The following is a 114,255-nucleotide window of genomic DNA, read 5'->3' on the forward strand; positions in this document are numbered from 1 at the left end:
TCCGGCGCGATGTACGAAAACAGGCCGCCCTGATCCGTAAACCTGCCGCGCATGATCGTCTCCGCCGATTCGAGATGATAAAGTGAATCATCAAGCCCCCTCCCTGGCGAGGGGGTTTTTCAGCAGAGTGCTAGGTGGCTTGCTGAAGGATTTAGAAGTGCCGCTGTAAGGCGCGGCGCTCCATCAATTGGCCTTCGGGGCAGGAATCGAACCTGCACCACAAGCGGCTGCTCTGGACTTGCTGCCAGCCTTGCGGCTGCTCATCAGGTTTTTGCCGTGAGGCTCACTGCTTAGTGGGCAACAGGTCTGAACTCCTGCGCCGCTCTCCGAACCTCGTTAATTAGAAAGCGAACCAGGCCAGCACCGCTATTAGGGGAATGACTGCTACGCCTAAAAGCATCAAGGGTGCAGGTTCATTTCCTGTGCGGTCACTCATGCGGGTCTCCTCTTGAAAGAAAGACCCCGAGACGGCGGCGCCGCGGGGCCTTTGATGCCGACTCGGTGAGGGGGGACACTGCCGGCACTACTCTACTCGCCTCTTCTGCCTTCAACTCCGACTTGTCGGGATTGGTTCCGTGGGGTCGCTGGTTCACGGCCCCAAGCACAGAGCTAGTTTGAGCCCGTGTCTATTCGGAGATCCTCCAGCTTCAGAGGGCGGGGATTGGGACGGTCTCGGCGGAATCCTTGTTGAGCCGGATGCAGGCCAAGATCGAAGGCCTTTGAGCTTTTGCCTCGTGAGCAGACGTGATCGTGGGCGCGCTGAAGATACGCCACCGCGCGTGATTGCGGCAGGCAAAGTCAAAAGAAGTGTCCGTGGTCACCGGTCTGCTTATCAGGACACGGGTGCTATCCATGTGGCAGCAGCGATGTCAGAGAGGACGATGCTTACCAGGTAGATGACGTTTCCATGCATCGCGCTCGGCAACGACACCGCAACGAAACGCCGCACAGCGGGAAGGCGTGAAGAAATGCGTGTCTGCTGTAAGGGGATGGGGAGGGGTGTCCGCAGCTTCAGAACCAATCGTTTCTTAGCGACCGCTCGCCCCCAGTTTCACGCGCGTCTGCCAATCAAATGTTGAGGGGGGTGGTGGCGCCTTAACTCGATTGCCGTCAGCCCGGTGCGCACTTGTGACATCGCTGCGACGGTTACAATTCTCCGGCCAGCCCGTATGGCCTATCGTCGAATTTCCCTCGATTTCCTCTTCGGCCATCCTCTCTTGTTCGCGGGGGGTCGAATGATGAGCGAGGAGGAGGCGGATCGCTTTCGAACCGAAGCTCGGAAGCTGAGGAATGCCGCCGCTTGGCCGATAGGGCAATTAGACAGCCGGACAAAGAAGCCTGGTTGAGGCTGGCGGAGGATTGGCTGAAGCGAAGGTGCCGGCGTGCAAGTTGAGCGCAAGGGATGAGACTTATCCAGCCGCATCGTAGACCAGAGCGGGAGCCTAACCCCTCGTGTCGAGCGAAACGCCCAATAACGACGCCTTGACCATTGTAGCGCCCGGTGTTCGCTTCAGCGTCTTCGAAATTTTCTTAACACCGGCCTTCTGTTTCGCGAGTGACTTGAGCGTCTTCACATCATCTTTCGTCCATTCGCGACGAACAGTCTTTTTCGTTTTGGCCAAAGCAACTTCCCTGCATTCACTTTTCGTGGTCGCGTTCTATCACGCGAGGGGAGTGATGCAAGGCCGCAGCACCGAGTTTCAAGATGATCCAGGCCCACAATTCCCAGCCCACCTCTCAGAACCGCCGGCGGATGAGGCACGTGCCCGACATTTGATGCGCAACGGCGCGATCGAATCGGTGAAATTATCAAGGAGACTGAAATGGCGATCTTCACCGATAGCAACAGCGCTCGCGTTGCCAGCGTTCTTCGCAACGCCCTTCGCGGGCGAGGCCTACATCGAGGAATTGTCGAGATGACATCGATCAATAATTTTGTAACGTCCGACGCGGTTCATCTCTTTACCGACGCCGGGCTGATGGACTCCGGGTGCACGAAACTTGAAGCGGTTGCCAGTAAGGCCGCGCTGCTACCTGAGTATCACGCCGTCTTCGCGGCGAACGGCATGGTCTTCATTGAACAGCTTCTTCGTGCGGTGCTCGCATAGGTCCGGTTCGACGATTTCGATGCGTTAGTGTCGGGTTTCCTGAAGTAATCAGGCGTGGGACCGATCACGGAACGGGTTACGGCGCGCCGTCTCATTGGCCGAGTTGTGAAGTTGTTCTTGCTGGTTGGTTACTGGGCCAGGATGCGCCGGCTGCCGTCGTTTTCGCGTCGCAAGGTGGATTTGTCGCAAAGCCTGTAGCGCAGTTCATTCGCCCGTCGATTCCGGGGCTCACTTTGGACTCGCAGGAGATTGAGAGCTCAGGCTTGTCGCTCATGCGCAAGCAGCGCGACACGGATTTCGCGGTCGAGGACCCAAACCAAGATGGCTTCATCAAGTCGAAATGGATGCGCCGGGCTGTCCACGGATTTTGCCAACATACGGTCGTAACGCGCGAGGCGATCACAACGAAGGTGATCGAACGGTGGCCGGATATGCCCTGATGGATTTGTGAGGTTCAAAATGAAAGTCGGATTCAACAACCTCCACCCAGATAGCGCGCGTGACCAGCGTTTCTTTGTCGGAATTCGGGCACTAGTTCTGATTTTTGAAAAATGGAGCAGCTAAGCGGCTATGGGGACAGTGAAGTGGTTCAACCCCCGAAGGGGTACGGGTTCATCCAACCTGACAACGGCGGCAAGGATGTATTTGTCCATATCTCCGCCGTTGAGAAGGCCGGCCTGAGCAGCCTCAACGAGGGAGCCAAAGTCAGCTTCGACGTCGTGAACAATCGCGGCAAAGATTCAGCGGGAAATCTACGGATGGGTTGACCAGCCGAGCCGAATCACGCTGGTGGGCCCAGCACTCCCGGCGCTCTGATCCGCAATTGGATCGGCAGCCGGGAGCATTGGGGCTGGAAAGCGAGCCGTGCCATGTTCCCCCTTTAACGACAATGGGTAGATCGGCGGACTCCGGTAGTTGTACCGACTCCATTTTCGGAACGGGGTGTTCTACTGTGAGAACACCGGCGAGATTTAAGTACCAAAACTGATTTCAAGTTGTCCGGGAATGCCGCAGTGGGGCTGGAACCACGCTGCGGCTTTTCCCGTGGGCGAGGCGCAACCCGAGGCTGCCTGTTTTCCGTCAGGGCTCCAAATCACCAGTTCGTCGATCCTCTTGCTCCTACGCTTAGCGACCCGATGGAGCGCGCGTCGGTTCGATCGTGCCGTTAGCGGCGATAGTGACGTCTGCCTACCCATCGCCGGCTCAAGTATGCTCAATAATGGCAGAGACACTCAAAACACCGCCGGTGTCGTCCCTAACCCAAATAGCTATCCGTCCAGGCCGGCCGGCAAAGGTGAAGTCGCGCACGGCCTCGCCAAGGGCGATCAGCGCCATTTTTCGGGCGGCGTCAACGCTGGCGAATTCCTCACCCGCGCTGTCTACGGTAACGAGGTCCGCTTCATGGTAGTCGAAATGATATCGAACCATGCCGGCTAAATCACTCCGGGTGGGGACGTTCCAAAAACATTGCTGAGTTTTGATCTTTCGCTTGGGCTCAGCTCATGAAGATATTCAGGGCTGAACTCGGCTACAGCTTGCAGTTCCTGCGGGCGGAGCAGAGTAACGGTTTGGTTTTCCCATTCAATGAGGCCCAAACCCCTGAGTTCCTGGATCGTCCTGTTCACGTGAACTATCGAAAGTCCACATGCATCGGCAACATCTTGCTGCGTGAGCGGAATCCGGAAGCTGCCGTTGTCCGCCAGCCCAACGAATTCCATGCGAGTGGTAAGCTCGCAAAGAAGATGCGCGAGTCGACCTAAGGCTTGGCGGGCTCCGAGATTCTCAACCCATTCGCGATAGATGGAAGCCTGTATCAGCGTTTCGCGCCAAAAAGCGTGTGCAAGTCCGAGAGAGTCGGTCATCATCTCTCTGAGAGATGAATGAAGCACAGCGGCTATCGTCGAATTGCCTATGCTGCAAAGATCACAATCCGCGATCGGCAAATGCAGGGTAGGCAAGTCGGGCATGTCCCCAGCCATGTAGAACGAGGAGATCTGATTTCGATCATTCACCACTCTTTGCCGAGCTAGAAAGCCGTCGATCACAACGATGCAGCTGCTGGGCTTGTCTCCTTCGCGAACCGCGTATTCGCCATCAGCCAGGGATTTCACCCTGTATGGTATGCGCGTGAGTCTAACCTTATCTCGTTCAGATAAACCGCCGACCGCCTGTAGGCGCGCTATTAGCTTCTGATGCGGCATTCATGCTCCCGTGCGATGCAGGCGGGAGCCCAGTTGGTCTCTCAGCCACCGACGCCTACGGACAAAGCCTTGGCCAGTGATGGCATATTAACGCATGAGGGCGGGCGGAGTGCAACCGACGATGTAGGAAAATTCCAAGTCAAGTCTTGGACTTGTCCAATTCAGCCTGCTTTTTTCGAATCCGGCAATGGCCTACCTCAGAGACGCGAAGCCGGTCCCAATCCCTCCGTCGCGACGAACAGTTTCTTTCTTCTCGGGCAGCCTGGCGCGCCCTCAAACGTATGAGCGACGTTTGCCAGACGGCGCGCGGTACGCAAATCCGCGCGACTTCAGATTTAACCTCACGTCTCAATTTAGGATACAAATGCCAACGACCTCGTAGTCCAACTCGGCGCAAAACTGGACCAATTCGCCCAGCGATATGAATCAAGCTGGCGATATGGCGGATGCAGCAATTGATCGCATTGAACGATCATTAGCCAATTTGAATCCGACTGTGGGCGGCTTTGCGTCGCTCGGCGATGCCGCCGCCATCGCGTGAGGAGTTTCGAGACGCAAGCTTTGACTTGATTGCCGACGTGGAGAAGGTCGATCCTGAATCCTATCTGCTGCACTGCATGGAGATTCAGCGCCGCAAGCGCTTCGATGGACGCCATGTTGTTGGCGGCCTTGCGTATTGACAACGATCACGGCCGCGCTTGAGCTGGCGCCAGACCTTGCGCACGCCATAGACCCGGAAGTTCTGATCGAAGACGCACCGGACCTCGATCTTCAGCGCGGCGTCCTGCCTGGCGCGCGCCGACAGCCTGGCGGGATCGTGCCGTTTGGTCACCTGGGCGTGGTAGGTCGAGGGGGGCGATCGGCAACACCTTGCAGATCGGCTCGACCCCATGCGCCTCACGATGATCGTCGATGAACGCGATCATGGCTTGGACCGGCGGTCGAGCTCCCCTCGCCCGAAAGGCGAATGTCTTCATTCGCCGAAAGGGGCCATCGCAAAATAAGCGCTTGCCTTGCGCAGGATTTCGTTGGCCTGTCGAAGCTCACGGTTCTCCCGCTCCAGGGCCTTCAGCTTCTCGGCCATCTCCGTCGGAACGCCGACCCGCTGCCCGCTGTCGATCTCGGCCTTCTTACCCCAGTCATGCAGCGTCTGCGGTTTGCAGCCAATCTTGGCGGCAATCGATGTCACCGCCGCCCACCGCGAAGGGTGCTCACTGGCGTGATCCAAAACCATCCGAACCGCACGCGCCCGGACCTCGGGTGAAAATTTGTTCGTCGTCTTGCTCGTCATGGCTCCGCCTTCTCAAGAGTTGGAGCCCCCGGCAATCCCGGGGCGTTTCATCCGGTTCTGTATAGCGAAGACTTGGTTGGCGACGGGCAGGTGCTCTTCGAACATGCCAGCAAGCTCAACTACGAAGGCATCGTCTCGAAGTGGGCAGATGCGCTGTACCGTTCGGAGCGAACAGAAGCTTTGGCAAAGGTCAAAACCGTACACACCGGAACATTCCGATGGGTTCATCAAGGACTCGTCGGGCGTTGCCGCTCTCTATCTCGGCAAGCAGGAAGGGAAAGAACTGGTCTACATGGGCAAGGTCGGCACGGGCTGGAGCCGCACAAAGTCGGAAAAGATTAGGAAGGCTCTCGATGCCGTCGTGAGCCCGAAGGTCAAGCTGACGAAGCCCATTAAGAAGCCCAAGGCTACGTGGGTCAAGCCGAAGTTCTTCGCCGACGTCGAATACCGCGACATCACATTGGAGGGCTTACTCAGGGCGAGCTCTTTCAAGGGGCTGAGCAAAGGAACGCGCGGCTGATAACCGCGTTTCCCCTCAAAATAGGGAGGAGGAACGTGACCGACAATCTCACCAAGAGAGAGCAGCCCGACCGCAGCAAGGTCAACATGCACGAAGCCTATGAGGTTAAGCACTGGACCCATGCCTTGGGTGTCACCAAGGAGGAGCTTCAGAAGGCGATCGATAAGGTTGGCAACTCGGCGGCAATCGTTCGCAAGGAGTTGGGCAAAGCAGACGATGCGGGATGAGGAGCGTGAGAGTCTGTTGTTCTTGATCGATGTAGCCATCGCTCCCTGCATGTCCGGTCTCCTCGTGACCTTCGCCCACGTGATCGGGGGACTATTGTTTGACTGATCCGAATTGTCCCATCTGCCACTCGCTGGGCTGGGTCTGCGAGAACCATCCCGATCGCGCTTGGAGTGAGACTGCGGGCGGTTGCGAGTGTGGTGCCGGCATGCCCTGTGAGTGCAACAGGACCGACGGCATCGACTTACCCGACATCGAGGGGATAATCGAGGAAGTCTAAGGCGGCCCCAAGAAGACCTGGCATTGATGGAAGGCCAGTTCAAGATCGCGCTTCCAAAGCGAACTCAGTTCAAGCGGTACCGCCCGGAAGCCGTAGCGCCAGCTGAACGCCAGAGCGGCGAGTTGCGTTCGCGGCGACAAAGGCAAGTAGCGCAGGAGAAATCTCGATATCGGTGTCAGCCGCGCGCTGAGCGACCGCATCGGCGACTTCCGATGTTGTGTCCCGTGGCCATCTCTCGATCGAATTGAAGGCGACGATCCGCACCGGATAGGTATATTCGCCTGACAGAAGACGGTGCCGGATATCATCGAGAGCGGTGTCTCGTTCGTCGGTCTCGCGCCATGCGCAGCCGGCGCGGCGCCGAAATCTTCGAGTACAAGATAGATGTCGCGTTCTAACCGATCGAGCTGTTGATCGGCGCGGGTTCCCGACGCCGATCGGCGAGCTAAGCTATCGATACAGTGAGGGGTGAAGGGTCAATGTTGGGCGCTTGTTCACTATTTGACGGCGCCCCCGGTAATGCCCGCGATGAAGCGATCTAGGAAGAGATTGTAGGCGATCGCCACGGGGAAGGCGGCGATCAAGGCGCCGGCCATGATCTCGCCCCAGAAGAACACGTCGCCCCGGATCAGGTCGGTCGACACGCCCAGCGTGATCGGCTTTTGGTCGGACGACGAAATGAATGTCAGCGCGTAGACGAACTCCTGCAAGGTCAGGGTGAACGTAAAGATCACCACCGTCAGGATTGCAGGCACCGACAGTGGGACCGCCATCTTGATGAAGGCTCCAAACAGACTGCAGCCGTCGACGATTGCGGCTTCCTCGATCTCGACCGGCAGGGCCTTGAAGAATCCCATCAGCAACCAGGAGCAGAACGGGATCGTAAAGGTCGGGTAGATCAACACCAGCGACCACATCGAGTTTTGCAGACCGAGTTCGGCGATGATCCGGGACAACGGCAGGAACAACAGGGTCGGCGGCACCAGGTAGGTCAGGAAGATCATAATCCCGAGCGCTTCGCCCTTGCGGCTGGTCATGCGGGCCAGGCTGTAACCGGCCGGAACCGCGGTGACCAGCGTGATCGCGGTGACGCAGACGCCAATAATCAGCGAATTCAACAGCCAGCGCGCGAACAGGGTCTCCTGGAAGAGGTACTTGACGTGCTCGAGCGTCGGCGGCTCATTGAACCAGAATGGGATGTTGGTGACATCGTAAAGATCACTGTTCTGTTTGAACGCCGTGATCACCATCCAATAGAACGGAAAGGCCGCCAGGATAACGAAGAATGCGACGCCGAGGAAAAACCCGGTTCCGCGGAGCGAGCGAACAAAAGACCGCGACATGTCAAATCTCCCGGCGACGAATAAAGCGCAGCATGAAAATCACCACGACAAGCAGCACCGGCAGCATGAACAGCGAGATGGCCGCGCCGTGCGACACGTCGCCGGAAACGATGCCGGTCTGAAAACCCGCAAAGCCCAGGACTGACGTCGCGCCACCGGGGCCTCCCATTGTCAGCAAAAAGACGATGGAAAGATCCGTGAACGTGAACACGATGCCGAATATCAGGCCGATAGCCATGATTGGCAGGATCATCGGCAGGACGATCTGGTAGTTGCGGCGCCAGAAACCCGCGCCATCGATCGTCGCAGCGTCGATCACGTCCTGTGGAACCGCAGTGATGCCGGCGAGAAAGATCACGATGGCAAATGGAAAGAAGCGCCAGGCGTTGATAATGACAATGCACAGCATCGCGAGGTAGGGATTGCCGAGCCAGTTCGGCGCCTCGTCGCGAGTAAGGATACCAGCTGCAATCATGGTCCAGTTGATCACGCTGTAGAGCGAATCGAACATCCATTGCCAGGCGATCGTGGCGAGCGCGACCGGTACAGCAAATGGCAGGATGATCAGCGCCCGCACAATCTTCCGGCCGGGGAAGGGCTGCAACAGCAGGAAGGCGCCGAACTTTCCGAGTACGAGGCCGAGCAGTTGCGACCCAAATGTAAAGATGAAGGTGTTCCGCAGCGTGTCAAGGAAAGTGGGATTTTGCAGTATCTGCTCGAAGTTGGCCAGACCGACAAACTTCCAGGTCGGGTTGTAGATTGTATAGGCGCTGAGCGAGTAGTAGACCGCGAGCAGAAGTGGCAGGCCTACCAATAGCAGGACGTAAAGGATCGCCGGTGCGACCAGAATCGTTTCAAGCGCCTCGCGCCGGTCGAGGACAAAGCGAAATCGTGAAATCGGCTTGGCAATAGGTTCGGCGATGACGGCCATCGGTGAATTCCCCGCTCAGTGGCGACTGCTACGATTGCCGTTGGCGTCGAAGTGGCGCAATGCGCTGTTCCTCACCGCAAACGGATGCCATTCGCCGGGACGAATGCTTTCTTTGGCTACGTGGGCCGGTGGCAACTTCGCCGTGATCGGCTGCTTTGAATCAAAGCCATCCATCACACCGTAAACAATGCGCTCGGATCCGAGATACTCGGAGCGATCGACGCGAAATAAAAACTGGGTCGCGCCCCCGTCTTCGATCATATCCCTGGGCAAGAAATTCTCTGGCCGGAATCCGAGATAGCCGCCGCCGTTGCGGGTGACGATGTTCATCGGCGGCGCGCCGACAAAGGTCGCGACAAAAAGGTCGGCAGGATCTTCATAAATATCAGTTGGCGTTCCCACTTGCCGAACCCGTCCATGGTCGATGACCGCGATACGGTCGCCCATGCCCATCGCTTCGACCTGGTCGTGGGTCACGTAGATGGTGGTGAGGCCAACGCGCTGCTGAAAGTTTTTGATCTCCTGGCGAGCCGAGGTGCGCAGCTTGGCGTCGAGATTGGACAGCGGCTCGTCGAGCAGAAGCGCGGTCGGTTCGCGGACGAGCGCGCGCGCAAGCGCAACACGCTGGCGCTCGCCGCCGGAGAGCTGGCGCGGCCGCCGGTCGAGAAGATGGCCGATGCCGAGCAGCTGCGAGGCCCACTCGACCTTCTTTTCGATTTCCTCGCGGGGCACGCGCTGCGTGCGCAGCGGAAAGGCAATGTTGTTGCGTACTGTGTAGTGTGGATAAAGGCCATAGCTCTGAAACATCATCGCGACGCCGCGAGCGCGTGGAGGGATGTCGTTGACGACGTTGCCGCCGATCAGGAGATCGCCGCTCGTCTGTTGCTCGAGGCCGCAAATGATGCGCAGAAAGGTCGTCTTGCCGCAGCCCGAGGGGCCGAGCAATACCATGAACTCGCCGTTCGGCACCGTAAGCGAAATGCCGTTGACGGCGGCGACCTCGCCGAACTTCTTGACGATATCCCTGGTCAATACCGCTGCCATCGAACCTCCCGAGAACTAATGGATGGCGCTCTGCCGCCAATCGTTCGACGGAGCGCCAATCTTGTTTGCCAATTGGCGGCAACGGCAGCATCCGGACCGACCAAAAAGGGGGTCCGGTCCAGGCACGGCCTCAGGCTTTCTCGTGCCACTTCTTGAAGATGGCTTCCGACTGTTGGTGCGCCCATTTGACCGAATCCTCGGCGGACATCTCGCCGGTCGCCGCCTTCGCCATCATGTCGCAGATGACGAAGTCGTTGTAGACCTCGTCGACGGCGGGCCAGGACGGACCGGGATATCCCGGAGAGGCGGACCACTGGTCGGAGTCCTGCAGCACCGCTAGTTTGTTGGCCGGCGTCGACGTCGGATCGTTCGAGAGGATCGGCATGGGCTTCGGCACAAGGTTGGCGAAGCAGGGATTGTTGTACCCTTCACTCGCCTTAAACGCTTCCGGCCAATGGTCGGCGTAGTATTTGAGGAAATCGATTGCGCCATCCTTGTTCTTGGCGAACTTCCAGATACCGTAGAACTCGGAGGCGCCGCCCATGATCTGGCGCACCGGTCCCTTCGGCGGAGCCATCACGAACGTGTCGTCGGCGCCTTTCTTGTTTGCCTTCTGGAACGTCCGATAGGCCGAGATCGGGTTGACGATCATCGAGCCGATGCCCGAAACGAGATAGCGGTTGTTGCTGGAGTCATCCCACGACAGCACTTCCGACGTCATTGCCTCCTTGTATAGCGCGGCGACGAACTTGACGGCTTCGACCGTCTCCTTGCTGTTGAGCACGACTTCCTTGCCTTCGGCGTCCTGAAGCGCACTGCCAAAGCTCCACAGCAGGCCGCGCCAAGTCGTGTTCGGATCGTTGCTGTGCCCGAGTGAAATGCCGACCGGATGACCCTTGGCTTTCAGCTTGGCGCCGCCAATGCGAACATTGTCCCAGGTGTCCGGCTTCATCCCGATCTCATCCCACATGCCCTTGCGATACATGGCGGGGAAGTTGATGTAGAAATCGGGGAAAGCCGACCAGGTCTTGTCGTCCTGGTTATATCCGATCTGGCGGCCGATCGTGCTGATCTTGCCGTACTTCTTCTCGGTCGCCTGGACGAGGCTTGTCACGTCAACGAGGAATTTGCGGTAGAGGTGCGCCCCGCCTGCGCCGTTCCAGCCGAACAGATCGTGACCTGATTGTGCCGAGGCTTCGGCGGCCGCACGCGCGGCGACGTTAGCGACCGGGATGTGGTCGACGGTGACCTCGATACGGTTCTTCTGTCCCCAGTCCTTTGCGAACGTATCGAACCACTTGTCGTACTCCGGGACGAAATGGCTCCATTGCACGATGGAGAGCGATTTGGTGTCGGCAAGCGCGCGGGAGACGAATGGCGCAGCAAGGGAAGGCGCCGAAACGGCGGCAAGCGTAAGACTGGCTTGTTTCAAGAAGCGGCGTCGCGTGACGCGCAAATATTTGCCCGTGCTCATCTGGATTCCTCCTGTGGATGTGGCCAGTTGGAGAAGGCTCATCCAGATGAGGGATCAGTCTAGCTCGGTCCTGGATCTTGCTATTTTCAACGTCACTATAGCTTTGAGGTCCCGATCGGCCTTTCTACTAAAGACGGTCACTCAGTACGCTGCCGTACAAGGATTGACAGCCGACGAAGTCGCGCGGCGCTGGCCGAAGCAGGCTATTTGAATGACTGTCAGACGCAGCAAAGACAGCTGCGCATAAGGTCGGCGGCCGCGGAAATGCGGTGCTCATGCAGGCCGCTGCGAGTTAGGCGCCCGTATTCCGACGCTATGATCTGATAGCATTCGCATGTTCGAAGCTCGAGGGCCGCGTGATTGCACACGTCGATGCCGCCTCGCTGCCTGATGAGCCCGCCGGACTGCTCCAGTTCCGCAAGCGTCGTCGTGATGCTGGCGCGTCGCACGCCCAGGGTGACGGACAGCACGTCGTGCGTCACGGGAATGACCCGGTCATCCAGACGGTCGGCTGCAAGCAGCAGCCAGCGGCTCAGCCGTTCCTCGAGGCCGTGGCGGGCGCTGCAAAGAGTTGTCTGGGTGTTCTGGACCAACAGCGCGTGGACGTAGCTGAACAGCTGCTGCTGGATGTCCGGGTATCTGTGTGCGGCCCGGCGCAGGTCGGGCACCGCGATGCGCAACGCATAACCCGGGACCGACATCAGGCAGCGATTGGGCGACCGCTGGATGCCGAGCGCCGCGGTCACACCGACAAAGCCGAGCCGTCCGACCATCGCGATCTCCACCGGACCATCGCGCTGCGTTCGCGCCAGCAGCGATGCGACGCCGCGTTCGATGAAGTAGATGTGCTCGATGGGATGGTGGTAGTCCTGAAGGATCGCCCGGCGTTTGAGCGCAACGGGCTGCAGGAAAGGACGAAGGCGCTCAAAGGACGCCGGCGCAAGACCGGCCAGCAGACGGTTTTGAACCCGAACCGTCTGCTCGCGGTTGGCACGGCTCAGCGCACTTACGAGCACTATCCCATGGCGCTGTCCTCGAGATGCGTCCCCATCGGCCCTCGTTCGGCTGAGATCAGGGCTTGTTCCCCGCGAAGCTACTCTCTCTTCCATCTAGAGTCACTGGCACCCGACAATCCGGCGATCCCGCTAAAGGCGCCTTCACCCCCCGAACGAAAGGCAGGCGCCAGCAGGACGGGAGGGCGGCCGAGTTGGAGGCCGACCGGGCCCCCGTCGAGAAACGGTCGCAAGCCGATGAGGCGCGCTGGCAGAAGCAGAGGGAGAAAACTCGAAAGCGCGCTGCGGCGGGCGCGAAACTAGGTGGGAAGCACCGACACCATGACTTGGACCTCGCAGAAGCGAGGCAAGGGGACCCTGGCCATATTTCCATTCATCTGTGAGGTCAGCAGGCTGATGAGGCGGGTCCCTAGGCCGCTCTTGACCTCGCTGGGGCAGCCGACGCCGTCGTCCCGCACGGTGACCGTGATCCGACCGCTCAAAGCCCTGATGTTCACTTCCACCGTGCCGTCTGTCCTTCCGGAAAGGCGTACTTGAACGCGTTTGTCACCGGCTCGACGATCAGCCCGATGGATCCGGCCTGAGAGCTCTTCACCGAGCCGAGTCGCAGTGCACCTGTATCGAGATCGGACGCACTCCACGATGAAAGTCCGCCAGGCTTGCGCACAGCCGGTCCGCGTAGGGCGCAAGATCGACGAGGTCGCTGTCGGCGACGCGCAACCTGTCGTGCACCTTCGCCACCGCGTCCATCCGTGCGACGGCCGAGGCGATCGCGGCCTGCGGCACAGGATTGGGATCGGAACGCGCCTGCAGTCGAAGGATTGAGATGAAGATCGCGAGTTCGTTTCTGGTGCGATGCGCGAGCTCCTGCAAGAGGACATCGCCATATGACTTGGCTTGCGAAAGCCTGTCCAGAGTCTTCCGCAAGGTTTCGGTGACAGCGGCAATCAACAGGCCCATCACTAGAAAGTCGATCAGCGGGACGATTGCAGAGGTGACCGGCGGGGACATGAAATAAGCCGCGGCCATCACTGCGCTCGCCGCGGTGGCCAACACGCCGGACCCATGGTCGGAGATCACTCGATGCAAGGAATACTGCCGGGATGAACAGCAGCAGAGGAAGGGAATCCAGAGCGTCGAAGAGCAGGAGCTTTGCCGTGAACGTGATTCCGACCAGGCCGCGGGTCAGAAGGTACCGCACCCACGTGGGGTAACGCGGCGTCACGGCGATCAGGCGGAGCAGTAGGCGTTCCATCACCGTCGGCGTTTCGACGCATGTTCCTTGGGTCGCCTCACCTGCCATCACCGGGTGGGTCGAGCAGGAGCGACGAGTGCTCTCAAGGCTTTCCTTTATGCGTGCGGCGCTTCGACCATATCGATCGACACGGTATTACAGCGCGCTTGGATTGCCCACGCCGGAGACAAGACCGACAACCATTGAGGGTTGGACCGTTCTTGATGTTAGAGGCGGGATGGCGGTTCTTGGAGGGCCCGACGGGGTTCGGATGGCAACACGGGGTGACACCGTTCCCGGCATCGGACGAATCGACTCCATCGTGCGTTGGGCAACCGCTGGATCGTTGCAACAGCCAGTGGATTGATCTCGACGCCATAGAAGGCGCGCGGACCTCTCTTCCTTGTTTTCTACAGCGTATCCGGCGTTTTGAGTTCGTGGTGGATCAGCTCTTCCTTCAGCTGTCGCTCCGCTTCCAAATAGAACTCTTGATCCCGCCCCTTAGGCATTCCCGCTTGCTCCCACAGCTGATATGCGCGGCGCTCGACGTCCTTCTGGGTCAAAGGACCTGCCATGGTGCGTTACTCCCAATGAGACCAAGCGCGGTTTAGGCTCACCGCCCTGTTCACGTAGTTCTTGTACGGTTCTCCCTAATCCACATCTGGCTCATCATGCCGTTGCAGCTGCAGGACATCACCGCTCCGCACCTGATCGATCAGCGCAAGTTCAGTCGCATTCAAGGTAGCTGAGGCCCCATGCCGCCGTGATGTCAAGGAAAACTGGAGGTCCTGAACGGCTGACTTAATTTCGTCGCTGACCTTGAGAACTCTTCTTCTGCTGTTGCGCCAGTTATGTGCAGAGTAAAGCACGGGTACGGCAGAGCCTGTGCTTAGAACGAGCATGTCACGCTTGTCATTGCGATAGACATCAAACACTTTTCGACCCCGCTGATCATCTTGAACAAAGCAACAAACATGTTTTGTCGTCTCAATGGACGAGCTTAGGATCTCGAACGGCTGTGCGGGTTGGAAATCTGCAGCACCCGCGACTTTTGCTTCACCGCGTTCCGGATCTGGAACGAACTGATGCAAACTCGGACCATCGCCAAATTGGGCGCGCTAGGCAGTTCTTTGAGCGATGCCGTGAACGGCACGAGACGGGACGACCGGCTTGTAATCCTCCCGTGCGGAGCGAAGATGTCCTGGTGTCGCAACAGCAATGATCAGCCGCACGTGGTTCTGGGAAGGTATACTCTCTGGCAAATTTAGGAGACCCGCACTTCAGAGATAAGTTGCGCGATACCGTCCGCACACGCCGGCAGCGGCCGCAGCCTCCGCGCCGTAGCTTCGCAACGCCGGGGCTGGACGCGGCGCGAAGCTGGATGCAGTGACTGCGGCCGACCACTCTGCGCGGCCCTCATCGGCTAGCCGTCACCTCCTTCCGTGGTCAGAAGGTTCGTGCGCGCGCAGAAACGCGTCCGTCAGCGAGCGCGAGAGCGCGCTCATCTGCATCAGCCAGCTCCAGCTCGAAGTGGCCGCCAACACCGTGATCGTCTCGAGCGAACTGTGGTAAGGCCAGAGCATTCCCATGGCCGACTGTTGATAGCGACGGTAGCAATCCGTATCGCAATAACGCCGTCGCGTAGACAAATGCCGGACGTAACTCGCGCCCAATGGCTGGGCGCACGCGCTGCAGGTGGCGCCGTAGCTGGGTCGTCCATGATTGATGAGCATGAATCTCAAGGTCGTGTCCTCTCCTGCCGACAGGCGCATCGCCGATCGTCTCGAGCACGTGTCCGCTCAAGACGCCGCTCGCGTACGCCCCTCGATCAACGGCGCAGCTTCGCCATGAAGCGCGTAGCACTCATAGTCGCAGTAAGGCAGTTGCGTCCTGGCGTCGCGCAGATAACCAGTGCTGATCTGCTCGCAGCACCATAGACAGAACGTCGTGCGGAAAGGGGTTCTGTCGTTCACCAATATGAATCTCACGTGGCACCTCCCAGCGCGAAGCAGTAGGCCGTGTCGACCGGAGAGGCGGACGGCGGCGGCGCGCAGAAATGGTTGCGGCCGTCGGGATTGTCTCTGTTTCGCTCGACCTTCTGGGACGGGATCAGGATGTATTTCCCGTCTTCCCGGCGTCGCGCGTAGACCCTGCCGTCGACGTATCGTACCTCGGTCGGATAGCAATCCGCATTGTTGCAGCAGCTGAGCACCGGATTGTCGGGCATACGCCAGCTGGAATAGAACTTCTCGTGCAGGAGCTGATCCTGGAGCGGATGATGACGATGTGCACTATCCGGTCCAACCTCGTCGGCCTCCACTCCCGTTATCAACGGAAGCGGCAGCGCGATCATCAAGAGGAGCTTGCAAGCACGGTTCAGCACGCAGCCTCCTGTTCAGAATTGGCGGATGGAGCGGATCGAAGGACAAATCCTCATGCCGCCTGAAATCGGAACAACCATCGGCGGTCGCGTTCGCGACGCGCCCTGAAGCGGTCGAGACATTTTCTGGAGCACAGTGGCGTTCGCCAGGAATAATATCGGATCAGGCCAAACTTGCCGCTACAGACAGCGCAACCTTTTACAGCAGGACCGCGCTCGGAGTGTTCAGGCGTATCGCACATCATACTCTCCCGGCTTCATGGCCGTGGATTCGCTCGTACGCTGACGCAGAGCCATCCACGCTCCGTTCGTGAAATGCAGCCTATTAATCGTGATCAGCCATTCATGCGGCAAGTCGGGCAACGGTCGCAGAGCTGTAGCAGCACATCGAGCTAATTGCCGGCTTGTGCCTTGCACATCGCGTCCCCTCGATTGGTTATGAGACTAATCCGCCCGCAACGGACCGCTCAACTGTACGGAGGTAAATGTGCGCTATGACTTGGGATGCGCGAGCTATACGTAAGTTTGTCCCGTAGTTTCGGACCCCGCCGCACCTTCGCAACGAGACGGCGCAAGGCCGGCAGGCTGCACGGTCACCGCGAATTTCGGCGCGGAGTTCTAACTTGGTCGGAGGGAATTGCTCCCCTTGCTGCAAAGTGCTCTACTTGCTGCGGCCCCAGCGAGCCGGGACGCCTGCGATGATGCCTGGCCAAATCGCGAAATTCGGGAATTCGGCCGCACAATTGCTGCTCGGCGGCCTCGCGGCACTTCGATCTTTCGGCAACGGCGAGAAGGACAGGCCCGCTGTCGGAGATGACTCGCGGCAAGACATCCTCGATCTACGCGACGCCGTGAAGCAGTGGCGCGAGGTGTTCGAGCACAATCCGGTCATGTACTTCATGGTCGATCGGGCCGGAACGGTGCTCAACGTCAATACATTCGGCGCCGCACAGCTGGGCTACACCGCGGCCGAGCTGATTGGCCAGTCCGTGCTCAACGTCTTCTTCGAGGAGGACCACGACTTTGTTCGCCGATGTGTAGCATTGTCCCTGGAAACCCTGCACCAGTCGCATACTTGGGAGATTCGCAAGTTCCGGAAGGACGGATCGGTCCTTTGGGTCCGTGAAAACGCCAAGGCGATGCTGCGCGGCGACGGCACGCCGATCGTGCTGGTCGCCTGCGAAAACATTACCCAGCGCAAGGAGGCGGAGGATGCGCTACGCCAGAGCGAGGCCTACCTCGCCCAAGCCCAGGAACTGAGCCGAACCGGCAGCTTCGGCCTCAACATCGTAACAGGCGCGATCGTCTGGTCAATGGAAACCTTTCGCATCTTCCAATGCGACCTGGCGGTGAAGCCGACCTTGGATTTTGTTGTCCAGCGCATCCATCCGGAAGATCGCGCTGCGGTCAGCAAGACCCTCGATCGAGCCGCCCGCCGAGCAGCGGATTTCGACCATGAATATCGCCTGCTGATGCCTGACGGATCAGTCAAATATCTCCATTCCGTAGCCCGCGCGGTCAGACATGGATCCGGGCTCATCGAATTTGTCGGGGCTGTCACCGATGTCACGGTTGCAAAAGAGACGGAACAGAGGCTGCGCCGCAGCGAGGCCTATTTGGCCGAGGCACAGCGGCTCAGCCATACAAGCAGCTGGGCCTGGGATGTGCGTCGTCAGGAGTTTGCCTACCGATCGGCTGAACTCTACCGCCTGTTCGGATTTGACCCAGGCCAGATCGAAGTACCGGCGCGGGCTTTCCAGCAACGCATCCTCCCTGAGGATTTCCAACGGATCGTCGAGGTGGAACGTCGGGCCGTCCGGCGAAAGGAACCCTTTGAAGTTGACTTTCGCATTGCGCGCCCGGACGGCTCGATACGACGAGTCCATACCGAGGGACATCCCATCGTCAACAGCGACGGCGAAGTGATGGAGATCATCGGTACCCACGTGGATGTCACCGAGCAGATCGCTGCAAAAGAAGCGCTGCAAAGGGCATTTGATGAACTCAAGACATCCGAGCAGCGGTTCCGGGACTATGCTGAAACGGCATCTGACTGGTTTTGGGAGACCGGGTCGGATCACCGTATCACGCAGATATCGGAACACGCCGATACGGCCAGTGCTACGCCGACGGGCTTGATTGGCCTGAGCCGTTGGGACATTCCGCCCGACGCTGAGCTTGAGCCGGGAAAGTGGGAGCAGCATCGCGCGACGCTCGACGCCCACCTCCCGTTCCGCGATCTGGTTTACCGTGGCAGGGATCGCAATGGATCTCCAATTTACGTGCGCACCAGCGGCAAGCCCTTACATGATGCGGACGGCCATTTTCTCGGATATCGGGGCATCAGCAGCGATGTGACGGCGGCTATCCGCGCCGAGCAGGCTGAAGAAGCGCTACGCAAAGCGCAAGCCGAGCTCGCCCATGTCACGCGCGTCACGACGCTCGGCGAACTCACCGCCTCGATAGCCCACGAAATCAACCAGCCTCTTGCCGCCGTGATCTCCAATGCGGACGCCTGTATCAGCTGGCTCGGTCGCGACCCGGCCAATCTGGACGCTGCGCGACGTTCCGTGGAATGGATTGTCGAAGACGCAAATCGGGCTAGCGAGGTGATCCGCCGGATTCGGGCGCTCGCGAAGAAGACCGAAATCGAGATGGTTGCGCTCGACATCAATCAGGTTGTCAGGGAGGTGATAGCCTTCGTTCGGCGCGAGCTCGCTACAAATGCCGTGTCGGTGCGAATGGAGTTGTCGTCCGGCCTGCCCAAGATCTGCGGCGATCGGATCCAACTCCAGCAGGTGCTGATCAACCTTGTCGTGAACGGGATCGAAGCCATGCAAGCCAATGTTGACCGTCCGCGCGAGCTGGCGATCCGCTCCAGTCAGGCTGGCGAGGACGGCGACCGCCACCTGCTCCTCACCGTGAGAGATCGCGGTGTCGGCCTTGGCTGCGACGTGACAGACCGCATCTTCACACCGTTCTTCACCACAAAGTCGAGCGGCCTGGGCATGGGACTATCGATCTGCCGATCGATCATCGAGGCTCACGCCGGCCGGCTTTCGGCCCTTCCCAATGAGGGGAGCGGCGCAACGTTCCAGATTGCCCTGCCCTTCCCACACAAGGACACGTCGTGACGGACCACGCCAAGCCGATGCAGGCACAGGCGAGTGCCGACGATCCGATCGTCCTGATCGTCGATGACGATCCGTCGATGCGGCGTGCGCTCACCAATCTTTTTCAATCGGTCGGCCTCAGGGTCGAGGCCTTCGGCTCAGCGGCGGAGGTCATGGAAGCCAAGCCGCCGGCGGTCCCCAGTTGCCTTGTGCTCGACATCCGGCTGCCGGGCTCGAGCGGCTTCGACCTCCAGACGGACCTCGCGAAGGCCAACATTCGCACGCCCATTATCTTCATCACGGGCCATGGCGATATTCCCATGACCGTCAGGGCCATGAAGAGTGGCGCCATCGATTTTCTGACCAAGCCGGTGCGCGACCAGGACATGCTGGATGCGGTTCAGGCTGCCATTGATCGAGATCGCAGGCGGCGCAATGCCGAGAAGTCGGTCGCAGGAGTGCGGTCCCGTTTCGAGGGTCTGACCGCGCGCCAGCGCGACATCCTCGCCCTGGTTGCGTCCGGCCTGATGAACAAGCAAGTCGCCGCCGAGCTTGGATTGGCAGAGATTACCGTCAAGATCTATCGCGGACAGATCATGCGGAAAATGGGCGCCAAGTCATTGGCCGATCTCGTCAGAATGACCGAGGCGCTCGGAATCCCACGCCCAGGGGGAAACGTGCAAACCTAAGTATGCTTTTCAAGCTTGCTACGAGGGCCCAGTTTCCGGTGGGCGCTGCACCATGATCGGCAGCCCCCGATCAGGAGCGATCATCTTGTCAACCCCCTCGGTCATTTCCGTCATTGACGACGATCCATCAGTCCGCCTTGCGACGAATAATCTCCTGACGTCGCGGGGATACGCGGTCTCCATCTTTGGCTCCGCTCGCGAATTTCTCCAGTCGGCAGAACTGAAGACGACGTCCTGCGTCATCGCGGATGTGCAGATGTCGGCCATCAGTGGTGTCGATCTGTTGGTGCATATTCGCGGCCTGGGCCACCACACGCCTTTCATTTTCGTGACGGCCTTTCCAGACGACGCCGCGGTGCGCGAGCGCGCGCTGAAGGCCGGCGCCATCTGCTTTCTCGCGAAGCCGTTTTCGACGCCGGCTCTGATTCACTGTCTGGAGACCGCTCTGTCCGGGTCCGGTGTCGCCACGTAATAGTGGGCCGCCAGCACTCGGGCGAGAGTGGTTGAGAAGCTCCAAATTATCGAGGCATGAACATAGCAAAAACCGCTCTCAGAGCTGGTCCCGTTTTGTCTGAACAGAATCTCCGCTTGGATAAGTGGAGCTTCTGCCGGGGTTAACGGACGTAGCTGTTGTGGCGATTGACGTTTGCTCTCGGGCGCATAGCGGCGTTGGATTCAGCGCGGTACGTTCTCGATCATTCGGAGTGGTCGTTGTTGCATTGTTCGGTGGGCTCGAAAGAGGAGTAAGGCCCAAAGCTCTCCAGCAGATCGCGCCATGGTACGCCCGACCTCGCGCGCCTTCTGATGCCGCAGAGACTGATGATCGTGATCCGTCTTCATTCAAATTCTCGACTAGTTTTTGGACATTGCCAATGCGCACACCTCTGGATACCTCAATGGCACGCGCTCGATCGCTGGTCCCAAGGAGCTCATTCAATTGGGCGAACGCTCTAAGTTCGTTCACGAGATGGGGCGCCTGGACCGCGCATCTCTAAAGAAGTCGAGGCGCGCAGAAAGTTCGCCTTCGCCAAGACGGGGCCACCCGCCGTTCGTCCGTTTGGCCTGTACCGCCTTCCTGCAGACAGAACCCGTATTGGGTAGCGACGTTGTGCCGCCCGGCGGTGCGGCGTGACGAGTGGGCAGGAGTGGCTCGGCTGTAGTTTGATGGATTGATGTCCAGATCCGCCCCTGGGCACCTCGAGCAGATGAGCTTCCTGAAATCCAGCTCCGCCGTCCTTTGGCAACGAATGGTGGGTGCGGCGGATCCGCTATGGTCTCTGCCGCTTCCTCAGGCGGGCTCCGACAGTTAGTCGATGCACTCGACCACCGATTGACCACCGAAACCCCGTGAACAAACGGCGATAAAGGTGGTCAATCCCGCGCAAAGCTCACCGCTTTCGTTGATCTTTTGATCGCTACTTACGTTCGGGACGTAGCGTAGGGAGGTGCCTCGCTCAGATCGGGACTTGAAGCGTGTTGGTATCGGTGTTTGCGTCTCCGGGAATTGAACCTGCGCAGGCCAGGTGGATCGCGAGGTTATTGCCCTCGGTGTACGAGACGAGAAAACCTATTGCGGGTTCAATGCAGGTGGGACGAAACGTTTGTCGGAATGACGATTGATCTTGCTGCGAAATCACACGCCTCTTAATCAGCGGCTCCGTCCAAATCGTAAATTTTATGTCGACGCACGGGCGTGCGAGGACCGCGTAAGAACGGCGGCTCCTGGCGGGCTATGAAGGCGCGACGTCGGGAGTTAAGCTGCCCTCCTGTAAGAGAACAGCGCCTCCACAATAGTGGGTTTAGCCATGTAGCGGTCTCCCGCTACCAACGGCCTTGTGTGTCCAGCCCGGAGACATCGGTAACAGGTCGTACCTAAGACATGGGTGACAACCTCGTGCCGAACGGGTTGTCGAGGGGTTGCCGGGTTTTCTGCTCCAGGTCGAAGTATCCCAAATCATAGTGCATGAAGCTGGCGAGCCAAATGCCGTCGTCGACCTCCTTGATGCCGAGTTTCTGGCCGGCCAGCACGGTCGAGATGTTGATTCGCTTGCGATGCAGGCAAAGGCGCCCGCAGGCGGTGACCAGCACCTCGCGATCGTGGAACGGATAGATCAACTCGGGCAAGCCATCGTAACGGCGTGGTGAGGCGCGATAGAGTTCGGCGGGGCATTTCATCTGCAGCGCCTCATGCGGCCGTTCGGTATTGAACTCGCGGACGAAGGCGTCGAAGCGTTCCTGCTGCTGCAGGCTGTTGGCGCCCGGCGGACGGGTCGTCTCCTTCTTGAGGGTGAGGTGCATGCGCTCGTGGCGGCCGTTCTGCTGTGGATGGCCGGGCTTGATGCGTTCGATGACGATGCCGAGCCTCAGCCACCAGACCGCGAGCTTTGAGAGATTGAACAGGGCATTGGGACTGGCAAAGGGCACGCCGTTGTCGGAGCGGATGGCGAGCGGCAAGCCGCGCTCGCGGAACAGCCGTTCAAAGGCGGTAATGGCAGGCTCTTCACGCGTGGAATCGAGTGCTTCGCACAACAGCAGGAAGCGCGAGGCATGATCGGTGACGGTCAGCGGATAGCAGTACCGCCCATTGCCGAGCTTGAACTCGCCCTTGAAGTCGGCGCACCACAGCTCGTTGGGTCCCGTGCCCGCGGAGAGCGGCGTGCCGCGCGCGCGATGGCGCGGCCCGCCGGCGCGCTTGACCAGGTCATGGCGGTCGAGCACCGCATGGATGGTACTTTTGGCCGGAACCCGGATATCGCCGTCCAGCCGTCGGACCAGCAGTTCCCGGATCTTGCGCGCGCCCCAGTGCGGCTTCTCGCCCTTGAGCCGGACAATCAGGCTCTCGAGCTGCTCCGGCAGCTGGTTGGCGTAGCGCACCGGCCGCCGCGAGCGATCGCTCAGGGCCTCAAGACCGTGCTCCTTGTAGCGATCGAACATCTTGTAGCCGGTCTTGCGCGAGACGCCGAAATCCCGGCACACGTCCGTCATGGCCTCCCCGTCCAACAGGCGGGCGACAAAGCGCAGGCGTTCTTCCATGACCGAACTCGCTTTCCACGGCATCCACACCTCCCGCTTGCAAAAAAGCGAAAAGTGTAACCCATGTGTCCGGTACGAAATGTCACCTATGTCTCGGGCCGCTCATTGCTGTCGTTTTCCTTGAATCTACAGCAACCGAGACGCAACCCAGGGAAAGATAACCTCGCGCGTCCCAGGCTTGGAGCACCGCGCATGGTTGACGACGCGGCGCGAGCATCGAGGGGCTGGAGCCGGCAAGCCAAGGCGCCGAACATCGTGCGCGACGGCGCGCCCTACGATCCACATCTTGACCGCTTCTTCTCCGACCTGCCCGGCTTCTTTCAGCGATAAAGTCAGGCGCGATACTAATGGCTCGTCACCCGCGGCCGGCGCAAATTCCCATCGTCACGCCGAGCCCCCAACTCGGCGAGACTCTCGCAGGCGAACGAGTACGTCAGCCGTTGCGATTTATAGCGATGCGGCGAACGTTGCGCTTCGCTTCCGCGGATTTTGGCGCCGTAATTGTCAGTACGCCATTCTTGAACGCGGCTGAGACTTCATCCTCATTGACGTCCTGTAGCGGAATGCGCCGCTCGAAGCGGCGGTAGTACCGTTCACTGAAACGCCGATCCTTATCTACCTGCTCCGATTTCTTCTCACCGGAGATCGAGAGAACGCCATTTGCAATTTGCAGACTGACGTCCTTCTCCTCGAGACCAGGCAGTTCAGCAGTGATACGCAGCTCTTTGTCCGTTTCGTCAATGTCGATCTGAGGCCAACCCGGCCCATCCGCTGACCAGGAGGTTAGTCCGAACGGCGCTAGATCGAACCCGCGAAACGCATCGTCGAACATATGATTGATTTCGCGCTGCAACGTATAGAATGGATGCACGTCCGTACCGCGCGGGAGACCAACCTCGCGACTCCTATTATTCCATGGAACGAGATCCTTGATGGACATGATGATCCTCCCTCAACCACGCTACTTCCTCCGCATACCAACGCGGAAGTTGATTTGCTGATCCAAAAAGTAGCCTCGCGATTTAGCGCTTCAAGCCTCTGCCACATTTTTGGCTTGGCTCGGAACCTGCACGCTCTTGGCCAAGCCAGATGATAGCAATCCGATCGCGCCGTACCGCTGAAACGTCGGCAACGAATCGTCAGCGTCTTGTTTCGGGAGAAGGTGCGCTCGTGCATCTGCAGCAGCGAGCAAAGAAACCGCCTGGTGAAATGGCCCCGCCTCGGCGGGGCCATGCTGTATGCAGCCGCGGATCCGGTTCACCAATCGGAGGCGATCACATCCGTCGCGTAGTCATATCCCGCGTAGCTGTATCCCGGGTGGTAGCCTGCATAGCCGTACGGCACTATCGGCGCGCGATACGAATATGCTGGAAGCCGCGTGTACCCAGGGCGGCCCACCACGACGGTGCGCTCGCGCACGATCGGCGCCGGTGCGACGTAAGCGCTGCCGGGGGCTACGACGACAGGATAGGGCTGGATATAAGGATCCACATAGATGGCCTGCGCGGACGCGCTGGTGGCGCCGAGGCCAAACAAGCCGACCATCGCCAAGCCGGCAATTGAGAGCTTGCTCACTCTTGCCATTCTGCAACTCCTTTGCTGCTTGTTGCGACCTTCAAAACGAACCCTCTAGCCGGCGTGGTAGTTCCGGTTCACACCAGTTTTTTGGATAAGTCGTTTTCCGCGTCGCACCGGGATCCGCCAATAGATCGAGGCTCTGGAACGAAGTTTTGAAGGACGCGTTCCGTCATGACGGAGTTTGACCGACGCTAAAGATCGAGGCTGCGATGAGCGCAACTGGCCTTGATGTCGTCCACAGACACTGCAGACGACCAATATTTGGCTCGACGAAATTGTCGCTGCACTCAGCCGCGACCGCAAGGACGCCGGCGATGCTCTGCGCAGAATTTCGTCCGGGTGGAGAGCACACCCATGCCGGATGACGAGGTAAAGCCAATGCTTGATCTCGCGCGCGCCCGAGACCAGATGGTTGATATTCAGATTGCCAGACGCGGGGTGCGGGATACCCACGTCTTGGAGGCGCTGCGGCGTGTGCCACGCGAGGTTTTCGTCGAACCCGGTTTCGAAGAATTCGCCTACGAAGACTGCCCACTGCCGATCTGCGAAGGTCAGACCGTCTCGCAACCTTACATCGTCGCGCTGATGATCGAGGCGGCCGAGGTAAAGCCCGGCGACAGCGTTCTCGAAGTAGGCGCTGGCTCCGGCTACGCGGCAGCTGTCCTGAGTCAGATTGCCAACCGGGTCTGCGCCATTGAGCGCCACCCTTCGTTAGGCAAATCCGCCCAGCAACGGTTGAAGAAGCTCGGTTATGACAATGTCGAACTGCGCGTCGGCGATGGCACGCGCGGTTGGCCCGAGGCCGCGCCGTTCGATGCAATCGTGGTCGCGGCTGGCGGACCCGAGGTGCCTTCGGCGCTGAAGGAGCAGCTCGCAATCGGTGGCCGTCTGGTGATTCCGGTAGGCGAGGAAGAGCGCTATCAGACTCTGATAAAGCTCACCCGGAAGAGCGGGTCTGAATTCGAAGAAGAGAATCTTGGCGCCGTCGCGTTCGTGCCATTGATCGGCGAACAGGGCTGGGCGGAGGATGGTCGAAGCGCGGCCACGAGCGGCGCGCAGGACCAATCACGTGGACAAACTTTGTCTGAAATGATCGCCGGCCTGGCCGAACCGCTGCCCAAGCTCGACGACCCCGCTTTCGGACAATTTTTCGATCGCTTCGCCGATCGCCGCGTCGTTTTGCTGGGGGAGGCGAGCCACGGAACATCCGAGTTCTATCGCGCGCGGGCGGCCATCACCATGCGTCTGGTCGAGGAGCATGGTTTCACGATCGTTGCCGTCGAAGCGGATTGGCCCGATGCGGCCGCCGCCGACCGCTATGTACGCCATCGGCGAGCACGTCTTGGAGAGGAGCCGCCATTTCAGCGCTTTCCGACCTGGATGTGGCGCAACACCGATGTGGATGCGTTCCTCGGTTGGATGAGGGAGCACAATGACAATCTCAAGCCGGAGCAGCGCGCCGGCTTTTTTGGTCTCGACCTCTACAACATGAGCGGTTCCATCGCCGCCATTCTCGAATATCTCGACAAAGTCGATCCTGAAGCTGCGGCCGTGGCCCGTGAGCGCTATGCTTGCCTCACGCCCTGGCAGAAAGAACCCTCCACTTACGGCCGAGCGGTGCTCACAGCAGGCTACCGCAAGTGCGAAAAGGCGGTGGTCGATCAATGTCGGGAGCTGCTGCAACGGCGGATCGAATACATTGCTGAGAACGGTGAAGACTTTCTGGATGCCGCGCAGAACGCACGTCTGATCGCTTCCGCCGAGCGCTACTATCGGATCATGTATTATGGTGGCGCTGAATCCTGGAACTTGCGCGACACGCACATGTTCGAGACGCTTGGACATCTGCTTGACGCGCACGGGCCACAATCCAAGGCCGTGGTCTGGGCACATAACTCTCACATCTGCGATGCCCGTCACACCGAAATGGGCGCCGTCCGCGATGAACTGAACATTGGCCAGCTCTGCCGAGAGCGATTTGGCGGGGAGGCTGCACTGATCGGCTTCGGCACGCACACGGGCACCGTGGCAGCGGCTTCTGACTGGGGCGGCGATATGGAAATCAAGCGCGTGCGACCGTCGCATCGCGACAGCTACGAGCGCGCCTGCCACGATGCCAATGTTCCACGCTGCCTACTCGATCTTGGCCGCGATCAGGCAGTCCGGCGCCGTCTTCTGGAGCCGCGGCTGGAGCGGTTCATCGGCGTCATCTACAGGCCGGATACCGAACTAATGAGCCACTACGCCAATGCCTCGCTACCGCAGCAATTCGACGCCTTCGTCTGGTTCGATGAGACCTCGGCGGTTACGCCGCTAGGACCGGAGCACGCCAAGGCCGGCGTGCCCGACACTTATCCATTCGGCTTGTAGCCCGATGCTGCGGGACATCGGCTATGTGCTGGAAAAGCTCGATTGGATGCGGGCCGAGCGGATCTGGCCGAACGGCCTGCGTTATCTCTGGACTGATGCCTTTGGGGTAGTGCTGTATGTCTCGCTTTACCGCGAACTGGGCGAGCGCCGCTGGCTGGACGAAGCCGAACGGCTGGTGAGCGATGTGGAGCGCGTACTCGGCCGTTCGCGTGGGCTGCGCATCGGCGAGGCCGCCGACCGCGACGGACAGTACTTTCACTACCTCGCGATGTGGCTTTTTGCGCTGGCACGGCTGGGCGATGTGAAGCCTGAATACCGCGAACGCGGCATTGCGTTGGCGCGCGACATCCATCGGGCATTCGTCATCCCCGACCGCGGTGTGGTCTGGAAAATGAAAGAAGATTTGAGCGGTCCCTATCCCGGCTATGATCTGGGCGCCATGGATGCATATGACGGCTATATCAGTTACCGGCTGCTCGACAGCGATGTACTCAGGTCCGAGATCGCGGAAATGAGCGTCATGATCGAGCAGACCTATCGCGGGCTCGAAATCGACCAGGACCTGGGGCTCGGTATGATGCTGTGGCTCGCTCACTTCTTTCCTGAAGAGTCATGGGCCATCGCGCAAGCGCAACGCGCACTGCGGTCGCTCGACACGATGTGGATTGATCCTCCGGGCTATTTCAGTCGGGCGCCGTCGCTGCGCGACACAAAGTTCGCCTTCACCAATTTCGGCGTTTCCCTGGGTCTGCAAGCGACGCATGTCTGGCCCGAGCGCGTCGAGCGCCTAAACACATTTTTTGAAAGCTGGCGATCAGGCGATGAATATGATCGCGAGGCGATCACTTGGGTTATGGCATGCACGTCCCATTATCCAGGGGCGTTCATCTAAGCGCCCGCGCAGTCTCGCGCGGCATCAAGAGGAACAGGTTGCCGGCCCGCGACATTTGAGCCGGCCGGCCTGGAACGTTTCGCCTTGCTTTGATTTGGCCCCACAGAGCGCGAGAGCGGCGTGCATTTGTCGAAAACCAATCGGATGCATGGAAACCGAGCCGATCCAGCGATGACAGAAAGGAACGAACGCCAGACGGCGCCCTATCCGGCCGAGAAGGCCAGGGGCGGCGAGATCATACTCCGCACTCCCCTGCGCCGCGCGATCTTTATCGCAGGCTTGGCGGGAGCTGCAGTGTTGGCCCTGCTTCTCGGCTTCGAGCGATTTGCTCATTGAGCCAGGCGGTGCGCCGCCAATGCTGGGCCAGCAGGAGATTTGCATGGGCAACAGTCAACTCATAATGCAAAGCGGGCATTCAGCCACGACGACCGCGCCGGTCGGGACCGTCCATCGCTATGCCGGCACGCAAGGCGCGGACGATCATTTCTTTCGTGAAGTGAACCACGAACTGTCGGACCGGGGGTTTCTGGTCACGTCCGCAGACAATCTGATTACCTGGGCACGTAGCGGCTCGCTGATGTGGATGACCTTCGGTCTCGCCTGCTGCGCGATCGAAATGATGCAGATGGCGATGCCACGCTACGACGCCGAACGCTTCGGCTTTGCCCCGCGTGCCTCGCCGCGCCAGTCCGACGTGATGATTGTTGCCGGCACATTGTGCAACAAAATGGCGCCAGCATTGCGCAAGGTGTACGATCAGATGCCGGAGCCGCGCTATGTGATCTCGATGGGATCGTGCGCCAATGGGGGCGGCTATTACCACTACTCGTATTCGGTGGTGCGCGGCTGCGATCGGATCGTCCCGGTCGACATCTATGTCCCGGGCTGTCCACCTACCGCCGAGGCGCTGCTGTACGGAGTTATGCTCCTGCAAAAGAAGATACTGCGAACCGGTACGATCGAGCGCTGACAAGCTTGCCGACACCGCGCAACCATCTTTTCGCAGCGGTGGTCGGGGAACGGATCGACAGGCGTTTTCGCTGCATCGAGAAGCCGTTTCGTTAATCCCACGAAGTCATCCTGAAACGAACGCCTGCTGTTATGGTGGGCGTCGGGTCTTGGCCGTCTTCACCGGAGAGTGACATGAACGCTGCAATTGCATGGCTGCTGCCCCGCGTGTCCGCGAAATCGATCGCCGACATCGATACCGCGCTTTCGGTGGCGCTGTTTAGTGGCCTGGGCCTGCTGCTGTCCCTCTCTGTTCTGATCGTCGACAAATACACCCCGGGCGAATGGTTCTGAGCTGAGCGCTCCGACTCCAGGGGCCGGATGCCTCTGTGCCTTCTGCCGGCGAGGTCGCTTGTGGCGGCGTCCGCCCACTGGCCTCCGGCGGTCCGGTCTTGCGTGGCGGAAAGCCCTCGGGTGAGGCTTTCTGCGTCCCTAACGCTGTGGAGACTGATCCGGCGGCATAGGTATTCAGACCTTTCGGGCGTTCGCGTGATCGTGGAGTCGTTCGATGACAATGGTTTGCCGACCCGCCCGCGCGGAGGACCTGGAGCTCGCCGATGCGCTTGTCGTCGCCAGCATCAACGATCTCACGGCCCGCCATGGATTTGGGTCCATGGCCGCAGCGAGTCCTCCGAATTTTCAGTTGTTCTCCCTGAGGGACGATCCCGACGGTCTCTGGGTCGCGGAAGACGAGGGCCGGATCCTCGGCTTTGCTTGGAGCTGGGTCTGCGGCGATATCTGGTTTCTGGCGCAGCTTTTCGTATCGCCTGACCGCCAGGGTGGGAGTATCGGCAACGAGCTGATCGCACGGACGCTGGATCACGCCAAGAAGTCCGGCGCTTCCAACAGGGTTCTGATCACTTTTGCCTTCAATGCCGTGTCGCAGGGGCTCTACATCCGTCACGGACTGTTTCCACGGTTTCCGATCTACAGCGTCAGCGTGCCCCGAGAGCGTTTGATCGATCGCATGAATGGGCCGCAGTTCAAATGCGCTCCGCTCGACCAAGACGCCTCGACCCTAGCTCGCCTCGTGCAGGCGGACGAGCGGGTGCTTGGAGTATCTCGCCAGAAGCACCATCGCTATCTTATCAACGACAGCCGGATGCGAGGCTTCAGCCTGTACGACGGAGATGATTGGGCCGGCTACGTTTACGTCGATGCCGGCGGCCATATCGGACCGGTCGCGGTCCTGCAGTCCGGCGCCGCAGCCACCGCCTTCAGGACGGCGCTGCGCCTGGCCGTCGAGAGTGGCGCACCGCAAGTATCGGCATTTCTTCCGGGTGCGAGCGAAGCTGCCCTGACGACGGCGTTCGAGCACGGCATGCGGATCAAGTTTCCGATGTTGCTGATGTCCTCACGCGATTTCGGCAGTTGGGCCCAGTACCTGCCTCGGAACCCAGGATTTATGTGAAACGACGAAGCTTTCTTCACCATCCAGGCTTGGTCAGCGGGTGCCAGGAGCCAGAGCTCGAGGCGTTGGTCCTGCCGAGATTCCGCAAGCAATTCGCGACGGAGCGGTGAGCCTTGTGTTCGCGCATGACGGTCTTGAGGCTCTTCTTTATCTGCAAGGCCCGAGAGCATCGACATCGAGCACAGGACGGGGCGTCCGCTTTTATTTGGCGACGCTGGCACTCACAGCATGCCAGACCCTGTCCTTTAGGGCTATCAAAGCCGGCGCTGGCAAGGCTCCTGGTGGTTGCGTGCTCTTGTGACCGTCGACGACAAGGCGCGCCACGTCGATTTCCCCGTCGGTGTAATAAGGATCTCCCTCGCCATTCCGCGCAAATAGTGTCGGTCCAACTCCGGAAACCTTAAAAAACGCCTCAACCATGTCGGCGGCTCGCAAGTCGTGCATCAGAAGGTCTCGCTCAGCGTCAATATCCGGCCCGATGTGATGGGTGATTTGACCGGTGTCGCGGCTCACTCCAACTCCCCGATCAAAGGTGATCGCGCCAAGCCAGACCGGTCGCCCGCTGGTCCCTTTCTCGAGAACTTTCCACAGTCGAACGTGATGACGACGGTCCGCGCTGCTTCCCACCGGTTTCTCGAAAGCGAGCTGCTCTCGTTTTCCGTCGTAGAACAGTGGGCTGACCGGCGCGTCGCGGTATGGCCGGTCGAGAATGACGCTACCCACGATCTCAATGCTTGTGCGCAGAGTGATAGGGTCTGCGGGAAACCATTCCGCGGCATGCATCGCGCGGGCAATATCCTGGGCGTCGCCGACCAACCCGACATTCAGTGCATCGCCGGGAATGCCGTCTGCTGTGCGGGTCACCTCGGGTAAATCGGCCAGCCCGGGTTCGTGTTCATGATGCTTCCAGAAGGAAGGAGCCAAGACGTACGCCACCAGCAGATAGCCGAGTGCACCGACACCCAAAACGGCAAGCCACCATTGCCCTCTCCCGAACGACATCCCCCAGCGCCTCCGTAGCTTGTCCAACGTCCGAACTCCGACAGCGCTCTGATGCCACCTGGCGACCATGCCGCCCCAGCTTGGCTTACGCAAACAGCCTCGATCTTAGGAACTACGCACCGTGACGACTATGCGAAATCGGCCGTCCCGCTTCGCCTTCCATACTCTCGATGGCCCGAATTCAAGGTCTCTACGGCCAGCGCGCGGAAACCGCCGCGATAATTGCCCGGTCGACTGAACCCTCTCTTCCTGCCGAAACTGCATAGCCGGAAACCAGCGATCTCCCGTAGTCTCTCCTGAATGGTGATCCGCCGCCGGATTTGGGGGACACTTAGCAACGTGGAGAATCATATGAAGCGCAGAGCATGTCTCCTCGTTGCGACGCTTGCTGTTGCTTGGTCTGCCCTAGCCATTCCGGCGAACGCGCTCGAAATCACCGGCTCGTGGGCCACTTCTCCCTCGTCTTGCGGCCAAGTTTTCATGAAGAAGGACGGTGCGATTTCCTTTCGGCAGGATTCGGACCAGTACGGCGGTGGGTTCATCCTGGAGGGAGACAAGATTCGGGGTCAAATGCAGACCTGTACCGTCAGCAGGCGGAAAGAAGATGGCAATGTTCTTCATATCATCGCCAGATGTGCGGATGACATCATGGCATCGAATGTTCAATTCAGCGCGAAAGTCGTCGACGACAACACTATCGTAAGAATTTTCCCGGGAATGCCGGACTTAACTTTGAGCTATTCGCGTTGCCCGATGTGATGCTGTTGCCAGTCTCCTCGCTCGGAATTCATCCTCAAGGCTTGCGGCGGAACTGAGGGGTGGGAATTTCCCCCAACGATCTCAGTCGCAGCCCATCAATTTGCCGGGCCGAGAATTCTACCCGCTCAGACCGATGATCGGAAACGTGGGATTGCAGAACGAGCGGTGTCCGCGACGGCCATCTTGCCAATCAGTTCATGCTGTTGTTGCAACCGTGACATAAGCGCCGGGCTTGGACGGACTAAGTACTTTAACTCCAATCCCGAAGATTCATCACCTGCGATAACTTTGCACGCCGCGTCAAAATCGTCCGGTGCTGCAAGCGTGCAAGACTCGCCGCGAAGACAGTTATCAAGCCCTGGCGAACTTCAAAAAGCTGCTTCCGGGCGAATTGAATTGATGTGTTGGCGTCAACGAAGAATCTTGTATTCAAGAGAGCAAGAGTGGCCCCCGTCCCTTGTTCGTGGCCGCTTCTCCGCGAGGCAGTGACGCGCCTTTCAGGCCCGATCGACCATGCCGCGTAGTACACGGGAGGAGAGACGGCCATCCCTGACAGATGCTACGCGCTTGCAGTGCTATTGAGCGGCCATGGACTCGATCTTCTGAATGGCTTCTACGCAACCTGCAGACGCTGTCGATTTATTCGACAGCAGGCAAGCAGCCATTCGACCTTGGCCGGGCAATATTTTTCCGCACGGTCCGCTTATCTCGGCCTTGCATGCAATCACAGTGTCTTTCAGAACGTCTGCCGTCGTTTGCACGCTTGTCGTGGCTTCCCCGAGTTCGAACGCGCATTTGGGGCTAATCTTGTCTTCATGGGCTTGCATGCAATAAATCATGCGCCCTTCACCAGGCGTCACCGTTTTGCAGTATTTCTTGATATCGCTTGCGCAGGCGCTCTCAAGCTTTGCCACCCTGGCGGTCAGCTTTTCCAAAAGCGCCTTTCCGACGTCTGCCTGCGCGGAAGCCGTGCCAATCGACGAAATGGCGAGCCACGGGAAAGCCCCAAGGATGATAATTGATCTGACTGTCATTCTCATCGATACGTCCTCTGATGACTGGCTCCGAACCGCGCGATCGTTGAACTGGCTGCAGGCTCGTGATGAACGCTGAGGGATGCTCTTTGGCTGTAATTCATTGCGCCAAGGAAAGCGTGAGGCTTGAAACTCCAAGAGACAAATTGATCCCGACCGAGCCCTCGAGGGAGAGCGGCTGCAAGGCGATCGAACGTCCCGTTCCACCGAACAGCAGATTGGCGCCGACGCCGACGCCAACGCCGACGGCGCCACTCGCACCCACATAGGTGCCGGATAGCGATCCGCGTCGTGGACCTGCCGTTGGTGCAAAGACGCCCCATGCCATCGCCCCGCCTGCCGTGATCCCGATATCGATACCAATAGTGCCCATTACGCCAAGATATGCTTCTGGCGGATAGGGGCCGTTGGGTGCGAAGCGGCATGCCATCCGCTGGCGGGATCCAAAGAGCAAGCCGATGGAAGGCGCCATTTTGCACGTCAGGGTACCGACGCTAACTCCGGGAGGCGGCTGTTGGGCAACCGCAGGTGATACGAACAGCGTGGCGAGCCCCACGAGCAACAGCGTGCCTAGATGTTTGAGCATGACGAAATCCCGCGTTGCTGCAATTACTCGATGTGGGCTTAGCCAGGGTCGAAAACGATTCAGAACTTATAGCCCAGGCGAGCCGTGACCTGGTTGTTGTTCAGCTCTTGCTTGAACCCGATGATGCCAAGATTAAGAACCGGTATTGGATACACCAAGGATCTGGATTGATACTGTGAGTAGCGATATTCGAGCCCTGTGAACCAGTTGTTTGTGACGGCGTAGTCCAGCCCGGCCCCGACCGTCCAGCCCACGCGCGTGCCGTCGCCGCCGACTGAAATACCGGTAAAGGGAATCGAGGTCTCGATGGATGCGAACCCCGCTCCACCCGTCACATAGAGCAGGGCGCGATCGGCAGCGTAGCCGAGCCGCCCGCGTATCGAGCCGCCCCATTTGCTATGCGCCGTAAGGAAATCGCCGGTGATTGCGGTGTAGCGTATAGCGCCGACCGTCCATCCCTGAAAATCACCTTCGACGCCCAACACCAACTGACCCACCTGGTAATTATAGCCAGTGAGCATTCCATATGTCAGGCCATCCTTACGCGATCCGGATGTGAGCAGGAACGGAGCCCCGAGCAGTAGCGCGCCGGTCGTGTATTGGGGGTTTGTTTGTATCCACCCCAGTTCGCCACCAACGTAGAAGCCGGTCCATGAAAACGCAGGCGCATAGGCGACCGGCGCGAGGGACTCCACTCGGCCCGGGAGGTCGGCAGCAGATGCCGACGCGCTAACAGCGCCGGTCGTGGTGGCGAGGAGAGCGATACGTGCCAAACGCCACATGAGCTGGTCCTTATGAGTCGAAGCCGCCAAGTTTGCCGCCAAGTTTGCCGCCAAGTTTGCCGCCAAGTTTTCGGACGGAATTTTGGAGGAGCATTCGGGGCGCCGATCGGATGCCGCGATCGAGCGCATGCGGCAAAGGGCACCGAGCGTCGAAGGCAACGATTGTCTGTTGCGGAGCTGCGGTCTTCAGTAGCAAGGCGGGTAGGGATAGTAGCCGCATGCCGGAGGCGGCGGATAGGGACGATAGTAGGGCGCGGCATAAGCGGCCGCCCCATATGCGGCGGCCCCTACGGCGCCCGCGTACATTGCGCCGCGGAATGCGGAACGGCGAGCAACTCCGGCAAACGATAGCGGCGTCAGCGGCCGCCCGATAATATCGATGAAGACCGCTGCCGCTCCATCGGCGCCGGCGAGATCACCTTCCAGGGTCTGCACGGTGAAAGTCAGCTTGTCACCCTCGAGCTTCGGGTTCTTCAGCACCACCACCGCATCCTTCACTGAGCCGTCCTTCGCTAAAACGGACACTGTCGCATTGGGTGGGTTCTTGGCGAAGCTGTCCTCTCCTGAGCCCCATTCTGCGATCACGTCGGCGGTGGCCTGGTGACCGGCAGCTCGTATTGGGCGATCTGCGAAGATGATCGAGCTCGGCGTGACGCCAGTCAGAACGAGGTTATCTCCCTGCAGTGTCGCTCCGCGGGAGTTCATCACGAACAAAGACGGGACGATTTCCGGTTTGACAGCCGCGGTAGGGGTGCCAATCGTTTTTATCGAGGACGACGTCGGAGCAGCCTGCCCAAACGCGCCGGCGATGCCTGCGAACGCGATTGAAACGCCCAAAAATCCCGCAAGCGCGGCAGCCTTCGTCTTGCTCGTCATATCGCCCCCTCTTTCGTCGACGTTCTTGCTTCCAGAATTTGCGGAAGGCGTCGCGCTCTCCGGGCAACCATGGAAGAGCATTATAGGTTTGACTATGCAATTCCGGCGATCGAGATCTATTTTCTCTGCCGACCAATCCTGATGCCGAAACCGGGATGAAGGCCGTTTCGCAAAGACCGCGTGCTCCACCTCAGCGATCTAAAAAGTTGCGGTCAAGAGCAATGTCATTTGAAACCGGCCGAGAGCCTCTCTTGCTTGAGCATGACGTCAATGGCCTCAATGATGCGTATTTGAGGATTTGCTTTGCAGTAGACGATCACCTCATGCTCGAGCTCTTTCGATCTCGCTATATTGAAGTAATGCTTCTTGGCGAGGGCGTTGTACCAGCCGCTATACCAGGTCGTGAGCCGATCGGCGTCCCCCTGCCAGGTGCCCGCGAGCGCGGCGCAGGTCAATGTTTGGACGTCGATGTATCCGTTGGCATCGGCGTAGGCGGTGAGGTCTGTTTGGGCCCGAGAATGCGAGCTCGTAGCTAAAAGGATCGTTGTCGCGAAAAGAACTATTTTGCGCATCTGGAACTCTCTGAGAAATGATGAAGCGATCGGGTTCTGCGTTCGAGATCACAACAAACAAGAGCCGTTTGCTATGCACTTTCGGCCGATGGGCCTCGGCCCTAGCGGCCAATCAAAGAAGACTGGACCAGAACTTGGCATCACCCTTTGGCGTACCGGCGTCAGCTAGATGAGATCTGCTACCCTCAGAACTGTCCGGGTTGAGCAGGCGGACTGGGCCAGTCTGCACGAGCGTTATTTGGGTTACGGCGATCAAACAAATCCTGTCGAGCGACGGTGCTCGTTCTCAGGCGCGGAGCGGGCCGAGTATCGCGAACTGACACGGCGCGGTCGTGCGCCTCTTTGGCGATAGCAACGGACGGCAGCGCATGTACAAGGACGAGAATGATGGGGAGCAAGCGAGCAGTGATCATGAGCATTCCTCTAACCGTGGAAAGCCTGTCGGGAGATGAAACGATCGGCTCTCGCGGCCCGGGCGATGCAAGATTGACGTTTGCACGAGTGTTCTCCCAGGTGGGTTCGTGGGAGCCCCTGGCTGGTCAGCATAAAAATCAGCGCTCAGGCCGGCTATGCAATTCCGGAAAAACTCAGGTCATCGAACCAGCTCGAGTGCCTATGACCAAGCCCATCGCCGCTGTTGCTTCGGGAGAAGAGTCCACAGAGGAACGACCAGGTCGCCATTCGCATTCCCTGACGCGCAACAGCAGGAGAAGTCCTGCGCCGCGGCAACCGTTTTAATGGTGCGATGCGGTAGGTACATGGGAAACTATCAATTTACTTGACGACGTACTATTCTTTTGAGACCGGCGAGAACCCGGTACGCTTCCGCCAGCTGCAACAGTTTCTCTCGTGCAATTGATCCCGGTGGCAGGAATGCAGCATCGTCGCGCATCGCCGCCTCGATTTCCTCGCACTCAGCCGCGGTCAATCGCTCTTCGCGCATCTGGCCTCTTCGCCGGTCGCATTTGATATGATCTCAAATCAATTCAGACCGGGCGGTTCCGGAAAATTTTTTGTGCGCGCTTTGAGAAGTTGTCATCTTTGCTTCGGGCCGCCTATGCGATTTCAGCATATCGACGGAAAATGATTTTTGCCGATACTGCATAGATTTTCCTGACATGCTGAATTAGAAACAGATAGTGTTGCTCGCTGAGCGTGTACCGGCGTATTTGGTGGAGCTCAAAGTGAATCGGACTAAAGTCCTCAATTTCGTTGACCCGGCTCAGTACGCAGCGAGCATCCGTTCGGCCGACATAGAGATATTCCCGACGGCGAAGGGCGAATTCAGATCCCAGCTAACGCAAGTGACATTGGATCGGCTGTGGATGCAGCGATTCGAGGAAACTTTGCCGCGTATACACAGAGGCAGGGTCACGGCAACTCGCAAGGTATTTACTTTCCTCACTGAAGATCAGCCAGAGGTGTACAATCGAGGCCGGTTATTCTCCCTGGGTGATCTGTGCGCGCACGATCATGACATGCAGCATGTGGTGACGACGGGAAAATATCGCCTCGGCGGAGTGTCGCTTGCAGTGAAGGAGCTTGCTGAAGCGTGCAGTTCGATGATGGGTTTCGAGTTCGATCCACAGCAGCGCACGCGTTTCCTGAGGCCTGCCCCGGACCTGATGAAACGATTTCTGGACCTGCATGCGATCGCCGGAGCCTTTGCCAAAACCGCCCCCGAGCTTCTGGAGGTTCCGGAGGTAATCCGCGCAATCGAGCACCAATTGGTCTACGCTCTGCTGCGATGTGTGGCTGACTGCAACGTCTCGGCATCGAAAGATGGCGGGCTGCGACACGGGACTATCGTCGCGCGCTTCGAAGACTTTATAGATGCGAACCCAAATACTCCTTTGTACCTGGATGAAATATGCTCCGCGATCGGGGTCGCGGAACGAACGCTGCGAGTTGTCTGCGAGGAGCATCTGGGTATGGGCCCGATTCGCTACCTCACTTTGCGGAGGATGCATCTTGTTCACCGCGCCTTGGGACAAGCAGCACCCGACTGTGCAACGGTCACCCAGATCGCCACCACGCATGGCTTCTGGGAGCTGGGCCGCTTTTCAGTTGCCTATCGCAACTTGTTTGGCGAACCGCCGCTCGCCACCCTACGGCGCCGTGAGGACTTCCGATCGAGAAATATAGATCGTCCTTCACAGCTCGTATCTTGAGTTTCAGATAAAGCCCGGCTCGCCGACGAACGTCACGTTCCATCGCGTGACCGGCGCAAGTTCTTGGCGACAGGTTCCGGCCCGATCCGAGGTGACGCTAACCCGCCTCGTTGCGCGACGTTCGCCACTGTTCGTGCATTGTCGAGAGGCCGCTCCGTCGCTGGTAGCTCAGGCGTGCTTATGCAGAAGGTCTGCCGAAATTGCATAGACGGTGAACATCCGGCTCATTCAAACTCCACCAAGTCGGGAGTCCCGATAATTTGTCGGCACTTGGAGTGTGAGCTATGAGGCGCAAATTTTTGAGCGCGATTGCCGGCGCCACATTGGGTCTGTTGCTGAACCTGATCTGCCTGGTGCCCACGTTTGCCCAAAGCGATCCCCTCCCATCATGGAACGACACGCCGACGAAACAGGCTATCGTGGATTTTGTGCGTCGAGTCACTACACTAGGCGGCTCGGAATTCGTGCCGGCCGCCGCACGTGTTGCGACCTTCGACAACGATGGCACGCTTTGGGTTGAGCAGCCGATGTATGTTCAACTGGCATTCGCGCTCGATCGGGTAAGGGCTCTGGCGCCCTTGCATCCGGAATGGCAGTATACAGAGCCTTTCCAGTCGGTACTTGCAGGGGATATGCAAGCTCTGACCGGCTTCAGCGAGCGCAGCCTGCTGGATCTAATCCTGCTGACCCACGCCGGCATGACGACTGACGAATTCTCCAAGATTGTGGTGGACTGGCTCGCCACGGCGCGCGATCCGCGATTCCGGCGGCCTTACACTGAACTGGTCTATCAGCCGATGCTTGAGTTGATTTCCTATCTTCGGGCGAACGGCTTCAAGACCTATATAGTGTCCGGCGGCGGCGTCGAGTTTATGCGTCCATGGACGGACAAAGTGTACGGGGTTCCTCCGGAACAAGTGGTAGGGTCATCTATCAAGACCAAATTTGAAATGCGCGATGGCATTCCTACGCTATTCCGTTTGCCGGAGGTGAACTTCATCGACGACAAGGCGGGCAAGCCCGTTGGAATCTACGAGTTTGTTGGCCGTCGTCCCATTGCTGCATTCGGAAACTCAGACGGCGATCTGCAAATGCTTCAATGGACCACCATCGGCGGCGATGGCTTGCGTCTTGGGGCTATAGTTCATCACACTGACGCAGCGCGCGAGTACGCCTATGATCGACAGTCACATTTTGGACGGCTCGACGTGGCGTTGGACGCGGCTGCTGCAAACCGGTGGACTGTGATCGACATGAAGAAAGATTGGAAAGTGATCTTTTCCTTCGATGCGCGCTGAGTTCCCGCGGTTGCCTTCAGCCGACTGTGCATCAAAGCCTCGGTTCAATTCGATCCGTTGGGAAGAAGTTGTTCTCGATCGAAACCTGCGGAGTTGACGCACGTCGGCAGCGAAGCCACCTTGCGAGGCTTGCGCAAGATACAAACGAGCGAGGCAATCACGTGTTGAGCCTTAAAGCGATCAACGGGCTGGCAAACGTTTCGTCAAAGCTCAACAGCAGAACTCACCTAACTGCCTGATGGCGAGTTGAGGGACGCGTGCAGAAGCGAAGCCGTCACGAAGTCCCGATCACTACTTCGTCACGAGATGCCGAGTCGGCTTCGCGTCCGTTGCCGCCGTTGGGGAAATTGCAAACGTCAGCCACGTATTCCAACCAGACGGCCGGTTCGCCGCATCAAATTCTCCGTATGCCTTTATGTTCAGATATCCCTGCATGTCGCCGACGGGGAAAATGTATCCGAACTGGGGCCCCATACCAAGAACGCGAGATCTGAAGCCGCCAAGCAGTGGATGTCCGCCGGTATCATCTGAGACTTGCTGATAAGCGTAGCCGACCAGGCCCACGAAAGCCTGTTTCGAAAGAAATTGCGCTGTGCTCCAGTCGAAATGGAAATCGATTCCGCTTTGAACCTGCGTGTCGGGGTTCTTGAAATTGTAAGTGAATCCCGCAACGCCTGAAAGCGTCACACCCGTAGCCGGGTTCAAGTACGTGTAGCCGCCGCCAGCATCGATGGCGCCGTGACCGATCCCGATGTTCGCGATGCGACTTGGATCGTAAGCGCCGACCGGAATATCGCCGGTTATGTACGTCATATAATTGTTAACGCCCGAGTTCCATTTCAGCGTGATCATCGGGTAGAGATCGCCGACGGACGTAATCGAGTCACCGATGCTCCCCATTCGCGTTGCCGCAAATCCTCCCACGCTGGTTGTCAGCGTTCCATCAATGGTCGCAGCCGACCGGCCGAATATGCCCGTTACTCCCATTGCCAATTGGCCACCAAGGACGGGTGTGCCGAAGGTGTAGGTCGGGTTTAATAGCAAAAGATCGGCTTGCGCATGCAGGCTCGCGTTGAGGCTGACATTGACGTTCGGCGCGAGCCTCCCGATCTGAATCTCTCTTGCCGCAGCGACTGAACCGGAAGCTGCAACACTCGTGTGATAATAGACGGTCCCCATCGACCAGCCCGGCGCGCTCTGCGGGACCGCCGGCAGACTGCTGATCTGGCCGGGTAGCCAGAACGAAATGCCGCTTTCGTCGCCGCGGGACACTTGGGTGGTGAGGATCAGCATCGCACAGATCGTACCCGCGCCGAGCCCGAAGTCCCTGATCGAACCATCACGCCGCATCTGCCCGCTCCCCGGTACCTTGTTCTCCTATGCTATCTGCGGTTCGGTCGTAAGCTATGCAAAATCGGCAAAAAACAGCAAACTGTTGGCGGCTGATGTCTCGGCGCAACACTTGGGGCATAGCGCCAGTCGCCCAGAGGGGGAGCCAGGAAACCAATAGTCGCGACCGAGCACATTCCGCTTCCGAAGCTGCATAGGCGGATCGTTGCCGATCTACCATGCTGGGGCCCGCCTGGGCCGGCGGCGGCGGCCGTCTTCGAACGAGACGATTTGGATGATCCAGAACGGAATGGCGACTTTCGCTAGTCCAGACGCCTACGGTGCGGCGATTGGAGCGGCGAAGGTCGAGCTCTTTATTACATCGAATGGAGCGTTCAAGGGGCAACTGACCCATTTGGATCTTGGCTGCCTAAACGTGTTGAGAGGGAGAGAGAACCTTCCGCGCATCGCTTTCCTCACCTTGCCGCCGGCCCATGTGCACATCTCGTTTTCGACGAATCGGACGCGGAGCCTGATCTATTGCGGCTTGGGCTTGAATTTTGGCGATCTGATTTTCCATTCCCTTGGGCAGAGAGCGCACCAGCGAACCGTCGGAGAAGGGGACTGGTACATGATATCTCTGCCGCCAGACCAGCTGACCGCATGCAGCAAAACTCTGATTGGTGAAACAATTAGAGCGCCATCACAGGGCTACGTCTTGGTTCCTGGAGACGGCGCCACTGCTGTGTTGTTGGGCCTGGTTTCCCAAGCGTGTCAGCTCGCTGAGAGGGCTGGAGAATTCATTTCAAAAGCCGGCGCGGCCTCGCTCGAGCGCGAGTTGCTCCATGCACTCGTCAAATGCCTGTCGACCAGGCATGCCGATGGGCTCTCGAATTCCAGGCTGCGCCACGCCGATATCATGCTTCGCTTCGAAGAGTGTTTGGCGCGACGAAGCGAGCCTCATTTGAACCTGTCCGAGCTCTGCAGCACAATCGGAGTGCCGGAGCGCACCTTGCGAGTTTGCTGCGCAGAATTTCTCGGCGTTAGTCCAAGCCGGTATTACCTGTTGCGGCGGTTGAATAGGGCGCGATCCGCATTGAGTTGCGCCGATCCGGAATCGGCGAGTGTTTCAGAGATTGCGCGAAATCATCACTTCACCGAACTAGGCCGCTTTGCGGTGGCCTACCGTGACGCTTTCGGTGAAACACCTTCGACAACTTTGCGCCGCGTTTCCAACAAAGTGGAATAATTTACAAGCGCTCTGCCGTATTCGCATAGCCCCTTCTGAGAGAGCTTGGAAGACTAGCCACGTCAGCAAGCGGAAAGCTCTGCGAGTGCGGCCAATTGATTTCGCTTTCTGCGGCCGCCCTCCAGACCTCGAAAAGTCTGCCGTTCACACATCGTGAGAGTAGGAGCCGGAGCTATGACGATCACCAAAAGCTTAAAACGGATGCTGGTCTCAGGGGCGGCCTTGGCGGCCGTCAGTTTGCCGGCGATGACCCTGCCAGCCTTCGCACAGGCGCCAGCCGGAAAGCCCAACATCCTTTTCATCATGGGCGACGACATCGGCATCATGCAGCCGAGCATCTATCATCGCGGCTTGATGGTGGGAGAGACTCCGAACATAGACCGCATCGGAAATGACGGTGCGCTTTTCATGACCTACTATGCTGAGCAGAGCTGCACCGCCGGCCGCAACGCGTTCTTCACCGGCATGCATCCCCTTCGCACCGGCATGATTCCCCCGCAGCTCCCCGGCAGCCCGTCCTGGCTGCGGCCTGGCACCCCCGCCGTTGCCAAGTTCTTGCTCGACCTCGGTTACAACACCGGTGAGTTCGGCAAGAATCACCTTGGTGACAATCCCGAGGCGCTACCAACTGCGCATGGTTTCCAGGAGTTCTGGGGTTACCTGTATCACCTCGACGCGATGCAGGGGGTGAGTTTCCCGGACATCAACAAGAGCCCGACCGTGCAAGGCATTGCGCCTCCGTGCAAAGCAACCCCGGTCCCGGGTCTCACCGAAGTCCCAGGTGCCGTGGATCCTCGAACAACGACGTGCTTGACGCCGCCGCGGCCAGTGCTTGCGTGCAGATCATCAGACGGCTCGCAAGCAAACCAGACCTGCAAGGACGAAGGTCCCTTAACGCTCGACCGATCACGAAGCGTGGACGAAGAAATCTCGGCCAAGGTCATCGACTATCTTGATCGCAACGATCCCAAGAAGACCAACAAGCCGTTCTTCGTCTGGTACAACCCGGCGCGCATGCACATCACGACCGTGCTGCCCCCGAAATACGAGGCGATGATCGGCGAGCCCGGTGGCAAGGACTGGGGCCTCAACGAGGCCGGCATGAAGCAGATGGACGACAATATCGGCTATGTTCTCAAGAAACTCGAAGACATGGGCCAGCTCGACAATACCATCATCGTCTTCACGACCGACAACGGCGCCGAGAACATCACTTTTCCCGACGGCGGCACCACCCTTTTCAAGGGCGGCAAGCTGACCACCTGGGAAGGTGGCATGCGCGCCCCGCTGGTCGTTCGCTGGCCGGGCCACATCAAGCCGGGCACTGTCAAGAGCGAGATGATGTCGGCACTTGATTGGCTGCCGACGCTCGTCGACATCGCCGGCGGCCCGAAGGGCGACGCTTTGAAGAAGCAGATCGAGGCCGGAAGCTATCCCGGCATCGTCAAGACGACGCTGGACGGCGTCGATCAGCGCGCCTATCTCGAAGGCACGGACAAGTCGGCGCGCGAAGTCTTCTTCTACTACACCGGCGCGCAGCCATCGGCGGTACGCTACAAGAACTGGAAGATGTACTACACGATGGTACCGGACACCGGGACCGGCGGGTTGTTCGGAGCGCAGAGCTTCCATTGGACGCAGGTCGCCAACATCAAGCGTGACCCATTCGAACAGACGGTCGGCTCCGATGCCAAATCGTTGCTGGGCTACGCCGGTTCGATCGGCTCTCCGAGCACGGCCTATCTCTATGACTGGAATATCCTGCCGCTCGGCCAGTTGCTCTGGGAAAAGGAGCTCTTTTCGTACAAGGACTTCCCTCCGATGCAGGCACCGGAGACCTATAACCTCGACGGTATCCTCGCAGAGATGAAGAAGTCCGGTCATCAGAGCGAGTAACGACGCCTGCCGATATCCAACATCAGTGGCCGGCCCAAAGCCGGTCACTTTGGATACTGTGAGCTGGCGTCGAGCCGCGCTCGACACCGCCGAGCTGCTCAAGCCGCAGGGATTGCCGCCAGCCAATTAGGAGAGGGAGTCCGCTCGTCATGACCAATATCGCTATCCTTCCGCAACAGCCGAGCATCTGGTGGGTTTTCCTGCTGCAGGGTTTTGCCGGTATCATTCTTGGCCTTATGCTTGTCACTCAGCCCGGAGCCACAATCCTGGCGCTCACAACCTTCCTGGGATTCTACTGGCTTATCACCGGCCTCCTTGCGCTGGTTCAGGTCTTCGTCGATCGCTCGACTCCGTGGATATGGTCCCTGCTTAGCGGGCTTGTCGGCGTTCTGGCTGGACTGTTCGTTCTAAGGCACCCTTTGGTTGCTTCCCTGACCGTGCCTACTGTGCTTGTCCTCATTCTCGGCGTGCAAGGACTTGTCATGGGCGCCCTGCAGATCATTGCCGGCCTTAAGGGTGGCGGCATCGGGCCGCTTATCCTGGGAGCGATCAACGGCCTGGTTGGTCTTCTGCTATTAGGGTCTCCGATCGCAGCCGCATTGGCCGTGCCGGTTGTCTTTGGTGCGCTGCTCCTCATTCAGGGGGCGGGATTGGTAATCCTGGCCTTTCGAGTTCGAAGCTAAAACTTGCTCTTCGCTTCGAGGATTTCGGGATTCTGCCGAATTCGCATAGTGCGCGCGGCGCAGGCTGGGCACTCTGCTACTGAAGTGATCGGCAAGACGGAAGTCACATGAATTTCGCTCCCCAGTCTGATCCCAGGCGCGTTGAAGATTCACCGCATATAGAGATGGTGCACGTACCGGGCGGTACGTTTCGGATGGGCTCAAACACGCACTATCCAGAGGAAGCGCCCGCCCACCGCGTCACCGTGGACGGTTTTTGGATGGACCGGACGCCTGTAACCAATCGCCAGTTCCGCGAGTTTATCAACGCGACCGGCTACGTCACCTTCGCAGAGATCACTCCCGACGCGAAGGATTATCCAAACGCATTGCCGCGGATGCTCAAAGCAGGCTCGCTTGTGTTCACTCCGCCCAAAGAGGCGGTGGACCTGCGTTACTGGGGGGAGTGGTGGACATTCGCCTTCGGCGCCAACTGGCGACGGCCCTACGGACGTCACAGCAATATCCGTGGGCTGGAAGATCACCCCGTCGTTCACGTCGCTTTGCGCGACGTGGAAGCCTACGCAAAATGGGCCGGGAAGGAACTACCGACGGAAGCCGAATGGGAGTTCGCCGCACGCGGGGGCTTGAGCGACGCGGAGTTCGCGTGGGGAGACGAACTGACGCCTGCTGGCAAACACATGGCAAATACCTGGCAAGGGAATTTTCCGCATGAGAACCTCGCAGCCGACGGCTTCGAACGTACCTCGCCGGTGACCGCGTTTCCGCCGAACGGCTACGGCCTCTATGACATGATCGGCAACGTCTGGGAGTGGACGGCCGACTGGTATTCGGCGAAGCACGATGCCGATGCGCCGAAGGCTTGTTGCGTTCCGCAGAATCCGCGCGGCGGCGCCGAGGGCGGGAGCTACGACCCGCGCACCCCGAACATCAGCATTCCCCGGAGAGTGCTCAAGGGAGGCTCACATCTGTGTGCGCCGAACTACTGCCGACGCTATCGCCCGGCAGCCCGTCATGCCGAGCCGATCGATACGTCTGCGAGCCATGTTGGATTCCGGTGCATCTCCAGGAGAAAATCCTGATGAGGAAGATCAACGCCTAGCTTGCCATCTACCCATCTCAGCGACCTCGTTCCGCAACGGAGCGATCCTGCACAGCCCCTAAGCCATCCGCCATGATCGGGTTGGACTCGCAATTGGAGCGGTTGCCGTTTCCGCATAGTCGATCCCTAGAAACTCCGCCAGGATGGGTCGTGGGTCATTTTCGTTAGTGCGTCGGCTCACAAGCTGTACTTGCGACGGTCGACATTCGTCAGGTGGAGAGTCTTCAGTACTTGCAGTACTTGCGCATACTGTTGTCGCTCTTGCCCGGCCGAGTCATGCCGCCTCGAGCCGACGCTCTCGTCATTCGGCTTCACGTGCTCACCAGGAAGGGAATCGTCATGAGCGACAAAAAGGCGTCAGAAAAGTCAGAGCTCGCTACCGGGCCAGGCAGCGCAGGATTGAAACGCCGCGAATTGCTATTGAGCGGCAGCTCTCTCGTCGCGGCCTCGGCACTCGCAGCCGTCGGATTGACGAGCCCTGCCCAGGCGCAGCAGGCGACGACAGCACCGGCAGCTGCGTCTGCCGGACAAAAGCCCAACATTGTCGTCATCATGGGCGACGACATCGGCATCTGGAATCTTGGCGCTTACCACCGCGGCATGATGGCCGGCCGGACACCGAACCTGGACAAGATCGCCGCCGAAGGCATGCTGTTCACCGACTATTACGCCGAGGCGAGTTGTACGGCCGGTCGTGCCAACTTCATCACTGGCGAGCTGCCGATCCGCACCGGTATGACGACCGTTGGCCAAGCCGGCGCTCCCACAGGCCTGCCGGCGCAGGCCGTGACGATCGCTCAGGCGCTAAAAGGAATGGGCTACGCGACCGGCCAATTCGGCAAGAACCATCTCGGCGATAAAAACGAGTTCTTGCCAACCGTGCACGGCTTCGACGAATTCTTTGGCTACCTCTATCATCTGGATGCGATGGAAGATCCGGCCCATCCCGCCTATCCGCAGGATCTGCTGAACACCGTCGGTCCGCGGAATATGATTCATTCATATGCGACCAGCGTTGACGACGCCACGGTAGATCCGCGCTGGGGCAAGGTAGGCAAGCAGAGGATCGAGGACGCGGGAACGCTCTATCCGAAGCGAATGGAAACCGTGGACGACGAAATTCGCGACCTCTCGCTGGCGTTCATCGATAAGGCGAAGGCCGAGAACAAACCGTTTTTCCTGTGGCTCAACCCGACCCGCATGCACATCGTCACCCATCTGTCGCCGAAATATCAGGCGTTGCGCAACTCCAAGAACGGCTGGACGATCCATGAAGCCGGTATGGCGCAACTCGACGATGACGTCGGCATTGTCATGAAGAAGCTCAAGGACATGGGTGTCGACGACAACACCATCGTCATCTTCACGACCGACAATGGCACCGAAGTGTTCACCTGGCCCGATGGCGGACAGACGCCATTCGCGCAGAGCAAGGGCACGGTGATGGAAGGCGGCTTCCGCGTCCCAGCAATGATCCGCTGGCCCGGCAAAGTGCCGGTGGGCAAGGTCGAGAATGGCATCATCTCCGGCCTCGACTGGTTCCCGACGCTTCTTGCTGCCGCGGGCAATCCCAACATCGTCGAAGAATTGAAGAAGGGAAAGCAGATCGGCGAAACCACGTTCAAGTGCCATCTCGATGGTTATAATCAGATGGATATGATCACCGGTCAGGGGCCGTCGAAAAGGCACGAGATCTGGTACTTCGGCGAAAGCGAGCTCGGCGCGGTGCGCATCGATGACTACAAGTTTCGGTTCATCGACCAGCCTGGGGGCTGGTTGGGTGACAAAAGCAAGCCGGATGTACCCTACATAACCAACCTGCGCCTCGATCCGTTCGAGCGCACGGGCTGGCCGAACAACGGGACCAAGGAAGGTGCGCAGCAATACTTCGACTGGTTCAAATACGAATTCTGGCGCTTCGTATTTGTTCAACAACAGGTTGAAAAGCTGGCGATGACTGCGATCGAGTTTCCGCCGATGCAGAAAGGCGCGAGTTTCAATCTTGAGGCCGTGAAGGCGAAGATCGCCGCGGCCCAAGCTGCAATCGCTAGGTAGAATGAACTTTGGTTGATCAACTTCGGACGGGTGCCCTGATAGCGAGGCACCCGTCATTCCATGTGGTCGTACGCCTTCAGCTCAAGCGCCGTTTCGTGCCGTCCTTCTTTGAGAAGATGCCGCGTGCCCAGTGGGGATCGAGGCTTGTGCGTCCTCGCATTATTGGTCGCGCCGGCTGCAGGCCCTGGGGCATACGGTCCAACTGATGCCTCCGTCTATGTGAAGCCCCACGTCAAGCGGCAGAAGAACGACAGCACCGACGCGGAGGCTATTTGCGAGGCGGCCACAAGGCCTAACATGCGGTTCGTGGCGAGCAAGACGATCGAACAACAGAGCTGTCTGATGCTTCATCGCGTGCGCCATCTCATCGTTCGCTAGCAGACTGCCGTCATCAACTCGCTCGCGACTAGCGCCGTTGCCGGTGCTGAACCGATGCCAGGGATCGCATCCAGTCGCTTGCTTGTCGCCTTTGATCGATGCCAAGCAATAATGCGCCTATCGAACTCCAGGATCTGCGAACTCCGGGATCTGAGCCTTCAGTGTCCGCAACTGACTGCCGAGATCCGCAAGACACGCGCGGGCAACCTCCGGGACCCGGCAGTCAGCTGGATCGGCGACGCCAACAGCTGTTCGACACCCCTGCGGGTTGCCGATGCCAGTGGCCTTCCGATCGGGGCGGGACTTCTCGGCCTGGAGCGGGCTCGTGCCGAAGCAGAACTCCAGTGGGGGCAAGGACAAGCTTGGCAGTATCAGCAAGCAAGGCGATCGCAATTTGGGCAGCCGGATCACGGCGGGCGCACTCGCCGTGATCCGCTATGAATGCGTGCTTTTAATCGGGACCTGATCAGCGGAGGGCATTATGGCCAGCGGTCATGAGTACCGCACGAGAAGGCCGAACACATGGCTGCTTCGCCCAACGCTGCAAGTGAAGGTTCTCCTTGAAGTCCTGATTAGAAGAGTGACGCTCTAGCTCAGATCAGCCGCCCGAGCAGTGACTCCGCGTCGCTCGGGCAAAGCCTCGGGTCTCCGCCAAGAAACTCCCTCGCAAGAAACTCCCTCGTTCGAAAGGCGCAAGGCCTTGGGGTCGGGCTGATTCCCCGAGATGATCAGCCGCAGAGAGAGAATTGAGGCTGTGGGGAACTCCTACCAGCGCGAGATCACGCCCCGAGCACTTCTCGTCAAGCGGCGGTATTTCGTAAGTATTATCAAGGTATTGGTGAAAAGTAGCCGTTCAGCAAAAAGTGATATTTGTGCAACATCCGTCCAAAAACGCGCCATTCAGGCCTCAACAAAGGCAGTCTGTCATTGATTGATCGGAGGTCTTCGCTTCTTATCGTGAGTGCGACGGAGGGGGGCATCCCAAGGTCGTCCCGTTTAGGTCTTTCACTGAAGTAGACCATCGTTACAGGGACGCGTTGAATTTCGACGTGTTTTTGCGGGTAGCTCAAACGGCTTTGTACGAGCAATTGTACGGGGCTTCAACTGGAGGTTAACATGAAGTTCAAGGGCCTTTTGCTCGGTTCCGCGGCAGCACTGCTCGCCGTTGGGGGAGCACAAGCGGCTGATCTTCCCGTAAAGGCCAAAGCGGTCGAGTACGTGAGGATCTGTTCGCTCTATGGTGCCGGTTTCTACTACATCCCGGGCACTGACACCTGCATCAAGCTGGGTGGTTATCTGCGCGCCGAAGTCGCCATCAACGCGACCGATTTCAACGGTAACTTCAGCAGCACCCAAGGTGCTCAGAACCGTTTGACGAACTACTACGTCACTCGCGCCCGTGAAGACTTCAACGTCGACACGCGCACCGCGACCGAATACGGCGTGGTTCGTACCTTCGCGGATGTGGTGTTCTCGTGGACCACGGATGCGTACTCGGGCAGCGGCACCACTCCTGGCGCGACCGTTTACTCGCAGCTCGGCGGCACGGGCGTTGGCGCACCCAACAATGCCAACGCAGGCGCGATCGCTGGCGGTACGCTCGGCGTGTACTACGCATTCATCCAGTTCGCCGGCTTCACCATGGGTAAGGCCGTCGCGCAGTTCGACGCTCCCTGGACCAACTATCCGGGCAACAACTTCGACGGTCTGACGGGTGGCGGCGGCACGGTCACTGGTGTGAACCAGTTCACCTACACCGCTGACTTCGGTCAGGGCATCACGGCCGCGATTTCGGCGGTAGACCCGACTGCCTACTATCAGAGCAACCTGTACAACACCAGCGCCGGCGTTTCGGTCGCGGGTTTTGGTTCGGGCGGCTACGGCATCAATGCCTTCGGTGGCACCCGGTCTCCTGACATCCAGGGTATGATCCGCGTTGACCAGGCCTGGGGTCTGTTCCAGTTGTCCGCCGCGGCGCATGACAACCACGTCGGGTACTACACTGGCTTGCCCGCGGCGGCTGCGATTGCGGGAACCGAAGCGGCCGGTCACCCGGGCGACAAGTGGGGATATGCCGTGCAGGCGGCGTTGTCCATCAAGAACATCCCGACTGGTGCCGGCGACACGCTCAACGTGCAGGCGGTCTACACGGACGGTGCGACCCGTTACAACTTCCAGAGCTTGGCCTCGCAGAACTATGCAATGTTCGGCGGTACCGGCCTGGCGGGTGCCTATCAGAGCATTGGCCTTGCCGGCGCTGCTGACGGTGTGTTTGCCAACGGAACCGGCATCTCCACGGTTACGAGCTGGGGCTTCCGTGGCGCCTTCACCCACAACTGGGATGCGTTCTGGAACACCGCGATCTACGGTTCGTACTCTCAGCTGAAGTACGGCAACGGCGGTTCGGCTCTCGTCTGCGGTGCTCTCCTCGGTTTGGGCGCAGCCACTGCGGGCATCACCACCTGCAACCCGGACTTCAACCTCGGCACGGTCGGTCTCATCACCCGCTGGACCCCGGTGAAGAACCTGACCTTCTCGGCGGACGTGGCCTACACCATGCTCGACCAGAAGTACGCTGGTACGATCACCACGCCTGCCGCTGCGCCACTCGTGGCAAAGCCGGGTGCCACCTACGAGCTGAAGGATCAGAGCACCGTCAGCGTGCTGCTCCGCGCTCAGCGCAACTGGTAAGTTTGGTCTAACGACCTGACCTCCAAAGGCCCTCGGCAGGAAACTGCCGGGGGTTCTTTGCATTTTTGATGCCTCCGGCAGCGGGTGAGAATCGGGACAGCCTAAACTGGCTCTCCACCCAGCAAAGGTGAGACGAACGTCTCTCAACCAGTTTCTCGGCTAAGCTTCTCGGTATGGCTTGATAATCGTTCAATGCAAGCGAAATGCGACTGAACATGGATGCGCTTGTGCGGTGGCACTCGGACGCTCCAAAATTCTGAGCGTTGCCAACCGTCACCCGTCGGGCAAAACACTCGTCACCCCCGTCAATCCCACCTCGCAAAAATATTCCACTTTACCGAAATTCGGTTTTGGCGTATGTGTCGCCCATCCCGGCTCACCCTTGAGGGGCGACCATGTGTCGTGATGGTCGTAGAGCCAGGCTTGCGGTGGACGCGACAGCGTCGGGTGCGAAAGTGCGGGCGGGGCGGATTGCTCTCCGTGAGCCCAGAACTTCGTGCCGACGAGCGGCGCTGTCAGGTTCGTCTCGTCGTCAGGTCGGCGGCAACGTGCACAACGTCGTCGAAACCGGTGGCGAAATGGCGAGCCGTGCGTACGGCAAAACCGTGTGGTCCTGGCCGTCGTTGCTACGGTCAAGCCTTTGCGGAGGCGGCACTTGCGTCAACCGGCGCGGCGTCGCGACTTTCGCTGTGGTGAGGGAGGCCAAAACGAACTCGGCTCCCGGGAGAGCACGGCATAAGCCGTAAAGCCACTGCGCAGGGAAGGCCGAGTGATTGGCTACACCTGTATGCTGCTGTGCGGTTCTTTTGCGCTACATCTTCGCGCAGCGGACCGCGGGTGCCAGCCGGCACCCGGCCTTCCCTGCGCCCTCCTGGACAAGAGGGTGAAGCGACGAAGCAAAGCTCGGGCGAAATGCGCCGCGAGGATGCGAAGCCGTGGCATGACGGCATCTTAAGCGCAATTTCCCGCACGATCTTCTCAGTTACCAGCGCCGACGTGGCAAAGGACGCGCTGTTGTTGGCCGGAGCGTGCGCTTTCGTGTTCTGCTTTCGCTTACCCATGGCCTGGATTTGAGCGCCGGATTCTTTTGATCGTCGCATTCGAGAGAACCACGAACGTCGTACCGCGCTGCGTGCTGACGTTGGCGCTGGCAAGATAGCGCTTCTGATGCTCCCGAGCGGACAACCGGAGGCGCGATTGATACTCAAATAGAACTGATAATTTTCGTATCTTGCCCCGACCTGGGCGGCTGAGCCCGCGCGTTGATCGGTCTCGAACACTTCAAAATCGACTGGCCAGGCCCTTCCAGAGTAGCGCTGGAAGCACGCCAATTGCTTGGCTCGATTCCGCAGGTGAGCGCGCCCCAGAGTTCGCGAGCGGCCGCGTTGGATTATAGCAGTTGACTAGTTCTAAAAAAGAACTGTATCTTCAAAGAAGAGACGACCGGTCGTAACGGTCGCGATATGCGGTTGCAGCCCTGGATGGGCCCGGTTCAACGAAGTCGAATTCGGCTTGGAGGACGCAGGGCGCGAGCAGGCAGCCGCACGATAACAGCGCTATGTCCCCGAACAGGGCGCGGCGCGTTTGGGAGGACGAGGAAATGACGCCGACATGGAAGCTCGTTGCTGCGCTGACGTTACTCTTGAGCGGCCCGGCACTCGCGGCCGACGAACCGGGAGTCTCTGCGACCGAGATCAAGATCGGCGGGGTGTTTCCGTTCAGCGGCCCGGCGTCGTCGATCGGTCTCGTGGGCAAGGGATTGATCGCCTACGTTCAATCCTTGAACGACCGCGGCGGCATCAACGGTCGCAAGATCAACTACATCGCCTATGACGACGCGTACAGCCCACCCAAAGCGGTGGAGCAGGTCCGCAAGCTCGTTGAGAGCGATGAAGTGGCGTTTATGTTCGGCCAGCTCGGTACTCCCGGCATTTCGGCGACGGCGAAATATTTGAAGGCGAAAGGCGTTCCCAGCATCGCAATCGTCAGCGGATCATCAAAATTCACCGACGTCGCCGCTTACCCGCTGACCACGACGGGCCTTGTCAGCTACGATACCGAAGGAAAAATCTACGCCAAATATCTGACCAAGACGCTGCCGAACGCCAAATATGCGATCCTCTATCAAAACGACGACCTCGGCAAAGATTACGTCAATGCCTTCAAGACGTTTCTCGGCAAGGACTACGATCGAAAAGTCGTCAGCGCTTCCTACGAGGTCACCGAACCGACCGTCGATTCACAGATCACCAATCTGAAGAGCTCCGGCGCCGACGCGTTGATGATCGCGGGAACACCGAAGTTCGCCGCGCAGGCAATCCGGCAAGCCTCTTTGATCGGCTGGAAGGCGACCGTCATCATCGACTTTCCGTCCGGTTCGGTTGGAGGCACGCTCACCCCGGCCGGCCTCGACAAATCAGTCGGCGTGATCGTCGGGACGATCAACAAGGACATCCTGGATCAGGCGTGGAAGGACGCCCCTGCCATGCAGGCTTACCGGAGCTTTCTCGACAAATATCTGTCGGGTGTCGATATCACCAACGGCAGCTATCTGACCGGCTATCAGCAAGGCATCCTGCTCGAGCAGATCCTGAAGCAATGCGGAAATGATCTGTCCCGCCAGAACGTTCTTGCGCAGGCCAAGAACCTCAGGGATTTCGTCGTCCCGACCGCGCTGCCGGGGATCAAGGTCAATACCAGCGGCGCCCAGAACATGATCTGGACGCAGATGCGGTTGCAGCGATGGTCCGGCACGAGCTGGGAAGCTTTCGGGGAAGTGCTGGACGCGAGCTCCGAATAAGCGCGCAACCGGCAAGGTGGCGTATCCGGCACGGCTTGCGTGCCGGCCGCCCGCGCGATTGTCTTTCCAGCAATTACGGAGACCATCTCGATGTCGACGAAGGCACTGAATTTTGCGCCGCGGGAGGTTCGCATCGAGCGTCGCCCCGACGGCGCGCTGATCTTGCGTTCGCCCCTCGAATGGGCGCCGTGCGACTGGCGCGTCACCGATTTTCTGCCGAGTTGGGCAGCTGCCGTTCCGGACCGGGTTTTCCTTGCGCAACGCAATGCCGGGGGTGGATGGGACGAGATCACCTATGGCGAGGCATGGTCGCAGGTCCAGGCAGTCGGCCAAAGCCTGATCGATATGGGCGCAAAGCCCGCCGACAAGCTGGCAGTCCTGTCAGGAAACTCGATCGAGAACGCGGTGATCTCGTTTGCGGCCATGTCGATCGGGGCCATCCTGGCGCCAATATCGCCAAACTACACTCTGATGCCCGGCGGCCTGGCTCGTCTCAAGGATATCGCGGAAACGCTGCGCCCGAATTTTGTTTTTGTTCAGAGCGGACGCGATTTTTCCGCGGGCCGCGCCATTCCCGAGTTGGCGGAAGCGGCCTGGATCAGCGTCGATGGTGCGCCGGATACGGTGCCTTTCCGCACCCTTGCGGCGCGAACCGGGAGCGAAGGGTTTGAGCGGGCATCACGCGCCGTGTCTTGCGATGCCGTCGCCAAAATTCTCTTCACGTCCGGTTCGACCGGCTTCCCGAAAGGCGTGCTCAACACCCACCGCATGATGGCAAGCTCCCTGCAAATGGGGAGCCTGCTGGTGTCACCTCCGGAAGCACCGGTCCAGGTGGAGTGGCTACCCTGGCACCATACGATGGGCAGCAACGTCATCCTTCACGGCATCCTCAAGAACGGCGGGACGCTCTACATCGACGATGGCCGGCCGCTGCCGCAGCTCTTCCACAAGACGGTTGCAAATCTCAAGGAGGTTTCGCCGACCGCCATGTTCAACGTACCTGCCGGCTATAACCTCCTGTGCGACGCGATCGAGAACGACCTTGATCTTGGTGCCAGCGTGTTCAAAAGGATGGATCGGCTAAGCTATGCCGGCGCCGCCATTTCACAGGCCACGCTGGAAAAGCTCTATCGATTGACGTTTGCGGCCACCGGCCGGCGAATTCCGGTCATGTCCGGCTACGGCACCACCGAAACGGCCCCGACAATCGCCACCACCCATTGGGCGACCGACCAGCCGGGAGAGATCGGTCTTCCAGCGCCAGGCCTGCAACTGAAACTGATCCCTGTGTCCGATACTTATGAGGTCAGGATCAAGGGACCCAACGTCACTCCCGGTTATCTCGGAAGGCCGGATTTGACGGAGCAGGCTTTCGACGAGGAAGGATTCTACCGCATCGGCGACACGGTCTCGTTTCTGGATCCCGAGAAGCCGGAGCGCGGCCTGCGGTTCACCGGCAGAATCTCCGAAAATTTCAAACTCGCGAACGGCACGTGGGTCACGATCGGGAATATGCGCGCGGCACTCCTGGCGGCAACGCGTGGCGTATTGCTGGACATCGTCGTCGCGGGAGAAAATCGTGAATCGTGCGCGCTGCTCTGCTGGTTGAATCCCACCGAGGCGGCGAGGATTTCGAAAACCCCGGCCCCGGATCTGACCAGCGATCGTCTCGTGCTCCAGTTTTTGAAGGATCGTCTTCAGGAGTACAACGAGACCGTTGGAAGCAGTGAAGCAATTTGTTCTTTCTCGCTGCTGAAGGACGCGCCGTCATTGGCGGCAGGAGAAATCACCGACAAGGCCTATGTCAATCAACGTGCTGTGCTGAAACACCGCTCTGAACTGGTGGAACGTCTATACTGCAACGAGGCACGTCAAGACGTGATCCGGGTCTGAGGGCTGGTCCAGCCGTTCGCTACCGTTGCGGCTTTCGATGCGCTCTCGAGCGATCGACCTCAGGCGGCGCTGCGGCGGGTCTTTGCCTTCGGCTTCTCTGGCGCCGCTATTGCCGGGGTGCGGCGAGCACCGGGGCCGGGGTGGGTATGAACCTCCTTGGCCGAAAGCGGTTCGCCGCATTCGGAGCAAATCATGACCGGATCGAAGTCCTTGCCGCATTTGCGGTGTTGATGCAGCAAAGGCCGCCCGCGCGCGTCGACCATGTGAGTGTCGCCCCAGTGCACGATCGCCATCATGATCGGATAGAGATCGAGTCCCTTCTGGGTGAGGATGTATTCATGCCGCTTGGGCGAGTCCTGATAGGGGATACGACGCAACACGCCCTGCCGGACCAGCTTCTTCAGCCGTTCGGCGAGCAGATGGCGTGTGATTCCGAGCGAAGATTGAAATCCCTCGAAGCGGCGTGTGCGCAGGAAGCACTCACGCAGAATCATGAGGGTCCAGCGATCGCCGATCACGCCGATGGTCCGGGCCATCGAGCACGGCTCTTCCTCCAGCTCACCCCATTTCATTCAAGATCTCCAGTCTGCCACGGCTTCCGCTCGAATCGTCCAGGGAGCTCTTGGTCCCGCTACCATTCTAGATCGGTACCTAACTCGAAACAATCCCTTGCCAAGCAGGATAAACCAGCAGGGATTACGCCAGAATTGACAGTTCGTTTTTAGAACTGTATCAACAATCAGCAGCCTGAGTTCGACTGGCCGACCGTCGAACCACCATCCAACGCGTTTTCCGGGAGAACCCGACATGCCCCTGAAGGCTGAATTTCAGTTCGATTTCGGCAGCCCCAATGCTTATCTGGCGGAAGTCGCCATCCCGGGGATTGAGCAGCGCACCGGGGTGAAATTCGAGTATGTCCCGGTTTTGCTTGGCGGCATCTACAAGGCGACGGGCAACATGTCGCCGTTCGACTCGCTCCGTGGCATCAAGAACAAGCCGGAATACCAGGCGCTGGAAACCCAGCGGTTTATCCGTCGCCACAACATCACGAAGTTCCGCCAGAATTCGTTCTTCCCGGTCAACACGCTGATGCTGATGCGCGGTGCTGTCGCTGCGCAATTCGAGGGTGTGTTCCAGCCCTATTTCCGCGCCGCCTACCATCACATGTGGGAAGAGCCCAAGAAGATGGACGACCTCGAAATCTTCCGGCGTGCTTTTACCTCCTCGGGCATCGATATCGACCGGCTGCTCGCACGTGCGCAGCAGGACGACGTCAAGAAGAGGCTGATCGATCTGACCAACGACGCCGTGAGCCGGGGGGCATTCGGTTCGCCGACATTCTTCGTCGGAAAGGAGATGTTCTTCGGCAAGGACCAGATCCGCGACGTCGAGGAGTCGATCGTCGAACAGACCAGGCAACCCCTTCCCAAGACCGCCTAGCGGCGCCGGCTGTCCGGTTGAGGCGAAAGCCAAGCACCCGGATCAAAAAATGAAAAGTAAGCTCAGGGAGAAAGCCATGCCTGGCCCGCTTAGCGGTGTTCGTGTCCTCGATCTGACTGGCGTCGTGTCGGGTCCCTTTGCGACCATGTTCCTGGCGGATCAGGGCGCCGACGTGCTGAAGATCGAGCCGATCGGTGGCGATATCACCCGCCGCAGCCGTGCCACCATCGACAAGGATGGAGAATTTTCGGCGCTGTTCATCTCCTCGAACCGCGGCAAGCGTTCGCTGTCGATCGACGTCAAGAGCCTCGCCGGTCGCGACGTGCTCGGCAGGCTGATCGCGCAGGCGGATGTGCTGGTGCAGAACTTCCGGCCCGGCACCACGGAGCGCCTCGGTCTCGGCGCGGAGGAATTGCGTCAGCGCCATCCGCGCCTGATCTACGTTTCGATCAGCGGCGTCGGCGACACCGGTCCGTATGTCAAGAAGCGCGTCTATGATCCGATCATCCAGGGCCTGTCGGGGTTCGCCGATATCCAGTCGCAGCCGGTCACGAACCGGCCGCAGATGATCCGCACCATCGTATGCGACAAGACCACTGCCGTGTTCACCGCGCAGGCGGTGGCCGCCGCGCTCTATGCGCGCGAGAAGACCGGGCAGGGCGACCACATTCAGGTTGCGATGCTGGATGTAATGATCTCGTACCTGTGGCCGGAAGGCATGATGCAGTACACCGTGGTGGGCGCCGAGGCGGCGGCTGCCGATCCGAATGACCGGCCGGATCTGGTGTTCAAGACCAGCGACGGTTACATCACCGCCGGCACCATTTCCGATTCCGAGTGGCAGGGATTTTGCCGTGCCTCCGGCGATCCCGAGCTTGCCAAAGATCCCCGGTTTGCGACGCCGTCGGCGCGTTCGGTCAACGCCACCGCGCGGATCAACAAGATGGCGGAGTATATCGCCCAGCACACGACGGCCGAATGGCTGGAGCGGCTGGATGCCGCGGACGTCCCGTGCGCGCCAATATTGCGGCGAGGCGAAATCATTCACAACGAGCAGGTGGTCGCGCGCGGCATCATCGCGGAATTCGATCAGCCGAAGGTCGGCCGGGTGAGGCAGCCGAAGCCGGCGGCTCGCTTCGAAATCAATGAAGCCGCGATCGGCGGACCTGCGCCGCGGGTCGGCGAGCACTCGCGCGAGGTGTTGCGCGAGCTTGGCTACGACGACGGCGCCATCGACAGGATGGTCGCCGAACGCAGCTTGCGCGTGGCCGTCTGATCCGAAGCCCTTCTCGCGACCGCCGAGAGGTTCTCAGATCTTCGCCGTCGCCGGCGTAATCGGTCCAATCGGAACGTTGGCCTCGACGGCGCGCCGATAGGCTGCTCGGCCTTTGATGCGTTCAAGGTAGGGTTGCGCGTTGTCGCAAATGTCGACGCCGTAAGCGACGGCCCAGTCCAAACACGTCGCGAGGAGGATGTCGGGGCTGGTGAATTGCTGACCCATCAAGAACGTCCGGCCGTCTGCCAGCGCGACCTCCACGTGTCGCAATTGTTGCCGGAAGTATTCCCCGGCTTGTGCGACAACCTCGGGCGCAACTCCATAAATGTGTCCCAACGCATCGGCGCGGTGGCGGCGCATGACGTAAAGGCTCGTGGAATCGAGTTCGGCCACGATAAAGAAGCACCATTCGAGCCACGCGGCGTAATCGCGGGTGGCGTCCGGAATCAACGAGCATTCCGGCGTGGAATACATCCGCGACAGATAGGCAACGATCGCAGCACTTTCGCCGATGCAGAAGTCGCCGTCCTGCAGCAGCGGGATCTTCTGGCGGGGATTGAGCTTGGTGTATTCAGCGGTCTTGGTCTCGCCTGTCCGTGGCCCGATCGGCTTGACGCTGTAGGACAAGCCAAGTTCATGCATGGCCCAGTGCGCACGGATCGTGCGGCTTGTACCGGCGCCCCACAGGGTAAGATCCGTTGTGCTCATCACCACTTCTCCACTGACGGGCGAAGGTCGAGTTCATGGGTCCAGCCGTCGCGGCTTTGCCGATGGGCGAACCAATACGCTTCGGCAATAGAGGACGTCTTCGTCAGGCTGTCCGGGGGAATATCGCTTGCCTCGATTCCTTTCGCCGCTTTCATGCGCTGGTGAATGGCCTCGCTGTCCACGCCGGCGTCGATAATGAGGTGGACGACGTGGATATTCTTCGGTCCGAGCTCGCGCGCCATGGCCTGGGCTACCGCGCGGAGGCCGAATTTCGCCGAGGAGAACGCCGCAAAACCCCGGCCGCCTCGGATGCTGGCGGTTGCCCCGGTGAAGAAGATAGTACCGTGTCCGCGCGGTAGCATGACACGCGCTGCCTCGCGTCCGACCAGGAATCCGGCATAGCAGGCCAGTTCCCACGCCTTGAAGAAAAGCTTTTCCGTGGTGTCCGTCAGCAGCTTGTTGACGTTCGATCCGGCATTGAAAAGGCAGACCTCGATCGGTCCGATATTCTTTTCGACCTCGGCAAAGAGCTTCCGGACCTCGGCTTCCTGACGAGCATCGACGCTGAACGCGTGAATGCGGTGGCCCGCAGCGGCGAGTTCATCTACCAGTGCTTCGGATTTCGCCGCGTCACGCCGGCAGACACAAACCGTATAGCCGCCATTGGCGAACCGCCGGGCGACGGCCGCGCCGATGGCGTCGCCTGCGCCAACGAGTATTGCTACGCCGCGATTTTCCATCCGTTTCTCCCGTCTGTATAAGTTCTTATTTAGTACTAGAGATACTTGTTGTCGGCGGCGTTGTAAAACAGAATTCTATAAACTGTCGGAAAGCGGCAGGTTTGCTGTCCCGATGAAACGAGAGAGCCAAGTCAGAATTAGCGATTGACGAGTTCTAAAAAAGAACGTTAACTTCATGTCACTGCACCGCGGCAAAAAGGGCGGCGCACGTTTTTCGGGAGTGTGGCGGTGGCGGGTCTTTCAGAGGCGATCGATCTCGATGAGATTGCTGTGCCGCGCCGCATCCATGACGTGACGGCCGACCATGCCGCCGATGCCCCGGATCGAATCGCCCTGGTCGAAGGCGTCGTCGGCTGGAGCTATCGTGACCTGGACAGGCGGGTCAGCGAGACAGCCGCCGTCCTCTCCTCACTCGGGGTGCGAGCAGGCGATCGGATGATCATCGTCAGCGAAAATTGCATTTCGCTGGCGGCCTTGCTCCTTGCGGCGAGCCGGATCGACGCCTGGGCAATCGTCGCCAACCCGCGATTGTCAGCGCGGGAGCTCGACCAGATTCGCGACCACAGCGGCGCCCGCCGGATGTTCTTTGCATCGGATGTTTCGAAAGAGGCCGCAGCCCACGCATCGCGCCTAGGCGCGGAGAACAGGCAGTTGGGCCAGCTGCCGAACATCGGCGTCGGGCCACTCAACGAAAATGCAACGGTCGAGCCGGTGGAAGCGGACCCCGCGAAGCAAGTTGCGGTGCTGATCTACACGTCGGGCACCACGGGGACGCCGAAGGGCGTGATGCTCTCTCATGACAATTTGCTGATCAGCGCCAGGACCACGGCGCATTTCCGCAAGATGGATCGAGACGACAAGATCTACCTGGTGTTGCCAATCTCGCATATCGTCGGCATCTCGCTCCTGATCATGACTTTGATGGTCGGCGGCACGGTGCGGATGGTCAGCAAATTCGATCCCGCGGCGACGGCAAAGGCGCTGGCGGAGGAGGGGATAACCATCCTCAACGGCGTACCCGCCACCTATCAGCGCCTGCTGGAGTACAAGAGTGTGTCGGGTCTGCAGCGGCTCGATCCTGGCTCGTTGCGCTTGATCGCCGTGGCCGGCGCGCCGCTCGATCTCAATCTGAAATCGCGAGTGGAGCAGGAGCTTGGCCTGCCGCTTCTCAACGGCTACGGGATCACTGAATGTTCGCCGGGGATATCGGGCGTGCGCTTCGACGCACCGCGTGCCGATCAGGCGGTCGGCACGCTGCTGCCGGGAATAGAGGGGCGCATCCGGACTCTCGACGGCAGACCGGCGTCGAAGGGAGAAGTCGGAGAGCTCCACGTCCGCGGGCGCAACGTGATGCGGGGCTATTACCGCGCCCCGGAGCTGACGGCCAAAGTGATCGACAGCGAAGGCTGGTTCAATACCGGCGATCTAGCCCGTTTCGACGGCGATTGCCTCTATATTGTCGGTCGCACCAAGGAAATGATCATCCGCTCGGGCTTCAACGTCTACCCCGCCGAGGTCGAAGCGGTCCTCAGTTCGCACAAGGACGTCGTGCAATGCGCGGTGGTCGGCCGTGCCGCAGACGGCAATGAAGATATCGTGGCTTTTGTGCAATTGCTGCCGGGGGCGCAGGTGACGCCGGCGGATCTCATGAGCTTCGTCCGGATCCAGCTCACCTCCTACAAGCGGCCGTCCGAAATCATCGTTCTCGACGCCTTGCCGGCGACGTCTACGGGCAAGATACTCAAGCACAAGCTCGCGGAGTCCTTGCGCGCGGAGGGCGGAGTCCCTCCGGCGCCGATCGTCCCGCTTCGCACACAACAGATCTAACCTGACCGGGAGAAGACCCTTGCAAAAGAGAAACGCGACCGTGGCCGTGATCGGCGCCGGTGATTATATCGGCAGCGAGATTGCAAAGAAATTCGCCTCCGAGGGCTTTACGGTGTTTGCAGGACGCCGCGACGGCGCCAAGCTCGAACCGCTGGTCAAGGAGATCGAGAAGGCCGGCGGCGAAATTCACGCGCGCGCGCTCGATGCGCGCAAGGAAGACGAGATCATCTCCTTCCTCGGCGATGCCGACAAGCACGCGCCGCTCGAGGTTTGCATCTTCAACATCGGCGCCAACGTCAACTTTCCGATTCTGGACACGACCGAGCGGGTGTTCCGCAAGGTGTGGGAAATGGCTTGCTATTCCGGCTTCCTCGCCGGCCGTGAGGCCGCGCGCCTGATGCTGCCGCGCGGCCAAGGCAATATCTTCTTCACCGGTGCGACGGCGAGTTTACGCGGCGGAAGCGGCTATGCGGCCTTCGCCAGCGCCAAGTTCGGCCTGCGGGCGGTCGCGCAAGCCGCGGCGCGCGAATTGGGCCCGAAGAACATTCACGTTGCGCATCTGATCATCGATTCCGGCGTCGACACGGAATGGGTACGGCAGCGGCGGATCGAGGCGCTTGGTCCGAACGCGCTGGATGATCCCGACCTCCTGATGCCGCCATCGTCGGTCGCCGAATCCTACTGGCTGCTCTATCAGCAGCCCAGGAGCGCCTGGACCTTCGAGCTGGAGATTCGTCCCTTCGGCGAGAAATGGTAGCGGGAGCTTTCACGATGGAGCTCAAGCTTTCGCGTGAAGACGCTGCGTTTCGTGACGAGCTGCGCGGTTTCATTGCGGAAAACTATCCGCAGGAGATGCGCGTTCCAAACCCCGAGACTGATTTGACCAAGGAGCAGTCGCTGCTCTGGCACCGGATACTCTACAAGAAGGGTTGGATCGCTCCGCTGTGGCCAAAGGAATATGGCGGCCCGGGCTGGTCGGTCACGCAGCGCTTCATCTTCGAGCAGGAGACGTCACGGGCCGGGACGCTGCCGCCGCTCGCGTTCAGCGTCACCATGGTCGGCCCGGTCATCTACACTTTCGGTAACGACGCGCAGAAGAGGAAGTATCTGCCGCGTATCCTCTCCGGCGAGGATTGGTGGTGCCAGGGCTATTCGGAGCCCGGCTCAGGATCCGACCTGGCGTCAATCCGCACCAAGGCGGTGCGCGACGGCGACCACTATGTCGTCAACGGCCACAAGACCTGGACGACGCTGGCCCAACATGCCGACTGGATCTTCTGCCTGGTGCGGACCGATCCATCGGCAAAACCCCAAGCCGGCATTTCCTTCCTGTTGATCGACATGAAATCGCCCGGGGTTACCGTGCGGCCGATCATCACGATCGACGGATCGCACGAAGTCAATGATGTCTTCCTGGAGGACGTGCGCGTCCCCGCGGAGAATCTGATCGGCGAAGAGAACAGGGGTTGGACCTACGCGAAATTTCTGCTCGGGAACGAGCGCACGAGCATGGCCGGGATCGGCCGGTCGACCCGTTATCTCGCGCGTCTCAAGCAGATCGTGCGAACCGAGGTCGGTGAGGGCGATCCGGCGTTCGGAGAGTTCATCAGGGAGATCGCGCGCGTCGAGCTCGATGTGCTCGCACTGGAGGCGACGGAGCTGCGCATCGTTGCCCAGATGTCGCGCGGCATCGATCCGGGTCCGGCTGCATCGTTGTTCAAGATCAGGGGCACGGAGATATTCCAGCGCATTACGGACCTGACCCATCAGGCGATCGGCAATTACGGGCTGGCCATCCGCGAGCACCCGGTAACCGCCAACCGGTTCATGCCGGGACCGGACTATGGACACACGGCAACCGAGAAATATTTGAACTCCCGAAAGCTGAGCATTTACGGGGGATCGAATGAAATCCAGCGCAACATCATCGCGAAAGCGGTGCTCGGTCTCTGACGACATCGCACGAGGTATCTCATGGACATCCAGTTGACGGAAGAGCAGGAGTTGCTCCGTTCGAGCATCCAACGCTTTCTGCGCGAGCAGTACGACTTCGACGAACGCCGCAAGATCGTCTCGACCGATGAGGGCTGGAGCCGCAGGCACTGGAAAGCTTTCGCCGAGCTTGGACTCTGCGCGGCGCCGTTCCAGGAGAGCTCCGGCGGCCTGGGCGGCGGCTCGCTGGCAACCATGATCGTGATGCAGGAGTTCGGCCGCAACCTCGTCGTCGAACCGTATTTCGAGACGGTGGTTCTCGCAGGCGGCCTAATCGAGGACGTCGCCTCGCCGGAACAGCGTGAGGCATTGCTGCCGAAGATCATGGAGGGTGAGGCGATATGGGCGGTGGCCTGGGCGGAAGGGCGATCGCGCTATGATTTCAACAACGTCACCACGACAGCCCGGCGCCAGGGTGGAAGCTTTGTCCTGAGTGGGTCAAAGGCCGCGGTGGTCGGTGCGCCGTGGGCCGACAAGTTGATCGTATCGGCGCGGACGTCCGGTGGTCCTCACGATCGGGATGGCGTGAGCCTGTTTGTCGTCGATAGCCGTTCGGCCAATCTCCATTTGCAGAGCTTCAAGACCATCGATGGACGGCACGCTGCCGAACTGACGCTGATGAACGTCGAGGTGCCCGCCGGCCAGCTGCTCGGCCGCGAAGGCGAAGGCGTTGCGGCCCTTGAGGCCTGCCGCGAGCGCGCCATTGCGGCGCTCTGTGCCGAGGCGGTCGGAGCGATGTCCGTGCTGAATTCCGCGACGCTCGAATACAGCAAAACTCGCAAGCAGTTCGGGGTAGCGCTAGGGACCTTTCAGGTGTTGCAGCACCGCATGGTCGACATGTTCATCGCGCTCGAAGAGGCCATCTCGCTCACCCAGCATCTGAACCTCAGCCTCGCCGCTCAAGAGCCGAATGGATCGAAACTGGCGTCTGGTACCAAATCCAAGGTCGGCTACGCAGCGCGCTTCGTCGCAGAGCAGGCGGTGCAACTACATGGCGGCATGGGCATGAGCGACGAACTGAACGTCGGCCATTACTTCAAGCGAATAAGCTCCATCAACATTCAGTTCGGAGACCCCTCCTATCATCTGATGCGGTACGCGCAGCAGAGCTGAATCTCCATTCAACGCAGCAACTCGCCTGCCGTACCCAACCCGAGGTAAAAATGACCGAAGCCGTGATCGTCTCGACCGCGCGTACTCCCATTGGCAAGGCTTACAAGGGCGCGCTCAATCACACCGAAGGCGCGACGCTGCTCGGGCATGCCATCTCCTCGGCACTGTCGCGCGCGAAGGTCGAGGGCGCGGAGGTCGAGGATGTCGTGATGGGCTGCGCCATGCAACAGGGCACCACGGGGACCAACATCGCGCGCAAGGCGCTGCTGCGTGCCGGACTTCCGGTGAGCGTGGCCGGAACGACGATCGATCGCCAGTGTGCGTCGGGGCTTCAGGCCATTGCGCTGGCTGCGCGTTCGATCATTTTCGACGGCGTTGAGGTCGCCATCGGCGGCGGCGGCGAATCCATCAGCCTGGTCCAGAACAACCAATACAACAGCTTTCATGCCGTCGATCCGGAACTGCTCGCGATGAAGGGAGACGCCTACATCGCGATGCTGGACACCGCCGAGGTCGTGGCTAAACGCTACAATATCTCGCGTGAACGCCAGGATGAGTACAGCCTGGAGAGTCAGCGCCGGACGGCAGCTGCGCAGCAGGCCGGCCGGTTCACAGACGAACTCGCGCCGATCAAGACGACCATGGCGGTCACGGACAAGGCGAGTGGCGCTGTGTCCTATCAGCAGGTGACGCTGTCGGCTGACGAGGGGCCGCGTCCCGATACGACGGCCGAAGCTCTCGCAGGCGTCAAGCCGGCCAAGGGGCCGGGCTTCACGGTCACCGGCGGCAATGCCAGTCAGCTTTCGGACGGTGCCAGTGCCGCTGTCATCATGAGCGACAAGCTGGCGGCGCAGAAGGGGCTGAAGCCGCTCGGTATCTTCCGCGGCTTTGTCTCGGCGGGCTGTGAACCGGACGAGATGGGCGTTGGTCCGGTCTATGCCGTGCCCCGCCTGCTCAAGCGACACGGACTTAAGGTCGACGATATCGATCTCTGGGAACTGAACGAGGCATTCGCGGTGCAGGTGATCCATTGCCGCGACAAGCTCGGGATCGACCCTCACAAGCTCAACGTCAACGGCGGCTCGATCGCGGTCGGCCATCCCTACGGCATGACCGGGGCGCGGCTCACCGGCCACGCCCTGATCGAGGGCCGCCGGCGCAAGGCCAAATACGCTGTCGTCACCATGTGCGTGGGGGGCGGCATGGGCGCAGCAGGGCTGCTCGAAATCATTCATTAGACAACTCGGCAGAACCGGACGTCCATCAACATACTGGAGGCATTTGTGAAGACAGCAATCACCGAAATGTTCGGCGTCGAACATCCGATCATTCAGGGTGGAATGCACTATGTGGGGTTCGCCGAACTTGCGGCCGCGGTGTCGAATGCCGGCGGGCTCGGGGTCATCACCGGCTTGACGCAACGGACGCCGGAACTTTTGGCCAAGGAGATCGCGCGCTGCCGCGACATGACGGACAAGCCGTTCGGCGTGAACCTGACCTTTCTGCCGACCTTCACCGCGCCACCTTATCCGGAATACATCGCTGCCATCAGGGAGGGCGGCGTCAAGATCGTCGAAACTGCTGGGCGCAGCCCCGAACAGTACATGCCCGCCCTGAAGGCAGGCGGCATCAAGGTGATCCACAAATGTACGTCTGTGCGGCACTCGCTCAAGGCCGAGCAGATCGGTTGCGATGCGGTCAGCGTCGACGGTTTCGAATGTGGCGGCCATCCCGGCGAAGACGACATGCCCAATATGATCCTGTTGCCGCGTGCGGCCGAAGAGCTGAAAATACCCTTCGTTGCCTCGGGCGGCATGGCCGACGCGCGCAGCCTGGTTGCGGCACTCGCAATGGGCGCCGCCGGCGTGAACATGGGGACGCGCTTTATCGCCACCAAGGAAGCGCCGGTGCATGAGAACGTCAAGAATGCGTTGGTCAAGGCATCAGAGCTGGACACCCGGCTGGTCATGCGTGCGCTCCGGAATACAGAGCGAGTCTTGAACAACAAGGGTGTCGAGCAGTTGCTCGAGATCGAGCGCGCGAAGGGCAAGAGCCTCAAGATCGACGATATCCACGACCAGGTGGGGGGCGTTTATCCCAAGGTGATGATCGACGGCGATATGGACGCGGGCGCCTGGAGCTGCGGCATGGTCGTTGGACTCATTCGCGACATTCCGACCGTGAAGGAGCTGATCGATCGCATCATGGCGGACGCCGAGCGACTGATCAGGGACCGACTTACAGGATTCCTCGATGCCGACAGCAAGGCAGCCCTGAAGGTCGCGTGAAGGCACGCCGGGAGCGGCGCGAATGGCCGAAGAGAATAGCGGTTGTTAGGAGGCAAGGAATACTTGCCATCAATGGCCCGTTGGCAAGAGTTCAGAATGAATTGGCGAAGCGGTGCTCTGGAAGTCCCTGTGCGATGCCATGAATGGCAAGAACATGACCCGCTTGGGGTTTAAGGCTTAATTGCTCGCGATCCAGAAACTTCCTCGCCGTCGTAACGAACAATGTCTTCAGATCAGGTCCGCCGAAGCACAAGCAGGTCGGATTGGTCGCCGGCACCGGAATAACGGTGTCGATCCGGCCGTCCGGTCGGTAGCGTATCACCCGGCCGCCGGAGAAGAATGCGGTCCACAGCCCGCCGGCAACGTCGATGCACGCGCCGTCAGGCCTCTCCCCGGAGGCGCTGTAGTCCGCGAACAGTCGTCTGTTGCGGATCGCGCCATCATCGAGATCGAAGTCGAACTGCCAGGTGCGGTATCGCCTCGTATCCGTGAAATAGAGCGTGCGATTGTCGGGTGAGAACGCAATTCCATTCGTGACGATGACATCGCCGAACATGTGCGCCGTCCGCCCGTCCGCGTCCACACGATACAGCGACCCGTTCGGCCGATGCAGCTGGTTGTCCATGGTGCCGATCCATAGTCGGCCCCGCGCGTCGACGCGCCCGTCATTGAGGCGGTTGTCGGGACCGCTTTCGACCTCACAGAGCTGACTTGGAGGACCGTCGCCGGACGAGCGGCGATAAAGGCGCAGATCCTGCGCGAGCAGGTGGGAGCCATCTGCCGTCAGAGCCTGACTGCCGAGGAAGTTGCACGCGTACGGAAAGACCTGATGAGCGCCGGTTGCCGGATCGAAGGATTGATGCAACTGCCGGTCGATGTCGACCCACCATAGCTTGCGGGAACGGTCGCACCACAACGGCGTCTCGCCGAGAATGTCGGCCGTGGCCACTGCGGTCTCGACCCGGTGCGCAGGGATCAGGTCGGCGGTCATACCGATATCCGGTTCCAGCCACGAGCGCTGTCTCCGAAAGCCTCGTATCCGTCCGCGGTGACAGCGATCGTATCCTCCAGCTTGATGAAGCCGCGCGCGTGGGGCAGCGTGGTTTCAATCGAGATGACCATGCCGGCTTCAAGCGGTTCGTTGGCGTCGTCGGCGGGATAAGGGATGGGGCCGCTCGACGTCAGACGCGGCGCTTCGTGGCTGACGATCCCCATTCCATGGGCGACGAAATGCATTTGCTTGCTGTAAGCGGACCGCGCGAGCGCTTCGTTGGCCGCGGTGTAAATGCCGCTGCCGGCGAGGCCGGCGCGGATCGGCATTCGGGCTGCCTGCTGGATCAGGTCGATCTCGCCGAGTAGATCGAGAAGCTCGCCGTCGGGAGCCCCGTGTACGGCCATCCGGCAGAGGTCGCCGATGTAGCCGCGGTAGTTGCCGCCCGAATCCAGTGAGACGACGTCGCCCGGTTCGAGACGCTGTTCGGATGGAGCCCGGTTGAGGCTCGTTCCCAATGTCACCAGCGCGTATTCGAAAATCATGTCCCGGGACAGCTCGGCCTGCCGCAAATGATCGATGATCTCGCGCTTGCTCTGCCCGGGGCGGGTCTGGTTGACCGCAGTCATCATGGAGGCGACGACACGCTCGGAGGCTTCGCGGAGGACGTCCAGCTCGGCCGCCGTCTTGACGGCGCGCAGCTTCTCAAGCGGGCGCATCGCCTCGACGAACTGGCAATGGCCGAACTCCCTGCGCAACACGTCCGCCGCATCGGCCGGCAGAAATGAGCCCTCGATTCCGACACGGAGCGCAGAAGGCGCGACGGACTTCAGCTGCTTGACGGCGAGTGCCATCGCCTCGACCGTGGTCGACGATCCGAACACGATCGCCGGCATCCAGTAGCCGTCGCTCGTCCGGTTCTGGACGCTGTCGCGCTCGTTCCGGTTCGCGATATAGGCCGACTTCTCCAGCGCGCCCTTCATATAGACGAAAATGGGCAGGTACCGGCTGATGCCGATCGCCTCCATATAGTCGAATTGGAAATGATAGTAGCCGCCAAGAAGGTACTGGATGTTGTGCTTGGAGGTGACGATCAGCACGTCGATGCTGGCATCGTCGAGCAGGCGGTCGAGTCTGGCCGTGGAGAAGGGAACACCGGAACGCATGTGTTTCTCGCTGCTCGACAATTATGCCCGACGCTCCGGCGCCAGGCCGCGGGCGATCAACCCTCGTTCCAGGAGGCGAGGGCATGCGCGACGCAGCCGTTGATGTGCTCGGTGAGCACGGCCCTGGCGCTTTTGATGTCGCGCTTGAGGGCGCATTCCAACAGCGCCTTGTGCTGATTGATCGTCTCGGCGCCGCGGTAGCGCAGCGCATAGCGGAAATATTTGTCGAACACGACCGCGTGGGTCTGCATCAGCTCGCGCGAACCGCAACTCGAAATGAGCGCCTGGTGGAATTCGCCGTCGTAGCGTTTACGCAGCTCAGGATCGTCGCCTTCGCTGAGGACGGTGCGTTCGGTCGCCGCCAGCTTGTGATGCGCTGACACCACCCGGCCTTCCCACTCCACGTCGCCGGCCCGGAACGACTCGGCCATCGCATGATGTTCCAGCAGGATACGGAGACCGGCGAGCTCACGCAGGTTCTGGATGGATATCGGCGCCACCTCGAAGCCGCGCTGACCTTCCGCGACCACGAAGCCCTCGGACGTCAACCGGTTGAGGATCTCGCGCAGCGTGGAGATGCTGACGCCGTAATCTTCCTTCATGGCGTCGAGCTTGAGCCGCCCGGAGGGCGTCAGCACGCCGAAAATGATGTCGGATCGAATCCGCTGATAACCGCTGTCGCCCGCCGACAAGGGCCTCCCCTCAAGTGACGTCATGCTCTCCGATCCCGCAAACGCGCGCGCAACGCCCTGTGATGGGGCGGCCGAACTATCAATGTTACCAGCAATATAGCAGACACCCAGCGTCGTATGTAATCAAAAATATCAGATGAAATCGATTTTATCATTTGACTGAGAAATATAGTTATGTTTTTTGATTGACCTGAGGGTGCAGAAAATAATGGCCTAACGCCGCGATCGTGCCCCGATCGAACAGGGAGGTAATAATGAGTTTGTTGGTACGGACGCTGTCTGCGACGGCGATCTGCGTGGCGCTGACGGTCGGCGCATCAGCTCAGGACATTCAGGAGCGGACGATCAGGTGGGGCCACCTGAACAACACCGATCACCCCGTCAGCTTTGGTGTGCAGAAGTTCGCCGAGATCCTGCTGGCAAAGAGCGGGGGCAAGATGAAGGTCCGCGAGTTCGCGGCTTCACAGCTCGGCAACGAGTTGCAGCAGCAATCCGCGCTGCGCGGCGGCACCCAGGAGATGCTGTCGGCCTCGACGACGTCGCTCGCCACCGTCATTCCGGAATTCGGTCTTATCGATTTCCCGTTCCTGTTCAACACGACCGAGCAGGCCGATGCTCTCGCGACCGGAAAATTCGGCAAGGCGATGATCGATACGCTGCCGTCGAAGGGGCTGATTGGCCTCGGATATTGGGGCCTGGGCTTCCGCAACGTCACGAATAGCACCCGCCCGATCACCAAGCTTGAGGACTTCAGCGGCCTCAAGCTTCGTGTGATTCCGAACCCGGTCTATCTCGAAAGTTTCAGTGCCTTTAAGGCCAATCCGGTCCCGATGGCCTTCGGTGAGCTGTATTCGGCGCTGGAGACCCGCACCGTCGACGGCCAGGAGAATCCCTACACGGTCATTCTCTCGAACAAATTCTACGAAGTGCAGAAGTACGTTTCCGCGACAAATCATACCTTCACCCTGAACATCATTCTGGTGAGCAAGGTCTTCTGGGACAAGCTGTCCCCGACCGAGCAGGGGCTGATGCGCGAAGCCTATGAAGAAAGCCGCGGCTACCAGAAGGAGCAGACGCGCCTTCAGACCGAAAAGGCTCTGGCTGAGCTGCAGGCCAAGGGTATGCAGTACAACGCGATCGCCCCCGAAGAAACGGAGCGCATGCGGAAGGCAGCGCAACCGGTCGCGGACAAGATTTCAGCTAATCTTCGTCCCGAGACGGTGAAGCTCTTCAACGAAGAGGTCGAGCGCATCCGCAAGGACGTGAAGTAGTCGACTTCTTTCATCACGCAGGCGGCGGAGCCGGCCAGTGGCCGGCTCACACCCTCATTTGCCCGGACGTCACGCATGGCGCGAGTTCTCGACCTCTATTGCACGTTCCTGAAAGCCGTCATTGCCGCCTGTCTCGCGATCATGGTGGTCCTGGTCTTCGGCAATGTCGTCCTGCGTTACGGCTTCAACTCCGGAATCGCGATTTCCGAAGAATTGTCGCGCTGGCTGCTGGTCTGGTTGACCTTTCTCGGCGCAATCGTCGCGCTTCGCGAGCACGCCCATCTCGGCGTCGACACCCTCGTCCGGATGCTGCCGGCCTCCGGCAAGCGCATCTGCTTCGTCATCAATTATTGCCTGATGCTGTTTGCCGACTGGCTGCTGCTTTCGGGAAGCTGGCGCCAGACCATCATCAATATCGACGACCGTGCGCCGGCCACCGGTCTTTCCATCGGGATATTCTATGCGGTCGGCGTGGTCTTTGGCGTGTCAGCCGCGATTATCCTTCTCTACGACCTGTACCGGGTGATCAGCGGGCAGGCGAGCGAGGAAGACATGGTGGCTGTCAGGGAATCGGAGGAGCAATGATGTCCTCCACCGCCATCACGCCTGTTCATTTTCTTCGCGTCACCTGGATCACGCCATGACGATCGCCGTCTTTACGTTCTCGCTGCTCGGCGCCATGGCGCTGGGCATGCCGATCGCCTTTGCGCTCCTCATCTGCGGCGTCGCCCTGATGAGCACGATCGACATGTTCGACGCGCAGATCGTGGCGCAGAACGTCATCAACGGCGCGGACAGCTTTCCGCTGATGGCCATTCCCTTCTTCATGCTCGCCGGCGAGATCATGAACAAGGGAGGGCTGGCCAAGCGCATCGTCAATGTCGCCCTTGTTGCGGTCGGGCATTTCCGGGGCGGTTTGGGCTACGTAACGATCATGGCGGCCTGTATCCTGTCGTCTTTGTCGGGGTCTGCAGCGGCCGATGCTGCCGCGCTCGCGGCGCTGCTGGTGCCGATGATGGTGGCAGCGGGACACAAGAAGTCCTACGCGGCTGGTCTCGTGGCTGCCGGTGGGGTCATCGGCCCCGTCATTCCGCCCAGCATCGGTTTCGTCATCTTCGGCGTCGCCGCCAACGTATCGATCTCCAAGCTGTTTCTCGCCGGCATCGTCCCCGGCCTCCTGCTTGGATTGGGCCTCTGCCTCGCCTGGTACTGGGTGGTGCGCAAGGAGAACCTGTCGCCGCCGCCGAGGGCCTCGCTGCGCGAAATCCTGCACGCCGTCACCGACGGGTTCTGGGCGCTCATGCTGCCCGGGATCATCATCGTGGGCTTGCGCTTCGGCATCTTCACGCCGACCGAGGCCGGCGTCGTCGTCGCCGTCTATTCGCTGTTCATTGCGACCTGCATCTATCGCGAGCTGAAATGGTCGGAGGTCTACGCGGTCCTGGTGTCGTCTGCCGTGACGACGAGCGTCGTCATGTTCCTCGTCGCCGCAGCGCTGGTGTCGTCCTGGCTCATCACGGTGTCCGAAATCTCCGCTCAGGTCGTCGATCTCCTGAAACCCTTCATGGGGAACAACACGCTCCTGATGCTGGCGATCATGGTGATCGTGGTAGTCGTGGGAACGGCGCTCGACATGACGCCGACGATCCTCATCCTCACGCCGATCCTGATGCCGGTCATCAAGGCGGCGCATATCGACCCCGTCTATTTCGGCGTGCTCTTCATCATCAACAATTCCATAGGCCTGATCACGCCACCGGTCGGCATCGTGCTCAACGTCGTGTGTGGCGTCTCCAAGATCAGCATGGAGGATATCATCAAGGGCGTCTGGCCTTTCATGATCGCGCAACTGATCGTCCTGTTCGCGATGGTGCTATTCCCGGGATTGGTGACGATCCCGGCAAAATGGTTTGGCGGCTAGTCGCTTAGCTTCTACAAAGGACAAGAGGGACAAAAATGGCCGCTAAAATCATGATCCTCAACGGACCCAATCTCAATTTCCTCGGCATCCGCGAGCCGCACATTTATGGCGCGACGACGCTTAGGGAGATCGAGGCGAGCTGCCAGGCGCTGGCCGATCAGCTCGGAGTTTCGATGTCGTTCTATCAATCGAACATGGAGGGCGAGCTCGTCAGCCTGATCCAGTCCGCCCATGGCGACGCGGACGCAATCATCATGAATCCCGCGGCCTATTCGTTCACCTCGATCGCGCTGATCGATGCGCTGAAGATTTTCGAGGGCGTGAAGATCGAGGTGCACATCTCGAACATTCACGCGCGGGACGAGCTGCACCGCCACTCGATCACCTCGAGTGCCTGCACGGCGGTCATTTGCGGCCTGGGTCCTTACGGCTATCTTGCCGCGATTCTGGCTGCCGTCCAACGGCTTGGGCAATTGCCTCAGACCATCGCGCCGGCTCTGCACGGGCTTGCGGCCGGCGGCAAAGCGTAGGCAAGGAGGGCGGGATGCGCGGAAGGGGATTTCTTGCCATCTGGAGCGACGTCGAGGCTCACGATCTGATCGATTATCGGCACTGGCTGACGCGTGAGCACACGACCGAGCGCGTGACGACGAAGGGCTTCCTGGCATCGCGTGTATTCCGCGCGGCAAGAGACGACATCAACCGCTTCTTCATTCTGTATGAGCTGGAAACACCGGAGGTGCTCGACGGCGAGGCCTATCTGGCGCGTCTCAACGCACCGACGCCGTGGTCACAGCGCATCATGCCGAAGCTCGGCAATTTCGTGCGAGGCGGGGGTGTCATGGTCGCGCGGGAAGGGCGGGGCGAGGGCGCGTCGATCGCGGCGCTCCGGATCGAGACGTTGCCGAAAGATCCCCAAAGTCTGGCTCAGGCGCTGGTTGGGTGCGACGGGGTTGCCGCCGTGCAGATCGGCGCGACCGACAAGGCGCGGACGTCGGTGCCGACTGCCGAAAAGGGCATGCGGAAGAACGAGGGCTTTTTCGCGGGGCTTTTGCTGATCGAGGCACTCGACGTCGCGTCTTTGCAGGCTGCCTTGCGGAAAGCGGCGGACATTGCCTCCGACGTCGTGACCGGGGCGAGCGAGCCCGAAGTTTATCAAAGCACGTTTGCGCTCGACGCCCGTATCGCGGATTTCGGCTGATGGCAGCGTTCTCGCTCGCCGCGCTGACCGTGCTCGAGCTTGCGCCGCCCGAGATGATCGAATTGGCGGCGCACTGCGGCTACGAAAGAGTCGGGCTCAGGCTATTGCCCGCCACGCCTGGCGGTGTTGCCTATCGCCTGATGGACGATGCGCCGCTCCTGCGGGAGACGCTTCGGCGGTTGGAGTTGACGGGGGTGACTGTTGCCGATCTCGAGGTCGTTGCGTTCAGACCGGAAACGGACGTCGCGTCGTTCACGCCCTTCTTCGAGGTGGGCGCGCGCCTCGCCGCCAAACACATCCTCGTCGCAGCCTACGATCCGGATCTGGCGCGGTTTTCGGATCGCTACCAGCAATTTTGTGAAGCGGCAGCGAACTATGGCCTGACTTCCGATCTCGAATTCATGCCCTGGACGAGCGTTCCGGACCTGAAGACAGCCATGCGCATCGTCGGCGACGTCGATCGTCCCGGTGCCGGCATTCTGGTCGATGCGCTGCATTTCGATCGGTCGCAGAGTTCGCTTGCGGACCTCCGCGCCATCCCGGCGCAACGCCTTCACTACTGGCAACTATGCGACGGCCCGGCCGAACGCCCGGCGACCACGGAGCAGCTCATCCATGCGGCTCGCGAGGAGCGGATGTTTCCGGGCGAGGGCGGAATAGACCTGATGGGGCTGGCAAGCGCGATGCCGAATGACCTGACCATCAGCATCGAGGTTCCGACCGTTCAACTGGCAAAGAGCGCCGATGCCGCGTCGCGCGCGCGCCGGGCGTTGGCGGCGGGCAGAGCCGTCATGGAGCGGGCGCGCAGCCAACGTTGAGAATTTCGGGACGGGAAGGGGTGTGCGGGATGTCGCAAGCCGATCGCTCCTGGGATGTCGAGACCGATCTCCTGGTCGTCGGAGCGGGTGCCGCCGGCATGACGACATCGCTGGTGGCGGCCCTTGAAGGGCTCGACGTGATCCTTTGCGAGAAGTCGGATACGGTTGGCGGCACGACCGCGACTTCCGCCGGCACAGTCTGGATTCCGGGCAATCGGCAGGGACGGCTTGCAGGAACGCCAGACTCGATCGAGGCGGCACGAGTCTATCTCGAAGCATTGCTCGGCGTGCACGCCGCGGACGCGCGCGTGGATGCATTTCTCCAGGCGGGTCCCGTCATGCTCGACTATCTCGAGCAGAAGACGAGCGTAGTGTTTGCGGCGCCCCCGGTACACCCCGACTACAAGAACCTTCCCGGTGCAGCGATCGGCGGTCGTGCGCTCGGCGCCATTGCGTTCGACGGCCGCAAGCTTGGCAAAGATTTCGATCGCGTCAGACCTCCGCGGCGAGAGTTCATGGTCCTCGGCGGCATGATGGTAGGAAAGGCGGACATCCCGGCGCTGTTGGCGCCGCTCCGGAACTGGACGAACTTCAGGCATGTCGTTGGTCTTGTCGGCCGGCACTTGCTCGATCGGCTTTGCTACAGGCGCGGAACGCGTCTGATCATGGGTAACGCGCTCGTCGGGAGGCTGTTTGACGGCCTCCGTCGTTCCGGCGTCCATCTGCGATACGAGACTGAGCTCAGCGAGCTCATCCGCGATGGCGACGCGGTCGTTGGGGCGGTCTTGTCATCACCGGCCGGCGCATTGGCGATACGTGCCCGCAAAGGCGTTGTGTTGGCAACGGGGGGCATCGGCTGGAGCCGCGAACTTCGCGAAAGGTTTTTTCCGGAGGGCGCGCGCCGATTTTCACTCACGCCTTCGTCCAATACCGGGGACGGCATGCTCGCGGCCGAACGCGTCGACGCAGTCATCGAGCGCGATCTCGACAGCCCCGCTCTGTGGATGCCAAGCTCGGTCATGACGCAAGCGGACGGCCACGTTTCGGTGTTCCCGCACATCATGCTCGATCGTGCCAAGCCGGGACTGCTTGCCGTGAACAAGTCCGGCCGCCGTTTCGTGAATGAAGCCGACTCTTATCACGACTTCGTGGAAGCGATGTTGCGTTCGAACGCGTCTTCCTCGTCGGCGCCGCCGGCTTTCCTGATTTGCGATCGCGCCTTTATCGGGGCCTACGGCATTGGTCTCGTTCATCCCGGGACGAAGGATTTGGACAAGTTTCTGAGGGCCAGATATTTGGTGGCGGGCGAGACGATCGAAGCATTGGCCGAAGAAATCGGCGTCGATAGCGGCGCGCTTGCTCAAACGGTTGCGCGATACAATCGCTATGCCGACAGCGGGGTGGACCCGGATTTCGGCCGCGGTTCAAGCGAGTTGAACCGGTTCAATGGTGATCCCTCAGCCAAGCCAAATCCGTGCCTGCGGCGGATCGGTCCCGGGCCATTCTATGCCGTCGCGGTATGGCCGACGGATCTCGCCAGCAGTGCCGGCTTGTGCACGGATTCAACCGCCCGGGTTTTGTCTGGCGATGGGGCGGTCATACCCGGACTCTACGCCGTCGGTACGGATGCATCCTCGATCTTTCGAGGCACTTATCCGGGGCCGGGCACGATGATCGGACCTGCGATGGTATTCGGATGGTGCGCGGCGATGCATGCCGCGGGCGTTTTCGGCCAGGAAGAAGAAGGTAACTGAAAGCTGCTCGTTCGCTACGACAGCTAGGAACTCTTGCGCACCATCGAGGCTTGAATCCGCGGGCCAGCATTGCCGCCAATTGCTGGTCTGCACGGCCCCGCCTCCAAGCCCCCCATACCCCCCAGGGTGGGGCCGTGCTTCATCGCAGGAGATGCAATGCCTGAGCCGACCGAGCAAGACATCAGAGACCGCGCGCACCGACTGTGGGAGCGAGCAGGCAAGCCGGAGGGCCGCGAGCAAGAATTTTGGCACGCAGCCGAGCAAGAGCTACGCAACGAAGACAAGTCGAACACCATGCGGACGCCGGATACGCTGTGACCGCCATGGGTGCCGTTCTGCTACGGAACAGAGCCTTCTAGAACGACTTGGTTCTAGAAAGACTTGGAGTTCTGAGCAGCACGGGCAGCGAAGCGGGCCCGTTCGCACGACGGTGTTTGCGGTGGACGAGCAGAAAAAGATAGAGCACCAGATCGAACTCGCAACGCGAGCGGCGGCGCTTGTCAAAGACGAAACCACTATCCAGCGTTTCAGGAACTTCGCTGAGGAGCTGAAGCGGAAGCTGCTTCGCATGATGCGGCGCGGTCAGGTGCCAACGCGCGCGTACGAGCTCTGGGAGCAGGCGGGTCGCCCGGTCGATCGCGAAGTGGAATTTTGGCTCGAAGCGGAACGGCAGATCGAACAAGAGCGCGAACAGAGGAAGCTCTCGGGGCCCCCAGAGAAACGATAGCTGTTGGCGCTGCTGGTGCCCACATCGGCAGCGAGCAAGTCGCTGACTTTGTCCGCATTCCCCTGGACAGAGAAAAAGCCGCCGAGTTCTTCACCCTGGCGGCTTCGGAAGTCCGTAGCTGTTGATTGTCTCCTCAGCCTTGTGCGTACCGCCGTTACCTTGTTTGCGGCCATGCAAGATCATTATAGGCGAAGGCAATCGATTTCACTGTGACTTGAAGCACACATTGCAAAGCTGCCTCTTGCTCCGTCATTCCCTTACGCGCCCGCGGCGACACCCAGGCGGCCGATGCCGGGAAGCTTCACCGCCGGGCGGCGGACGTCGAGGCCGAGCACCGCGCCGAGGAAATTGATCTCGACCCCTTCGACCCAACCGATGGTCATGCCGAGATAGCCCGACAGCGAGGCGTAGAGGCCGGTGCCGGACGCTGTGACGCCGGCCCAGCGTCCGCTGTAGGGAAAGTCCTTGCCGATCGCGGTCGGCGGCAGCACGGCGCGCAGCTCGGGAACGGCGTCCAGCGCCGCCTGCACGAAGGTGTTGGAATTCGGTCCCGGCCAGGCGCTGTAGTCGCCATAGGTGCGGAACTTGTAATTCTCGATGACGTCGCGGATCTTCGGAATCAGCGCTTCGGCCCGAGTGCCGTCGACCGCGACCACCGTTTCCGGCAGGGCGCCGAACCAGCGGCCGTCGGGCGCAAAGCCGTTGCTGCGAATCGGGTCGCCCCAGGCCGTGTAGTCGTACCGGCTGTAGGTGGCGGCACCCTTCTCCTTGACGACGATCCAGGTGTGGACGGCGAAAATGCTGCGCCAGCGCGCGGTGCGCGCGGCGAACACGCGGATCAGCGCGTCCGGATCGGCGGATGCGGGCGGCAGCAGGCCGGCGCTGGAGCGATCCGCCGTCTGCCAATTGCCGCGGCCGTCTCCGCGTAAATAATAGCGGCCGGCCGACACGCCGATCGGCACGAACATCAGCAGCAGGAAGAGAATCAAGACTTTCCTCAAGGGCAAACGGCGGTCAGGCGGGACGATGCCACCAATATAGTTCGCAATGCACGCCGCGCCAGCGCCCTCCGGCTCTTGCATTCGGGAACTGCGGCCATATGTTGCGCAGATGAGGAAGCTGTCACTCGTCGAAGACCAGGCCATCCAGGCGCGCATCGCGTTCGTCGCGGGCGCCGAAACGTTCGATCGCCTCTTCGCCGGCATCCGGTTCGACGAAATCGACGGCAATCTGCTGTTTGCCGTTGCGCGCAACGAAGACTGTGCGGCCGAGATCGAGGACGAGTTCTCGCATCACCTTGCCGTGGTCGCGACGCAGATCCTGGCGCAGAGCGTCGACGTGGTCGTGGTGCTGCCGAAGGTTCTGCAATAGCTTTCTGCCCGCAGGCCGCTTGCCTTCGCCCTGTCTCTCCGCTTTTCAATGCAATTGCAAAATTGTAATGACGTCATTGGGCGCTCAGGCCCGAGGTGCGTTATCGACGGAGCTCGACGAAGGGCTCGTCGACGCTCGCCTCTATTTGCGAAACAACATTGGATACAAATTGGCGCCCACCAGGAAAGCCCGGGCCACGACCGGCGCGATAAAGACAAAAAGCCGGAGCTCAAAGAGCCAGAGCTCAAAAAGCAAAGGCTCGAAGAGCCAAGGCTTAAAAAGTAGCGGCTTAAAAAATATCGGCTTAAAAAGTAGCGGCTTAAAAGCTGACGGCTCAAAAAGTGGCGGCTCAAAAAGCAAGAGCTCGGGAAGCAAGAGCTTGAAAAGCAAGAGCGCTTTGCGTTCCGCGGTCGCCTCCTCATCGCCGCTCGGTATGCTGGCGCTGCATCTGCTCGAGCAATGGGAAAAGTCCGGCCGCGACGGCCTCGTGTTCCTCTGCGACGACGAGAGCAGGGCGGAGCGGCTGGGCGGCGTGATCCACGCGCTCGATCCCTTGGTCGAAGTGCTGGTGTTTCCGCGCCTGAACACGCTGCCCTTCGACGGCCTCGAGCCGTCCCGCGAGATCGCGGGCCGGCGCAGCGCGGTGCTGCGGCGCCTCGCAAAGGCCAAGAAGCCGGTCTTCCTGGTGTCCACCGCGGAAGCCATCATGGAACGGCTGCCGCTGCCGGCGAGCTGGTCGCGGTCGAGCCTCACGCTGAAGGTGGGCGCGCCCTATTCGGGGCCCGAGCTGGAGAGCCGGCTGGAAGCGCTCGGCTACGATCTCGACGAAGAGGCGGAGTATCCCGGCGGCGTCCTGTTCCACGGCAAGACGTTCGAAGTATTTCCCGCCGGCGCGCTTGCGCCCTTCAGGATCGAGCATTCCGGCGAGACGATCCGCAAGATCGTCGCCGTCGATCCGGTCGAGCACGAGGTCGTCTACGAGACCAAGGAATTGACCATCGACCCCATGTCCGAACGGATCGCGCTGGGAGCTACGCGCGGACAGCGGGCGACGCTGCCGGATTATTGCGGTCGCGCGCGATGGATCGTGGATGCCGGGGTGTCGGCCCATGCCGATAGCTGGCTCGGCACGATCGAGGAGGCCGCCGGCCGCAGAGATGCGGAGCGCGAATATCTGGGGCAGACGGACTGGAAGCGGCTGAAGAAGAGCTTCAGCGTGCTGCCGCGCAAGGCCGCCTTCATCTCGACGCCGGAGTTCTCGAAGCTCGCCGCGCCGCGCAAGGCACTTCGCGCCTTCGTCGCCGACATGCAGCGCGGTGGATCGCGGCTGCTGTTCGTCGCGGCGGTCGAGGATGACCTTCGCGCGATGGAGCGCATGAGCGGCATCAAGGCGGAGCGCCTTGCCGATTGGAGCGAGGTGTCGAAGGGACGGAGCCGCGAAGCCGCGCTGCTGGCCGATTTCGACGCGGGGTTCATTGGTGCGGGCCGCAAGCCGCTTGTCGTCGTGACCGCGTCCGACGTGCTCGGCAGCCGGGCCCATCATCCCCAGCCGATGGCGCGCTCGTGGAATCCGGCGTTCGATCATCCTGACGTGCCCGAGAAGGGCGCCGCCATCGTCCATCTGCAACGCGGGCTCGCCGTGCTCGACGGCTTGCAGACCCTCGACATGGGACGGGGATCGCGGCGCGAGATGGTCAGGCTCGCCTTTGCGGGCGACAATGCCGTGCTGGTGCCGCCGTCCGATCTTGCCGTGATCTGGCCCTATGCCGGCGAGCCCGGCAAGCTGACGCTGGACAAGGCGGACGGCAGCAGTTGGTGGGCGCGGCGCACCGAGGCGGAGGCGGAAATTCAGGTCGCCGCCAAGGCGCTCGCCAAACACATCAGCCAGCGCCGCCGCCGCCGTGCACCCAAACTGGTGCCGCCGGGGGCGAACTACGAAAAATTCGTCGCGCGTTTCCCCTATTTCACGACGGTCGATCAGGCCAAGGCGATTCAGGACGTCCTCGACGATCTGGCGTCGGGCCATCCCATGGACAGGGTGATCTGCGGCGACGTTGGATTCGGCAAGACCGAGGTGGCGCTGCGCGCAGCGGCCGCGGTGGCGCTGTCGGGCAAGCAGGTGGCGATTGCGGCGCCGACGACCGTGCTGGCACGGCAGCATGTCGAAACCTTCCGCAAACGGTTCGGCCCGCTCGGGATCGAGGTGGGAAGCCTGTCGCGGGCCAGTTCAGGCCCGGAGACGCGGGAGACGAAGGAAGGGCTGCGGCGTGGCAGGCTGAAAGTCGTGGTCGGCACGCAGGCTCTCGCGGCAAAGGACGTGAAGTTCGCCGACCTTGGCCTCGTCATCATCGACGAAGAGCAGCATTTCGGCGCGGCGGAGAAGGCGAGGCTTTCAGGACTGGCAAAGGGTGCTCATTCGCTCTGGATGAGCGCCACGCCGATCCCGCGCACGCTCGCTGCGGGTCTTGCCGGCTTCAGGGATCTCAGCGTGATCGCCTCGCCGCCGGTTCATCGCCTTCCCATCGTGACCAGGATCGCGCCGCTTTCGGAAGCCGCCATTGCCGCGGCGCTGCTGCGCGAGCGCAGGCGGAACGGACAGAGCTTCCTGATCTGTCCGCGCATCCAGGATCTGGAGCCGATGCTGGCGCGGGTGCAATCGGTGGCGCCGGAGCTGCGCATCGTCTGTCTGCACGGCAGATTGCCCGTCGAGGAGATCGACGACCGGATGATGAGTTTTGTCGACGGCGAAGCGGATGTGCTGCTGGCGACCAATATCGTGGAAAGCGGCCTCGACATACCGCGCGCCAACACCATCGTGGTGTGCTGGCCCGAAAAGTTCGGCCTGGCACAGCTGCATCAGCTCAGGGGGCGGGTGGGACGCGGCGGCACGCGCGCGTTTGCCCATCTGCTAACGGAATCGACTTCGGAACAGTCCGAGAAGCGTCTGGCGGTGCTGGAGGAGTTCAGCAAGCCGGGTGCCGGCTTTGCGATCAGCGAGCGCGACCTCGACCTCAGGGGCGCCGGCGATCTGTTCTCGGAACAGCAGTCCGGGCACGTCCAGGTGTTCGGACCCGTGCTCTACAGTCACCTTCTGAAGCTGGCCTCCGAGCGCGGCAGCGACACCGGCGCCGATCTGTGGGTCCCCGATCTCAATATGCCGCTGGCCGACATGCTGCCTGAAGGCTACGTGCAATCGGAAGCGGTCCGGCTTGAGATTTATGGGCGCGCAGCCCGGTGCCGCAGCGACGACGATCTGGAAGATCTGGAGGAGGAGATATCGCGCCGTTTCGGCAGACTGCCGCCGGAGGCTCGCGACTTCTTCGCATCCGCCAGACTCCGGATCGATTGCAAGCGGCGCGGCATCGTCAGGCTCGATGTCGGGCCCGAGGCCGTCGCCGCGACGTTCCTGCCGGGGCGGCTGCGGAAATCCGGGGCGAAGTCGAAGGCGGGATCGCTCCAGCGCGACGGCGACCGCGTCGTCTATTCCGGTCGCCGCGACCAGGACCCGTTCAGCCGCGTCGAGGAATTCCTCGAACTCCTCGACGCCTAGGGATTATTCGGTCTGCTCGACGGTCGCCGGCATTTTCGCCACCGACATCAGCGAGCGGGCAACCTGGTTGAGGAGCTGGTCGGCGTTCTCCTCCTCGGCCAGCGATTTCGACAGCAGGCTGACGATGGCACTGTGCCGAAGTTGCTGGGCGAGGTTGCGCGCCGTGCTATAGCCCGCGATCTCGTAATGCTCGACGCGTTGTGCCGCGCCGATCAGGGCGAGGTCGGCCGCCGCGTCCTCCTTGTCCTCGCCCTCGGCCATGATCTCCTGGCCCTCCTCGACGAGGCCCATCATCCCCTTGCAGGGCTTGGCGCGGGCGGATTTGCCGAGCATTTCGAAGCACTCGTTGATGCGCTCGACCTGCGCTTCGGTCTCCGCGAGGTGGTGCTCGAACAGCTCGCGCAACTGGTCGAAGCGGGCAGCCTCCGCCATCTTGGGAAGCGCCTTGGTCAACTGCTTCTCGGCATGCAGGATATCGCGCAGCTCGTTGATAAGCAGATCACCGAGACCAGCTTCGTCCGCCGGCGGCGAGCTCTCCGTTACGATGGCGGTGGCCGGACCCGGTTCGCCCGCCTGGATCGCCGGCGAGTCCGTGAATACCCAGTCGCCGCCCTCGTTCCACGGTCCGCGCGTGTCGATCTCGCCATGGTCGCCGGCGCCGGTGGAATCGTTGAAGAACTGGTCGACCAGGCCGGGCGTCGGCGGGATGCGGCCGATGCTGAACGCCGGCTTGCCCAAGCTTTCGAGCGCCAGCGTGAACGCCTTCATGTGCGTGATCTCGCGGGTCATCAGGAATTGCAGCGCGTCCTTGCTGCCGGCGTCATCGCAGAAATTGATCAGCCGCTCGTAGACGATCTTGGCCCGCGCCTCCGCGGCGATGTTGCTGCGCAGATCGACGTCGAGCTCGCCGGTGATCTTCAGATAGTCGGCGGTCCAGGCATTTCCCTGGGAGTTGAAGAGATTGACCCCACCGCCGCCCGCGATCGCGATCAGGGGATCGGCTTCGGCCGCCTGGCGGTCGAACTTCGACGGCTTGAGATGCATCCGCGCCAGCGTGCCGACCACTTCCAGATGGCTGAGCTCCTCGGTACCGATGTCCATCAGCAGGTCCTTGCGATCGGGATCTTCGCAGTTCAACCCCTGTATCGAGTACTGCATGGCGGCGGCAAGTTCGCCATTGGCGCCGCCGAACTGCTCAAGCAGCATGTCGCCAAAGCGGGGATCCGGCTCGTCCACCCGAACGGTGAACATCAGCTTCTTGACGTGGTGATACATGGGGGGACTTTCGGGTTCGAAGGACAGGAGAAGAAGATGTTTTGCGAACGGGCGGCTTCAAGGTTCGTTCCTATCGAGACGATCTGCGCCGGCGGTGTCAGGCGCAGATCGTTCGATGTCGTTGGCGGCAGGATTGCGCGCGCTTTGTCAGCGCTGATCCGGACGCTTGGCGGGCGGCCCGCTCTTGTTGCCCGGTGCGCCCTGAATATTCGACGGGTCCTGCGATTGCACGGCGGGGTTGCCGGTGGAGTTCGTCGAACTCGATCCGACGGTTTCACTGGGCTTGGCGGCCGGACCGTTCTTGTTGCCGGGCTGTCCGGCAATGCCGGCCCCTGAATTCTTCGCGCTCGGCGCGGACGATACGTCAGGCTTGCTGGACTGCGCCCAGGCTGCTGCAGGCAGCGCAAGGGCAGCGAGGATAACGGCACCTGTGAACTTCATCTCGGTGTTCTCCGACTGATGCCCCGTCTACTCGAACGCCTCCGACCTGCGTGCGTTCCTGTTGGCGTCAGCTCGAAGCGTCGGCTCGCCCCATCATGGCGAACTATCCGGGCAGCGGCGCCTCCACGACGTCCAGCAGCGCTCCGACGCCTTGTCGCAGGCGGCGCGTCGCGACGGTCTCGGTAGCGAGGCCGAACACCACGAGGGATCGCCCGGTCATTGCATAAGCGCGCCCGAACTCGAACGCGGGCATCTGCCCCTCCGGTTGATTGGTGTCGATCAACCCGAGCCAGTTGCGTCCCTCGGCCACGGCGGGCAAGGTGAAATTCACGACGTCGTAATGGGCGTTGTAGATCAGCATCATGGTCGCATCCGAGCCGCGGCGCTTGATCCCGGTCTCCTGGGCGCGGCCGTCGAGCAGCAGAGCGAAGCATTTGGCGTTGCCGTCCTGCCACTGCTCCGTCGTCATTTCCTCTCCGGACGGCGCGAGCCACGTCACGTCCTTGACGTCCAGCTCCTCGTTGTGGGAACCGACCAGGAAGCGGCTGCGGTAGAGAATGGGAAATGCCTTGCGCGTGGCGATCAGCTTGCGCGTGAATTCGCGCAGGCTGCGGCCGTTCGCGGTGATGCCCATCCAGCCGAGCCAGGCGGTCTCGTTGTCCTGGGCATAGGCATTGTTGTTGCCGTTCTGAGTATGTCCGAATTCGTCGCCGGCAAGCAGCATCGGTGTGCCGTGAGACAACAGCATGGTCGCCAGCAGATTGCGCTTCTGGCGCTCGCGTAGCGCCGTGATTTCCGGATCGTCCGTCGGCCCCTCGGCGCCGCAGTTCCAGGAATGATTGTTGCTGTGGCCGTCGCGATTGTCCTCGCCATTCGCCTCGTTGTGCTTGTCGTTGTACGAGACGAGATCGTTGAGATTGAAGCCGTCATGGGCCGTGACGAAGTTGACGCTGGCCCACGGCCGGCGCCCGCGCCTGTTGAAGAGATCGCCGGATCCCGACACGCGCTTGGCGAAGTCCGCGATCGATCCTTCTTCGCCCTTCCAGAAGGCGCGCACGGTGTCCCTGAACTTGTCGTTCCACTCCGCCCATCCCGGCGGAAACTGACCGACCTGGTAGCCGCCCGGACCGATGTCCCAGGGTTCGGCGATCAGCTTGACGCTGGAGAGCACGGGGTCCTGGCGGCAGGCATCGAGGAAGCCGCCGCCTTCGTCGAAACCGTAAGGCTCTCGTGCCAGGATGGTGGCGAGGTCGAAGCGGAAGCCGTCGACCCGCATCTCGGTCGCCCAGTAGCGCAGGGAATCCGCGACCAGTTGAAGCACGCGCGGGTGTGACAGGTTCACCGTGTTCCCGGTGCCGGTGTCGTTGATGTAGTAGCGCGGCGTGTCCGGCAGCAGGCGGTAATAGCTGGCGTTGTCGATGCCCTTGAAAGACAGGGTCGGGCCGAGCTCGTTCCCTTCCGCGGTGTGATTGTAGACGACGTCGAGGATGACCTCGATCCCATGGGCGTGGAACTGGTTGACCATGGCCTTGAATTCGTTCGCCAGCGGCGTCTTGAGGTAACGCGGCTCCGGCGCGAAGAAGGCGAGGGAGTTGTAGCCCCAGTAATTGCGCAATCCTTTCTCGACCAGATAGCTGTCGTCGACGAAGGCGTGGATCGGCAACAGCTCCGCACTGGTGATGCCGAGCGATCGCAGATAGGCCGGAACCTCCGCATGCGCGAGGCCGGAGAACGTGCCCCGGTCTGCGTCGGGCACCAGCGGATGCAGCTGGGTAAAACCCTTGACGTGCATCTCGTAGACGATCGTCCGCTCCCACGGCACTTCCGGCTTGCGCGCGGCGCCCCAGGTGAAGGCCGGGTCGATGACGCGGCATTTCTGCATCAAGGGCGCGCTGTCGCGTTCGTCGTAGGAGAGATCCTTGTCGGCATGGTCGAGCTGGTAGCCGAACAGCTCCGGTCCCCAGCGCAACCGGCCGACCAGTTGCTTGGCGTAGGGATCGAGCACGAGCTTGTTGGGATTGAAGCGGTGTCCCGCGTCGGGGTCGTAGGGGCCATGGACGCGGTAGCCGTAGACGGTACCGGGACGGGCTGCGGGCAAATAGCCGTGCCAGACTTCGTCGGTATATTCGGGGAGCTCTATCCGCTCCAATTCCGTCTCACCGCTATCGTCGAACAGGCAGAGTTCGACCTTGGTGGCATGGGCCGAAAACAGCGCGAAATTGACGCCAAGCCCGTCCCAGGTCGCGCCGAGCGGAAACGGCTTGCCCTCGGTGATCCGGGAGCGGCGCAGGCTCGAGGCCGCCCGCGTCAGAGCGTCGTCCGAATGTACTTGTTGATCCATCGTTGCCCCCGAATAGCCCTTCAAGAGACTGGTTCAGTCGCCGTTGTTTCGGCTGTCGCCTGCTCGCCGCCGGCCGCCGCAGCGATCACGGCGCCAGGAGGAACATCGTCCGGCTTGGGCAGTGTGGTTGCCCTTTGCTGCGCCGCCTCCTTGCTGATCGCCGCAATCGAGTTGCCGATCCGGTCGACGATGCTGGTCAGCTCCGAATCCGACAGCCCAAGACGCTTTCTGACGAGCCGCACTTGAGTACGGTCGGCCAGGTCGAGTTTGTTGCGGATCGGCTGTGGCTTCGAGCGGCGCATGGCGAAAACTCCTGTGTAGAGTTGCAACCGTCCCTCAGGCGATTCCGTTCCTTGCTTGTCTTGCGGTTGCCCGCCTAGATCGAAGATTTATAGATGGCTGCGTACGACCTGGCCGACTGTGTCCAACTGAAGGCCTGCGCCATGGCAGCGCGGCGCATGTGATCGAGGCGGTCCTTCTCGATCACGAGATCGACCCCCTTCTGGTGCACCAGGGGCGACATCATCGTGCGGCTTGGCCAAGTGGCGTGATGGGACGGCGAGGAACGCTTCCGACGGCTTTCCGTTAGCGCAGCAAATCCTGGAGCCGCTCCATGACCGAATATCCAAAGCCGCCGTTTCCTCCGCAGCAGCAATCGATGCCCGGTTCGACGCGCGCGATGAATCCTCGACCGGATCACGGCGAGGAAAGTTACAAGGGCGCGGCGCGCCTGGCCGGAAAAAAGGCGATCATCACCGGCGGCGACAGCGGCATCGGCCGCGCGGTCGCGATCGCCTATGCCCGGGAAGGCGCAGACATCGTCATCGCCTATTTGAACGAGGACGAGGATGCCGCCGAGGTCAAGGCGCTGGTGGAGCGCGAGGGACGCAAGATCGTCCTGATCCCCGGCGACATCCGCAATCCCGATCATTGCCGCGAGATCGTCCGGCGCACCGTCGAGGAGCTCGGCGGAATAGACATCCTCGTCAACAACGCGGCCCATCAGGCCACGTTCAAGGACGTCGCTGACATCAGCGACGAGGAATGGCAGCGGACGTTCGAGACCAACATCCACGCCATGTTCTATCTCACCAAGGCTGCGATCCCCCACATGCGCCCGGGAGCGGCGATCATCAACACCGCGTCGGTGAATTCCGACATGCCGAATCCGACCCTGCTGGCTTATGCCACGACCAAGGGTGCCATTCAGAACTTTACCGGTGGGCTCGCCCAGATGCTGGCGACGAAGGGCATTCGGGCCAACGCGGTCGCCCCGGGTCCGATCTGGACGCCGCTCATTCCGTCGACCATGCCGGAAGACACCGTCAAGAATTTCGGCAAGCAGGTGCCGATGCAGCGGGCCGGGCAGCCGGCCGAGCTCGCGACCGCCTATGTCATGCTTGCCGATCCGCTCTCGAGCTACACATCAGGAGCGACCCTGGCGGTCACGGGTGGGAAACCGTTCATCTGACTGAAGACTCATCTGCGCGCCATGAGAACGGTGTTGGCAGCCTTCGCTTCGTTCAAATTGGTCGTGAGGAAGCGCACGATGTCGTCGCGCCCAAGTTCCTCCGCCCAGGCGATCAACGTGCCGTAGCGACACATCTCGTAATGCTCGACGAACTGGAACGCTGCACGGCCGCGGCTGTTCCATTCCCGTGGGCAGATCAGGAGAACCGAATGAGCGATGGAGCGGATCATCTTGCGGGCTTGCTGGGACGGGCGGCGATGGACGTGTGGGGCGACATGCCTCGCGACATCCAGGAAGCGCTGTTCGAGACCGCCATGAAGGGACGGGCAGCGGAGCGGGAAGAGCTCGCGCGACTACTGCATGAGCGGCATCCCCGTACGCTTCATCCGGCGCGGCCGGGCTGACGCGGCGGCGGGAACGATCGCGCGAGAAGCCGATTGGTAAATGGGCGATGCGCTGCGAACGGCTTTGGAAGAAACCCGCGGACCGTGTCGTTCAACTTGAGTCGAATCTGTGGATCGATTGACGTGACTGAGATGATCATCGGAAAATGGTACGACCCGATCTCGCAGCGATGGATCGTGCCTCGCGAGGCCCGTCCGGTGGCGGCCTATTCGCAGTCCGGCGCGGAGAAGGGGCTGGACAGCCGCAAATCAGGCGAGGCGGAACGGATCTGGGACCTGTTGGTCGATTGCTGCGCAAATGGTTCAAGTGGTTGATGCCACGCCGATCGCCACCTTCGCCCTAATGCGAGGGCCTGGCCGGATTTGTTCACATGTGAACAGAAGTGCCGTCAGGGATTGAGCTGGTGGGCCCGAGCCGGAGATTGAGCGTTCAGCCTGTCCGGCGTCAGTTGCGGTACCAACTCGCCAGATTCCACGTCGTGACGTCCCACCCTGACATGTCGACCATGAGGTTGTTGACACCTGCATTGACGATGTTGCGGGATAGAAGCGGCAGAAACACGTTGGCCTCGCAAAAAGTTTCGTCGACCTTGATCAGCAGTGCGGCGCGCTTGACCGGATCAAGCTCGTTCTGGGCCGCCTTGTAGGCCTTGTCGGCCTCGGGATCGGACCAGCGCGAGACGTTGCGGCCTAGCCATTTGTTTTCCTTGTTGGATATCTCCCAGGAGACGCACTGGTTCAGGAACCGCTCCGGGTCGGGCTGCGGCTGCGTGGTGTTGTACATCTCCATGTCGGCATAGAACTTCGAGTAGGTGTCAGGATTGCCGACGTCCGACGAGAAGAACACCGAAGGGGTGACCGACTTGAGCTCAATCTCGATGCCGGCCTTCTGGCAAGCCTGCTTGATGATGGCCTGCGTCTTCTGGCGCGGCGCATTGGTCGAGGTCTGGAAGACGAATTTCAGCTTCTTGCCGTCTTTCTCGCGGATGCCGTCCGCGCCCTTGGCCCAGCCGGCTTCATCGAGGACCTTGTTGGCCTTGTCGACGTCGAACTCGTATTTCAGCTTGGCTGACTTGAACTGTTTGGGTGCGTTGACGAAGCTCGCGGTGGCGACGCCGCCGCGGCCGTAAATGAACTTCTGGATCGACTCGCGGTCGATTAGCAGGTTGATCGCCCGGCGAACGGCGGGATCGGACAGCGTCGGGTGCTTCGTCTTGGTGCTGGAACGCTCGCCGTCAACTTCGGTCCACGGGTCCGTCGTGTTGAGGATGATGAACTCGACGTTGCCGGAGGGCGTGACGTCGAGCTTGCCCTTCCCGCTTGCCTCCATGCGCTTGAGGACCTCCTCCTCGACCTGCATGTTCCAGGCGTAGTCGTATTCGCCGGTCTGGAGCACGGCGCGCGCCGCGGAGACCGCATCGCCGCCGCCCTTGATTTCGAGCTTGTCGAAATGCGGCTGGTTCTTGACGTGATAGTCGGGATTGCGTTCGGCCCTGATCAGGTCGCCGGGCTTGAACTCGACGAATTTGTAGGGACCGGTGCCGACCGGCTTCAGGTTGCCGGGCGCCTCGCGCGACTTGGCGCCGGCATAGTCGCCGAAATGGTGCTTGGGCAGGATCGGACCGACCGAGCCGACGAAGGGGTCGGCCCAGAACGGCGTCGGGCTCTTGAATATCACCTTGACGGTGTGGTCGTCGATCTTCTCGACCTTGATATCCTTGTAGGATCCGGTGGTGTACGCCGCGGTCGCGAGGTCCGCGGCATATTGCCAGGTAAAGACGACGTCGTCGGCGGTGAACGGCTTACCATCATGCCACTTCACGCCCTGCTTCAGCTTCCAGATCACGCTCATGCCGTCCGCCGCGAGGCTGCCGTTCTGCTTGCTCGGGACCTCGGCGGCGAGGCAGGGGAACAGGTTGCCGTCCTTGTCCCAGCCGGCGAGCGGCTCGAAGAACACGCGCGAGGCGATCTGGTCCTTGGTGCCCAGCGCGAAATGCGGATTGAGCAGCGTCGGAGCCTGCCAGAGCAGGATCTTGAGCGGGCCGCCGCCGCCAGCCTTGGTCGGCTTGTAGGGCAGCGTGGCGTCCGCCATCGCCACGTCGTTCCAGACCAGGATCTGGCTGGCGACCGGCGCTGCGATCCCGATCGCGGCCATCGTCTGCATGAACGAGCGTCGCGACAGCGTGCCCTGCTTCACTTCCGCGATGGACTTGCGGACTTCGTTCTCGTTCATCGGTTGAGCTCCACCTGCACAGTGCCACCGGCCAAAGCCCATCATGTTTCATCAGGGCCGGGGCGGCAATGCCGGCAAGAGAGCAAAGTCCTGCGGCGAAATGACGAGGGTGAAGATGGGCAGTTTCTGCCGGGACAGATTTGCCGGCGTGACGAACCTGCCATCAGGAATTAGCGATAAGCCCTTGATGGCAATAACGCTCTCATCTGGCATGCTCGTTGCACGCAGAACGTGCGTTTGCAATGGAGTGGAGTTTGGTATGAGCGTCAGCAGTATGAGCAGCATCGGTGGTGGAAGCGCGGCGGGTTCGCCTTCGTCCACCGGGCAGGCGAAATCGGCCGATTCACAAGATGGAGTCTCGATGTTCGCGTCCCTGCTGCACGATGGCACGCCCTACGACGAGGTCAAGGTGAGCTTGCCGAACGGCATGTCGATCGGCATCGTCCACTTCGGCGGCGGTGGCTTCGACAGCAGCGCGCTCAAATCCATCGAGGATTTCGTGCAGAGGCTCGCGAGCCAGCAGATTTCAGGAACCTCGACATCCGGCGCTGATCAAGCGCAGAATGCCGATCAAGCGCAGAATAACGACACGCCCGACACTGCGGGGCTCGACAAGGTCCATGTCGATCTTCCGAATGGAATCTCGTTCGAGGTGCTGCATTCCTCCGGTGGTCATGCAACGGACAGTGCCGCCGTCATGAAAGAGCTCACCGAGGCGGCCGAGGAACTCGCCGAATCCCTGTCGCATTACTCACCGGCGTCGGCCGCAGCGTCCGCCTATGCCGCGCAGGCAGTGTCATCCGGCCGCAACGGCCAGGTGGACGCGAGGAGCTGAGTGCGAATAGCGGTAACTGGACCGCCGCCTGAGAGACCCAGGCGGCGATCCGGTGCGAGCTCAGGTGAACTTGGGGAAGTTCCAAGGCCGCGCCGGAACGCTAACCCGGTCGCCGCGGGCACATGTTGCTCCAGCCGGAGATTGATTGCAGCCGCCAGGAAATTGCCACACATGCTCCCTCCGAGAGCCGACATGCATCAGCGCCCGTTCGCAAGGGCCAGCGCGGCATCCACTGCATTCTCCAGAATCTCCTCCGACAATTGCCTGTCGCTCACCGCGCGCGACAATTGCAGCGCGCCGACCATGGTGGCGTAGACCGAAATCGCGCGTCGCCGACGCTCCGCAGCCGAGCCATCCGGCATCCGCGCGGCCATCAGCGCGATGAGATCGGCCGTCTTTCCGGTAAAGGTGTCGCGCGTCGCCTTCGGATGCCGCGCGATCTCGGAAACCAACGCTGCGGTCGGGCAGCCAGTCGCCGCGCGGTCGCGATGCCTGGGGGAGAGATAGTCGCGGATCGTGGTCTCCAGCGCGACGCCGTTTGCGAGATTGTCCTTGTGCCTCTGCTCGCGCCGCTCCAGCGCCTCACACAGCACCGCGCGCACCAGATCCTCCTTGGAGGCGAAATGCGTATAGAAGGCGCCGTTGGTCAGGCCGGCCTCCGCCATGATGCCGGCGAGGCCGACCGCGGCGATGCCGCTCTCCCGAAACTGCGACGAGGCGACGTCGATGATGTGCCGCCGTGTGGTGTCCCTGTGTCCCTTGTCGTAGCGCGCCAATCCCGCCTCCTCGCGACCTGGCCATCGCCCGGCCACAAGATCGTGAGGCGCGGCCTATTGCATTACGATTATAATAATACATTATGTGTGTAATGCAATAGGCGGCCGTCCGGCGGTCCGTGACGTACAGGATCAAACCCATGTCAGTCGAGGATGCCGCCGCGCCGGCCTTGTCAGCCACGCAAGCCGTGGCCCGCACCGCGGCTCCGCTCCGCCGGGCGTTCGCGCCCGTCCCAAGCGCGGCGGCAACAGAGAGCGCTGCGGCAACCGAAGGCGCCGCCGAGCAGAAGCGTGTCGCGCTGCTGATGGCGCCGATCCTGCCGACGCTGCTCAAACTCGCCCTGCCGACCGTGACGGTCCTGGTGGCGCAAACCGCGGTCAACATCGCGGAAGCCTATTATGTCGGCTTCCTCGGCACCGATGCGCTCGCCGGCGCCGCGCTGGTGTTCCCGATCTTCATGCTGATGACCATGATGTCGAATGGCGGCTTCGGTAGCGGCGCTGCCTCCTCGGTTGCGCGCGCGGTCGGTGCCGGCCGACGCGACGACGCCGAGGCCGCGTTGTTTCACGCCGTGGTGCTCGCGATCATTGCCGGCGGCGTGTTCACGCTCGGCGTCATCGTCGGCGGACCGCATCTGTATCGCGCCCTCGGCGGCGCGGGCGATGCGCTCGCAGCTGCCACCACCTATTCCAACTACCTCTTTGCCGGCGCCATCCCGGTGTGGATCGTCAATCTTCAGGCCGCGGCGTTGCGCGGCGCCGGCAACGTCAAGGTGCCCGCGCTGGTGACGCTGGTCGGCGCGATCGTGACCATTCCGGTCTCGCCGGCTCTGATCTTCGGGTTCGGGCCGATCCCGCGGCTCGGCATCGGCGGCGCCGGCATCGCCTTCGGCCTCTATTATGGCGCGGCGATGCTGTTCCTGCTCCGCTACATGTCGTCGGGCAAGTCCGGTCTGCGACTGCACATCGTGCCCTTGCGCGCAAAAATCTTCGGCGACATGCTGAAGGTCGGCATCCCCACCGCCTTCAACGCGGTGCTGACCAATCTCACCGTCATCCTCGTCACCGGCGCGGTCGGCCTGTTCGGCACCTCGGCGCTTGCCGGCTACGGCATCGCCTCGCGACTCGACTACATCATGATCCCGCTGCTGTTCGGCATCAGCACGGCGACGCTGACCATGGTCGGCGTCAACATGGGCGCGGGGCAAACGGCGCGGGCGCGGAAAATCGGCTGGGTCAGCGGCATCGTCGGCATGATCATGACCGGCGCGATCGGCCTGTTGGTGGCGATCTTCCCGACCTCGTGGCTGAACCTGTTCAGCCACGATCCCGAGGTCGTGAGCGAAGGCGCGACTTACCTGCGCATCGTCGCACCTGCTTATGCAGCGCTCGGCTTCGGCTTCGTCACGTCCTTTGCCGTGCAAGGCACGGGCCGCGCCATGGGGCCGCTCGCAGGCGCGCTCATGCGGATCCTGATTGCGGCCGGCGGCGGCTGGATCGCGGTGGCGAGCTTTGGGGCGGGAATGGCGGGACTGGCCACGATGGTCACGGTGTCGCTTGCCGCCTATGCCGCGATCTGCGCCCTGATCATGCTGTCGCCGGCGACGTGGCGCTTGGAGTAAACCGGCATCACTGCAGGCCGGTAACGCCAACCGCCAGCGCCGCGAGCAGCAGCAAATTGCTCAGCAATTTGAGCGGCGTGTTCGGGCGCGCCAGCCAACGCGAGACTTTTCGGAGAACGACAGCGCCGGGTCGGCGAACAGCGGTTCAAAGCTGTGCCTGAAGAAATGCGGAAATTCGCTTTGCCGTGATACGCCTCACGCTTGCGCAGGTGCATTCGTTCCCCACACGGCGTCGAACGGAGAAGCGTCGTCCGCGTCAGCCGGCCAATATGGATTTTCATTTCATTGATTTCGTCCCGCGGAGAAGCGAATACGGTTCCAATCATTGCCGCCGAGTTATGGAGACCAAGATGTCGTTTCGCGTCCCCCTGATCCTCGCAACCGCGATCGCCGCCTGGTCGGCTGCCGCCTCGGCCGAGACCATCAAGATCGGCGTGACACCGGGGCCGCACGCCCAGATCTTCGAGGCCGTGAAGCCGATCGCCGCCAAGCAGGGTCTCGACATCCAGCTCATCGAATTCTCCGACTACGTCGTGCCGAACGCAGCGCTCGATGCCGGCGAGATCCAGGCCAATTCGTTTCAGAACCAGCCTTATCTCGACAACCAGAAGGCCGACCGCGGCTACAAGATCGAGTCCGTCGGGCTCACCGTGAATTTCCCGATCGGCGTCTATTCCAAGAAGCACAAGGCCTTCGCCGACATCCCCGAGGGCGGCAAGGTCTCGATCCCGAACGATCCGACCAATGGCGGCCGCGTGCTGCTGCTGCTGCGCGACAAGGGCGCCATCAAGCTGAAGGACGGCACCGGCTTCAAGCCGACGGTGCTTGATATCACCGAGAATCCCAAGAAGCTGAAGTTCATCGAGGTCGACGCGGCACAGGCGCCACGCGCGCTCGACGACGTCGACGCCGCCGCGATCAACACCAATTATGCAACCCAGGCTGGCCTCGATCCGGTCAAGGATCCGATCCTGCGCGAGGACCCGAAGGGTCCCTACGTCAACCTGATCGCCATTCGCACGGCCGACAAGGACAAGCCCTGGGTCAAGATCCTCGCGGACAGCTACCACTCGGCAGAGGTCAAGGAGTTCGTCCTGACCAAGTTCAAGGGCGCGGTGCTGCCGAGCTGGTAGGCAGTCTGCCCAGCCAGAGTCCAGCCAAAGCCCAGCTCCGGGGCGATCCCGGCGGGCAGCCTTGCGCAATGCCCGCTTGTCTGGAGCTGCGGCAACCGACATCATCGGGGGCCATCCTCGCCCGACAGGGGTCGTATGAAACGCTTTGCAAACCTGAAACGCCTGGGTTTTTTCACGCGGCTTCTCGACGAGGCCCCGCCCGCTGAGCGCTATCGCTTTGCGGCCGAGCAGATCGTGCGCGCCGAGAAGGCGGGCCTCGATTCCGCGTGGATCGCGCAGCATCATTTCCACGAGCGCGAGGGTGGCCTGCCGTCGCCCTTCACTTTCCTCGGTTACGTCGCCGCGCAGACCTCGCGCATCCGCCTCGGCACCGGCATCGTCACCTTGCCGCTGGAGAGCGCGGTGCGGGTGGCGGAGGACGCCGCGGTGCTCGATCTGCTCTGCAACGGCCGCTTCGAGCTTGGCGTCGGCACCGGCGGCAACCCCTCGGCCTTTGCCGCGTTCGGCCTCGACAGCGCCCAGCGCAACGAGATCTTTGCCCGCAATCTTCAGGTCGTTCGCACCGCGCTGGTCGGCAAGCCGCTCGACGGCGGCGATACGCTCTATCCGCAGCGGCCGCAATTGGACGGCCGGATCTGGCAGGCGACGTTCTCAGTGGCGGGCGGCGCGCGTGCCGGCAAGGCGGGCGATGGCCTGTTGCTGTCGCGCACGCAGCCGAGGCCCAAGGAAGCGCCGAAGGCAACGCTGGCCGAGATTCAGAACCCGGTCATCGATGCCTATCTCGAAGCGCTGCCGCCGGGACGCGAGCCCCGCATCATGGCCTCGCGCAGCGTGTTCGTCGCCGACGACCGGACTGAAGCGATGCGCCTTGCCGATATCGGGCTGCGGCGCGCCCTGCCGCAATTCCTCAAGGGCGGCCACGCCAAGCCGGGCGAGACGCTGGAGGAGATGATCACCGCGTTCGACACACATGTCGGCGCGGCCGACGACGTTATCGCCTCACTGCGCACCGACGCCACGCTGGAGCGGGTGACCGACCTGGTGTTCCAGGCGCATTCGGTCGATGCGCCGCACCCCCATATCCTGCGTTCGATCGAGCTGGTCGCGGACAAAGTCGCGCCGGCTCTGGGCTGGACGCGGACGGCGCCCGATGTCGCGCTGGCAGGTTAGTCGGAATGAGCAGAGTAGCGTTGTACGAGGCTAAATGATGGGTACGAAAGATATCATCGACACGCTCGCCGGGATCGAACCGGGTTCGTCCCTCGACGCCATTCGTGTGCGTCGCATGCAGGCACGCGACAACGCGCAGAAGAGCTATCTCTCGCTGTTCGAGCCGATCGACGCCGGCGATTTTTCGCTGGTGGAGCGCGCGGCGGTCGCACTCTTCGTGATCGGTCTTCACCGCGAGCCCGATGTGGCCGGCTTCTATCGGACGAAGCTCGCGGCGACCGCCGACGGAGCCCGCCTGGTGGAAGCGGTCGATGTCGAAATCGCGCGGGGCGAGACCTCCGGCCCGTACGGCGCTTTTCCCGCCGGCCCGCTGTCGGTCGAGAACAAGGCCGGCCTGATCTACCGCGTCAGCGCGGAGCGCAAGCCCGATCTCGGCACCCGGCTCGTTGCGGCGTTTGAGCATGCGCATCTGCTGGTGTTCCGCCCGCGCGATGCCGCGTCAGCCGACATGAAGGCGCTGCTCGCCGCCGGCTGGTCGAGCACCGGCATCGTCACGTTCTCTCAGCTCGTCGCGTTCCTGTCGTTTCAGGTGCGCGTCGTCATCGGACTGCGCGTGCTCGGTGCCTCGCTCGGGCACACAGCGCACGCCGCGGCCGGCGCGTAAGGAGGCTGCATTATGAGCGCTGCAAACAATGTCAATCCGCCCGTCGTCTTCACCCAGGATGAACTGGGCTGGGTGTCGTGGATCGATCCGCTGCCCGAAGCAGAGCTGACCGAGCGGCACTTCGCCGGCCTCGTCGATCGCTCCCGTTCCAAGTCTGAGTATTTCCGCCTGCTGGTGCGCGATCCCGAGGTCCTGGAAGCCCGCACCAAGACCGACAAGGACATCTTCTACAACGTCGCCGACGGCCTGCCGCGCGCCGAGCGCGAGCTCGCGGCGGCTGCGACTTCCCGCTACAACGGCTGCATTTACTGCGCATCCGTGCATGCGCGTTTCGCCAGCACATATTCCAAACGCCGCGACGATTTGCAGCGCCTGCTCGACGAAGGCGTCGGCGCCGATCTCGGCGAGCGATGGAATGCGGTCGTCAAGGCCTCGGTGGCGCTGGCTGCGACGCCGATCGCGTTCGGTCCTGACAATGTCGAGGAGCTGCGCCGTGCCGGCCTCGACGATGCGGAAATCGTCGACGTCATCAACGGCGCGTCGTTCTTCAACTGGGCGAACCGGCTGATGCTGTCGCTCGGCGAGCCCTCGAAATAGCCAATCTCACCGGCATAGAAATTGCTGCTTGTTTCAACATTAAGTGGATGGAGCCGTGCATGAGCAACATCGATCGTCGTACCCTGGTCAGGGGCTCGCTTGCCGCCATGATGGCGGGAGCAGCCTTCTCGCGCGCCGCCTTCGCGCAATCGTCCGAGCCGATCCTGCTCGGCGTCAGCGGTCCGCTGACCGGGCCGAACGCGCAATATGGCACGCAGTGGAAGCAGGGCTTTGATCTCGCGCTCGACGAGATCCAGTCAGCGGGCAACATCAACGGCCGCAAGCTCGCCTACAGTTTCGAAGACAGCCAGAGCGACCCGCGCCAGTCGGTGGCGATCGCCCAGAAATTCGTCTCCGATCCCAGGATCGTCATGGAGCTCGGCGACTTCTCCAGTCCCGCCTCGATGGCAGCCTCGCCGATCTATCAGCGCGGCGGGCTGGTGCAGTTCGGCTTCACCAACTCGCATCCCGATTTCACCAAGGGCGGTGACTTCATGTGGAGCACCTCGGTCAGCCAGGCCGACGAGCAGCCGCTGCTGGCGGCCTATGCCGTGAAACGTCTCGGTCTGAAGAAGCTCGCGGTGCTGCACCTCAACACCGATTGGGGCCGCACCAGCCGCGACTATTTCGTCAAGGCCGCGAAGGAGCACGGCGCCGAAATCGCCATCACCGAAGGCTACATCGCGGAGGAGCGCGACTTCCGCTCCACGCTGGTGCGCGTCCGTGACGCCAATCCCGATGGACTGATCCTGATCTCCTATTACTCCGACGGTGCGCTGATCGCGCGCCAGGCGCGCCAGGTCGGGCTCAAGCAGGTGATCTGCGCCGCGAGCTCGGTCTACTCGCCGAAATTCCTGGAGCTCGGCGGCGAGGCGGTCGAGGACGTCCATGTCGGGACGCGCTATTTTCCAGAAGACCCGCGGCCCGAGGTGCAGAAATTCATCACGGGCTTCAAGAAGAGGTACAACGGGCTCGAACCCGACGCGTTCAACGCCTACGCCTATGACGCGATGAACATGGCGGCCGCCGTCGTCAAGATCGGCGGCGCCGACCGGCGCGCCATCCGCGATGCCTTTACGAAAGTGAAGGACGTCTCGAGCGTGATCTTCGGCAAGGCGACGTTCGACGTCGAGAGCCGCCGCGTCAAGGGCGCGATGAATGCCGAGCTCGTCGTGCGCAAGGGCCAGTTCGCGCTCTGGGACGGCAAGCCGACCTGAGGGGATCTCCTGCGTGTCTTCCTGGCTCGACTACACGATCAACGGGCTGATCGTCGGTAACGTCTACGCCCTCGTTGCGGTCGGGCTCGCGCTGATCTTCGGCGTCAGCCGGCTGATCAACTTTGCGCAAGGCTCGATCTACCTCGTCGGCGCCTATATCGGCTGGGTCGCGGTGGTGCAGCTGCATACGCCGCTGCCGCTCACCATCATCCTGGTCGCGGCGGCGGCGGCGCTGGTCGGGTTGATCATCGAACGGTTCGGCCTGCGCCCGCTGCAGAACTCGGTGCGCATCGCGCCGCTACTGGCGACGATCGGCATCAGCTTCGTGCTCGATCAGCTCGTGATGCTGACTTTCTCGCCCAATCCGCGCGCGCTGCCGAGCCAGTTGCCGGATGTTCGCTTCCAGATCGGCGGCGGCACGATCGGCCCGCTTGATCTGCTCATCGCCGGTGTCGGCATCACCAGCGCGCTGCTGCTGTTCGTGTTCCTGCGCTATAGCAAGCTTGGCTGGGCGGTGCGTGCCACCGCGCAGGACCGCGACGCCGCGATGCAGATGGGCGTCGACGTCAACCGGGTCAATCAGGCCGTATTCGGAATCGCGGCTGCGCTTGGCGGCGTCTCCGGTCTATTGGTTGGCATGTACTATAACCAGATCGATACCGCGATGAGCCTGCAGGCGACGCTCAAGGGCGTTGTTGCCGAAGTCGTCGGCGGCGCCGGCAATGTGCCCGGTGCGGTGATCGGCAGCCTGTTGCTCGGACTGGTCGAGAGCTACGGCGTCGCCGTGTTCGGCACCAGCTACCGCAATCTCTTCGCCTTCCTGCTGCTCGTCGTGGTGCTCGTGCTGCGCCCGAACGGCCTGTTCGCGAGCGCACGGCAGGCGCCGCCCGAGCCGCTCACCGGCACGTTCATTGCGCCGAGCCGCCCTGTTCGCATTCCACGCTGGGTTCTGCTGGTCGCCACCGGCATCTTCGCGGTCCTGCCGTTTTTTCCGGTGTCTTTCTACGTGCTCCAAACCCTGATCAACGCCTGGTTGCTCGGCATGCTCGCGCTCAGCCTCACGCTGGTGGCGGGCACGATCGGCCAGGTCTCGCTCGGGCACGCCGCGCTGCTGGCGATCGGCGCCTACACCTCCGCGCTGCTGTCGCTCAATTTCGCCGTCCCGGTCGGCCTCGCCATCATCGGCGGCGGCCTGATGAGCGCCGCGCTCGGCACGGCGCTGATCTCGCCGTCGTTCCGTCTGCGCGGGCATTACGTGTCGATCGCCACGCTGGCGATCGGCGAGATCGTGTCGCTGGTGATCCTGAACTGGGAAAGCGTCACGCGCGGTCCGATCGGCATCTCCGGCATCCCGCCGCTGTCGCTGTTCGGCTATGAGTTGGTCAGCCCAGTTTCGATCTATTGGTTCAGCTTTATCGTGATGGTCGTACTGGCGCTCCTGCAGGGACGCCTGCTCGGCTCGCATCTCGGCCGCAGTTTTCGCGCCATCCGCGACGACGACATCGCCGCGCGCGCCTATGGCCTCAGCCTGAACCGCTACAAGTCGCTTGCCTTCATCTTCGGCGGCTTCGCGGCCGGCGTCAGCGGCGGCATCGCCGCGCATCTCTATTCCTACATCAACCACGAGACCTTCAACACGCAGCAATCCATTTTGGCGCTGACCGTGGTGATCCTTGGCGGGCTCGGCAATGTCGTCGGCGCCATCGTCGGTGCGGTCGCGCTGGTCGGGCTGCCCGAACTGTTCCGGATCGCGGCGGAGTATCGCATCCTGATCTACGGCATCGTGCTGCTGCTGCTCGTGCGGTTCAGGCCGCAGGGCCTGTTGGGGACGATGTGATGGCGGAGCAGCACACGACCATGCTGTCCCTGCGCGGGCTGACGCGGCGCTTCGGCGGCCTGACCGCCGTCGATGCCGTCGATCTCGACCTCGCCAAGGGCGAGCTGATCAGCATCATCGGCCCGAACGGTGCCGGCAAGACGACGCTGTTTAATCTCGTGACCGGGCTCGATCGGCCGGACGCCGGGACAGTTCACTTCGAAGGTCAGGACATCACGGGTCTTTCGCCGGAGTGGCTGGCCGCCGAAGGTATCGCGCGCACGTTCCAGCTCGGCCGCGTGTTCGGCAATCTCAGCGTCATGGACAACGTCCTGATCGGTGCCCACACGCGGCTGCGTGCGGTCAAGCCGGCCGTGCCGGTGATCGGCCCGCTGCTGGAACTGGGGTTGGCGCTGCTGCGCCCGGCCAGCGTCAAGGCCGAGGAAGAGCGGCTGCGCGAGGAGGTGAAAGCCATTCTCGCGCGCTTCGGCGAGCGCCTGCTGCCGCGGATCGACCAGCCGGCCTACAGCCTCTCCTACGCCAACCGCCGCCGCGTCGAGATCGCCCGCGCGCTCGCGCTGAAGCCGCGCCTGCTGCTGCTGGACGAGCCGACCGCCGGCATGAACCCGACCGAGACCGCCGAGATGCAGGGGCTTGTCGCCGAGCTGAAGGCGGAAGGGCTGACCATCCTCCTGATCGAGCACAAGCTGGAAATGGTGATGCGCCTCTCCGACTGCGTCATCGTCATGGACGAAGGCAAGAAGATCGCGGAAGGGCCGGGCGAGCAGGTGCGCAACGATCCCAAGGTGATCGAGGCCTATCTCGGCCACGGCCTGACGACGCAGCAGGAGAGCGCGGCATGACGAACTCGCCTCCCGATGCGCTGCTCGCGTTGACCAACGTCAATAGCTTCTACGGCCAGGCCCAGGTGCATTTCGACCTGTCGATATCAGTTCCGCGCGGCCACATCGTCTGCCTGCTCGGCGGCAACGCCAGCGGCAAATCGACGACGATGAAGATCATCCTCGGCCTGGTAAAGCCGCGTTCCGGTGACGTGATTTTCGACGGCGCCTCGCTGCTGGGACTGACCACACCGCAGATCGTCCGCCGCGGCATCGCCTCGGTGCCGGAAGCGCGGCGGCTGTTCGCGGACATGAGCGTGCGCGAAAACATCCTGATGGGCGCCTTCGTGCGCAACGATCGCGATGCGATCGCGCAGGATCTCGACAAGATGCTCACGCTGTTCCCGAAGCTCGGCCAGCGGCTGTCGCAGCGCGCCGGCTCGCTCTCCGGCGGCGAGCAGCAGATGGTCGCGATGGCGCGCGCGCTGATGAGCCGTCCCAGGATGATCGTGATGGACGAGCCCACCATGGGCCTGTCGCCGCTTTACGTCGACCGCGTGCTGGAGCTGATCCGCACCATCAACCAGGAAGGCGTCTCGGTCTTCATGGTCGAGCAGAATGCCAGCCTCGCGCTCGAGATCGCGCACGAGGCCTATGTGCTCCAGACCGGCAAGATCGTGCTGTCCGGCTCGGCCCGTGCGCTGAAGGACGACCCCCGCATCCGCGACGCCTATCTCGGCGGCTCCGAGGCTGCCTAGCGCCATCTCGGTCTGCATGGTTCGATACGCCCGCCGTTGGCGGGCTCCTCACCATGAGGATTTGGCATCTCGCAGCGAAACAAGACCTCATCCTGAGGAGCCCGCGCAGCGGGCGTCTCGAAGGAAGAATTCCTGCAAAGCGGCTCCCCTGAATTGCACTGGTCAGTATGACCATCTTATGAAAAGATCATACCGCTCATGCGGTGGGGCGTGCAGCGGACGGAATGATGGTCGTGACGAAACTATCTTTGCGGGCGGTCGAGCCCGGAATGGTGCTGCTGTTCGGCGGGTTGATCGCCGCCAATGTCGCGGCGTGGGTCTGGGCTTTCGCGGCGTTCGGCGACCGGCCGACGGTGATGGCGACCGCGCTGCTGGCATGGGTGTTCGGCCTGCGCCACGCCGTCGATGCCGACCACATCGCCGCCATCGACAATGTCGTGCGCAAGCTGATGCAGGCCGGCGGCGCGCCGCGATCGGCCGGTCTCTATTTCGCGCTCGGCCATTCCACCATCGTCGTGGTCGTGACCATGCTGCTCGCGCTCGGCGTCGTGAGCCTTGGTGTCGGGAGCCTTGGCGGCGACAGCCTGCTCAGGGAGATCGGCGGCTTCATCGGCACGTCGGTCTCGGCGCTGTTTTTGCTGGTGATCGCGGCCATCAATCTCGTCATCTTCGCCGGCCTGTGGCGGACGTTTCGCGCGGCGCGGGAGCAAGGGATTCACGACGCCGTGGGCCTCGATGCCCTGCTTGCCAAACGCGGGCTTCTGGCGCGGCTGCTCGGCCCGATGTTTCGCCTGGTGACAAAGCCGGGGCACATGTACCCGCTCGGCTTTTTGTTCGGGCTCGGCTTCGACACCGCAACCGAAATCGGCCTGCTCAGCATCTCCGCCAGCGAAGCCGCGCGCGGCGCGTCGCTCGTCGATGTTCTCGTCTTCCCGGCGCTGTTCGCATCGGGCATGGCGCTGGTCGACACCGCCGACTCCGCGCTGATGGTGAGCGCCTATCGCTGGGCCTTCGTCGATCCCCTGCGAAAGCTCTGGTATAACCTCACGATCACCGGCGCCTCCGTGGCGGTGGCGCTGTTGATCGGTGGCATCGAGGCGCTCGGGCTGATCGCGGATCGCCTTGGTCTCTCTGGCGGCGTGTGGGCGCTGGTCGACGGCCTCAACGACTCGCTCGCAAATGTCGGCTTCGCCGTGATCGCGCTGTTCGCGATCGCATGGCTCGTCTCGGTCGTGCTCTATCGCCGCATGTTTGCGCTCGGCTACGCGGCCGCGCCAAAAGTGCTCGAATGCGCCGATGCCACCGAGGCGGTTTGAGCCCGGCCGATGCTGCGGCGCGCTGACGGCATTTTCGGCGTTGGTGCTGCTGGCAGGTGGCGGCGACGCTTTCGCGCAGAACGCAGGCACCTCGCGCGAACTGCCGCCGGTCCAAGTCAGCGGCGGCGAAACGAGACCTCACAAGAAACCCGCCGTAGCGCGACGAGATGTCGATCCGACAGCGACCCAAGCACCGAACGCGCGCAGCGTCGCCTCCGGCGCCAAGGGCACGCCCGGCATGGCAAGCGAGGTCACCGTCTCCGGCGAGGAGATCAACGCACGCCCTTTCGCACGGCCGGGCGAAGCGCTCGAAGCCGTGCCGGGGCTGATCGTGACCCAGCATTCCGGCGAGGGCAAAGCCAACCAGTATTTTCTGCGCGGTTATAATCTCGACCACGGCACCGATCTCGCCATCACGGTGGACGGCATCCCCGTCAACATGCGTACGCACGCGCATGGCCAGGGCTATGCGGACCTGAACTGGCTGATCCCGGAAACTATTGCCGCGATCGACGTACGCAAGGGGCCGTACTTCGCCGACGAGGGCGATTTCGCCTCGGTCGGCAGCGTTCACATCGGCCTGATCGACCGCACCAAGGGTCTTGCGCAGGTGACCGCCGGCAGCTTCGGCTATCGCCGCCTGCTCGGCATGGACTCAGCGAAGGTCGGGGACGGTTCGCTGCTCGTCGCGGGCGAACTCGGCACCTATAACGGCCCGTGGGATAATCCAGACAATGTCCGCAAGCTCAACGGCCTCGTGCGTTACAGCCAGGGCACCGCGACCGAGGGCGTGTCCGTCACCGGCATGGCCTATGCGAACAAATGGAATTCGACCGACCAGGTGCCGCAGCGCGCGATCGCGACCGGCCTGCTCGACCGGTTCGGCTCGGAGGATCCAAGCGACGGCGGCAACACCAATCGCTTCGCGCTCTCGGCCCGCATCGCGCAGAGTGACGATGTGGGGTCGTGGAACGCCAACGCCTATGTCGTGAAGAGCCAACTCGATCTCTTCAACAACTTCACCTACTTTCTGAGCAATCCCGTGCTGGGCGACCAGTTCCACCAGCACGACGACCGCCTGATGGCCGGCGCCAACATCTCGCGCACGCTGGACGGCTCGTTCGCAGGGTTGCCGATGCAGACCACCATCGGCCTGCAATCCCGCTATGATGCGATCGATCTTGCGCTGACCAACAATTTTCAGCGCGGCTTCGTCTCTAACGTCCGCAGTGACAAGGTCGGCGAGGGCAGTGTCGGTCTCTTCGCCGAAAACACCGTGCGCTGGACCGACTGGCTCCGGACCACTGTCGGTTTGCGCGGCGATTACTACGCCGCGGATGTCACATCCCTGTTCAACTCAAACAATTCCGGCCGCGCCGATGCCGCGCTCGGCAGCCCGAAATTCAGGATGGCGCTTGGTCCGTTCAACCAGACCGAATTCTTCCTCGGCGCCGGCTACGGCATGCATTCCAACGACGCTCGCGGCGCGACCACGACCGAAGACCCGAGTGATCCTGCCACAAGGCTCACGCCGTCGCCGCTGCTGGTCCGCACGCGTGGCGCGGAAATTGGTGTTCGCAGCAAAATCGTTCCCGGCCTCGACACGTCGCTCAGCATCTTCATCCTCGACCAGGATTCCGAGATTCTGTTTTCCGGCGATGCCGGCGATACCTCGGCGACCCGCGCCAGCCGCCGCTACGGCTTTGAGTGGACCAATCATTATCGTCCTCGATCGTGGATCGACATCGACGCCGACGTCGCGATGACGCATGCGCGCTTTCGCGGCACTGACAGCGAGCAGGCGGAGGTCTACGCCTCCCTCGCCGGCTATCCCGAGGCGCAGTTCGGCAACGCGCCCGGCAATTACATTCCGAATGCGCCGGCGATGGTGGCCTCGGCCGGCATCACGCTCGGCGAGAAGACGGGCTGGTTCGGGTCCTTGCGCTGGCGCTATCTGGCGTCGAGCCCGCTGACGGAAGACAATGCGTTTCGCTCGGCCGCGACCAGCATCTTCAACGGACGCCTCGGCTATCGCATCGACAATGGCTGGCGCCTTCAGCTCGACGTGCTCAATCTCTTCAACACGCAGGCGAACCAGATCACTTATGCCCATGGTTCGCTGCTCAAGGCCGACACGCTGTACAATCTCTGCACCGGCGGCGTCGCGCCGGCGGCAGTCTGCCAGAACGGTGTGATGGATTATGTACTCCATCCGGTCGAGCCGCTAACGTTCCGCCTGACTATGGCCGGGGCGTTCTAGTGCCGCGGGTCAGTAACCTCTCCCGCTTGCGGGAGAGGTCGCGCCGAAGGCGCGGGTGAGGGCTCTCTCCACGGCGGGAGCGCTCATTGTGGAGATACCCTCTCCCCAACCCTCTCCCGCAAGCGGGAGAGGGAGCGCGCCATTTTCGTGGCTGCAATCAAGCCGAAGCCGCGTTCTGCGCCGGCTCCGCCGGCAGATCGTCGGCATTGGGATCGCCCGGCGCGGTGGCCCAGGCCAGCTCCACCAGCGTCACGAACCTGCGGCCGGCCCCATCGAGCTGGCAGACGATCAGGCCCTGCTCCTCCATGTAGCCGAGCAGGCGCTGCGCCCGGCGCAGCGAATGCGAGCCGTAGGCGCGGGCTATGGCGGCGTCGCCGGGACACGGCCAGCCTTCTTTCGCTGCGCGCGCGATCATCATGAACACGCCCTGCATGTCGTCGGGCAGGATCGAAGCGCGTAGCGTGACATCCTGCCAGGCATCGTCGCCAGCGAGATCGGTGCCGAGCCCGGCGCGCGCATGCGTCAGCATGCGGCGGAATTCGTGGAGGTCAGGCACGGCCGCGCCGAGCCCCTCGATGCGGCAGCGGACGACGAACTCCTGATAGAGCACGCCGACCGCGCGGAAACCGGCATCGGGCGCGGCGAGCACGGCGCGCAAGGTGCGGTCGACGCGCTGGCGCCGCTCGGCGAGCTCCTCGGCACTGACCGGCACCTCGATCATTTCGGGGCGAATCTCCGGTGCAGCATTCGCGGCGCGGAGCTGTTCGAGCAGATCAGGCGCGGGCCGGCGCTGCGGCCGGCTGGCATCGGGCGGCGGCGCGGCCAGGATCACGGCGCGCATATTTTCGAGTGTGGTTTCAGGCATCGGCATCAGCCGCGGCGTGGAATTGCGCGGCTGGGTTTCGGTCGCGCCGATATTCAAACGCAGCGGCCGGCGCGACAGGGCCGGGCCGAGCGCCATGAACTGTCCGCGCTCGAGATCGCGGAAGGATTCGGCCTGCCGCCGCTCCATGCCGAGCAGATCGGCGGCGCGCGCCATGTCGATGTCGAGGAAGGTGCGGCCCATCAGGAAGTTGGATGCTTCCGCCGCGACGTTCTTGGCGAGCTTTGCCAGCCGCTGGGTTGCGATGATGCCGGCCAGCCCACGCTTGCGGCCGCGGCACATCAGATTGGTCATCGCACCGAGCGACAATTTTCGCGCTTCGTCCGAGACTTCGCCCGCCACCGCAGGCGCAAACAGCTGCGCCTCGTCGACGACCACCAGCATCGGATACCAATGGTCCCGGTCCACGTCGAACAGCCCGCCGAGGAAGGCGGCGGCGCGCCGCATCTGGTTCTCGGCATCCAGCCCTTCGAGATTGAGCACAGTGGAGACGCGATGCAGCCGCGCGCGCTCACCGGCAACCTGAAGGCCGCGCTCGGTGTGATCCTCGGCCTCGATCACGAGATGGCCGAAATGCTCGGCCAGCGTGACGAAATCGCCTTCGGGATCGATGATGGCTTGCTGCACCCAGGGCGCGCTTTGCTCCAGCAGCCGCCGCAGCAGATGTGATTTGCCGGAGCCCGAATTGCCCTGCACCAGGAGACGGGTCGCCAGCAGTTCCTCGAGGTCCATGGCCGCCGCGGCGCCTGCCGTGGTCTGCCCCATCTCGATCGCAACCGTCATGCCCGACTCAAGTCCCCATCATTCGCGGACAGGGGCTTATCAACCCGGTCGCGGCGCGTCGAGCGCCACGGCGAGAATCATGCGTTGTTGCCCACGGCGGAGTTCAGACGTGATTCGATTGGCGTAGAAGTGCGGGCCGATACGGGGCTTGCGGATCGTCGTCTTCGTTCTCGGGGATGGCGCAGGAGCCGAATTCCTGCCTGATCCGCTCAATCTCGGCGATGCGCTCGTGTAGCCGCTGCATGTGCTCCGGCGATGTCGCCCGCCAGAATCGGAACGTGTCCGGCGTCAGCGGCAGGAACGCGGTGCCAAACAGGGTCGGTTCGGGAACGATGGTGCGTCCGAGCAGCATGAACCGGTTCTCGCCGGAGACGACGAGGGTCGCATAGCCGCGGTTTCCGATCCGCTTGATCCCGTTCAGCGACCATTCGCTGAGCTTGCTGAAATAAGGCTCCTCCCGCCAGCGATCGGGGCAATGGTCGTCGACCGTGACATTGACCGCATCCTGGCTGAAATGGACGATGAGCCCGGCCTTCTCGGGAATCCAGTCGTCGTCGAGATGGCCTTGCAGCCAGGCGCAGACGAATGAGCGGCACATCTGCGGACGGCGCTCGTAGATGGTGCATCCCGTGCCGTTCTGCCAATGCTTGCACAATTGGTTTACCGGCTTGTCGACAGCGGCCACTTCGAGGATGTCGCAGCAGGCGTTGCACGTTCCGCATTGTCGAGACGGCGACGGTGGTGCTCGCCGGTTGGCGGGCCGAAAACCCTGGCCGTCGCGGATGAGGAACTTTTGCTTCTCCAGCGTGCTCAGCGCGCGCTCGACCTTGAGGCGAGACAATCCAGTCGCGTCAACGATACCCTTCATCGTCGTCGTGCCGGCCTCCACCGCGCGAACGACTTGCAACTCCGTCTGATCCATCGTGTTCTGCTTGTTGGTCGGCTTCTATCCGGCTGTCGCGTGGGCCCAGAACCTGCTGGGAATTGGCCCCAGCGTGACGGCTAGCAGTCGCATGGATGCGGGATTTGCGCAAACGGAGGTCGCGCAGGATGGTCCGTTTTGAGCCAGATCGCCCGGAAAGGCTGGTTCCGGGCACTTGCGGCGCTGGCCCACCTGGCCGCGCCGAATGTCGTCACTGCGCGCCCGATCCGCCCTGCACGATCTTCTCGTTCAGCTTGAGGTCCACGGTCTCGACGGTGCGGTCGATCTCTGCATTGGGCACGCCGAGCTGATGCGAGATCAGCTTCACCAAGAGGTCGACGCGCTCGATGAACGGCGCGCCGCTCGCCACCGCGCGCGCAGCCGATGACGGCTTGAGCAGGCTTTCGGCGGCTTTGGCGTATTTTGCGAACGGCACCTGGTCCTGCGGATCGGCGCCGAGACGGCGGGCGATTCCGTCGACGTGATCGTAGATCGTCTGCGAGCGCGCGAGATCGCCGTGCACGGCGTCGCGGATCGACTGCGGCTCGTGCGGCGTGATGCAGCGGTAGTTGCCGGTCAGCAGCATCGACCATTTCGCCAGCGGCACGAACAGCGAGTCGAACACCTTCAGCTTCACCGGCACGTCGTGGCCGTCGAGGGTCACCGCGTCGATGTCGGCTTCGAGCTCGCGCAGCACCTTGTTGTGCTTGTCGTCGGCGAAGGCCGATGCCTTGAAGTTCGTGGGCAGGCCGACGTGAAGCACGTTCGCAGCCTCTTCCGGCGGACGGAAGGCCTGCGGGTCGGGCGAGCACAGCGTCACCAGCCCCGGCTCGAAGCGCTCCCACACCTGCGCATTGGTGTAGGCCTCCTCGAGATCCATGTCCGCGAGCGAGGGGATCCGCTTCAGATAGGGCAGCGGCGGCATGTTCATGATCGACAGGCACGGCAGCTTCGCCGCGGCGATCCTGACCATGAGAACGCGCACCGTGTGGTTGGTGTATTGCGGCTCCTGCATGGCAAGGCCGACCATGTCGTAACGGGACAAGTCCACATTGGCCGGCGTCACGGCGTCGAGCTTGCCGGGCAGATCGCGCGAGAAGATGGCGCGGTGAACCACCTCGTCACGCAACTTGATGCGGACCTCGGTGCCCTCGCGGTTGATCAGCTCCGCGGTCTTGGCGCGACAGACCAGGGTCACGTTGTGCCCCGCCATCAGCAGCTTCGTGCCCAGCAAGGAGCCGTAGGAAGCCCCGAGAATCAGGATGTTACGCGCCATGCCTCGTCCCTTTGACAATGTCGGTGATTTTTGAGCCCCGGCCGTCATCCGCGGACGAGTTGCCGGCATGTAAGGCAAAGTGTCCGGGGATGGCAACTGGTATAATGCATACAAGAGCGGGTACAGGGGTCTTGCTGTGTCGCGCCTTTGTCAATTCGCCCGAATGAAAATATTTCGCTTTACCGAAATTCGGAATTGACGTATGTGTCGCCCATCCCGGCTCGACCAAGAGGGGCGATCTTGTGTCGTCACGTTTCGCGAGCCGGGCTTGCGGTGGACGCGGCAGCGTCGGGCGCGAAAGTGCGGGCAGGGCGGATTGCTCTCCGTGAGCCCGAGGCTTCGTGTCGACGAGCGGCGCTGTCAGGTTCGTCTCGTCATCAGGTCGGCGGCAACGTGCACAACGTCGTCGAAACCGGTGGCGACAAGCGAGCCGTGCGTACGGCAAAACCGTGTGGTCCTGGCCGTCGTTGCTACGGTCAAGCTCTTGCGGATGCGGCATTCGCGTCAACCGGCGCTGTGTCCGCGACTTTCGTGAAGGCGAGGGAGGCCAAAACGAACTCGGCTCCCGGGAGAGCACGGCATACGCCGTAAAGCCACTGCGCAGGGAAGGCCGAGTGATTGGCTACACCTGTATGCTGCTGTGCGGTTTCCTTGCGCTACATTTTTGCGCAGCGGACCGCGGGTGCCAGCCGGCACCCGGCCTTCCCTGCGCCCTCCTGGACAAGAGGGGCGAATGACAAGCAAAGCTCGGGCGAAACGCGTCGCGAGGTTGCGAAACTGTGTCTGCGAATCAAATGCGAGCTGGAAGAACGATGCTGCAGCCTCTTGCTCCGTCATTGCGAGCGCAGCGAAGCAACCCAGTCCGCCGCCGCCGAGGGATTCTGGATTGTTTCGCTCCGCTCGCAATGACGATGGAGAGGCGGGCGCGCGCGTCAGCCCTGGCTTGCGACGCGCGCGCGGTCGAGATGGGTCTCGATCTTCGGACGGTCGCGGGTGCGCTCGAAGCTGGTGCAGAGCAGTTCGGTCTCCTCGATCGAGACCGGGGCGCGATACAGCCGGCACATGAACTCGGCCGTTGCGCGCCCCTTGCCGGTGGCCGGGCCGCGTTCGGCGAGAAACATGCAGTCCCGGCAGACGCTGGCATCGAGCCGCTGATGTGCCGCGTCGAGGTGATTGAGGATCTCCCGCAGCGAGTCGCGCAGCCTGACGCACTCGTCGGTTCCGAGCGCAATGACCGCGTTCATCACGTGATTGATCGGATCGTGCTGGTTCAGGCACTTTTCGCCCTGCGCAGTGACGTGCAGCACGACAGAACGCTTGTCCTCGTGCGACGGCTTTCGCACCAGGAAGGACTTGCCCTCCAGCGTCTTCACGATCTGCGATGCAGTCGCCCTGGTAGCGCCGATGAAGCCTGCGAGCGCAGACGGCGTGCGCGAAAACTTGTTGGCGCGGCCGAGAAAGCGCAGCGCCATCCATTCCCGATCGCGCAATCCATGTTGATTGCCTTCGAAATACCAAGCCCTCGCCGCCTGAACCAGCAGTTCGACGGCTTCTCTTGCCAATGGCATGAATTCCTACCTTGCCCCGGGAAACACGTGTGCGGCGCCCCGGAGCCGCCTTCCGTCGTCGCGCACGAGCCGTTTGCGAGAAGCCGTACCGCCCGCAATATCCGACATATGCACCGTGCTCTTCTCTCGCGCGAAGGCACGGACTGTCCGGCGCCCGACTTGGACTGACGGGCACTGCAAGCTATGGCGCGGGATGCGATGTTGCTGATCGTATGCCAATCGTGGCGTCGTCGCACGAGAGCCCGAGTAGCCGTCGCCAGCAGACGATGGATCGGAGTAGTTCAACCGAAGCCCCTAAAGTTCAAGTCACAAGCAGATGTTTCTTGTCTTCCAACGAAACGATGAATGAGCTTATCAACAAAATCAAGTAGAGACGCTCTCGGAGACCGGATGTCGTCGCAGGCGAATGTAACGTTCAAGACAATCTCGCTCTTCGGGACACATGATGGTGAACAGCAATACGCTGTCCCACGAGCAACATGCACTCAACCATGCGACGGTTTGATTGCACGGCACGTGGCTGGCTGTCGTTGGTGCAAGTTGATCGAAGCTTGTGCACGACGACGATGTGCACCGGAATGTCATCCACAACTTCTGCGTTCGGCCGGAGAATCGCCAAGGGAATTCACAGGAATTACACGTGGCGGTTGTCCATGCCGCGATCGCGGACTCGCTGGGTTCAGTCGCTTCCAGCGCGATCGCCTGATTCCCTCACCCGAACGGTGGAGGCGATCGCGGCGGAAAGCGGGGACGGCCGTGCATGCGCATGCGCTGGCAGCGTGGCGGCATGCGCGATCGCCTGTCGAAAACAACGAGCAGGATGCGACCGGCGGGTGCGCGTCGTCTCAGCCTGCGACCGGCTAGTCGCCCTTGAGCATATCCCGGAGTTCGCGGAACGGATCGGCGCTTGGTGGAGCCGAGGCGTCCTGCCGCATCGCGCCGTAGATTCTCGGAACCATGTCGACCGCCTGGTCGAGCCCCGAATCACGCCCCGGCTGGTATCCGCCCATCAGGCGAAGGTCGCGCGTGTCCTCGTACTTGGCCATCATGGCGCGCAGCTTGCTCACCAATTCGCGCTCTTCGGGGTCCCAGACGTTATGGGCGAGGCGGGAGACCGAACCCAGAACGTCCACGGCCGGATAGCGTGCCTGATCTGCAATGTGCCTGGAGAGCACGATGTGCCCATCGAGTGTGCTGCGGATGGTGTCGGCGATCGGCTCGTTGTGATCGTCGCCGTCGACAAGCACGGAGAAAATCCCGGTGATCGTCCCGGATCCCTCCTCGCCGGGTCCGGCGCGCTCCAGCAGACGCGGCAGATCGGTGAAGACGGTGGGTGCGTAGCCGCGCGCGACCGCGGGCTCACCGGCGGCGAGCGCGACCTCGCGGGCAGCGTGGGCGAAGCGGGTGATCGAATCGACCATGAGCAGGACCGATTCGCCCCGGTCGCGGAAATATTCGGCGACCGCCATGGCCGTCTTCGGCGCCAGCCGCCGCATCATCGGGCTTTCGTCTCCCGTCGACACGATTGTGACAGCGCGGTGACGATCAGCACCCAGCACGTCCTCGATGAACTCGCGCACCTCGCGGCCGCGCTCGCCGACCAGGGCCAGCACGACGGTGTCAAACCCCTGACTGCGGGCGAGCATCGCAAGCAGCGTCGATTTGCCGACGCCTGAACCGGCAAAGATGCCGACGCGCTGGCCGGCGCAAATCGGGGCGAACAGGTCGATGACGCGTACGCCGGTGCGCAGCGGCTTGTGGACGCGCGCGCGCTTCATGGCCGAAGGCGCATCCGCCTCCGCCGAGACCGCACGCGATCCCGGGGTGAGAGGGCCCAGTCCGTCCAGCGGCGCCCCGAGCGCGTTGATGACGCGGCCCTTCCAACTCGGATCGGGCGCGAAGGACAGTGGCGGCATCCGGTAGGCGACCGAACCGAGGCCGCCGGCGAACTGCCGGTCGAACGGCTTGGCGATGATGCCCTCGCTGTCGATCCGTACCACCTCGCCGATCTGGGGCTTGCCGCCGGTGTTGACGCCGATCAGTTCGCCAAGCCTGACGAAGCGCGATAGGCCGGAGACGCGGAAATGCGTCGGCGCGATCTCGGAGATCGCGCCGCTGACGCTTGCCAGGGGAGTGCTCTGCTGAAGCTCCAGCAGCGCCCACTCAAGTTGCCGAAGAGCGTTCAAGGAAACCGTCCAACCTCATTGCGCGCGAGGCGCAGTCTATTTGCCGGGTTCGCCCAGCGTCCGGATTGCGTTCTGGAGCGAGCTCTCGGTGCCCTCGATCATCGAATTGGTGCCTTCGAAGGCGCGCGAGGCCGCGATCAGCTTGGTCAATTCCATCATCGGATTGGCGCCGGAGCCCTCGACATAGCCCTGCTTGAAGCCGTCGCGGGAGAAATCGGCGATGGCGGTCGCAGGCCGGTCGGGCGTGACGCCCGAATTGCCGTAGCGGTCGAGATTGGCGTCAGCGGGAATGTTGAACAGGCCGATGGTGCCGATCTCGTTGTTGTCCTGGGTGATCGCGCCACTGCGCGCAATCGAGACCGGTCCGCCGTTCGGATCGAGCGTGATCTGCGCGCCGCCGGAATCGATGACGGGGAAGCCGGACACGGTCTGAAGGTCGCCATTGGCAGCGATCTGGAGGCGGCCGTCGCGGGTGTAAACCGTGCCGTTCGGACCGGCGAACGCGATCCAGCCCTGTCCGACCACGGCGACGTCGAGCGGGTTGCCGCTCTCGGTGATGCTGCCCTGCTCGCGGGAGATGATGTTGTCGCCGGGCGAGGAGAAGGCGACCGGGTTCGCGCCCGCCTTGGACAGCACGGTCTCGAACTTCACCACGTCGGTGCGGAACGCCGCCGTGTTGACGTTGGCGACGTTGTTGGCGATCGTCTGGAGACGCTTTTCGAGGGCGACCTGCGCCGACAATCCCACATAGAGAGCCGATTGCATGATTTACCTGTTGAACTTGATGTTCTGAAGTGTGGTGAGCATGTTGGTATCCATGCTGATCGACGTTGCGGCGCCGGCGATCAGGACCAGCGCGGGGTTGGTCGAGGTGTCGTTCTGGGCCTGGGTCGCATCCCACATTGCCGCGAAGCGCTGCACGAACTTGGTGACCTTGGCCGGGTTCTGGAAGTCGGCGAGGTTGATCTTGCTCGTGATCAGCTTGGCCTGGGCATCGATATCAGCCGAGCTGATCGTCGCCGGCAGGCCGAGCGCCGTCTGGACCACCTGCGTCATCGCCTTGTCCGCGAGGATCTGGTAGGAATTGGTGATGGTGGAGGCCTTGCGCGTGAAATAGAGCGCCAGCCGCAGGCCCTCGTTCTGGTCGCCGGCCTTCTCCTCCATCGTCTGCGTGACGAATTGGGTCGCGACACCGGCCGTAGCCGCGGCGGTCTGGGTCGCCTTGTCGCCGAGAGCGGCGAAATTGAAGGCGGCGGCGAATTGCCGGTAGCGGGTGTCGGTCAGCTTGTTGGCGAAGGCTTTGTTGTCGGCGATACCCTCGGTCAG

General features: G+C 61.5%; 104 protein-coding genes, 4 pseudogenes and 1 other annotated feature (1 of these 109 only partly in view). Of the genes and pseudogenes, 61 read left to right on the top strand and 47 right to left on the bottom strand.

The genetic code is table 11. The features are described from left to right. Nucleotides 1–1,442: 1,442 nt before the first annotated feature. Nucleotides 1,443–1,622 carry a hypothetical protein gene (locus ABIB06_RS19035; protein ID WP_247444705.1) on the bottom strand — a complete coding sequence of 60 codons (180 nt, stop codon included), beginning with the start codon at nt 1,620–1,622 and terminating at the stop codon, nt 1,443–1,445. 201 nt (nt 1,623–1,823) lie between these two features. Here ABIB06_RS19035 and ABIB06_RS19040 point away from each other — a divergent pair, with 201 nt between their 5' ends. The 3 genes and pseudogenes from ABIB06_RS19040 to ABIB06_RS19050 all read left to right on the top strand — a co-directional run bounded on the left by ABIB06_RS19040 (nt 1,824) and on the right by ABIB06_RS19050 (nt 2,875). Next, on the top strand, nt 1,824–2,108 hold the full coding sequence (locus ABIB06_RS19040) for a hypothetical protein (protein ID WP_247444706.1): 285 nt from the start codon (nt 1,824–1,826) through the stop codon (nt 2,106–2,108). A 272-nt stretch (nt 2,109–2,380) separates the two neighbouring features. Then, nucleotides 2,381–2,548, top strand: a complete 168-nt coding sequence (locus ABIB06_RS19045) for a hypothetical protein (RefSeq protein WP_354049971.1) — start codon at nt 2,381–2,383, stop codon at nt 2,546–2,548. A gap of 130 nt (nt 2,549–2,678) precedes the next feature. Continuing rightward, nucleotides 2,679–2,875, top strand: a pseudogene (locus ABIB06_RS19050) (cold-shock protein). A gap of 436 nt (nt 2,876–3,311) precedes the next feature. Here ABIB06_RS19050 and ABIB06_RS19055 read toward each other — a convergent pair. The 3 genes and pseudogenes from ABIB06_RS19055 to ABIB06_RS19065 all read right to left on the bottom strand — a co-directional run. Then, entirely contained in the window at nt 3,312–3,536 is a 225-nt protein-coding gene (locus ABIB06_RS19055; RefSeq protein WP_247444708.1) for a DUF6894 family protein, read from the bottom strand. 5 nt (nt 3,537–3,541) lie between these two features. After that, nucleotides 3,542–4,309 carry a Crp/Fnr family transcriptional regulator gene (locus tag ABIB06_RS19060; protein WP_354049973.1) on the bottom strand — a complete coding sequence of 256 codons (768 nt, stop codon included), beginning with the start codon at nt 4,307–4,309 and terminating at the stop codon, nt 3,542–3,544. A gap of 667 nt (nt 4,310–4,976) precedes the next feature. Next, nucleotides 4,977–5,600 (bottom strand): annotated as a pseudogene (locus ABIB06_RS19065) (transposase); the annotation flags it as partial. Beyond that, nucleotides 5,161–5,275, bottom strand: a sequence feature (AL1L pseudoknot). It overlaps the preceding pseudogene by 115 nt. 103 nt (nt 5,601–5,703) lie before the next feature. Here ABIB06_RS19065 and ABIB06_RS19070 point away from each other — a divergent pair. Next, on the top strand, nt 5,704–6,120 hold the full coding sequence (locus ABIB06_RS19070) for an ATP dependent DNA ligase (RefSeq protein ID WP_354049975.1): 417 nt from the start codon (nt 5,704–5,706) through the stop codon (nt 6,118–6,120). Nucleotides 6,121–6,155: 35 nt separating this feature from the next. Next, the gene (locus ABIB06_RS19075) at nt 6,156–6,347 is read left to right on the top strand and encodes a DUF3606 domain-containing protein (protein WP_247444711.1); all 192 of its coding nucleotides are present in this window, start codon (nt 6,156–6,158) and stop codon (nt 6,345–6,347) included. Nucleotides 6,348–6,694: 347 nt separating this feature from the next. On the opposite strand, the pseudogene ABIB06_RS19080 reads toward ABIB06_RS19075, so the two are convergent. The 10 genes and pseudogenes from ABIB06_RS19080 to ABIB06_RS19125 form a co-directional block, all read right to left on the bottom strand. Further along, nucleotides 6,695–7,083: pseudogene (locus ABIB06_RS19080) on the bottom strand (hypothetical protein). Between the two features lie 39 nt (nt 7,084–7,122). After that, entirely contained in the window at nt 7,123–7,968 is an 846-nt protein-coding gene (locus ABIB06_RS19085) for a carbohydrate ABC transporter permease (protein ID WP_247444712.1), read from the bottom strand. A 1-nt stretch (nt 7,969) separates the two neighbouring features. After that, on the bottom strand, nt 7,970–8,899 hold the full coding sequence (locus ABIB06_RS19090; protein WP_354049978.1) for a carbohydrate ABC transporter permease: 930 nt from the start codon (nt 8,897–8,899) through the stop codon (nt 7,970–7,972). 15 nt (nt 8,900–8,914) lie between these two features. Then, nucleotides 8,915–9,943, bottom strand: a complete 1,029-nt coding sequence (locus ABIB06_RS19095) for an ABC transporter ATP-binding protein (RefSeq protein ID WP_247444714.1) — start codon at nt 9,941–9,943, stop codon at nt 8,915–8,917. A 130-nt stretch (nt 9,944–10,073) separates the two neighbouring features. Next, entirely contained in the window at nt 10,074–11,417 is a 1,344-nt protein-coding gene (locus tag ABIB06_RS19100) for an ABC transporter substrate-binding protein (RefSeq protein ID WP_354049980.1), read from the bottom strand. A gap of 218 nt (nt 11,418–11,635) precedes the next feature. Continuing rightward, a complete protein-coding gene (locus tag ABIB06_RS19105) occupies nt 11,636–12,433 on the bottom strand; it encodes a Crp/Fnr family transcriptional regulator (protein ID WP_247444716.1) in 798 nt (265 codons plus the stop codon). Nucleotides 12,434–13,021: 588 nt separating this feature from the next. Then, nucleotides 13,022–13,459 carry a histidine kinase dimerization/phosphoacceptor domain -containing protein gene (locus tag ABIB06_RS19110; protein WP_354049983.1) on the bottom strand — a complete coding sequence of 146 codons (438 nt, stop codon included), beginning with the start codon at nt 13,457–13,459 and terminating at the stop codon, nt 13,022–13,024. Between the two features lie 615 nt (nt 13,460–14,074). After that, nucleotides 14,075–14,239 carry a DUF2934 domain-containing protein gene (locus ABIB06_RS19115; protein WP_247352234.1) on the bottom strand — a complete coding sequence of 55 codons (165 nt, stop codon included), beginning with the start codon at nt 14,237–14,239 and terminating at the stop codon, nt 14,075–14,077. A 75-nt stretch (nt 14,240–14,314) separates the two neighbouring features. Next, on the bottom strand, nt 14,315–14,599 hold the full coding sequence (locus ABIB06_RS19120; protein ID WP_247444802.1) for a hypothetical protein: 285 nt from the start codon (nt 14,597–14,599) through the stop codon (nt 14,315–14,317). Nucleotides 14,600–15,648: 1,049 nt separating this feature from the next. After that, nucleotides 15,649–16,047 carry a hypothetical protein gene (locus ABIB06_RS19125; RefSeq protein WP_247444718.1) on the bottom strand — a complete coding sequence of 133 codons (399 nt, stop codon included), beginning with the start codon at nt 16,045–16,047 and terminating at the stop codon, nt 15,649–15,651. A 695-nt stretch (nt 16,048–16,742) separates the two neighbouring features. Between ABIB06_RS19125 and ABIB06_RS19130 the strand changes: the two genes are divergently transcribed. From ABIB06_RS19130 to ABIB06_RS19140, 3 genes are all read left to right on the top strand, one after another. Continuing rightward, nucleotides 16,743–19,178, top strand: coding sequence for a PAS domain S-box protein (locus ABIB06_RS19130; protein WP_354049985.1), 2,436 nt, complete (start codon nt 16,743–16,745; stop codon nt 19,176–19,178). Beyond that, nucleotides 19,175–19,846 (top strand): response regulator transcription factor, encoded by a 672-nt coding sequence (locus tag ABIB06_RS19135; RefSeq protein ID WP_247444720.1) that lies wholly within the window; start codon nt 19,175–19,177, stop codon nt 19,844–19,846. The genes ABIB06_RS19130 and ABIB06_RS19135 overlap by 4 nt, the downstream gene beginning before the upstream one ends. Nucleotides 19,847–19,931: 85 nt before the next feature. After that, nucleotides 19,932–20,318, top strand: a complete 387-nt coding sequence (locus ABIB06_RS19140; RefSeq protein WP_354050165.1) for a response regulator transcription factor — start codon at nt 19,932–19,934, stop codon at nt 20,316–20,318. 1,400 nt (nt 20,319–21,718) lie between these two features. On the opposite strand, the gene ABIB06_RS19145 is transcribed toward ABIB06_RS19140, so the two are convergent. Then, nucleotides 21,719–22,903, bottom strand: a complete 1,185-nt coding sequence (locus tag ABIB06_RS19145; protein WP_354049986.1) for an integrase core domain-containing protein — start codon at nt 22,901–22,903, stop codon at nt 21,719–21,721. Between the two features lie 168 nt (nt 22,904–23,071). On the opposite strand from ABIB06_RS19145, the gene ABIB06_RS19150 reads away from it, so the two are divergent. After that, entirely contained in the window at nt 23,072–23,209 is a 138-nt protein-coding gene (locus tag ABIB06_RS19150; protein WP_354049988.1) for a hypothetical protein, read from the top strand. A gap of 103 nt (nt 23,210–23,312) precedes the next feature. Here the strand turns inward: ABIB06_RS19150 and ABIB06_RS19155 are convergent, their stop codons facing one another. Continuing rightward, nucleotides 23,313–23,819, bottom strand: a complete 507-nt coding sequence (locus tag ABIB06_RS19155) for an Hsp20/alpha crystallin family protein (protein ID WP_354049990.1) — start codon at nt 23,817–23,819, stop codon at nt 23,313–23,315. Nucleotides 23,820–24,136: 317 nt separating this feature from the next. Next, nucleotides 24,137–24,463: a hypothetical protein gene (locus ABIB06_RS19160; protein ID WP_354069193.1), complete on the bottom strand. Its 327-nt coding sequence runs from the start codon at nt 24,461–24,463 to the stop codon at nt 24,137–24,139. Nucleotides 24,464–24,835: 372 nt separating this feature from the next. Here ABIB06_RS19160 and ABIB06_RS19165 point away from each other — a divergent pair, with 372 nt between their 5' ends. From ABIB06_RS19165 to ABIB06_RS19190, 6 genes are all read left to right on the top strand, one after another. Beyond that, the gene (locus ABIB06_RS19165; RefSeq protein ID WP_354050167.1) at nt 24,836–26,827 is read left to right on the top strand and encodes a protein-L-isoaspartate(D-aspartate) O-methyltransferase; all 1,992 of its coding nucleotides are present in this window, start codon (nt 24,836–24,838) and stop codon (nt 26,825–26,827) included. Between the two features lie 4 nt (nt 26,828–26,831). Further along, on the top strand, nt 26,832–27,719 hold the full coding sequence (locus tag ABIB06_RS19170; protein WP_354049994.1) for a hypothetical protein: 888 nt from the start codon (nt 26,832–26,834) through the stop codon (nt 27,717–27,719). Between the two features lie 171 nt (nt 27,720–27,890). Continuing rightward, a complete protein-coding gene (locus tag ABIB06_RS19175; protein ID WP_354049996.1) occupies nt 27,891–28,055 on the top strand; it encodes a peptide ABC transporter permease in 165 nt (54 codons plus the stop codon). A 64-nt stretch (nt 28,056–28,119) separates the two neighbouring features. Continuing rightward, entirely contained in the window at nt 28,120–28,689 is a 570-nt protein-coding gene (locus ABIB06_RS19180; RefSeq protein ID WP_456649770.1) for a NuoB/complex I 20 kDa subunit family protein, read from the top strand. 173 nt (nt 28,690–28,862) lie between these two features. Then, nucleotides 28,863–29,021 (top strand): hypothetical protein, encoded by a 159-nt coding sequence (locus ABIB06_RS19185; RefSeq protein ID WP_247352226.1) that lies wholly within the window; start codon nt 28,863–28,865, stop codon nt 29,019–29,021. Between the two features lie 214 nt (nt 29,022–29,235). Continuing rightward, a complete protein-coding gene (locus ABIB06_RS19190) occupies nt 29,236–30,138 on the top strand; it encodes a GNAT family N-acetyltransferase (protein WP_354049999.1) in 903 nt (300 codons plus the stop codon). Nucleotides 30,139–30,339: 201 nt separating this feature from the next. On the opposite strand, the gene ABIB06_RS19195 is transcribed toward ABIB06_RS19190, so the two are convergent. After that, nucleotides 30,340–31,140, bottom strand: coding sequence for an LssY C-terminal domain-containing protein (locus tag ABIB06_RS19195; protein WP_354050001.1), 801 nt, complete (start codon nt 31,138–31,140; stop codon nt 30,340–30,342). Between the two features lie 351 nt (nt 31,141–31,491). Here ABIB06_RS19195 and ABIB06_RS19200 point away from each other — a divergent pair, with 351 nt between their 5' ends. Then, nucleotides 31,492–31,899, top strand: a complete 408-nt coding sequence (locus ABIB06_RS19200; RefSeq protein WP_354050002.1) for a hypothetical protein — start codon at nt 31,492–31,494, stop codon at nt 31,897–31,899. Nucleotides 31,900–32,474: 575 nt separating this feature from the next. Here ABIB06_RS19200 and ABIB06_RS19205 read toward each other — a convergent pair. The 6 genes from ABIB06_RS19205 to ABIB06_RS19230 form a co-directional block, all read right to left on the bottom strand. Next, a complete protein-coding gene (locus ABIB06_RS19205; protein WP_247352222.1) occupies nt 32,475–32,939 on the bottom strand; it encodes a cysteine rich repeat-containing protein in 465 nt (154 codons plus the stop codon). 94 nt (nt 32,940–33,033) lie between these two features. Continuing rightward, nucleotides 33,034–33,519 carry a DUF992 domain-containing protein gene (locus ABIB06_RS19210; protein ID WP_247352221.1) on the bottom strand — a complete coding sequence of 162 codons (486 nt, stop codon included), beginning with the start codon at nt 33,517–33,519 and terminating at the stop codon, nt 33,034–33,036. A 59-nt stretch (nt 33,520–33,578) separates the two neighbouring features. Continuing rightward, nucleotides 33,579–34,301, bottom strand: a complete 723-nt coding sequence (locus ABIB06_RS19215) for an outer membrane protein (protein ID WP_354050004.1) — start codon at nt 34,299–34,301, stop codon at nt 33,579–33,581. Between the two features lie 186 nt (nt 34,302–34,487). Then, nucleotides 34,488–35,177: a hypothetical protein gene (locus ABIB06_RS19220; RefSeq protein ID WP_502916557.1), complete on the bottom strand. Its 690-nt coding sequence runs from the start codon at nt 35,175–35,177 to the stop codon at nt 34,488–34,490. 224 nt (nt 35,178–35,401) lie between these two features. Continuing rightward, on the bottom strand, nt 35,402–35,749 hold the full coding sequence (locus ABIB06_RS19225) for an HdeA/HdeB family chaperone (RefSeq protein ID WP_354050008.1): 348 nt from the start codon (nt 35,747–35,749) through the stop codon (nt 35,402–35,404). A gap of 769 nt (nt 35,750–36,518) precedes the next feature. Further along, complete coding sequence (locus ABIB06_RS19230) at nt 36,519–36,692, bottom strand: hypothetical protein (RefSeq protein WP_247352216.1); 174 nt, start codon at nt 36,690–36,692, stop codon at nt 36,519–36,521. A gap of 196 nt (nt 36,693–36,888) precedes the next feature. On the opposite strand from ABIB06_RS19230, the gene ABIB06_RS19235 reads away from it, so the two are divergent. Both ABIB06_RS19235 and ABIB06_RS19240 read left to right on the top strand, forming a co-directional pair. Continuing rightward, nucleotides 36,889–37,920 carry an AraC family transcriptional regulator gene (locus ABIB06_RS19235; RefSeq protein ID WP_354069187.1) on the top strand — a complete coding sequence of 344 codons (1,032 nt, stop codon included), beginning with the start codon at nt 36,889–36,891 and terminating at the stop codon, nt 37,918–37,920. Nucleotides 37,921–38,204: 284 nt separating this feature from the next. Then, nucleotides 38,205–39,218 (top strand): HAD family hydrolase, encoded by a 1,014-nt coding sequence (locus ABIB06_RS19240; protein ID WP_247352214.1) that lies wholly within the window; start codon nt 38,205–38,207, stop codon nt 39,216–39,218. A gap of 291 nt (nt 39,219–39,509) precedes the next feature. Here ABIB06_RS19240 and ABIB06_RS19245 read toward each other — a convergent pair whose 3' ends face one another. Next, a complete protein-coding gene (locus ABIB06_RS19245; protein WP_247444805.1) occupies nt 39,510–40,511 on the bottom strand; it encodes a SphA family protein in 1,002 nt (333 codons plus the stop codon). 331 nt (nt 40,512–40,842) lie between these two features. Between ABIB06_RS19245 and ABIB06_RS19250 the strand changes: the two genes are divergently transcribed. The 9 genes from ABIB06_RS19250 (at nt 40,843) to ABIB06_RS19295 (ending at nt 55,294) form a co-directional block, all read left to right on the top strand. Continuing rightward, the gene (locus ABIB06_RS19250; protein ID WP_354050012.1) at nt 40,843–41,796 is read left to right on the top strand and encodes a helix-turn-helix domain-containing protein; all 954 of its coding nucleotides are present in this window, start codon (nt 40,843–40,845) and stop codon (nt 41,794–41,796) included. A 201-nt stretch (nt 41,797–41,997) separates the two neighbouring features. Beyond that, nucleotides 41,998–43,692, top strand: a complete 1,695-nt coding sequence (locus tag ABIB06_RS19255; RefSeq protein ID WP_247444807.1) for an arylsulfatase — start codon at nt 41,998–42,000, stop codon at nt 43,690–43,692. A gap of 149 nt (nt 43,693–43,841) precedes the next feature. Then, nucleotides 43,842–44,375, top strand: a complete 534-nt coding sequence (locus ABIB06_RS19260; protein ID WP_247444734.1) for an HdeD family acid-resistance protein — start codon at nt 43,842–43,844, stop codon at nt 44,373–44,375. 107 nt (nt 44,376–44,482) lie between these two features. After that, nucleotides 44,483–45,457 carry a formylglycine-generating enzyme family protein gene (locus ABIB06_RS19265; protein ID WP_354050015.1) on the top strand — a complete coding sequence of 325 codons (975 nt, stop codon included), beginning with the start codon at nt 44,483–44,485 and terminating at the stop codon, nt 45,455–45,457. A gap of 359 nt (nt 45,458–45,816) precedes the next feature. After that, entirely contained in the window at nt 45,817–47,532 is a 1,716-nt protein-coding gene (locus ABIB06_RS19270; protein ID WP_354050017.1) for an arylsulfatase, read from the top strand. Nucleotides 47,533–48,184: 652 nt separating this feature from the next. After that, nucleotides 48,185–48,376, top strand: coding sequence for a transposase (locus tag ABIB06_RS38915; protein ID WP_456664241.1), 192 nt, complete (start codon nt 48,185–48,187; stop codon nt 48,374–48,376). A gap of 650 nt (nt 48,377–49,026) precedes the next feature. Then, nucleotides 49,027–50,601, top strand: coding sequence for a porin (locus ABIB06_RS19285; RefSeq protein WP_247352201.1), 1,575 nt, complete (start codon nt 49,027–49,029; stop codon nt 50,599–50,601). Nucleotides 50,602–52,201: 1,600 nt separating this feature from the next. Then, nucleotides 52,202–53,401, top strand: coding sequence for an ABC transporter substrate-binding protein (locus ABIB06_RS19290; RefSeq protein ID WP_354050019.1), 1,200 nt, complete (start codon nt 52,202–52,204; stop codon nt 53,399–53,401). Nucleotides 53,402–53,491: 90 nt separating this feature from the next. Continuing rightward, on the top strand, nt 53,492–55,294 hold the full coding sequence (locus ABIB06_RS19295; RefSeq protein WP_354050021.1) for an AMP-binding protein: 1,803 nt from the start codon (nt 53,492–53,494) through the stop codon (nt 55,292–55,294). Nucleotides 55,295–55,353: 59 nt separating this feature from the next. On the opposite strand, the gene ABIB06_RS19300 is transcribed toward ABIB06_RS19295, so the two are convergent. Then, nucleotides 55,354–55,866 (bottom strand): winged helix-turn-helix transcriptional regulator, encoded by a 513-nt coding sequence (locus ABIB06_RS19300; protein ID WP_247348488.1) that lies wholly within the window; start codon nt 55,864–55,866, stop codon nt 55,354–55,356. 235 nt (nt 55,867–56,101) lie between these two features. Between ABIB06_RS19300 and ABIB06_RS19305 the strand changes: the two genes are divergently transcribed. Together ABIB06_RS19305 and ABIB06_RS19310 are read left to right on the top strand one after the other, a co-directional pair. Further along, nucleotides 56,102–56,734, top strand: coding sequence for a 2-hydroxychromene-2-carboxylate isomerase (locus ABIB06_RS19305; RefSeq protein WP_354050023.1), 633 nt, complete (start codon nt 56,102–56,104; stop codon nt 56,732–56,734). A gap of 76 nt (nt 56,735–56,810) precedes the next feature. After that, on the top strand, nt 56,811–58,010 hold the full coding sequence (locus ABIB06_RS19310) for a CaiB/BaiF CoA transferase family protein (RefSeq protein WP_354050024.1): 1,200 nt from the start codon (nt 56,811–56,813) through the stop codon (nt 58,008–58,010). Between the two features lie 33 nt (nt 58,011–58,043). Here ABIB06_RS19310 and ABIB06_RS19315 read toward each other — a convergent pair whose 3' ends face one another. Together ABIB06_RS19315 and ABIB06_RS19320 are read right to left on the bottom strand one after the other, a co-directional pair. Next, nucleotides 58,044–58,718 carry a glutathione S-transferase family protein gene (locus ABIB06_RS19315; protein WP_354050170.1) on the bottom strand — a complete coding sequence of 225 codons (675 nt, stop codon included), beginning with the start codon at nt 58,716–58,718 and terminating at the stop codon, nt 58,044–58,046. After that, complete coding sequence (locus ABIB06_RS19320; protein WP_354050026.1) at nt 58,718–59,458, bottom strand: SDR family NAD(P)-dependent oxidoreductase; 741 nt, start codon at nt 59,456–59,458, stop codon at nt 58,718–58,720. Before ABIB06_RS19320 ends, ABIB06_RS19315 begins: the two co-directional genes overlap by 1 nt. A 228-nt stretch (nt 59,459–59,686) precedes the next feature. Between ABIB06_RS19320 and ABIB06_RS19325 the strand changes: the two genes are divergently transcribed. Genes ABIB06_RS19325 through ABIB06_RS19350 form a run of 6 tightly spaced genes read left to right on the top strand, consistent with a single transcriptional unit; the run spans nt 59,687 to nt 66,678 of the window. Next, nucleotides 59,687–61,285 carry a class I adenylate-forming enzyme family protein gene (locus ABIB06_RS19325; RefSeq protein WP_354050027.1) on the top strand — a complete coding sequence of 533 codons (1,599 nt, stop codon included), beginning with the start codon at nt 59,687–59,689 and terminating at the stop codon, nt 61,283–61,285. 19 nt (nt 61,286–61,304) lie between these two features. Continuing rightward, nucleotides 61,305–62,042, top strand: coding sequence for an SDR family oxidoreductase (locus ABIB06_RS19330; RefSeq protein ID WP_354050029.1), 738 nt, complete (start codon nt 61,305–61,307; stop codon nt 62,040–62,042). A gap of 14 nt (nt 62,043–62,056) precedes the next feature. Continuing rightward, nucleotides 62,057–63,238 carry an acyl-CoA dehydrogenase family protein gene (locus ABIB06_RS19335; RefSeq protein ID WP_354050031.1) on the top strand — a complete coding sequence of 394 codons (1,182 nt, stop codon included), beginning with the start codon at nt 62,057–62,059 and terminating at the stop codon, nt 63,236–63,238. 21 nt (nt 63,239–63,259) lie between these two features. Continuing rightward, complete coding sequence (locus ABIB06_RS19340) at nt 63,260–64,390, top strand: acyl-CoA dehydrogenase family protein (RefSeq protein WP_354050033.1); 1,131 nt, start codon at nt 63,260–63,262, stop codon at nt 64,388–64,390. 50 nt (nt 64,391–64,440) lie between these two features. Continuing rightward, nucleotides 64,441–65,628, top strand: a complete 1,188-nt coding sequence (locus ABIB06_RS19345; RefSeq protein ID WP_354050035.1) for an acetyl-CoA C-acyltransferase — start codon at nt 64,441–64,443, stop codon at nt 65,626–65,628. Between the two features lie 45 nt (nt 65,629–65,673). Continuing rightward, the gene (locus ABIB06_RS19350; RefSeq protein WP_354050037.1) at nt 65,674–66,678 is read left to right on the top strand and encodes an NAD(P)H-dependent flavin oxidoreductase; all 1,005 of its coding nucleotides are present in this window, start codon (nt 65,674–65,676) and stop codon (nt 66,676–66,678) included. A 91-nt stretch (nt 66,679–66,769) separates the two neighbouring features. On the opposite strand, the gene ABIB06_RS19355 is transcribed toward ABIB06_RS19350, so the two are convergent. From ABIB06_RS19355 to ABIB06_RS19365, 3 genes are read right to left on the bottom strand one after another with little or no spacing between them, the layout of a single operon-like run. Continuing rightward, complete coding sequence (locus tag ABIB06_RS19355; protein ID WP_354069183.1) at nt 66,770–67,669, bottom strand: SMP-30/gluconolactonase/LRE family protein; 900 nt, start codon at nt 67,667–67,669, stop codon at nt 66,770–66,772. Then, the gene (locus ABIB06_RS19360) at nt 67,666–68,835 is read right to left on the bottom strand and encodes a M24 family metallopeptidase (RefSeq protein WP_354050040.1); all 1,170 of its coding nucleotides are present in this window, start codon (nt 68,833–68,835) and stop codon (nt 67,666–67,668) included. Before ABIB06_RS19360 ends, ABIB06_RS19355 begins: the two co-directional genes overlap by 4 nt. 56 nt (nt 68,836–68,891) lie before the next feature. After that, on the bottom strand, nt 68,892–69,551 hold the full coding sequence (locus ABIB06_RS19365) for a GntR family transcriptional regulator (RefSeq protein ID WP_247348462.1): 660 nt from the start codon (nt 69,549–69,551) through the stop codon (nt 68,892–68,894). Between the two features lie 230 nt (nt 69,552–69,781). Between ABIB06_RS19365 and ABIB06_RS19370 the strand changes: the two genes are divergently transcribed. The 9 genes from ABIB06_RS19370 to ABIB06_RS19410 all read left to right on the top strand — a co-directional run bounded on the left by ABIB06_RS19370 (nt 69,782) and on the right by ABIB06_RS19410 (nt 77,219). Next, nucleotides 69,782–70,798: a TRAP transporter substrate-binding protein gene (locus ABIB06_RS19370; RefSeq protein WP_354050041.1), complete on the top strand. Its 1,017-nt coding sequence runs from the start codon at nt 69,782–69,784 to the stop codon at nt 70,796–70,798. A 75-nt stretch (nt 70,799–70,873) separates the two neighbouring features. Continuing rightward, the gene (locus ABIB06_RS19375) at nt 70,874–71,383 is read left to right on the top strand and encodes a TRAP transporter small permease (RefSeq protein WP_354050043.1); all 510 of its coding nucleotides are present in this window, start codon (nt 70,874–70,876) and stop codon (nt 71,381–71,383) included. A gap of 55 nt (nt 71,384–71,438) precedes the next feature. After that, nucleotides 71,439–72,719: a TRAP transporter large permease gene (locus ABIB06_RS19380; protein ID WP_247444752.1), complete on the top strand. Its 1,281-nt coding sequence runs from the start codon at nt 71,439–71,441 to the stop codon at nt 72,717–72,719. A gap of 35 nt (nt 72,720–72,754) precedes the next feature. Further along, the gene (locus tag ABIB06_RS19385) at nt 72,755–73,249 is read left to right on the top strand and encodes a type II 3-dehydroquinate dehydratase (protein WP_247348452.1); all 495 of its coding nucleotides are present in this window, start codon (nt 72,755–72,757) and stop codon (nt 73,247–73,249) included. 14 nt (nt 73,250–73,263) lie between these two features. Continuing rightward, a complete protein-coding gene (locus ABIB06_RS19390; RefSeq protein ID WP_354050045.1) occupies nt 73,264–73,920 on the top strand; it encodes a hypothetical protein in 657 nt (218 codons plus the stop codon). Continuing rightward, nucleotides 73,920–74,738, top strand: coding sequence for a sugar phosphate isomerase/epimerase family protein (locus ABIB06_RS19395; RefSeq protein ID WP_354050046.1), 819 nt, complete (start codon nt 73,920–73,922; stop codon nt 74,736–74,738). The genes ABIB06_RS19390 and ABIB06_RS19395 overlap by 1 nt, the downstream gene beginning before the upstream one ends. Before the next feature lie 29 nt (nt 74,739–74,767). After that, nucleotides 74,768–76,492, top strand: coding sequence for an FAD-dependent oxidoreductase (locus ABIB06_RS19400; protein ID WP_354050048.1), 1,725 nt, complete (start codon nt 74,768–74,770; stop codon nt 76,490–76,492). 156 nt (nt 76,493–76,648) lie between these two features. Beyond that, nucleotides 76,649–76,810: a DUF2934 domain-containing protein gene (locus tag ABIB06_RS19405; protein WP_247348444.1), complete on the top strand. Its 162-nt coding sequence runs from the start codon at nt 76,649–76,651 to the stop codon at nt 76,808–76,810. A gap of 253 nt (nt 76,811–77,063) precedes the next feature. Continuing rightward, nucleotides 77,064–77,219 (top strand): DUF2934 domain-containing protein, encoded by a 156-nt coding sequence (locus tag ABIB06_RS19410; protein ID WP_354050172.1) that lies wholly within the window; start codon nt 77,064–77,066, stop codon nt 77,217–77,219. A gap of 257 nt (nt 77,220–77,476) precedes the next feature. Here the strand turns inward: ABIB06_RS19410 and ABIB06_RS19415 are convergent, their stop codons facing one another. Beyond that, nucleotides 77,477–78,208, bottom strand: a complete 732-nt coding sequence (locus tag ABIB06_RS19415; RefSeq protein ID WP_354050050.1) for a DUF3750 domain-containing protein — start codon at nt 78,206–78,208, stop codon at nt 77,477–77,479. 121 nt (nt 78,209–78,329) lie between these two features. Here ABIB06_RS19415 and ABIB06_RS19420 point away from each other — a divergent pair, with 121 nt between their 5' ends. Together ABIB06_RS19420 and ABIB06_RS19425 are read left to right on the top strand one after the other, a co-directional pair. Further along, nucleotides 78,330–78,590 carry a hypothetical protein gene (locus ABIB06_RS19420; protein ID WP_247348440.1) on the top strand — a complete coding sequence of 87 codons (261 nt, stop codon included), beginning with the start codon at nt 78,330–78,332 and terminating at the stop codon, nt 78,588–78,590. A 433-nt stretch (nt 78,591–79,023) separates the two neighbouring features. Continuing rightward, nucleotides 79,024–82,140 carry a DEAD/DEAH box helicase gene (locus tag ABIB06_RS19425; protein WP_354050174.1) on the top strand — a complete coding sequence of 1,039 codons (3,117 nt, stop codon included), beginning with the start codon at nt 79,024–79,026 and terminating at the stop codon, nt 82,138–82,140. A 3-nt stretch (nt 82,141–82,143) separates the two neighbouring features. Here ABIB06_RS19425 and ABIB06_RS19430 read toward each other — a convergent pair whose 3' ends face one another. The 5 genes from ABIB06_RS19430 to ABIB06_RS19450 all read right to left on the bottom strand — a co-directional run bounded on the left by ABIB06_RS19430 (nt 82,144) and on the right by ABIB06_RS19450 (nt 86,723). Then, on the bottom strand, nt 82,144–83,415 hold the full coding sequence (locus tag ABIB06_RS19430; protein WP_354050052.1) for a DUF892 family protein: 1,272 nt from the start codon (nt 83,413–83,415) through the stop codon (nt 82,144–82,146). Nucleotides 83,416–83,562: 147 nt separating this feature from the next. Beyond that, entirely contained in the window at nt 83,563–83,856 is a 294-nt protein-coding gene (locus ABIB06_RS19435) for a hypothetical protein (protein ID WP_354050054.1), read from the bottom strand. Nucleotides 83,857–83,959: 103 nt separating this feature from the next. Beyond that, entirely contained in the window at nt 83,960–86,197 is a 2,238-nt protein-coding gene (glgX, locus tag ABIB06_RS19440; RefSeq protein ID WP_354050055.1) for a glycogen debranching protein GlgX, read from the bottom strand. Nucleotides 86,198–86,217: 20 nt separating this feature from the next. Then, a complete protein-coding gene (locus ABIB06_RS19445; protein ID WP_354050057.1) occupies nt 86,218–86,499 on the bottom strand; it encodes a DUF3606 domain-containing protein in 282 nt (93 codons plus the stop codon). Nucleotides 86,500–86,573: 74 nt separating this feature from the next. After that, complete coding sequence (locus ABIB06_RS19450) at nt 86,574–86,723, bottom strand: hypothetical protein (RefSeq protein WP_354050059.1); 150 nt, start codon at nt 86,721–86,723, stop codon at nt 86,574–86,576. A gap of 87 nt (nt 86,724–86,810) precedes the next feature. Here ABIB06_RS19450 and ABIB06_RS19455 point away from each other — a divergent pair, with 87 nt between their 5' ends. Beyond that, nucleotides 86,811–87,668 (top strand): SDR family oxidoreductase, encoded by an 858-nt coding sequence (locus ABIB06_RS19455; protein WP_354050061.1) that lies wholly within the window; start codon nt 86,811–86,813, stop codon nt 87,666–87,668. Nucleotides 87,669–87,676: 8 nt separating this feature from the next. Here the strand turns inward: ABIB06_RS19455 and ABIB06_RS19460 are convergent. Further along, nucleotides 87,677–87,823, bottom strand: a pseudogene (locus ABIB06_RS19460) (DUF892 family protein); the annotation flags it as partial. Between the two features lie 54 nt (nt 87,824–87,877). On the opposite strand from ABIB06_RS19460, the gene ABIB06_RS19465 reads away from it, so the two are divergent. Together ABIB06_RS19465 and ABIB06_RS19470 are read left to right on the top strand one after the other, a co-directional pair. After that, complete coding sequence (locus ABIB06_RS19465; protein ID WP_106942129.1) at nt 87,878–88,072, top strand: hypothetical protein; 195 nt, start codon at nt 87,878–87,880, stop codon at nt 88,070–88,072. Nucleotides 88,073–88,204: 132 nt separating this feature from the next. Continuing rightward, nucleotides 88,205–88,387: a hypothetical protein gene (locus ABIB06_RS19470; protein WP_247348498.1), complete on the top strand. Its 183-nt coding sequence runs from the start codon at nt 88,205–88,207 to the stop codon at nt 88,385–88,387. Nucleotides 88,388–88,517: 130 nt separating this feature from the next. Here the strand turns inward: ABIB06_RS19470 and ABIB06_RS19475 are convergent, their stop codons facing one another. After that, nucleotides 88,518–90,305: a peptide ABC transporter substrate-binding protein gene (locus ABIB06_RS19475; RefSeq protein ID WP_354050063.1), complete on the bottom strand. Its 1,788-nt coding sequence runs from the start codon at nt 90,303–90,305 to the stop codon at nt 88,518–88,520. 43 nt (nt 90,306–90,348) lie between these two features. Here ABIB06_RS19475 and ABIB06_RS19480 point away from each other — a divergent pair, with 43 nt between their 5' ends. Continuing rightward, entirely contained in the window at nt 90,349–91,140 is a 792-nt protein-coding gene (locus ABIB06_RS19480) for a hypothetical protein (protein ID WP_354050065.1), read from the top strand. 197 nt (nt 91,141–91,337) lie between these two features. On the opposite strand, the gene ABIB06_RS19485 is transcribed toward ABIB06_RS19480, so the two are convergent. Next, complete coding sequence (locus tag ABIB06_RS19485; RefSeq protein ID WP_247348420.1) at nt 91,338–91,916, bottom strand: TetR family transcriptional regulator; 579 nt, start codon at nt 91,914–91,916, stop codon at nt 91,338–91,340. Between the two features lie 140 nt (nt 91,917–92,056). On the opposite strand from ABIB06_RS19485, the gene ABIB06_RS19490 reads away from it, so the two are divergent. From ABIB06_RS19490 to ABIB06_RS19540, 11 genes are all read left to right on the top strand, one after another. After that, nucleotides 92,057–93,538 carry an MATE family efflux transporter gene (locus ABIB06_RS19490; RefSeq protein ID WP_354050068.1) on the top strand — a complete coding sequence of 494 codons (1,482 nt, stop codon included), beginning with the start codon at nt 92,057–92,059 and terminating at the stop codon, nt 93,536–93,538. Between the two features lie 338 nt (nt 93,539–93,876). Continuing rightward, nucleotides 93,877–94,671, top strand: coding sequence for a MetQ/NlpA family ABC transporter substrate-binding protein (locus ABIB06_RS19495; protein WP_354050069.1), 795 nt, complete (start codon nt 93,877–93,879; stop codon nt 94,669–94,671). A gap of 135 nt (nt 94,672–94,806) precedes the next feature. Further along, on the top strand, nt 94,807–95,841 hold the full coding sequence (locus ABIB06_RS19500; protein WP_354050071.1) for a putative FMN-dependent luciferase-like monooxygenase: 1,035 nt from the start codon (nt 94,807–94,809) through the stop codon (nt 95,839–95,841). Between the two features lie 37 nt (nt 95,842–95,878). After that, the gene (locus tag ABIB06_RS19505) at nt 95,879–96,505 is read left to right on the top strand and encodes a CMD domain protein (RefSeq protein WP_354050176.1); all 627 of its coding nucleotides are present in this window, start codon (nt 95,879–95,881) and stop codon (nt 96,503–96,505) included. 12 nt (nt 96,506–96,517) lie between these two features. Then, nucleotides 96,518–97,102, top strand: coding sequence for an alkylhydroperoxidase domain protein (locus ABIB06_RS19510; protein ID WP_354050072.1), 585 nt, complete (start codon nt 96,518–96,520; stop codon nt 97,100–97,102). A 59-nt stretch (nt 97,103–97,161) separates the two neighbouring features. Then, the gene (locus tag ABIB06_RS19515; RefSeq protein ID WP_354050074.1) at nt 97,162–98,319 is read left to right on the top strand and encodes an ABC transporter substrate-binding protein; all 1,158 of its coding nucleotides are present in this window, start codon (nt 97,162–97,164) and stop codon (nt 98,317–98,319) included. Nucleotides 98,320–98,332: 13 nt separating this feature from the next. Then, a complete protein-coding gene (locus tag ABIB06_RS19520) occupies nt 98,333–100,156 on the top strand; it encodes an ABC transporter permease (protein WP_354050076.1) in 1,824 nt (607 codons plus the stop codon). Then, nucleotides 100,156–100,998: an ABC transporter ATP-binding protein gene (locus ABIB06_RS19525; protein WP_354050077.1), complete on the top strand. Its 843-nt coding sequence runs from the start codon at nt 100,156–100,158 to the stop codon at nt 100,996–100,998. The genes ABIB06_RS19520 and ABIB06_RS19525 overlap by 1 nt, the downstream gene beginning before the upstream one ends. Beyond that, complete coding sequence (locus tag ABIB06_RS19530) at nt 100,995–101,735, top strand: ABC transporter ATP-binding protein (RefSeq protein WP_354050079.1); 741 nt, start codon at nt 100,995–100,997, stop codon at nt 101,733–101,735. Before ABIB06_RS19525 ends, ABIB06_RS19530 begins: the two co-directional genes overlap by 4 nt. A 269-nt stretch (nt 101,736–102,004) precedes the next feature. Then, on the top strand, nt 102,005–103,051 hold the full coding sequence (locus ABIB06_RS19535) for a HoxN/HupN/NixA family nickel/cobalt transporter (RefSeq protein ID WP_354050178.1): 1,047 nt from the start codon (nt 102,005–102,007) through the stop codon (nt 103,049–103,051). After that, nucleotides 103,032–105,311 (top strand): TonB-dependent receptor, encoded by a 2,280-nt coding sequence (locus ABIB06_RS19540; protein WP_354050080.1) that lies wholly within the window; start codon nt 103,032–103,034, stop codon nt 105,309–105,311. Before ABIB06_RS19535 ends, ABIB06_RS19540 begins: the two co-directional genes overlap by 20 nt. A gap of 157 nt (nt 105,312–105,468) precedes the next feature. Here the strand turns inward: ABIB06_RS19540 and ABIB06_RS19545 are convergent, their stop codons facing one another. From ABIB06_RS19545 to ABIB06_RS19575, 7 genes are all read right to left on the bottom strand, one after another. Beyond that, nucleotides 105,469–106,977 (bottom strand): helicase HerA domain-containing protein, encoded by a 1,509-nt coding sequence (locus ABIB06_RS19545; protein ID WP_354050082.1) that lies wholly within the window; start codon nt 106,975–106,977, stop codon nt 105,469–105,471. Between the two features lie 103 nt (nt 106,978–107,080). Continuing rightward, nucleotides 107,081–107,899 (bottom strand): YkgJ family cysteine cluster protein, encoded by an 819-nt coding sequence (locus tag ABIB06_RS19550; protein ID WP_354050083.1) that lies wholly within the window; start codon nt 107,897–107,899, stop codon nt 107,081–107,083. Nucleotides 107,900–108,110: 211 nt separating this feature from the next. Beyond that, nucleotides 108,111–109,175 (bottom strand): ketopantoate reductase family protein, encoded by a 1,065-nt coding sequence (locus ABIB06_RS19555; protein ID WP_354050085.1) that lies wholly within the window; start codon nt 109,173–109,175, stop codon nt 108,111–108,113. Nucleotides 109,176–110,107: 932 nt separating this feature from the next. After that, entirely contained in the window at nt 110,108–110,743 is a 636-nt protein-coding gene (locus ABIB06_RS19560; protein WP_247344711.1) for a MarR family winged helix-turn-helix transcriptional regulator, read from the bottom strand. An 860-nt stretch (nt 110,744–111,603) separates the two neighbouring features. Continuing rightward, entirely contained in the window at nt 111,604–112,929 is a 1,326-nt protein-coding gene (gene fliI / locus ABIB06_RS19565; protein ID WP_247444776.1) for a flagellar protein export ATPase FliI, read from the bottom strand. Between the two features lie 36 nt (nt 112,930–112,965). Further along, nucleotides 112,966–113,694: a flagellar basal-body rod protein FlgF gene (gene flgF, locus ABIB06_RS19570; protein ID WP_354050087.1), complete on the bottom strand. Its 729-nt coding sequence runs from the start codon at nt 113,692–113,694 to the stop codon at nt 112,966–112,968. 3 nt (nt 113,695–113,697) lie between these two features. After that, on the bottom strand, nt 113,698–114,255 hold the 3' portion of the coding sequence (locus ABIB06_RS19575; protein ID WP_247444778.1) for a DUF1217 domain-containing protein. Its footprint extends 231 nt past the window's final position; 558 of the gene's 789 nt are visible here — the last part of the coding sequence; the start codon falls outside the window, past its right edge; it ends in the stop codon at nt 113,698–113,700.

The organism is Bradyrhizobium sp. LB8.2 (genome assembly GCF_040548035.1).
Lineage (GTDB): Bacteria > Pseudomonadota > Alphaproteobacteria > Rhizobiales > Xanthobacteraceae > Bradyrhizobium.

Excerpts from the sequence above, each read along its gene's own strand:
- ABIB06_RS19370 (WP_354050041.1), top strand. The coding sequence starts at position 69,782 with ATGAGTTTGTTGGTACGGACGCTGTCTGCGACGGCGATCTGCGTGGCG.
- ABIB06_RS19540 (WP_354050080.1), top strand. The coding sequence starts at position 103,032 with ATGCCACCGAGGCGGTTTGAGCCCGGCCGATGCTGCGGCGCGCTGACG.
- ABIB06_RS19535 (WP_354050178.1), top strand. The coding sequence starts at position 102,005 with ATGGTGCTGCTGTTCGGCGGGTTGATCGCCGCCAATGTCGCGGCGTGG.
- ABIB06_RS19475 (WP_354050063.1), bottom strand. The coding sequence starts at position 90,305 with ATGAACGAGAACGAAGTCCGCAAGTCCATCGCGGAAGTGAAGCAGGGC.
- ABIB06_RS19200 (WP_354050002.1), top strand. The coding sequence starts at position 31,492 with ATGAAGCGCAGAGCATGTCTCCTCGTTGCGACGCTTGCTGTTGCTTGG.
- ABIB06_RS19170 (WP_354049994.1), top strand. The coding sequence starts at position 26,832 with ATGCTGCGGGACATCGGCTATGTGCTGGAAAAGCTCGATTGGATGCGG.
- ABIB06_RS19155 (WP_354049990.1), bottom strand. The coding sequence starts at position 23,819 with ATGTCCATCAAGGATCTCGTTCCATGGAATAATAGGAGTCGCGAGGTT.
- ABIB06_RS19220 (WP_502916557.1), bottom strand. The coding sequence starts at position 35,177 with ATGACGAGCAAGACGAAGGCTGCCGCGCTTGCGGGATTTTTGGGCGTT.
- ABIB06_RS19320 (WP_354050026.1), bottom strand. The coding sequence starts at position 59,458 with ATGGAAAATCGCGGCGTAGCAATACTCGTTGGCGCAGGCGACGCCATC.
- ABIB06_RS19450 (WP_354050059.1), bottom strand. The coding sequence starts at position 86,723 with ATGATGTCGCCCCTGGTGCACCAGAAGGGGGTCGATCTCGTGATCGAG.
- ABIB06_RS19505 (WP_354050176.1), top strand. The coding sequence starts at position 95,879 with ATGGGTACGAAAGATATCATCGACACGCTCGCCGGGATCGAACCGGGT.
- ABIB06_RS19150 (WP_354049988.1), top strand. The coding sequence starts at position 23,072 with ATGGTTGACGACGCGGCGCGAGCATCGAGGGGCTGGAGCCGGCAAGCC.
- ABIB06_RS19555 (WP_354050085.1), bottom strand. The coding sequence starts at position 109,175 with ATGGCGCGTAACATCCTGATTCTCGGGGCTTCCTACGGCTCCTTGCTG.
- ABIB06_RS19225 (WP_354050008.1), bottom strand. The coding sequence starts at position 35,749 with ATGCGCAAAATAGTTCTTTTCGCGACAACGATCCTTTTAGCTACGAGC.
- ABIB06_RS19130 (WP_354049985.1), top strand. The coding sequence starts at position 16,743 with ATGATGCCTGGCCAAATCGCGAAATTCGGGAATTCGGCCGCACAATTG.
- ABIB06_RS19085 (WP_247444712.1), bottom strand. The coding sequence starts at position 7,968 with ATGTCGCGGTCTTTTGTTCGCTCGCTCCGCGGAACCGGGTTTTTCCTC.
- ABIB06_RS19355 (WP_354069183.1), bottom strand. The coding sequence starts at position 67,669 with ATGACCGCCGACCTGATCCCTGCGCACCGGGTCGAGACCGCAGTGGCC.
- ABIB06_RS19390 (WP_354050045.1), top strand. The coding sequence starts at position 73,264 with ATGCGCGGAAGGGGATTTCTTGCCATCTGGAGCGACGTCGAGGCTCAC.
- ABIB06_RS19300 (WP_247348488.1), bottom strand. The coding sequence starts at position 55,866 with ATGAAATGGGGTGAGCTGGAGGAAGAGCCGTGCTCGATGGCCCGGACC.
- ABIB06_RS19230 (WP_247352216.1), bottom strand. The coding sequence starts at position 36,692 with ATGCGCGAAGAGCGATTGACCGCGGCTGAGTGCGAGGAAATCGAGGCG.
- ABIB06_RS19265 (WP_354050015.1), top strand. The coding sequence starts at position 44,483 with ATGAATTTCGCTCCCCAGTCTGATCCCAGGCGCGTTGAAGATTCACCG.
- ABIB06_RS19160 (WP_354069193.1), bottom strand. The coding sequence starts at position 24,463 with ATGGCAAGAGTGAGCAAGCTCTCAATTGCCGGCTTGGCGATGGTCGGC.
- ABIB06_RS19195 (WP_354050001.1), bottom strand. The coding sequence starts at position 31,140 with ATGTCGTTCGGGAGAGGGCAATGGTGGCTTGCCGTTTTGGGTGTCGGT.
- ABIB06_RS19270 (WP_354050017.1), top strand. The coding sequence starts at position 45,817 with ATGAGCGACAAAAAGGCGTCAGAAAAGTCAGAGCTCGCTACCGGGCCA.
- ABIB06_RS19525 (WP_354050077.1), top strand. The coding sequence starts at position 100,156 with ATGGCGGAGCAGCACACGACCATGCTGTCCCTGCGCGGGCTGACGCGG.
- ABIB06_RS19365 (WP_247348462.1), bottom strand. The coding sequence starts at position 69,551 with ATGACGTCACTTGAGGGGAGGCCCTTGTCGGCGGGCGACAGCGGTTAT.
- ABIB06_RS19560 (WP_247344711.1), bottom strand. The coding sequence starts at position 110,743 with ATGCCATTGGCAAGAGAAGCCGTCGAACTGCTGGTTCAGGCGGCGAGG.
- ABIB06_RS19515 (WP_354050074.1), top strand. The coding sequence starts at position 97,162 with ATGAGCAACATCGATCGTCGTACCCTGGTCAGGGGCTCGCTTGCCGCC.
- ABIB06_RS19205 (WP_247352222.1), bottom strand. The coding sequence starts at position 32,939 with ATGAGAATGACAGTCAGATCAATTATCATCCTTGGGGCTTTCCCGTGG.
- ABIB06_RS19360 (WP_354050040.1), bottom strand. The coding sequence starts at position 68,835 with ATGCGTTCCGGTGTTCCCTTCTCCACGGCCAGACTCGACCGCCTGCTC.
- ABIB06_RS19385 (WP_247348452.1), top strand. The coding sequence starts at position 72,755 with ATGGCCGCTAAAATCATGATCCTCAACGGACCCAATCTCAATTTCCTC.
- ABIB06_RS19490 (WP_354050068.1), top strand. The coding sequence starts at position 92,057 with ATGTCAGTCGAGGATGCCGCCGCGCCGGCCTTGTCAGCCACGCAAGCC.
- ABIB06_RS19110 (WP_354049983.1), bottom strand. The coding sequence starts at position 13,459 with ATGGCCGCGGCTTATTTCATGTCCCCGCCGGTCACCTCTGCAATCGTC.
- ABIB06_RS19465 (WP_106942129.1), top strand. The coding sequence starts at position 87,878 with ATGAGCGATGGAGCGGATCATCTTGCGGGCTTGCTGGGACGGGCGGCG.
- ABIB06_RS19175 (WP_354049996.1), top strand. The coding sequence starts at position 27,891 with ATGACAGAAAGGAACGAACGCCAGACGGCGCCCTATCCGGCCGAGAAG.
- ABIB06_RS19070 (WP_354049975.1), top strand. The coding sequence starts at position 5,704 with ATGCCAGCAAGCTCAACTACGAAGGCATCGTCTCGAAGTGGGCAGATG.
- ABIB06_RS19295 (WP_354050021.1), top strand. The coding sequence starts at position 53,492 with ATGTCGACGAAGGCACTGAATTTTGCGCCGCGGGAGGTTCGCATCGAG.
- ABIB06_RS19550 (WP_354050083.1), bottom strand. The coding sequence starts at position 107,899 with ATGGATCAGACGGAGTTGCAAGTCGTTCGCGCGGTGGAGGCCGGCACG.
- ABIB06_RS19095 (WP_247444714.1), bottom strand. The coding sequence starts at position 9,943 with ATGGCAGCGGTATTGACCAGGGATATCGTCAAGAAGTTCGGCGAGGTC.
- ABIB06_RS19335 (WP_354050031.1), top strand. The coding sequence starts at position 62,057 with ATGGAGCTCAAGCTTTCGCGTGAAGACGCTGCGTTTCGTGACGAGCTG.
- ABIB06_RS19345 (WP_354050035.1), top strand. The coding sequence starts at position 64,441 with ATGACCGAAGCCGTGATCGTCTCGACCGCGCGTACTCCCATTGGCAAG.
- ABIB06_RS19100 (WP_354049980.1), bottom strand. The coding sequence starts at position 11,417 with ATGAGCACGGGCAAATATTTGCGCGTCACGCGACGCCGCTTCTTGAAA.
- ABIB06_RS19305 (WP_354050023.1), top strand. The coding sequence starts at position 56,102 with ATGCCCCTGAAGGCTGAATTTCAGTTCGATTTCGGCAGCCCCAATGCT.
- ABIB06_RS19285 (WP_247352201.1), top strand. The coding sequence starts at position 49,027 with ATGAAGTTCAAGGGCCTTTTGCTCGGTTCCGCGGCAGCACTGCTCGCC.
- ABIB06_RS19435 (WP_354050054.1), bottom strand. The coding sequence starts at position 83,856 with ATGAAGTTCACAGGTGCCGTTATCCTCGCTGCCCTTGCGCTGCCTGCA.
- ABIB06_RS19420 (WP_247348440.1), top strand. The coding sequence starts at position 78,330 with ATGAGGAAGCTGTCACTCGTCGAAGACCAGGCCATCCAGGCGCGCATC.
- ABIB06_RS19445 (WP_354050057.1), bottom strand. The coding sequence starts at position 86,499 with ATGCGCCGCTCGAAGCCACAGCCGATCCGCAACAAACTCGACCTGGCC.
- glgX (WP_354050055.1), bottom strand. The coding sequence starts at position 86,197 with ATGGATCAACAAGTACATTCGGACGACGCTCTGACGCGGGCGGCCTCG.
- ABIB06_RS19240 (WP_247352214.1), top strand. The coding sequence starts at position 38,205 with ATGAGGCGCAAATTTTTGAGCGCGATTGCCGGCGCCACATTGGGTCTG.
- ABIB06_RS19380 (WP_247444752.1), top strand. The coding sequence starts at position 71,439 with ATGACGATCGCCGTCTTTACGTTCTCGCTGCTCGGCGCCATGGCGCTG.
- ABIB06_RS19250 (WP_354050012.1), top strand. The coding sequence starts at position 40,843 with ATGATCCAGAACGGAATGGCGACTTTCGCTAGTCCAGACGCCTACGGT.
- ABIB06_RS19215 (WP_354050004.1), bottom strand. The coding sequence starts at position 34,301 with ATGTGGCGTTTGGCACGTATCGCTCTCCTCGCCACCACGACCGGCGCT.
- ABIB06_RS19165 (WP_354050167.1), top strand. The coding sequence starts at position 24,836 with ATGCTTGATCTCGCGCGCGCCCGAGACCAGATGGTTGATATTCAGATT.
- ABIB06_RS19500 (WP_354050071.1), top strand. The coding sequence starts at position 94,807 with ATGAAACGCTTTGCAAACCTGAAACGCCTGGGTTTTTTCACGCGGCTT.
- ABIB06_RS19115 (WP_247352234.1), bottom strand. The coding sequence starts at position 14,239 with ATGGCAGGTCCTTTGACCCAGAAGGACGTCGAGCGCCGCGCATATCAG.
- ABIB06_RS19470 (WP_247348498.1), top strand. The coding sequence starts at position 88,205 with ATGATCATCGGAAAATGGTACGACCCGATCTCGCAGCGATGGATCGTG.
- ABIB06_RS19060 (WP_354049973.1), bottom strand. The coding sequence starts at position 4,309 with ATGCCGCATCAGAAGCTAATAGCGCGCCTACAGGCGGTCGGCGGTTTA.
- ABIB06_RS19045 (WP_354049971.1), top strand. The coding sequence starts at position 2,381 with ATGCGCAAGCAGCGCGACACGGATTTCGCGGTCGAGGACCCAAACCAA.
- ABIB06_RS19405 (WP_247348444.1), top strand. The coding sequence starts at position 76,649 with ATGCCTGAGCCGACCGAGCAAGACATCAGAGACCGCGCGCACCGACTG.
- ABIB06_RS19455 (WP_354050061.1), top strand. The coding sequence starts at position 86,811 with ATGACCGAATATCCAAAGCCGCCGTTTCCTCCGCAGCAGCAATCGATG.
- ABIB06_RS19055 (WP_247444708.1), bottom strand. The coding sequence starts at position 3,536 with ATGGTTCGATATCATTTCGACTACCATGAAGCGGACCTCGTTACCGTA.
- ABIB06_RS19530 (WP_354050079.1), top strand. The coding sequence starts at position 100,995 with ATGACGAACTCGCCTCCCGATGCGCTGCTCGCGTTGACCAACGTCAAT.
- ABIB06_RS19245 (WP_247444805.1), bottom strand. The coding sequence starts at position 40,511 with ATGCTGATCCTCACCACCCAAGTGTCCCGCGGCGACGAAAGCGGCATT.
- ABIB06_RS19395 (WP_354050046.1), top strand. The coding sequence starts at position 73,920 with ATGGCAGCGTTCTCGCTCGCCGCGCTGACCGTGCTCGAGCTTGCGCCG.
- ABIB06_RS19400 (WP_354050048.1), top strand. The coding sequence starts at position 74,768 with ATGTCGCAAGCCGATCGCTCCTGGGATGTCGAGACCGATCTCCTGGTC.
- ABIB06_RS19040 (WP_247444706.1), top strand. The coding sequence starts at position 1,824 with ATGGCGATCTTCACCGATAGCAACAGCGCTCGCGTTGCCAGCGTTCTT.
- ABIB06_RS19510 (WP_354050072.1), top strand. The coding sequence starts at position 96,518 with ATGAGCGCTGCAAACAATGTCAATCCGCCCGTCGTCTTCACCCAGGAT.
- ABIB06_RS19255 (WP_247444807.1), top strand. The coding sequence starts at position 41,998 with ATGCTGGTCTCAGGGGCGGCCTTGGCGGCCGTCAGTTTGCCGGCGATG.
- ABIB06_RS19180 (WP_456649770.1), top strand. The coding sequence starts at position 28,120 with ATGCAAAGCGGGCATTCAGCCACGACGACCGCGCCGGTCGGGACCGTC.
- ABIB06_RS19545 (WP_354050082.1), bottom strand. The coding sequence starts at position 106,977 with ATGACGGTTGCGATCGAGATGGGGCAGACCACGGCAGGCGCCGCGGCG.
- ABIB06_RS19310 (WP_354050024.1), top strand. The coding sequence starts at position 56,811 with ATGCCTGGCCCGCTTAGCGGTGTTCGTGTCCTCGATCTGACTGGCGTC.
- ABIB06_RS19340 (WP_354050033.1), top strand. The coding sequence starts at position 63,260 with ATGGACATCCAGTTGACGGAAGAGCAGGAGTTGCTCCGTTCGAGCATC.
- ABIB06_RS19480 (WP_354050065.1), top strand. The coding sequence starts at position 90,349 with ATGTTTCATCAGGGCCGGGGCGGCAATGCCGGCAAGAGAGCAAAGTCC.
- ABIB06_RS19090 (WP_354049978.1), bottom strand. The coding sequence starts at position 8,899 with ATGGCCGTCATCGCCGAACCTATTGCCAAGCCGATTTCACGATTTCGC.
- ABIB06_RS19410 (WP_354050172.1), top strand. The coding sequence starts at position 77,064 with ATGCGGCGCGGTCAGGTGCCAACGCGCGCGTACGAGCTCTGGGAGCAG.
- ABIB06_RS19190 (WP_354049999.1), top strand. The coding sequence starts at position 29,236 with ATGACAATGGTTTGCCGACCCGCCCGCGCGGAGGACCTGGAGCTCGCC.
- ABIB06_RS19430 (WP_354050052.1), bottom strand. The coding sequence starts at position 83,415 with ATGTATCACCACGTCAAGAAGCTGATGTTCACCGTTCGGGTGGACGAG.
- ABIB06_RS19315 (WP_354050170.1), bottom strand. The coding sequence starts at position 58,718 with ATGAGCACAACGGATCTTACCCTGTGGGGCGCCGGTACAAGCCGCACG.
- ABIB06_RS19185 (WP_247352226.1), top strand. The coding sequence starts at position 28,863 with ATGAACGCTGCAATTGCATGGCTGCTGCCCCGCGTGTCCGCGAAATCG.
- flgF (WP_354050087.1), bottom strand. The coding sequence starts at position 113,694 with ATGCAATCGGCTCTCTATGTGGGATTGTCGGCGCAGGTCGCCCTCGAA.
- ABIB06_RS19260 (WP_247444734.1), top strand. The coding sequence starts at position 43,842 with ATGACCAATATCGCTATCCTTCCGCAACAGCCGAGCATCTGGTGGGTT.
- ABIB06_RS19145 (WP_354049986.1), bottom strand. The coding sequence starts at position 22,903 with ATGCCGTGGAAAGCGAGTTCGGTCATGGAAGAACGCCTGCGCTTTGTC.
- ABIB06_RS38915 (WP_456664241.1), top strand. The coding sequence starts at position 48,185 with ATGCCAGTGGCCTTCCGATCGGGGCGGGACTTCTCGGCCTGGAGCGGG.
- ABIB06_RS19290 (WP_354050019.1), top strand. The coding sequence starts at position 52,202 with ATGACGCCGACATGGAAGCTCGTTGCTGCGCTGACGTTACTCTTGAGC.
- ABIB06_RS19210 (WP_247352221.1), bottom strand. The coding sequence starts at position 33,519 with ATGCTCAAACATCTAGGCACGCTGTTGCTCGTGGGGCTCGCCACGCTG.
- ABIB06_RS19425 (WP_354050174.1), top strand. The coding sequence starts at position 79,024 with ATGCTGGCGCTGCATCTGCTCGAGCAATGGGAAAAGTCCGGCCGCGAC.
- ABIB06_RS19495 (WP_354050069.1), top strand. The coding sequence starts at position 93,877 with ATGGAGACCAAGATGTCGTTTCGCGTCCCCCTGATCCTCGCAACCGCG.
- ABIB06_RS19375 (WP_354050043.1), top strand. The coding sequence starts at position 70,874 with ATGGCGCGAGTTCTCGACCTCTATTGCACGTTCCTGAAAGCCGTCATT.